This window comes from Mycobacterium sp. NGS56 (assembly GCF_059812425.1).
This window is the reverse complement of record NZ_JCALCQ010000004.1, coordinates 115,343-227,790: the sequence shown is the minus strand read 5'-3', so window position 1 is coordinate 227,790 and position 112,448 is coordinate 115,343. Positions and strand designations below refer to the sequence as shown.

The 112,448-nt window shown below is 67.8% G+C and carries 114 protein-coding genes and 2 pseudogenes (2 of these 116 running past the window's edge); 78 read left to right on the top strand and 38 right to left on the bottom strand.

Annotated elements, in window-relative coordinates; all coding sequences use genetic code 11:
* Together AC5Y4F_RS13945 and AC5Y4F_RS13940 are read right to left on the bottom strand one after the other, a co-directional pair.
* Positions 1-440 carry the 5' portion of a 3-phenylpropionate/cinnamic acid dioxygenase subunit beta gene (locus tag AC5Y4F_RS13945; RefSeq protein WP_067935551.1) on the bottom strand. It extends 100 nt beyond the left edge of the window, so the window shows 440 of its 540 coding nt (coding positions 1-440); the start codon lies at positions 438-440; its stop codon lies off the left edge, out of view.
* On the bottom strand, positions 437-1,795 hold the full coding sequence (locus tag AC5Y4F_RS13940) for a Rieske 2Fe-2S domain-containing protein (protein WP_499997336.1): 1,359 nt from the start codon (positions 1,793-1,795) through the stop codon (positions 437-439). Before AC5Y4F_RS13940 ends, AC5Y4F_RS13945 begins: the two co-directional genes overlap by 4 nt.
* Positions 1,796-2,079: 284 nt before the next feature.
* Here AC5Y4F_RS13940 and AC5Y4F_RS13935 point away from each other — a divergent pair, with 284 nt between their 5' ends.
* From AC5Y4F_RS13935 to AC5Y4F_RS13915, 5 genes are read left to right on the top strand one after another with little or no spacing between them, the layout of a single operon-like run.
* Positions 2,080-3,051 carry a Rieske (2Fe-2S) protein gene (locus tag AC5Y4F_RS13935; protein ID WP_067935546.1) on the top strand — a complete coding sequence of 324 codons (972 nt, stop codon included), beginning with the start codon at positions 2,080-2,082 and terminating at the stop codon, positions 3,049-3,051.
* A complete protein-coding gene (locus AC5Y4F_RS13930; protein ID WP_067935544.1) occupies positions 3,048-3,533 on the top strand; it encodes a hemerythrin domain-containing protein in 486 nt (161 codons plus the stop codon). The genes AC5Y4F_RS13935 and AC5Y4F_RS13930 overlap by 4 nt, the downstream gene beginning before the upstream one ends.
* Positions 3,534-3,593: 60 nt before the next feature.
* On the top strand, positions 3,594-4,367 hold the full coding sequence (pcaH, locus tag AC5Y4F_RS13925; protein ID WP_067935541.1) for a protocatechuate 3,4-dioxygenase subunit beta: 774 nt from the start codon (positions 3,594-3,596) through the stop codon (positions 4,365-4,367).
* Positions 4,360-4,923 carry a protocatechuate 3,4-dioxygenase subunit alpha gene (pcaG, locus tag AC5Y4F_RS13920; RefSeq protein WP_499997332.1) on the top strand — a complete coding sequence of 188 codons (564 nt, stop codon included), beginning with the start codon at positions 4,360-4,362 and terminating at the stop codon, positions 4,921-4,923. Before pcaH ends, pcaG begins: the two co-directional genes overlap by 8 nt.
* Positions 4,920-6,149, top strand: a complete 1,230-nt coding sequence (locus AC5Y4F_RS13915; protein ID WP_499997330.1) for a lyase family protein — start codon at positions 4,920-4,922, stop codon at positions 6,147-6,149. The genes pcaG and AC5Y4F_RS13915 overlap by 4 nt, the downstream gene beginning before the upstream one ends.
* Before the next feature lie 32 nt (positions 6,150-6,181).
* Here AC5Y4F_RS13915 and AC5Y4F_RS13910 read toward each other — a convergent pair.
* The 5 genes and pseudogenes from AC5Y4F_RS13910 to AC5Y4F_RS13890 form a co-directional block, all read right to left on the bottom strand.
* Positions 6,182-6,307: pseudogene (locus tag AC5Y4F_RS13910) on the bottom strand (TetR/AcrR family transcriptional regulator); the annotation flags it as partial.
* 32 nt (positions 6,308-6,339) lie between these two features.
* Complete coding sequence (locus AC5Y4F_RS13905) at positions 6,340-6,606, bottom strand: Rv2628 protein family (protein ID WP_067935532.1); 267 nt, start codon at positions 6,604-6,606, stop codon at positions 6,340-6,342.
* A 157-nt stretch (positions 6,607-6,763) separates the two neighbouring features.
* Positions 6,764-6,994 carry a hypothetical protein gene (locus AC5Y4F_RS13900; protein ID WP_197520594.1) on the bottom strand — a complete coding sequence of 77 codons (231 nt, stop codon included), beginning with the start codon at positions 6,992-6,994 and terminating at the stop codon, positions 6,764-6,766.
* 144 nt (positions 6,995-7,138) lie between these two features.
* On the bottom strand, positions 7,139-7,990 hold the full coding sequence (locus AC5Y4F_RS13895; RefSeq protein ID WP_499997327.1) for a class I SAM-dependent methyltransferase: 852 nt from the start codon (positions 7,988-7,990) through the stop codon (positions 7,139-7,141).
* A complete protein-coding gene (locus AC5Y4F_RS13890; RefSeq protein WP_067935523.1) occupies positions 7,990-8,298 on the bottom strand; it encodes a DUF2249 domain-containing protein in 309 nt (102 codons plus the stop codon). Before AC5Y4F_RS13890 ends, AC5Y4F_RS13895 begins: the two co-directional genes overlap by 1 nt.
* A gap of 54 nt (positions 8,299-8,352) precedes the next feature.
* Here AC5Y4F_RS13890 and fdxA point away from each other — a divergent pair, with 54 nt between their 5' ends.
* From fdxA to AC5Y4F_RS13865, 5 genes are all read left to right on the top strand, one after another.
* The gene (gene fdxA / locus AC5Y4F_RS13885; protein WP_499997326.1) at positions 8,353-8,709 is read left to right on the top strand and encodes a ferredoxin; all 357 of its coding nucleotides are present in this window, start codon (positions 8,353-8,355) and stop codon (positions 8,707-8,709) included.
* Between the two features lie 87 nt (positions 8,710-8,796).
* Positions 8,797-9,423, top strand: a complete 627-nt coding sequence (locus AC5Y4F_RS13880) for a helix-turn-helix transcriptional regulator (protein ID WP_231986388.1) — start codon at positions 8,797-8,799, stop codon at positions 9,421-9,423.
* Complete coding sequence (locus AC5Y4F_RS13875) at positions 9,420-9,845, top strand: hypothetical protein (RefSeq protein ID WP_499997323.1); 426 nt, start codon at positions 9,420-9,422, stop codon at positions 9,843-9,845. The genes AC5Y4F_RS13880 and AC5Y4F_RS13875 overlap by 4 nt, the downstream gene beginning before the upstream one ends.
* Before the next feature lie 50 nt (positions 9,846-9,895).
* Complete coding sequence (locus tag AC5Y4F_RS13870) at positions 9,896-10,240, top strand: cupin domain-containing protein (protein WP_499997320.1); 345 nt, start codon at positions 9,896-9,898, stop codon at positions 10,238-10,240.
* A gap of 6 nt (positions 10,241-10,246) precedes the next feature.
* On the top strand, positions 10,247-11,188 hold the full coding sequence (locus AC5Y4F_RS13865) for an NAD(P)H-dependent flavin oxidoreductase (RefSeq protein ID WP_499997318.1): 942 nt from the start codon (positions 10,247-10,249) through the stop codon (positions 11,186-11,188).
* A gap of 36 nt (positions 11,189-11,224) precedes the next feature.
* On the opposite strand, the gene AC5Y4F_RS13860 is transcribed toward AC5Y4F_RS13865, so the two are convergent.
* Positions 11,225-11,944, bottom strand: coding sequence for a helix-turn-helix transcriptional regulator (locus tag AC5Y4F_RS13860; protein ID WP_067935508.1), 720 nt, complete (start codon positions 11,942-11,944; stop codon positions 11,225-11,227).
* A gap of 90 nt (positions 11,945-12,034) precedes the next feature.
* Between AC5Y4F_RS13860 and AC5Y4F_RS13855 the strand changes: the two genes are divergently transcribed.
* Positions 12,035-12,499, top strand: coding sequence for a DoxX family membrane protein (locus AC5Y4F_RS13855; RefSeq protein WP_067935505.1), 465 nt, complete (start codon positions 12,035-12,037; stop codon positions 12,497-12,499).
* On the opposite strand, the gene AC5Y4F_RS13850 is transcribed toward AC5Y4F_RS13855, so the two are convergent.
* On the bottom strand, positions 12,481-12,981 hold the full coding sequence (locus AC5Y4F_RS13850) for a DUF1990 domain-containing protein (protein ID WP_067935501.1): 501 nt from the start codon (positions 12,979-12,981) through the stop codon (positions 12,481-12,483). The two genes, AC5Y4F_RS13855 and AC5Y4F_RS13850, sit on opposite strands and share 19 nt — an antisense overlap.
* A gap of 23 nt (positions 12,982-13,004) precedes the next feature.
* Here AC5Y4F_RS13850 and AC5Y4F_RS13845 point away from each other — a divergent pair, with 23 nt between their 5' ends.
* Together AC5Y4F_RS13845 and AC5Y4F_RS13840 are read left to right on the top strand one after the other, a co-directional pair.
* Positions 13,005-13,925 (top strand): aldo/keto reductase, encoded by a 921-nt coding sequence (locus AC5Y4F_RS13845; RefSeq protein WP_067935498.1) that lies wholly within the window; start codon positions 13,005-13,007, stop codon positions 13,923-13,925.
* A gap of 39 nt (positions 13,926-13,964) precedes the next feature.
* Complete coding sequence (locus tag AC5Y4F_RS13840; RefSeq protein WP_499997315.1) at positions 13,965-14,588, top strand: PaaI family thioesterase; 624 nt, start codon at positions 13,965-13,967, stop codon at positions 14,586-14,588.
* A 4-nt stretch (positions 14,589-14,592) separates the two neighbouring features.
* Here AC5Y4F_RS13840 and AC5Y4F_RS13835 read toward each other — a convergent pair whose 3' ends face one another.
* On the bottom strand, positions 14,593-16,290 hold the full coding sequence (locus AC5Y4F_RS13835) for a cation:proton antiporter (RefSeq protein ID WP_499997313.1): 1,698 nt from the start codon (positions 16,288-16,290) through the stop codon (positions 14,593-14,595).
* A gap of 188 nt (positions 16,291-16,478) precedes the next feature.
* Here AC5Y4F_RS13835 and thrS point away from each other — a divergent pair, with 188 nt between their 5' ends.
* The 10 genes from thrS to AC5Y4F_RS13785 all read left to right on the top strand — a co-directional run bounded on the left by thrS (position 16,479) and on the right by AC5Y4F_RS13785 (position 26,298).
* Positions 16,479-18,584 (top strand): threonine--tRNA ligase, encoded by a 2,106-nt coding sequence (gene thrS, locus AC5Y4F_RS13830; RefSeq protein ID WP_499997310.1) that lies wholly within the window; start codon positions 16,479-16,481, stop codon positions 18,582-18,584.
* Between the two features lie 2 nt (positions 18,585-18,586).
* On the top strand, positions 18,587-19,162 hold the full coding sequence (locus tag AC5Y4F_RS13825) for an ATP adenylyltransferase (protein WP_067935493.1): 576 nt from the start codon (positions 18,587-18,589) through the stop codon (positions 19,160-19,162).
* Positions 19,159-19,800, top strand: a complete 642-nt coding sequence (gene pgsA, locus AC5Y4F_RS13820) for a phosphatidylinositol phosphate synthase (RefSeq protein ID WP_499997308.1) — start codon at positions 19,159-19,161, stop codon at positions 19,798-19,800. The genes AC5Y4F_RS13825 and pgsA overlap by 4 nt, the downstream gene beginning before the upstream one ends.
* A gap of 41 nt (positions 19,801-19,841) precedes the next feature.
* Positions 19,842-20,777, top strand: a complete 936-nt coding sequence (locus tag AC5Y4F_RS13815) for a phosphatidylinositol mannoside acyltransferase (RefSeq protein WP_231986387.1) — start codon at positions 19,842-19,844, stop codon at positions 20,775-20,777.
* On the top strand, positions 20,777-21,901 hold the full coding sequence (locus AC5Y4F_RS13810) for a glycosyltransferase family 4 protein (protein WP_067935485.1): 1,125 nt from the start codon (positions 20,777-20,779) through the stop codon (positions 21,899-21,901). Before AC5Y4F_RS13815 ends, AC5Y4F_RS13810 begins: the two co-directional genes overlap by 1 nt.
* The gene (locus AC5Y4F_RS13805; RefSeq protein WP_067935482.1) at positions 21,901-22,932 is read left to right on the top strand and encodes an NUDIX hydrolase; all 1,032 of its coding nucleotides are present in this window, start codon (positions 21,901-21,903) and stop codon (positions 22,930-22,932) included. Before AC5Y4F_RS13810 ends, AC5Y4F_RS13805 begins: the two co-directional genes overlap by 1 nt.
* A 69-nt stretch (positions 22,933-23,001) precedes the next feature.
* Positions 23,002-23,907, top strand: a complete 906-nt coding sequence (gene pdxS, locus AC5Y4F_RS13800; protein ID WP_067935479.1) for a pyridoxal 5'-phosphate synthase lyase subunit PdxS — start codon at positions 23,002-23,004, stop codon at positions 23,905-23,907.
* A gap of 14 nt (positions 23,908-23,921) precedes the next feature.
* Positions 23,922-24,767, top strand: a complete 846-nt coding sequence (gene tesB, locus AC5Y4F_RS13795) for an acyl-CoA thioesterase II (protein WP_067935477.1) — start codon at positions 23,922-23,924, stop codon at positions 24,765-24,767.
* A complete protein-coding gene (gene pdxT, locus AC5Y4F_RS13790) occupies positions 24,764-25,354 on the top strand; it encodes a pyridoxal 5'-phosphate synthase glutaminase subunit PdxT (RefSeq protein ID WP_067935475.1) in 591 nt (196 codons plus the stop codon). Before tesB ends, pdxT begins: the two co-directional genes overlap by 4 nt.
* Positions 25,355-25,542: 188 nt before the next feature.
* Complete coding sequence (locus AC5Y4F_RS13785) at positions 25,543-26,298, top strand: YebC/PmpR family DNA-binding transcriptional regulator (protein ID WP_067935472.1); 756 nt, start codon at positions 25,543-25,545, stop codon at positions 26,296-26,298.
* On the opposite strand, the gene AC5Y4F_RS13780 is transcribed toward AC5Y4F_RS13785, so the two are convergent.
* Genes AC5Y4F_RS13780 through AC5Y4F_RS13760 form a run of 5 tightly spaced genes read right to left on the bottom strand, consistent with a single transcriptional unit; the run spans position 26,299 to position 29,927 of the window.
* The gene (locus tag AC5Y4F_RS13780; RefSeq protein ID WP_499997302.1) at positions 26,299-27,876 is read right to left on the bottom strand and encodes a polyamine aminopropyltransferase; all 1,578 of its coding nucleotides are present in this window, start codon (positions 27,874-27,876) and stop codon (positions 26,299-26,301) included.
* Entirely contained in the window at positions 27,873-28,328 is a 456-nt protein-coding gene (locus AC5Y4F_RS13775) for a DUF350 domain-containing protein (protein ID WP_067935466.1), read from the bottom strand. The genes AC5Y4F_RS13780 and AC5Y4F_RS13775 overlap by 4 nt, the downstream gene beginning before the upstream one ends.
* A gap of 26 nt (positions 28,329-28,354) precedes the next feature.
* Positions 28,355-28,786 (bottom strand): DUF4247 domain-containing protein, encoded by a 432-nt coding sequence (locus AC5Y4F_RS13770; RefSeq protein WP_499997299.1) that lies wholly within the window; start codon positions 28,784-28,786, stop codon positions 28,355-28,357.
* The gene (locus tag AC5Y4F_RS13765; protein ID WP_067935464.1) at positions 28,783-29,298 is read right to left on the bottom strand and encodes a DUF2617 family protein; all 516 of its coding nucleotides are present in this window, start codon (positions 29,296-29,298) and stop codon (positions 28,783-28,785) included. Before AC5Y4F_RS13765 ends, AC5Y4F_RS13770 begins: the two co-directional genes overlap by 4 nt.
* 17 nt (positions 29,299-29,315) lie before the next feature.
* On the bottom strand, positions 29,316-29,927 hold the full coding sequence (locus tag AC5Y4F_RS13760; protein ID WP_499997295.1) for a DUF4178 domain-containing protein: 612 nt from the start codon (positions 29,925-29,927) through the stop codon (positions 29,316-29,318).
* 181 nt (positions 29,928-30,108) lie between these two features.
* Between AC5Y4F_RS13760 and ruvC the strand changes: the two genes are divergently transcribed.
* The 6 genes from ruvC (at position 30,109) to AC5Y4F_RS13730 (ending at position 34,651) form a co-directional block, all read left to right on the top strand.
* Positions 30,109-30,675: a crossover junction endodeoxyribonuclease RuvC gene (ruvC, locus tag AC5Y4F_RS13755; RefSeq protein WP_067935460.1), complete on the top strand. Its 567-nt coding sequence runs from the start codon at positions 30,109-30,111 to the stop codon at positions 30,673-30,675.
* Positions 30,672-31,274 (top strand): Holliday junction branch migration protein RuvA, encoded by a 603-nt coding sequence (gene ruvA / locus AC5Y4F_RS13750; RefSeq protein WP_499997294.1) that lies wholly within the window; start codon positions 30,672-30,674, stop codon positions 31,272-31,274. Before ruvC ends, ruvA begins: the two co-directional genes overlap by 4 nt.
* Positions 31,271-32,329, top strand: a complete 1,059-nt coding sequence (gene ruvB / locus AC5Y4F_RS13745; protein WP_067935456.1) for a Holliday junction branch migration DNA helicase RuvB — start codon at positions 31,271-31,273, stop codon at positions 32,327-32,329. The genes ruvA and ruvB overlap by 4 nt, the downstream gene beginning before the upstream one ends.
* Positions 32,330-32,575: 246 nt before the next feature.
* Positions 32,576-33,280, top strand: a complete 705-nt coding sequence (locus AC5Y4F_RS13740; protein WP_499997292.1) for a hypothetical protein — start codon at positions 32,576-32,578, stop codon at positions 33,278-33,280.
* A 151-nt stretch (positions 33,281-33,431) separates the two neighbouring features.
* The gene (locus AC5Y4F_RS13735) at positions 33,432-33,818 is read left to right on the top strand and encodes a DUF1304 domain-containing protein (RefSeq protein WP_067935452.1); all 387 of its coding nucleotides are present in this window, start codon (positions 33,432-33,434) and stop codon (positions 33,816-33,818) included.
* A gap of 128 nt (positions 33,819-33,946) precedes the next feature.
* Complete coding sequence (locus AC5Y4F_RS13730; protein ID WP_499997290.1) at positions 33,947-34,651, top strand: hypothetical protein; 705 nt, start codon at positions 33,947-33,949, stop codon at positions 34,649-34,651.
* A 69-nt stretch (positions 34,652-34,720) separates the two neighbouring features.
* Here the strand turns inward: AC5Y4F_RS13730 and car are convergent, their stop codons facing one another.
* Complete coding sequence (gene car / locus AC5Y4F_RS13725; protein ID WP_499997288.1) at positions 34,721-38,242, bottom strand: carboxylic acid reductase; 3,522 nt, start codon at positions 38,240-38,242, stop codon at positions 34,721-34,723.
* 153 nt (positions 38,243-38,395) lie between these two features.
* Entirely contained in the window at positions 38,396-39,736 is a 1,341-nt protein-coding gene (gene gabT / locus AC5Y4F_RS13720) for a 4-aminobutyrate--2-oxoglutarate transaminase (RefSeq protein WP_067936179.1), read from the bottom strand.
* Positions 39,737-39,935: 199 nt separating this feature from the next.
* Between gabT and yajC the strand changes: the two genes are divergently transcribed.
* The 6 genes from yajC to AC5Y4F_RS13690 all read left to right on the top strand — a co-directional run bounded on the left by yajC (position 39,936) and on the right by AC5Y4F_RS13690 (position 48,140).
* Complete coding sequence (gene yajC / locus AC5Y4F_RS13715) at positions 39,936-40,262, top strand: preprotein translocase subunit YajC (protein WP_067935445.1); 327 nt, start codon at positions 39,936-39,938, stop codon at positions 40,260-40,262.
* 114 nt (positions 40,263-40,376) lie between these two features.
* Positions 40,377-42,182: a protein translocase subunit SecD gene (gene secD / locus AC5Y4F_RS13710; RefSeq protein ID WP_067935443.1), complete on the top strand. Its 1,806-nt coding sequence runs from the start codon at positions 40,377-40,379 to the stop codon at positions 42,180-42,182.
* Positions 42,183-42,185: 3 nt separating this feature from the next.
* Entirely contained in the window at positions 42,186-43,469 is a 1,284-nt protein-coding gene (secF, locus tag AC5Y4F_RS13705; RefSeq protein ID WP_067935440.1) for a protein translocase subunit SecF, read from the top strand.
* Positions 43,470-43,473: 4 nt separating this feature from the next.
* Positions 43,474-45,168: an ABC transporter substrate-binding protein gene (locus tag AC5Y4F_RS13700; protein ID WP_067935437.1), complete on the top strand. Its 1,695-nt coding sequence runs from the start codon at positions 43,474-43,476 to the stop codon at positions 45,166-45,168.
* A 7-nt stretch (positions 45,169-45,175) separates the two neighbouring features.
* The gene (locus AC5Y4F_RS13695) at positions 45,176-45,718 is read left to right on the top strand and encodes an adenine phosphoribosyltransferase (RefSeq protein WP_067935436.1); all 543 of its coding nucleotides are present in this window, start codon (positions 45,176-45,178) and stop codon (positions 45,716-45,718) included.
* Between the two features lie 43 nt (positions 45,719-45,761).
* Positions 45,762-48,140 carry a RelA/SpoT family protein gene (locus AC5Y4F_RS13690; protein ID WP_067936176.1) on the top strand — a complete coding sequence of 793 codons (2,379 nt, stop codon included), beginning with the start codon at positions 45,762-45,764 and terminating at the stop codon, positions 48,138-48,140.
* Positions 48,141-48,155: 15 nt separating this feature from the next.
* On the opposite strand, the gene AC5Y4F_RS13685 is transcribed toward AC5Y4F_RS13690, so the two are convergent.
* A complete protein-coding gene (locus AC5Y4F_RS13685) occupies positions 48,156-49,046 on the bottom strand; it encodes a peptidylprolyl isomerase (protein ID WP_499997280.1) in 891 nt (296 codons plus the stop codon).
* A 118-nt stretch (positions 49,047-49,164) separates the two neighbouring features.
* Between AC5Y4F_RS13685 and AC5Y4F_RS13680 the strand changes: the two genes are divergently transcribed.
* Together AC5Y4F_RS13680 and hisS are read left to right on the top strand one after the other, a co-directional pair.
* Complete coding sequence (locus tag AC5Y4F_RS13680; protein ID WP_067937894.1) at positions 49,165-49,821, top strand: MBL fold metallo-hydrolase; 657 nt, start codon at positions 49,165-49,167, stop codon at positions 49,819-49,821.
* Positions 49,822-49,824: 3 nt separating this feature from the next.
* Complete coding sequence (hisS, locus tag AC5Y4F_RS13675) at positions 49,825-51,105, top strand: histidine--tRNA ligase (RefSeq protein ID WP_067937892.1); 1,281 nt, start codon at positions 49,825-49,827, stop codon at positions 51,103-51,105.
* 13 nt (positions 51,106-51,118) lie between these two features.
* On the opposite strand, the gene AC5Y4F_RS13670 is transcribed toward hisS, so the two are convergent.
* The 3 genes from AC5Y4F_RS13670 to AC5Y4F_RS13660 form a co-directional block, all read right to left on the bottom strand.
* Entirely contained in the window at positions 51,119-51,418 is a 300-nt protein-coding gene (locus AC5Y4F_RS13670) for a hypothetical protein (protein ID WP_067937890.1), read from the bottom strand.
* A 55-nt stretch (positions 51,419-51,473) separates the two neighbouring features.
* Complete coding sequence (locus AC5Y4F_RS13665) at positions 51,474-51,701, bottom strand: deoxyribodipyrimidine photolyase (RefSeq protein ID WP_067937896.1); 228 nt, start codon at positions 51,699-51,701, stop codon at positions 51,474-51,476.
* A 129-nt stretch (positions 51,702-51,830) separates the two neighbouring features.
* Entirely contained in the window at positions 51,831-52,316 is a 486-nt protein-coding gene (locus AC5Y4F_RS13660; RefSeq protein WP_499997278.1) for an SRPBCC family protein, read from the bottom strand.
* A gap of 107 nt (positions 52,317-52,423) precedes the next feature.
* Between AC5Y4F_RS13660 and AC5Y4F_RS13655 the strand changes: the two genes are divergently transcribed.
* Positions 52,424-53,926, top strand: coding sequence for an HNH endonuclease signature motif containing protein (locus AC5Y4F_RS13655; RefSeq protein WP_067937886.1), 1,503 nt, complete (start codon positions 52,424-52,426; stop codon positions 53,924-53,926).
* 164 nt (positions 53,927-54,090) lie between these two features.
* On the top strand, positions 54,091-55,119 hold the full coding sequence (locus AC5Y4F_RS13650) for an Rv2578c family radical SAM protein (protein ID WP_499997275.1): 1,029 nt from the start codon (positions 54,091-54,093) through the stop codon (positions 55,117-55,119).
* An 11-nt stretch (positions 55,120-55,130) separates the two neighbouring features.
* Here AC5Y4F_RS13650 and AC5Y4F_RS13645 read toward each other — a convergent pair whose 3' ends face one another.
* On the bottom strand, positions 55,131-56,732 hold the full coding sequence (locus tag AC5Y4F_RS13645; RefSeq protein WP_499997273.1) for a purple acid phosphatase family protein: 1,602 nt from the start codon (positions 56,730-56,732) through the stop codon (positions 55,131-55,133).
* Between the two features lie 86 nt (positions 56,733-56,818).
* On the opposite strand from AC5Y4F_RS13645, the gene AC5Y4F_RS13640 reads away from it, so the two are divergent.
* Positions 56,819-57,259: an Rv2576c family protein gene (locus AC5Y4F_RS13640; protein ID WP_499997272.1), complete on the top strand. Its 441-nt coding sequence runs from the start codon at positions 56,819-56,821 to the stop codon at positions 57,257-57,259.
* 78 nt (positions 57,260-57,337) lie between these two features.
* Here AC5Y4F_RS13640 and AC5Y4F_RS13635 read toward each other — a convergent pair whose 3' ends face one another.
* Positions 57,338-57,871, bottom strand: a complete 534-nt coding sequence (locus tag AC5Y4F_RS13635) for a helix-turn-helix domain-containing protein (protein ID WP_499997270.1) — start codon at positions 57,869-57,871, stop codon at positions 57,338-57,340.
* A 72-nt stretch (positions 57,872-57,943) separates the two neighbouring features.
* Between AC5Y4F_RS13635 and AC5Y4F_RS13630 the strand changes: the two genes are divergently transcribed.
* Both AC5Y4F_RS13630 and AC5Y4F_RS13625 read left to right on the top strand, forming a co-directional pair.
* Complete coding sequence (locus AC5Y4F_RS13630; protein WP_499997269.1) at positions 57,944-58,738, top strand: aldolase; 795 nt, start codon at positions 57,944-57,946, stop codon at positions 58,736-58,738.
* Positions 58,739-58,774: 36 nt separating this feature from the next.
* Positions 58,775-59,656 (top strand): dihydrodipicolinate synthase family protein, encoded by an 882-nt coding sequence (locus tag AC5Y4F_RS13625; protein ID WP_067937875.1) that lies wholly within the window; start codon positions 58,775-58,777, stop codon positions 59,654-59,656.
* 3 nt (positions 59,657-59,659) lie between these two features.
* Here AC5Y4F_RS13625 and ypfJ read toward each other — a convergent pair whose 3' ends face one another.
* Genes ypfJ through AC5Y4F_RS13610 form a run of 3 tightly spaced genes read right to left on the bottom strand, consistent with a single transcriptional unit; the run spans position 59,660 to position 61,966 of the window.
* Positions 59,660-60,538 carry a KPN_02809 family neutral zinc metallopeptidase gene (gene ypfJ, locus AC5Y4F_RS13620; protein WP_499997267.1) on the bottom strand — a complete coding sequence of 293 codons (879 nt, stop codon included), beginning with the start codon at positions 60,536-60,538 and terminating at the stop codon, positions 59,660-59,662.
* 9 nt (positions 60,539-60,547) lie between these two features.
* Complete coding sequence (locus AC5Y4F_RS13615) at positions 60,548-61,057, bottom strand: SRPBCC family protein (protein ID WP_067937871.1); 510 nt, start codon at positions 61,055-61,057, stop codon at positions 60,548-60,550.
* Positions 61,058-61,066: 9 nt separating this feature from the next.
* Complete coding sequence (locus tag AC5Y4F_RS13610; RefSeq protein WP_197520648.1) at positions 61,067-61,966, bottom strand: oxidoreductase; 900 nt, start codon at positions 61,964-61,966, stop codon at positions 61,067-61,069.
* A 62-nt stretch (positions 61,967-62,028) separates the two neighbouring features.
* On the opposite strand from AC5Y4F_RS13610, the gene aspS reads away from it, so the two are divergent.
* From aspS to AC5Y4F_RS13595, 3 genes are all read left to right on the top strand, one after another.
* Positions 62,029-63,816: an aspartate--tRNA ligase gene (gene aspS / locus AC5Y4F_RS13605; RefSeq protein ID WP_499997261.1), complete on the top strand. Its 1,788-nt coding sequence runs from the start codon at positions 62,029-62,031 to the stop codon at positions 63,814-63,816.
* Positions 63,813-64,259: a nitroreductase family deazaflavin-dependent oxidoreductase gene (locus tag AC5Y4F_RS13600; RefSeq protein ID WP_067937865.1), complete on the top strand. Its 447-nt coding sequence runs from the start codon at positions 63,813-63,815 to the stop codon at positions 64,257-64,259. Before aspS ends, AC5Y4F_RS13600 begins: the two co-directional genes overlap by 4 nt.
* 97 nt (positions 64,260-64,356) lie before the next feature.
* Positions 64,357-64,659, top strand: coding sequence for a hypothetical protein (locus AC5Y4F_RS13595; protein WP_231986430.1), 303 nt, complete (start codon positions 64,357-64,359; stop codon positions 64,657-64,659).
* Between the two features lie 5 nt (positions 64,660-64,664).
* On the opposite strand, the gene AC5Y4F_RS13590 is transcribed toward AC5Y4F_RS13595, so the two are convergent.
* Entirely contained in the window at positions 64,665-65,054 is a 390-nt protein-coding gene (locus AC5Y4F_RS13590; RefSeq protein WP_499997259.1) for an MmcQ/YjbR family DNA-binding protein, read from the bottom strand.
* Positions 65,055-65,180: 126 nt separating this feature from the next.
* Between AC5Y4F_RS13590 and AC5Y4F_RS13585 the strand changes: the two genes are divergently transcribed.
* Together AC5Y4F_RS13585 and AC5Y4F_RS13580 are read left to right on the top strand one after the other, a co-directional pair.
* Positions 65,181-66,110, top strand: a complete 930-nt coding sequence (locus AC5Y4F_RS13585; RefSeq protein WP_499997256.1) for a transglutaminase family protein — start codon at positions 65,181-65,183, stop codon at positions 66,108-66,110.
* The gene (locus AC5Y4F_RS13580; protein WP_499997253.1) at positions 66,103-67,158 is read left to right on the top strand and encodes a zinc-binding metallopeptidase family protein; all 1,056 of its coding nucleotides are present in this window, start codon (positions 66,103-66,105) and stop codon (positions 67,156-67,158) included. Before AC5Y4F_RS13585 ends, AC5Y4F_RS13580 begins: the two co-directional genes overlap by 8 nt.
* A 160-nt stretch (positions 67,159-67,318) precedes the next feature.
* On the opposite strand, the gene AC5Y4F_RS13575 is transcribed toward AC5Y4F_RS13580, so the two are convergent.
* Together AC5Y4F_RS13575 and AC5Y4F_RS13570 are read right to left on the bottom strand one after the other, a co-directional pair.
* The gene (locus AC5Y4F_RS13575) at positions 67,319-69,952 is read right to left on the bottom strand and encodes a circularly permuted type 2 ATP-grasp protein (RefSeq protein ID WP_499997251.1); all 2,634 of its coding nucleotides are present in this window, start codon (positions 69,950-69,952) and stop codon (positions 67,319-67,321) included.
* Positions 69,953-69,996: 44 nt separating this feature from the next.
* Positions 69,997-71,028, bottom strand: a complete 1,032-nt coding sequence (locus tag AC5Y4F_RS13570; RefSeq protein ID WP_499997248.1) for a hypothetical protein — start codon at positions 71,026-71,028, stop codon at positions 69,997-69,999.
* Positions 71,029-71,139: 111 nt separating this feature from the next.
* Here AC5Y4F_RS13570 and AC5Y4F_RS13565 point away from each other — a divergent pair, with 111 nt between their 5' ends.
* Positions 71,140-72,495, top strand: coding sequence for a replication-associated recombination protein A (locus tag AC5Y4F_RS13565; RefSeq protein ID WP_499997245.1), 1,356 nt, complete (start codon positions 71,140-71,142; stop codon positions 72,493-72,495).
* On the opposite strand, the gene AC5Y4F_RS13560 is transcribed toward AC5Y4F_RS13565, so the two are convergent.
* Positions 72,492-73,115, bottom strand: coding sequence for a hypothetical protein (locus tag AC5Y4F_RS13560; protein WP_067932379.1), 624 nt, complete (start codon positions 73,113-73,115; stop codon positions 72,492-72,494). The two genes, AC5Y4F_RS13565 and AC5Y4F_RS13560, sit on opposite strands and share 4 nt — an antisense overlap.
* A 192-nt stretch (positions 73,116-73,307) precedes the next feature.
* Here AC5Y4F_RS13560 and AC5Y4F_RS13555 point away from each other — a divergent pair, with 192 nt between their 5' ends.
* The 10 genes from AC5Y4F_RS13555 (at position 73,308) to aroQ (ending at position 82,983) form a co-directional block, all read left to right on the top strand.
* A complete protein-coding gene (locus AC5Y4F_RS13555) occupies positions 73,308-73,697 on the top strand; it encodes a secondary thiamine-phosphate synthase enzyme YjbQ (RefSeq protein ID WP_197520499.1) in 390 nt (129 codons plus the stop codon).
* A gap of 131 nt (positions 73,698-73,828) precedes the next feature.
* Positions 73,829-76,531, top strand: a complete 2,703-nt coding sequence (gene alaS / locus AC5Y4F_RS13550; RefSeq protein ID WP_499997242.1) for an alanine--tRNA ligase — start codon at positions 73,829-73,831, stop codon at positions 76,529-76,531.
* Entirely contained in the window at positions 76,532-77,038 is a 507-nt protein-coding gene (gene ruvX, locus AC5Y4F_RS13545; protein WP_067932373.1) for a Holliday junction resolvase RuvX, read from the top strand.
* The gene (gene mltG / locus AC5Y4F_RS13540) at positions 77,031-78,278 is read left to right on the top strand and encodes an endolytic transglycosylase MltG (RefSeq protein WP_499997240.1); all 1,248 of its coding nucleotides are present in this window, start codon (positions 77,031-77,033) and stop codon (positions 78,276-78,278) included. Before ruvX ends, mltG begins: the two co-directional genes overlap by 8 nt.
* Positions 78,253-79,092: a shikimate dehydrogenase gene (locus tag AC5Y4F_RS13535; RefSeq protein WP_499997237.1), complete on the top strand. Its 840-nt coding sequence runs from the start codon at positions 78,253-78,255 to the stop codon at positions 79,090-79,092. The genes mltG and AC5Y4F_RS13535 overlap by 26 nt, the downstream gene beginning before the upstream one ends.
* A gap of 10 nt (positions 79,093-79,102) precedes the next feature.
* Positions 79,103-79,540 (top strand): prepilin peptidase, encoded by a 438-nt coding sequence (locus AC5Y4F_RS13530; RefSeq protein WP_499997235.1) that lies wholly within the window; start codon positions 79,103-79,105, stop codon positions 79,538-79,540.
* A 132-nt stretch (positions 79,541-79,672) separates the two neighbouring features.
* A complete protein-coding gene (gene aroC / locus AC5Y4F_RS13525; RefSeq protein ID WP_067932386.1) occupies positions 79,673-80,878 on the top strand; it encodes a chorismate synthase in 1,206 nt (401 codons plus the stop codon).
* Complete coding sequence (locus tag AC5Y4F_RS13520) at positions 80,878-81,405, top strand: shikimate kinase (protein WP_067932366.1); 528 nt, start codon at positions 80,878-80,880, stop codon at positions 81,403-81,405. Before aroC ends, AC5Y4F_RS13520 begins: the two co-directional genes overlap by 1 nt.
* Positions 81,402-82,487, top strand: a complete 1,086-nt coding sequence (gene aroB, locus AC5Y4F_RS13515; RefSeq protein WP_499997232.1) for a 3-dehydroquinate synthase — start codon at positions 81,402-81,404, stop codon at positions 82,485-82,487. Before AC5Y4F_RS13520 ends, aroB begins: the two co-directional genes overlap by 4 nt.
* A 49-nt stretch (positions 82,488-82,536) precedes the next feature.
* Complete coding sequence (gene aroQ, locus AC5Y4F_RS13510; RefSeq protein WP_499997229.1) at positions 82,537-82,983, top strand: type II 3-dehydroquinate dehydratase; 447 nt, start codon at positions 82,537-82,539, stop codon at positions 82,981-82,983.
* Here aroQ and AC5Y4F_RS13505 read toward each other — a convergent pair.
* Complete coding sequence (locus tag AC5Y4F_RS13505) at positions 82,980-83,690, bottom strand: B-4DMT family transporter (protein WP_499997226.1); 711 nt, start codon at positions 83,688-83,690, stop codon at positions 82,980-82,982. The two genes, aroQ and AC5Y4F_RS13505, sit on opposite strands and share 4 nt — an antisense overlap.
* A gap of 33 nt (positions 83,691-83,723) precedes the next feature.
* Here AC5Y4F_RS13505 and AC5Y4F_RS13500 point away from each other — a divergent pair, with 33 nt between their 5' ends.
* The 5 genes from AC5Y4F_RS13500 (at position 83,724) to AC5Y4F_RS13480 (ending at position 89,516) form a co-directional block, all read left to right on the top strand.
* Complete coding sequence (locus AC5Y4F_RS13500; protein WP_067932360.1) at positions 83,724-84,833, top strand: M24 family metallopeptidase; 1,110 nt, start codon at positions 83,724-83,726, stop codon at positions 84,831-84,833.
* A 258-nt stretch (positions 84,834-85,091) separates the two neighbouring features.
* Entirely contained in the window at positions 85,092-85,655 is a 564-nt protein-coding gene (efp, locus tag AC5Y4F_RS13495) for an elongation factor P (protein WP_067932358.1), read from the top strand.
* A complete protein-coding gene (nusB, locus tag AC5Y4F_RS13490; protein ID WP_067932356.1) occupies positions 85,652-86,161 on the top strand; it encodes a transcription antitermination factor NusB in 510 nt (169 codons plus the stop codon). Before efp ends, nusB begins: the two co-directional genes overlap by 4 nt.
* Positions 86,158-86,559 (top strand): antitermination protein NusB, encoded by a 402-nt coding sequence (locus tag AC5Y4F_RS13485; RefSeq protein WP_067932354.1) that lies wholly within the window; start codon positions 86,158-86,160, stop codon positions 86,557-86,559. The genes nusB and AC5Y4F_RS13485 overlap by 4 nt, the downstream gene beginning before the upstream one ends.
* A 95-nt stretch (positions 86,560-86,654) precedes the next feature.
* Positions 86,655-89,516 carry an aminotransferase class I/II-fold pyridoxal phosphate-dependent enzyme gene (locus tag AC5Y4F_RS13480; protein WP_499997220.1) on the top strand — a complete coding sequence of 954 codons (2,862 nt, stop codon included), beginning with the start codon at positions 86,655-86,657 and terminating at the stop codon, positions 89,514-89,516.
* Positions 89,517-89,520: 4 nt separating this feature from the next.
* Here AC5Y4F_RS13480 and AC5Y4F_RS13475 read toward each other — a convergent pair whose 3' ends face one another.
* Positions 89,521-89,805, bottom strand: coding sequence for a hypothetical protein (locus tag AC5Y4F_RS13475; RefSeq protein ID WP_499997218.1), 285 nt, complete (start codon positions 89,803-89,805; stop codon positions 89,521-89,523).
* A gap of 104 nt (positions 89,806-89,909) precedes the next feature.
* Between AC5Y4F_RS13475 and AC5Y4F_RS13470 the strand changes: the two genes are divergently transcribed.
* On the top strand, positions 89,910-91,322 hold the full coding sequence (locus AC5Y4F_RS13470; RefSeq protein ID WP_499997458.1) for a sensor histidine kinase: 1,413 nt from the start codon (positions 89,910-89,912) through the stop codon (positions 91,320-91,322).
* Here AC5Y4F_RS13470 and AC5Y4F_RS13465 read toward each other — a convergent pair.
* The 3 genes and pseudogenes from AC5Y4F_RS13465 to AC5Y4F_RS13455 all read right to left on the bottom strand — a co-directional run bounded on the left by AC5Y4F_RS13465 (position 91,304) and on the right by AC5Y4F_RS13455 (position 93,308).
* Complete coding sequence (locus AC5Y4F_RS13465) at positions 91,304-91,972, bottom strand: response regulator transcription factor (protein WP_067932346.1); 669 nt, start codon at positions 91,970-91,972, stop codon at positions 91,304-91,306. The two genes, AC5Y4F_RS13470 and AC5Y4F_RS13465, sit on opposite strands and share 19 nt — an antisense overlap.
* Positions 91,973-92,005: 33 nt before the next feature.
* A pseudogene (locus tag AC5Y4F_RS13460) lies at positions 92,006-92,323 on the bottom strand (hypothetical protein).
* Positions 92,324-92,480: 157 nt separating this feature from the next.
* Positions 92,481-93,308: a COG4705 family protein gene (locus AC5Y4F_RS13455; protein ID WP_067932344.1), complete on the bottom strand. Its 828-nt coding sequence runs from the start codon at positions 93,306-93,308 to the stop codon at positions 92,481-92,483.
* A gap of 229 nt (positions 93,309-93,537) precedes the next feature.
* Between AC5Y4F_RS13455 and AC5Y4F_RS13450 the strand changes: the two genes are divergently transcribed.
* From AC5Y4F_RS13450 to AC5Y4F_RS13425, 6 genes are read left to right on the top strand one after another with little or no spacing between them, the layout of a single operon-like run.
* Positions 93,538-94,299, top strand: coding sequence for a GntR family transcriptional regulator (locus AC5Y4F_RS13450; RefSeq protein WP_499997216.1), 762 nt, complete (start codon positions 93,538-93,540; stop codon positions 94,297-94,299).
* On the top strand, positions 94,296-94,526 hold the full coding sequence (locus AC5Y4F_RS13445) for a 4Fe-4S dicluster domain-containing protein (protein ID WP_067932339.1): 231 nt from the start codon (positions 94,296-94,298) through the stop codon (positions 94,524-94,526). Before AC5Y4F_RS13450 ends, AC5Y4F_RS13445 begins: the two co-directional genes overlap by 4 nt.
* 25 nt (positions 94,527-94,551) lie before the next feature.
* Entirely contained in the window at positions 94,552-95,940 is a 1,389-nt protein-coding gene (locus AC5Y4F_RS13440; RefSeq protein WP_499997214.1) for an ABC transporter substrate-binding protein, read from the top strand.
* Positions 95,937-96,812 (top strand): ABC transporter permease, encoded by an 876-nt coding sequence (locus tag AC5Y4F_RS13435; protein ID WP_067932334.1) that lies wholly within the window; start codon positions 95,937-95,939, stop codon positions 96,810-96,812. The genes AC5Y4F_RS13440 and AC5Y4F_RS13435 overlap by 4 nt, the downstream gene beginning before the upstream one ends.
* Positions 96,809-97,561, top strand: a complete 753-nt coding sequence (locus tag AC5Y4F_RS13430) for an ABC transporter ATP-binding protein (RefSeq protein ID WP_067932332.1) — start codon at positions 96,809-96,811, stop codon at positions 97,559-97,561. The genes AC5Y4F_RS13435 and AC5Y4F_RS13430 overlap by 4 nt, the downstream gene beginning before the upstream one ends.
* Entirely contained in the window at positions 97,558-100,284 is a 2,727-nt protein-coding gene (locus AC5Y4F_RS13425) for a fumarate reductase/succinate dehydrogenase flavoprotein subunit (RefSeq protein ID WP_499997210.1), read from the top strand. The genes AC5Y4F_RS13430 and AC5Y4F_RS13425 overlap by 4 nt, the downstream gene beginning before the upstream one ends.
* Here AC5Y4F_RS13425 and AC5Y4F_RS13420 read toward each other — a convergent pair whose 3' ends face one another.
* A complete protein-coding gene (locus tag AC5Y4F_RS13420) occupies positions 100,285-100,824 on the bottom strand; it encodes a GNAT family N-acetyltransferase (RefSeq protein WP_067932330.1) in 540 nt (179 codons plus the stop codon).
* A 12-nt stretch (positions 100,825-100,836) separates the two neighbouring features.
* Positions 100,837-102,051: a serine hydrolase domain-containing protein gene (locus tag AC5Y4F_RS13415; RefSeq protein WP_499997208.1), complete on the bottom strand. Its 1,215-nt coding sequence runs from the start codon at positions 102,049-102,051 to the stop codon at positions 100,837-100,839.
* A 182-nt stretch (positions 102,052-102,233) separates the two neighbouring features.
* On the opposite strand from AC5Y4F_RS13415, the gene AC5Y4F_RS13410 reads away from it, so the two are divergent.
* The 8 genes from AC5Y4F_RS13410 to pyrF all read left to right on the top strand — a co-directional run bounded on the left by AC5Y4F_RS13410 (position 102,234) and on the right by pyrF (position 112,023).
* Positions 102,234-102,662: a cellulose-binding domain-containing protein gene (locus AC5Y4F_RS13410; protein WP_067932325.1), complete on the top strand. Its 429-nt coding sequence runs from the start codon at positions 102,234-102,236 to the stop codon at positions 102,660-102,662.
* A 706-nt stretch (positions 102,663-103,368) separates the two neighbouring features.
* Positions 103,369-103,953: a bifunctional pyr operon transcriptional regulator/uracil phosphoribosyltransferase PyrR gene (pyrR, locus tag AC5Y4F_RS13405; RefSeq protein ID WP_499997206.1), complete on the top strand. Its 585-nt coding sequence runs from the start codon at positions 103,369-103,371 to the stop codon at positions 103,951-103,953.
* Positions 103,950-104,909: an aspartate carbamoyltransferase catalytic subunit gene (locus tag AC5Y4F_RS13400; RefSeq protein ID WP_067932321.1), complete on the top strand. Its 960-nt coding sequence runs from the start codon at positions 103,950-103,952 to the stop codon at positions 104,907-104,909. The genes pyrR and AC5Y4F_RS13400 overlap by 4 nt, the downstream gene beginning before the upstream one ends.
* Positions 104,906-106,210, top strand: a complete 1,305-nt coding sequence (locus AC5Y4F_RS13395; RefSeq protein WP_499997204.1) for a dihydroorotase — start codon at positions 104,906-104,908, stop codon at positions 106,208-106,210. The genes AC5Y4F_RS13400 and AC5Y4F_RS13395 overlap by 4 nt, the downstream gene beginning before the upstream one ends.
* Positions 106,207-106,710: a PH-like domain-containing protein gene (locus AC5Y4F_RS13390; protein WP_499997202.1), complete on the top strand. Its 504-nt coding sequence runs from the start codon at positions 106,207-106,209 to the stop codon at positions 106,708-106,710. The genes AC5Y4F_RS13395 and AC5Y4F_RS13390 overlap by 4 nt, the downstream gene beginning before the upstream one ends.
* A complete protein-coding gene (carA, locus tag AC5Y4F_RS13385) occupies positions 106,707-107,828 on the top strand; it encodes a glutamine-hydrolyzing carbamoyl-phosphate synthase small subunit (protein WP_067932315.1) in 1,122 nt (373 codons plus the stop codon). The genes AC5Y4F_RS13390 and carA overlap by 4 nt, the downstream gene beginning before the upstream one ends.
* The gene (gene carB, locus AC5Y4F_RS13380; RefSeq protein WP_499997201.1) at positions 107,828-111,202 is read left to right on the top strand and encodes a carbamoyl-phosphate synthase large subunit; all 3,375 of its coding nucleotides are present in this window, start codon (positions 107,828-107,830) and stop codon (positions 111,200-111,202) included. The genes carA and carB overlap by 1 nt, the downstream gene beginning before the upstream one ends.
* Positions 111,199-112,023 (top strand): orotidine-5'-phosphate decarboxylase, encoded by an 825-nt coding sequence (gene pyrF, locus AC5Y4F_RS13375; protein ID WP_499997200.1) that lies wholly within the window; start codon positions 111,199-111,201, stop codon positions 112,021-112,023. Before carB ends, pyrF begins: the two co-directional genes overlap by 4 nt.
* A gap of 13 nt (positions 112,024-112,036) precedes the next feature.
* Here pyrF and AC5Y4F_RS13370 read toward each other — a convergent pair whose 3' ends face one another.
* On the bottom strand, positions 112,037-112,448 hold the 3' portion of the coding sequence (locus tag AC5Y4F_RS13370) for a TOBE domain-containing protein (RefSeq protein WP_067932309.1). The gene runs 11 nt beyond the window's last position; only the last 412 of its 423 coding nucleotides appear in the window; the start codon falls outside the window, past its right edge; the stop codon is at positions 112,037-112,039.

The window sequence follows — 112,448 nt, the reverse complement described above, 5'->3', positions numbered from 1 at the left end:
TCCTGGCGCCCGCATGACATCAGGGCGCTGTCGTTGACGTCGCCCCGGCTGCGGAACAGCAGTTCGGCCGATTCGACCACCAGGTGAGCGTCGTCGTCGCCGGTGAAGGTGCGCACGTTGGTGATGAAATGACGCAGCCGCGACGGGGGGTCCTCGGCCCACACGTGCTCGGTGCCCATCCGCGCCACCCGCTGGGACAGCGAGTATTTGTCCTCGTCGAAATGGTCCATGCCGGGGCCCCTTTCCGGCGACGTGTCGAAACCGGCGCCGCGCGCGGTCGTGACGCGCACCGGCATGGCGTAGCGGACGTCGTCGGTCAGCATGTCCAGCCACGCCTCATACTGCTGGGCGTCAAGCAGGTACGCCTCGTCCACCAGGAATCGATGTGCCCCGAGGTGCCGAGTGTCGTTGAACGGCAGTGACCGCGGCGGCTCTTTCATGCGGGCGCCCGCTGCAGATAGTCGGCCCACATGTTCAGCAGCGCTCGCTGGTTGTGCTCGTTGTAGCCGACTTGCGCGCGCCCCGGTCCGTGGAAAGCGCCCGGCGGCAACGGCTTTATGACGGGACTATCGTCGGCGAGCAGACCCATCCGGCTGTTCAGCAGCAGCCGTCGCGCCATCGAACCGCCCGCGGTGGTGGTCAGCGACACCCAGTTCTCCACGTCGTCTTGTTCGAACATGCCGGTCGACCCGAAGCACATCAAATACGCCTTGTACGAGTCTTGTTTGTACTGCGCCGGAGCGGCAGAGTCCACCGCGAACCACGAGCACACTTCCGTTTCATTCTCACTGATGGGCTGCCACAGCCGGATCGAAATGAACGGCAACACCTCTGCCTGCCGGCCGTCGCCGCGGTCACGCACCTTGGGCCAGTTGTGCACGAAGCTGAGGTTCGGAAAGCACGTCGCGGCCGAGATCATGAATCCATCTTCGCCGACCACCCGCTGCTGTTGCGGTGTCCAGGCGCCCTTGATCCGGCCGATCATCTCGTCGGGGTAACCGACGTAGCGCATCCGCGCGTCGAAGTCGCCGGGCGGAAGTTTGTAGGTGGTCCCGCCGCCGCGGTGCGCCCAATAGGTGGCGCCGTCTTTGCGCTTCTGGGCTTTCGGCTCGCGGAAGAGCCCGATGTCGACGATTGACGCATGGGTGTGCGGGGTGTGGTACATGTCCCCGGCGAAGTTCTCGGCGCCGATCTTCCAGTTCGCCTTGATCCGCCAGCGCTGCGGCCCCCGCACCTGGACACCGCCGGCGCTTTGCCTGGTGTAGTAGTCCAAATAGAACTTGAAGTCGCCGAGGAACTCTTGCAGCGGTTCGGCTTCTGGGTCCATGCTGATGAACAGCAGGCCGTTGTAGCTCGCGAAATTGGGTGCGGGCAGCAAACTTTGGCCCTTGGTGAACCCCTCATCGCCACCGTAGGCCTCCCGGTGAAACGGCAGTCCGGTGAGCCGGCCGTCGTTGCGGTAGGTCCAACCGTGGTAGGGGCAGCGGAAGTTGGAGGCATTTCCCATCTCCGCCCGACAGACCTGCATTCCGCGATGCAGGCACATATTGAACAGCGCGCGTACGGTGCCGTGCGAGTCGCGGGTGATGATGAACGAGTCGTCGAGCACGCGGCGCACCACGTAGTCGCCGTCCTGCGGGATTTCGGACTCGTGCCCCACGAAGGTCCATGCCCGGCTGAACAACCGTTGCTTCTCCAGCGCGAACAGTTCGGAGTCGTTGTAGATGTGCGCGGGGATCATTCCCCGGCGCACGTTCTCGAAGACCTCGACCAACTCACCGCGACGGTTTGTCATGGGTCCCCTGCGACCTTTCTGTCTTACAGAAGCACTCTCCGCTCAGTAGAATCTCGCAGTCTGCGGCGCCGGTCAATCACCAGGCGGTCCTGCCGACCAGACTGCTACAAGCATGCTTGGTGCTGATTCACAGGTTTCCGACAAATAAATGGTGGAAGCCCGCGGCTACGGTGGGTCACGACAGAACCACCTCGCCCGCGAGCGCGGCGTAAAAAAGGGGTAAACTTTCGGTTTTGCGGTAATTAACCATTGTTTTCCGCTGATCTGAGGAAGGAACTGGTGCCATGGTGGGCCGGCCACGAGGGGGTCGATTGCAGCAGGTGGGATCGAGGGTTCTGGCCGTCATCGGACGCCAGGACTGGATCGATCGGCCGAGCTATCGGTTCGAACATCTGCTGAGCTTCGCCTACAACGGGCTCGGTGGTGCCCGCAACACCGTCACCAACGCACTCAACGGGGTCTGGCTAGGTCACCCGGTGCACCCGCCACTGGCGTCGCTGACCAGTGGTGCCCTCGGGACCACGGTGGCCCTGGACGCGCTGAGCCTGCTGCCGGGTCAGCCGGCAGCCGAGGTCGTCGACGCATCGCGTTTCGCGTCGCGCGCACTCGGGGTGGGGATCCTGGCGAGCCTCGGCTCGGCGGTCACCGGCGTCACCGACTGGCAGCACACCCACGAGGAGGACCGCCGCATCGGCGCGGTGCACGGCCTGGTGAACGTGGCCGCCACCGCGCTGTACATCCAGTCCTGGTGGGACCGGCGCAAGGGGCGCCACGGGCGGGGCATCCTGCTGACCGCTCTCGGCTACGGCATCACCGTCGCCGGCAGCTACCTCGGTGGTGCGCTGGTCTTCGAGTCCGGGATCGGCATCGACCAATCGGGTCCGCGACTGCGCACCTCCACCTGGACGCCGGTGCTGCCCGCAAGTTCGTTGAACGGCAAGCCGGTACGCGTCGAGGTCGACGGGGTGGGCCTGGTGGTCTGCCGAACCAGGCCAGGTGAGGTGGCGGCTTACGGGGAATTCTGCCCGCACCTGGCCGCACCGATGGCCGACGGCTGGATGGACCGGGGCCGGCTGGTTTGCCCCTGGCACGGTTCATGGTTCGCCGCCGAGTCCGGCGAAGTTGTGCGCGGCCCGGCAGCAGCGCCGCTGCCGTGCTACGAGGCCCGATTGGTCGACGGAGTGGTCGAAGTCCGCGGTGAGCGGCGGCACGCTCCCGGCGGCGCGGTTGGAATCGCAAAAGGAGGAACCAATTGAACGCCTATGACGTGCTCAAGGATCACCACGTCGTGATCAAGGGCCTGGGCCGCAAGATCAGCGACGCACCGGTGAATTCCGAAGAGCGGCACGCCCTTTTCGACGATTTGCTGATTGAGCTCGACATCCACTTCCGCATCGAGGACGACCTGTACTACCCGGCGCTCAAAGATGCCAGCAAGCTGATCGCGGTCGCGCACGCCGAGCATCGCCAGGTGGTCGACCAGCTTTCCGTGCTGCTCAGAACCCCGCAGAGCGCGCCCGGCTATGAGGACGAGTGGAACTCCTTCAAGACGGTGCTGGAGGCCCACGCCGACGAAGAGGAACGCGACATGATTCCCGCTCCCCCGGAAGTGAAGATCACCGACGTCGAACTCGAGGAGCTGGGCAACAAGATGGCCGCGAGGATGGAACAGTACCGCGGCTCGGCAACCTACAAGATGCGCACGAAGGGGCGCGCGGCGCTGGTGCGTTCTCTGTAATCCCGACGACACCGCCCGCTTGCGGCATTCGGTGGGCCACCGAGAGTAGCCTCACGGCACATGAACCCCGAGCCTGTCGCCTCTCAGGGTGACATTTCGGCGGAGATCGCCCGCATCGCAGCGCAATACCAGGGCGTCCGCGGGGGAGTCGGGCAACGCGAGCTACCGCGGCTGGACTATCCGCCGTACCGCAGCACGATCCTGCGCCATCCCAAGCAACCGCTGGTGGTGGTCGACCCCGAGGGGGTCGAACGATGGGCGCCGTGCTTCGGCCACCAGGACGTCGACCCACTCGATGCCGACTTGACCGCCGGGCACCCAGGCGAGCCGATCGGGGAGCGCGTCGTCGTGACAGGGCGCGTCCTCGACGACTCCGGTCGGCCGGTCGCGGGGCAGCTGGTGGAGATCTGGCAAGCCAATGCCGGCGGCCGCTACCGTCACCAGCGCGACCAGCACCCCGCTCCGCTCGACCCGAACTTCACCGGCGCGGGCCGCTGTCTGACCGGTCCGGACGGCACCTACCGCTTCCTGACCATCAAGCCCGGCCCCTACCCGTGGCGCAACCACCACAATGCGTGGCGCCCGGCGCACATCCATTTCTCCGTCTTCGGAACCGCTTTCACCCAGCGACTCGTGACCCAGATGTACTTTCCGGGCGATCCGATGTTCGGGCTGGACCCGATCTTTCAGTCGATCCTGGATCCCGCCGCACGCCAACGGCTGATCGCCCGCTACGACCATGACCTCACCGAGCCGGAGTACGCGACGGGGTACCGATGGGACATCGTGTTGGCCGGCGGTGCGCGAACCCCGACCGAGCGTGCAGATGACTGAATCAGCCTGCACGCCGGGGCAAACCGTCGGCCCCTTCCTTCACCTGGGACTGCCATATCCCGGTGACAACGCGCTGATCGGCCCGGGCCATTCGCAGGCGATCCGGCTGCACGGCACGGTGTACGACGGCGCCGGAGCCGTCGTCCAGGACGCGCTGATCGAGCTCTGGCAACCCGACAGCGCGGGAGGCGTTGCGCGCCAAGCCGGTTCGCTGCGCCGCGAGCCCACGGTGTTCACTGGTTGGGGACGCTGCGCGACCGACGATGCCGGAAGCTACTCCTTCACCACCCTGCGGCCCGGATCGGCGATCGCGGGGCGGCCGCCGTTCTTCGCGCTCACCGTGTTCGCCAGGGGACTGCTGGACCGGCTGTACACCCGGGCCTACCTGCCGGGCGCCGAGTCGCACTCCGATCCGCTGTTGGCGGCCGTAGCCGCCGAGCGCCGGCCCACATTGCTCTGCGCCGCCGAAAACGAGGGTGCGGCCTACCGTTTCGACATCCACCTGCAGGGCCCGGCCGAGACCGTGTTCCTGGCGTACTCGGAAGACGCGCGATGAGCAACCTGTTGTGGCCCGGAGACCATCGCGCCGGCGACCACATGACCGATGAGGCGCTGCTGGGATCGATGGTCGCGGTGGAGTGCGCGTGGTTGGACGCGCTGGCGGCCGCCGGCCTGGCACCCGCCGAGTGCGCCGGCGCCGAGCTGTGGAACCTGGTCACGCACAACGACGGTGAATCGATCGCCGTCAGCGCCGAGGGCGGCGGCAACCCGGTTATTCCGCTGGTGAAGCTGCTCCGGCAACGGGCGGAGTCGGGCATCGCGCCCTGGATTCATCGCGGGCTCACCAGCCAGGACGTCCTGGACACCAGCCTGATGCTGGCCGTGCGCGCGGTCGCCGATCACCTGACAACCGAGCTGAGGCAGCAGGTTGGTACGCTGTCAGAACTCGCGAAACAACACCGGGGCACGCCGATGGTGGCCCGGACCCTTACCCAGCATGCCGCACCCACCACCTTCGGCGTCAAGGCCGCCGGCTGGCTGAACGGCATTGTCGACGCGTTCGAGCGGGTGGCGGTGCTGAGCACGCCGATCCAAATCGGCGGCGCCGCAGGGACATTGGGCGCCACGACGGAACTGGCGGCGTTGCTCACCGGCACCAGCGACGCGGCCGGCGTCGCACTGCAGCTCGTGCGAAACGCCGCAACCACATTGGGCTTGCATGACCGGTCCACGTGGCACACCGCCCGCGCACCCATCACCGCGGCCGCCGACGCCTTGGTCGGCTGCACCGACGCCTGGGGTCGCATCGCCTCCGACATCGTCACCCTGGTGCGCCCGGAGATCGCCGAACTCGACGAGCCGGCGGCCGCCAACCGCGGCGGGTCGTCGTCGATGCCGCACAAGCGAAACCCGGTGCTGTCCATCCTGATCCGTCGTGCCGCCATCGCGGCCCCGCCGCTGGTCGCGACGCTGCACACGGCGGCGGCGCTGGCCAATGACGAGCGGCCGGACGGGGCATGGCACGCCGAATGGGATACCCTGCGCACCCTGGCCCGCCGCACCGTCGTCGCGGGGTCGGAATGTGGCGAGCTGCTGGCCGGGTTGACCGTGCACCCGCAGCGGATGGCCGAAAACTTGGCTGTCGCAGACGTTTCCGGTGAGCAGCGGGCGATCGCCGAGCTGGTGAGCAAGGAGCCGTCATCAACCTACCTCGGTGCCGCCGAGCAATTGATCGCAGCGAGCCTGGGCCGTGCGGCGCGCGTGCTAGCTCAGCGCCGATAGATGCTTGCCAGCCAGATGTGCACCCACTCGTGCAACAGCCGCTCGGCGGTTGCAAGTATGGCCTGCTCGCGGTCGTCACCGCAGTGGTGCGACGCGCGCCGGCCCCGCGGGGCCCGCAGGTACCTTGTTGTGTCCGGAGGCCGGACATGCCCGTCGATTAAGAACGGCGCTTTGCTGGACGGCGACTTCGCTAGTCCGCCACCGCAATCTCGATGGACAAGCACTCACCCAGCGCGTGCGCGGCGGCCCAGTCGCCGCCACAGACGGCGCGCTCGAGTTCGTCGACCAGCGGGCTGTCGGCGGCACCCAGGTCGGCCAGCCACGCCGCCACGGTCTGCGTGATCTGGTCAGCGGGCACCCGAGCCATGTGCCCTTTGTGGAGGCGGTCGGTCAACTGATAGATCGTGGCCGTCGGCCGGCGCTGCGGCCAATGAACCATCCATTTCGGTGAATTCATCGTCCCCTCCCCGCTAACCTCGACGACTCATCCGGCCCGGCGGCGCTTGCAGCACTAAGCCACAATAGTACGTCTGTACCAATGCATTGACCGGTATTTTCGCCGTGAGAAATGCCGTTTTTTTGAGATCTCGGGTCATTTGATCGCCTACCTGGTGCTAAGGAACGAACGGGCCGAATCCATGCCGCGCCAGCGGCGCGCGCCCGCGGGCCATGATGCGTTCCAAGACGTTGTGGGACAGGTCGCCGTCGTTGGCCACCCGGGCGAGACCGCGCCGCCGCAAGAACATGTCGAGCCGTCGATCCGGTGACCAGTCGGCGTAGATGGATCCGAGGTAGTGCGACTGCAGAAAATCCGACGCCAACGCGTCGAGGTCGGACTCCGTCAACGACGGTGGGGTTGCACCCATAACCGGCAAGCTCCTTTGTTCTCCCGCGACTGCCGCAGCCAAGTTTTGCCAGGGGGCGTCACTAAACCGTCACGCAGAGATTGCGGAACGGGCCCAAAGCCGGCCGGAGTGCAACGGCGGAGCTCAACGCCTTGCGGCGGTCGTGTCCGACGGCGCCGGTTTGTGGGCGACGATGGCGACGGCGGCCAGCTGCTTGCGATGTTTCTGGAAAGTCCGGCGCATGGTCAGGACCCGTTTGCGGGCGTCGCGGTGCACGAGCACGTTCCGGGCGAATCGCAGCGCACCGAGAAACCCTTCGTCGGACACCAGCCGGCGCGGCTGCAGCAGCGCCATGGGCGCGGTCGCGACCTCATCGACCAGCAGCCCGTGCTCAGCGAGCAGTTTCGACCACTCCGCCACCGTCAATGGACGCGCGTTCACCTTGATCGCCCGGGCAAGGGCCTGCCGGATGTCTGTGCTGATGTCCTCCGGCACGTCGTCGGGAGTGAGGGCCAGCTCGTGGATCGCGTAGCGGCCGCCCGGCCGCAGCACCCGCGCCGCCTCGGCGACGATGGCCCGCTTGGCCGCGTCGCCCTGCATGCTCAGCATCGCTTCCCCGATGACGACGTCGCTGCTGGCGTCGGGCAATCCGGTGGCCGCCGCGTCGGTGACCCGGACGGCCGCGTTTTGCGCACCGAGATCGCTGAGCACGCCGCGCACGACGTTGGCCGCGTCCGCGTCACCCTCGGCGCCGACGTACGACCGCGGCCCGTGGGCCACGATCTCGGTAGCGGTGCGGCCCAGGCCCGGCGCCAGCTCGACGACGTCGGCCCCGGTCAGCCTCGCGTGGGACAGCAGGGTGCGGGTCAGCTCGACACCGCCGGGGCGCAGCACGCGCTTGCCGAGTCGTGCCAGCAGCCAATGGCCGGCAACCGCGTCGTCGGCGCGGCTGGACGAGGGTAGCGGAAGCTCGGAACCTGCTCGTTGTCCTGACATCAAATCTCCTGCCGCGCAGAGCTTTCCAGCGGCTCTATGGCCAGGTCGAGATGTCCGTGGCGCACTGGGGGTGGGGTATCAGCGAGTTTACCGATCCGAATGCGCCAGACGTTGGGGCCTTTATCGAGATACTCCCAGTCGTAGCCGCTCGGGTAGTCGGCCTCGAATTCGTCGTGCAGGTGCTTGGGGTCGTGGTTATTGACCAGAACGAACGATTCGCCGACTTCCAGCGCGGCGTAGGTCGCGAAGATGGTCGGGTGCTTGGCCGGCTGACGCAGCTGGCGTACGTCAAGTTCGTTGGCGGGCATGGGCTCCGACCTCCGGTCTAGTTTTCACAAGTATTGTTGTGTAAACTCTAGCCCATGACCTACGTGATCGGGAAGCCGTGCATCGACGTGATGGACCGCGCTTGCGTCGATGAATGTCCGGTGGATTGCATTTACGAAGGCGGCCGGGCGCTCTACATTCATCCCGACGAGTGTGTTGACTGCGGCGCGTGCGAGCCGGTTTGTCCGGTGGAAGCGATTTACTACGAAGATGACCTGCCTGAGGATCTCAAACCCTACCTGGCCGACAATGAGGCATTCTTCGCTGAAACGCTGCCGGGCCGCGACGGCCCATTGGGATCCCCGGGCGGGGCGGCCAAGATTGGTCCGCTCGGTGTCGACACGCCTCTGGTGGCGGGCCAGCCCAGTGCCACCCATTCAGACGGGGCGTGAACGACGAGAAGTGGGAGGGGCCCTGTGAAATCCGAGAAGTCCCAGGACTCGTCAACCCGTGAATCGGCCGGCCGGCGGCGCGCCGTGATGCGGCTGCTGCGGGCCGCCCCGGATCCGATGAGCATCGCCGGAATCGCGGATGTGCTCGGCGTGCACCCCAACACCGTCCGTTTCCACCTCGACAGCCTGGTCGTTGACGGCCAGGTGGAGCATGTCGAGCTCGACCGGAAGGGGCCGGGGCGTCCACCGCTGATGTTCCGCGCGGTCCGGCAGATGGATCGCGGCGGAACGCGGCACTACCGGCTGCTGGCCGAGATCCTGGCCAAGGCCTTCGCCGCCGAGCGCAATCCCGGGCCCAAAGCCCTGGCCGCGGGCCGCGCCTGGGGCCAGAAGATGAGTACCGAGTTGCATTCGCTGCCCGACGACGCCGACAGCGCCGAGGAGGCCATCGCCCACCTGATCGATTTGCTCGACGAACTCGGCTTCGCCCCCGAGCGCCGGGTCAGCAACGGAGAGCAGCAGGTTGGCTTGCGGCACTGCCCCTTTCTGGAATTGGCCGAAAACTCGTCGAGTGTCGTCTGCCCGGTGCATCTGGGCCTCATGCAAGGAGCCATGGAGAACTGGGGTGCGCCCGTCTCGGTGGATCGGCTCGACCCGTTCGTCGAGCCGGACCTGTGTCTGGCGCACCTGACGCTGCAAGGCGCGGCCAAATGAGCACAGGCACAGCGGTTGCCGTTGCGCTGACCTTCACCTGGCTCGGCATGGTGCTGGCCATTTCCTTCTTGGAAGCTCCACTGAAATTCCGGGCCCCCAATGTGACGGTGCAGATCGGGCTTGGCATCGGGCGGCTGGTTTTTCGCGCGCTCAATACCGTCGAGGTGGCTTTCGCCCTCGTCATCGGGGCCATCGCGATTTCCGGTCCGACGCGGGTCGGCGTCACGGTGGCGATCGCCGTCGCCGTGGCGGCGCTGGCCATTCAGCTGGTCGCGGTGCGTCCCGCGCTGACCCGTCGTGCCGACCGGGTGCTCGCGGGATCGGATGGACCTCGCTCCCGCGCTCACTACGCCTACGTCGCGCTGGAGACGGTCAAAGTCGTCGGCCTCGTCGTGACGGGGATACTGCTACTGAGCGGTTAACTCCCAACCCTCAAGGCCGCGTGAGGGCCCTGCAACTTCGAAGGACCACGATGGATTCCATTTCGCTGACCGAACTCTCATCCGAAAAGATCGCCGAGGCCAAACAATCGCACAGCGGGCGGGCCGCCCACACCATTCATGGCGGCCATACCCACGAGCTTCGCCAGACCGTCCTGGCCCTGCTGGCCGGTCACGATCTGTCCGAACACGACAGCCCGGGTGAGGCGACGCTGCAGGTGCTGCAGGGCCAGGTTCGGCTGACGACCAGCGGAGACACCTGGGACGGCAAAACCGGTGATTACGTCGCGATTCCCGCCGAACGGCACGCCCTGCACGCGGTCGAGGATTCGGTGGTCCTGCTGACGGTGCTGAAGACCATCCCGTCGGCGCACTAGGCGCCGATGTTGTCGACGCCCTGGTCCGCCGAGTTCGGTCTGCGGGTCCCCATCGTCAATGCCCCGATGGGCGGGGTGGCCGGCGGCCGACTGGCAGCGGCGGTCACCGCGGCCGGGGGTCTCGGCATGGTCGGCATAGGCAGCGTTGCGACCAGGGAGCTGCTCGCCGAGCAACTACAGCACGTCGACGGTCGGTTCGGTATCGGCATGGTGGACTGGGTGATGCGCAACGAGTCCGGATTGCTCGAGGACGCGCTGGCCGCACGACCCGCCCTGCTGTCGGTCAGCTTCGGCACCGAATGGTCGTGGGTCGCCAAGGCGCATAAAGCCGGAATTCCCACCGTGACCCAGGTTTACGACAGCGCCGGGGCCCGGCAGGCCGTCGACGCCGGGGTCGACATCCTGGTCGCGCGCGGGTCCGAGGGCGGCGGGCACGGCGAGGACAAGCTGGGACTGCTACCGCTGCTGGACGCCGTGTTGGAGGCCGTCTCGGTGCCGGTGCTGGCCGGCGGCGGCGTCGCCTCGGCGCGCAGCCTGGCCGCGGTGCTGGCCGCCGGCGCCAGCGGGGCGTGGGTTGGCACCCGGTTGTCGGCATGTCCGGAAGCGCTGACCGGCGACACCGGCCGCCGGGCACTGGTCGCGGCCACCGAAACCGATACCACCGTCACCCGGGTCTTTGACGTCGCCAAGGGGCTGCCGTGGCCGGCGCGGTTCCCGTCGCGGGTGCTGGCCAACGACTTCGTCGAGCGCTGGACGGGCCGCGAGGGGGCGCTGGACGCGGGGGCCTGCGAGGAGCTGGCGGCCGCGATCACCGCCGGCGACTGCCGGACCGCGCCCGTGGATGCCGGTCAGGGCGTCGGGATGATCCACAACGAGGCATCGGTGGCCGATGTGATCGACGAGATGTGCACGGGCGCTGCGGAATTGCTGTCTCGCTGGGCGACATAGGGGCACTGGCCGCCACAGTGCGTGATGCTCGACGACCTAGTGGTCGCCGGGTGTGAGCACAACGCAACACCGGTCCCGGCCGGGACACAACCGGGCGCCTGGTCCATGCGGTGCGAGCGCATCGGCCACACCGCTGATCAGCGCATGGTTCATGTTGCAGGCCAGCTCCGTCTGCTCCTGCGCCAGCGCGTGGAACGGGCAGTTGGCGAGCTCGACCTCACCGTCGGAAAAACGCGGCTCGTAGCCGTATCGGCGCAGCACCAAGACCGCGCGCTGCAGGGCCGCGGCGGCGTCTTTCGGGGGGGTCGGGACCGTCGTCTCCGAGGGTTCGGTGGCGCCGATCGCGTGGCCGTACTCGCGCGCGACACGGTTGAGGACCTCGGTAACCGGCTCGCCGGTAGCGGCCGAGCGCGCGATGGCCGTCGCCATCAAGCGCCCGGCCAACTCGTACTCCCGCTGGGGAAGGCTGACCGCGATGTCACGGCGAGCCCTGCGATACAACTTGGCGGTACGTCCGGCTCCCGGGCCGGAGCGGCCCGTCAGCCGTGCGTAATCGGATTCCAGCAGCCCTTCGGCGGTGAGCCGGTCGAGGTGGAACTTGGCCTGGTGGTGGGGGATTCCGACGGCGTCGGCCGCCTGGTCACGGCTCACCCATCCCGGTTGGGCGCCGACGAACTGGTAGAGCTGTCGGCGCACGGGATCGGCGAGTGCGCCGATTCCTGCGGCGTCGCGCTCCAGGGAGTCCGCGTCGTCCATTCGACCCCGTTTCTAACAGACAAAATGCTTGACGCTACAGTCTACCCAATCTAACGTACAAAGTGTTATCCGTTAGAAATGGAGGCAGATATGACCACCAAACAAGTCGCCGGGAGTCACGCTCTGGCCGACCAGCTGAGGGATCCCGCCTACTCGGCGTACCTCGCGTTGCGCACCGTGTTCACCATCGCGCCCATCGTTTTCGGGCTGGACAAGTTCTTCAACCTGCTCACCCACCCGCATCACTGGAGCATGTATCTGGCCGGGTGGATCGATGGTCTGGTGCCCGGGACGGCCGATCAGTGCATGTACCTGGTGGGCGTCATCGAGATTGTGGCCGGCGTGCTGGTGGCGGTGGCCCCGCGCTGGGGCGCCTGGGTGGTCGCGGCATGGCTGGTCGGGATCATCATCGATCTGGTCACCGGGCCCGGCTTCTACGACGTCGCGCTGCGCGACTTCGGATTGCTGGTGGGCGCCGTGGCGCTGGCGCGGCTGGCGCAGGGCGTGCACATCGGCACCGTCGCGGCGGTTAGCCCTCAGACCGCGCGTAGGTAGCGCTTGGCGATGAGGCGCTGACCCACCTTCAGCACCGGCCTGCCGGCCTTGCTCCACCAGGTTCCGGGCCGGGAGAAGGCGGTGACCTCCGCGTAAACCGCGGAGGTCACCGGGTCGCGACGAACTACGAAGCGTTCCTCGCCGGATTCCGGGTGGCCCGGCAGGGTGCCGTAGCCGAAGCCGCGGATGTCGGGCTCGTCGACGACGTAGACGACGCGGCAGGGGGCCGGCAGGAAGCCGATTTTCACCACCACCACCGCGTCGACCACGGCGATCTCGGAGCTGGCCTGCACCCGCAGCCCGGATCCGCGCTGCATGCCCCAGCGCATGACGGCGGCCGCCGCTTGCTCGAAACGCTCCTGCCCCGTGCCGATTTGGCGCTCGGCGTGCTGATGGTCGTATCCGGCAGGCAGTTCGCCGGAAGCGGTCGCCCCCACTTCGGTGTAGGTCAGGGGGAGTTCCTCGAGCGCTCGCAGGTCCACGGTACTCAGCTTGCCACGCCGAGATGCGCCGCGGCGGATCGCGCGTACGGTCTGTAGGTGTGAGCGCAGAAAACTCGAAAACTGTTGCAGGGGCATCCGGAACATTCACCTTCGGTGGTGACCTGACCGTCAACCGACTCGGCTTCGGCGCCATGCGCCTGACCGCAAAGGGCGTGTGGGGCCCGCCCGACGACCGCGACGAATGCGTCCGGGTGCTGCGGCGGGCCGTCGAACTCGGCGTGAACTTCATCGACACCGCCGACTCCTACGGTCCCTACGTGTCCGAGGAGATCATTCGCGAGGCGCTGCATCCTTACGACGGTCTGGCGATCGCGACCAAGGCGGGGCTGTTGCGCACCGGCCCGGATGTCTGGATTCCGTTGGGCAATCCGAGCTATCTGCGTCAGGAATGCGAGATGAGCCTGCGCCGGCTGGGCGTGGACACCATCGATCTGTTTCAGCTGCACCGCATCGACTCGAACTTCCCGCTCGAGGATCAGGTGGGCGAGCTGCTCGCGCTGAAAAACGAAGGCAAGATCCGCCACATCGGCCTGTCCGAGATCGACGTCGACCAGCTGAACGCGGCCCTGCGCATCACCGAGATCGTGTCGGTGCAGAACATGTACAACCTGACGTCTCGCGCCGCCGAGCCGCTATTGGACGCCGCGACCGCGCAGGGCATCGGGTTCATCCCGTGGTTCCCGCTGGCCGCCGGGCCGCTCGCCGCCCCCGACGGTCCGCTGCAGCGCATCGCCGCCGAGCACGACGCGTCGCCCTCGCAGTTGGCGTTGGCGTGGTTGCTCAAACGCTCGCCGGTAATGGTGCCCATCCCCGGTACGTCCAAGGTTGCGCACCTGGAGGAGAACGTCGGCGCCGCTGGGATCGAGCTGTCCGACGACGAATTCGAAACGTTGTCGGCCGCGGGGGCCCAGCAGCCGGTCTGACCACCGCGTCACAGCCCATCCGCCGGGCAATACGGTGTCTTGGTGGCCGAACATCAGCGACACCCCGGCGGGGGATTCAACCCACCGGAGCCGACGACCAAGGGCGGGCCCGACTACGGCAGGTTCATCGAGGCCGTGCGCTCACTGCAGGACCACGCCCGGGCGGCCGACGCGCCCGACGAGGTGATCACCGAGGCCGCTGACCTGCTGGAGAAGGCGTCGGCGCTGCTGGCCCCGTTCGACGCCGACGAATGGACGTCCCCGTCGGGCAGGCGGATGGACCTGCCGATGCGCGGCAACATCCTGACCATCCCGATGTCGGCCCACAAGGGCGAGGACGGCCGGATCCACGGCCAGGCCCGTTTCGCCCGGTTCCATCTGGGCCGCAACGGCGCCGTGCACGGCGGTGCGCTGGGGATGCTGTTCGACTCCGTCCTCGGCTTGTCGGCCTCGGTGCTCACCGGCAGCCCGAGACAACGCACCGCGTACCTCAAGATCGACTACCGACACATCGTTCCGGTGGAAAAGGAACTTCAGTTCGACGCGGGCATCGACCGGGCGGACGGGCGCAAGATCTTCGTATTGGGCCGGTTGTGCGATGGTGATCAGCTGCTGACCGAAGCCGACGCGCTGTTCGTACGGCTCAAACCCGGCCAGCCCTGACGTTTCAGCGGCCGTGCCGGTTGCGCGGCGTTGGCATCGGCAGCGTCACTTCTTCGTGATCCAGTTCGCGTTCCAGCACGCGAAGGCTTCGATCGGGCAGCATGCCCACGTCGCGCCAGCGCACGAGCTCGTCGCGCTCCGCGTCGATTGCCGCCCGCCGGACCGCGGCCGCCGCCTCGTAGTCGGGGTGGCTGGGGAGGTCGTCGGAATCCGACAGCACATCGAGCCGACGTTTATACCGCGTGAGCCGAGCGGACAACTGCCGTCGGACGAAATCGATCGCCCGCTTGTCGACCTCGTCGCGAGCCTGCTCGTCGAGTTCGTCGAGAGTGGCGAGGGCAGCCTGAACCGCGGCCGTGCGCGCTCGATTGCGCAACCGGATCTCGTCGACGGCGTTGGCGTGTACCCCGAGCGCACGCACGATCGGGCCGAAGGTGCTGCCCTGCCCGATCAGCGTCACGAGCACGACCACCAGGGTGCAGAACAGCAAAAGGTCCCGGACGGGAAACGGCGCGCCGCTGTCCGTCGTCAGGGGCACCGCGAAGATGGCGGCAAGGCTGACCACGCCGCGGCTGCCGGCCCAACTCAGCACGAGAAGCTCACGGCCACCGAGTCGCTCCGTGTCGTGGTCGCGCCGGCGACCGTTCTGGCCCGGGTCGGCGGCGTCGTCGTCGTCGGGGTTCGTGCTGACGTTGCCGAGACGGGTGTGCAGTTGCCGCGGAAGCGACTGCGTGAACAGCAGCCACAGGGGGCGCATCAACAGCACCACTGCGGTGGTGACGGCGACCGCCACGACGATCGTCGACGGTGGCCGCCCACGCAGACCCTCGATCATGGCCGGCAACTGTTGACCGATGAGCAGAAAGACAAGGCCCTCCAGCAAGAAGTTGACGAACCGCCAGACGGCTCGGGTCTGCAGCCGGCTCGCTCCCGACTCCGACCGGGGTGAGTCGTGCCCGACGACCAGCCCGCACACCACGACGGCCAACACACCGGACGCGTGCACCTTCTCCGCCGCGAGATAGGCCAAAAACGGTGTGGTCAGGGAGATCGCGTTGGCCGTCATCACGTCGTGCGGCAATCGCCGCAACAACCGCCGGCTCCAAGCGAACGCCAGCCCGATAACCAGGCCGCCCACGGCCGCCAGCGCGAACTGCCGCAGCGCCGACGGGAACGAGAATCCCGCGCCGCGGCCAACCGCGATGGCCACTGACAGGGTGGTCAGCGCCGTCGCGTCGTTGAGTAATCCCTCGCCTTCGATCAGTGTGACGATGTTGAGCGGCAGACCGACCTTGCGGGCGACGGCCAGCGCGGCGACCGGATCGGTGGGCGCCACCGCCGCGCCCAGCGCCATGCCCGCGGCGAGCGTCGCACCGCTGACGAGCAGCGCGAAGGCGCTACCGACGGCAGCGGCGGTGAGCAAGACGAGGAGGACCGACAGGCTGATGACCGTGCGCAGGTTGCGGCGTATCCCTACCAACGACGAGCCCAGCGCCGCGTTGTACAGCAGCGGCGGCAGGATGCAGGTCATCATCACGTCTGGGCGAAGACTGACGTTCGGCCCCGGTAGCAACCCGTAACCGATACCGACGAGAGTGAGCAGGGCCGCACTGGGCAGCCCGGTGCGCTCGCTGACCCAGTTCGTCACGACGATGACGCCGACAGCGGCGAGCAGCAATGCCAAAGCCGTCTGCGCCGCCACGAACCCATTCTGCCGATAGCTGCCCGGCCAGTGCGATCCGCGAGGCGCAGGGCGAAGGCCACCACAGCCCGACGAACGCGATCGAAGTCAACCGATCTCTCGAAGAAGCCACTGCTCGGCGGCCCCGCTTCGTTCCGGACCCGCCCGATAGCATGGTCGTCGACTCATCGAGCCTTGGAGACGCCACCATGACCGCCGCACAGCCCGCCCCGGGAGCCGATGGCGGCGACCCGCAGCGCCCGGCACCGACGGGCTCGCGATCGCCGCAAGCCCCGATCCGGGTGCCCGCTGGGACCACCGCGGCCGCGGCGATCGGTGAGGCGGGGCTGCCGAGGCGGGGCACACCCGATGCCGTCGTGGTGGTGCGCGACGACTCGGGAAAGCTGCGCGACCTCAGTTGGACGCCCGACCGCGACGCCGACGTCGTCCCCGTGGCCGCCGACACCGACGATGGTCGTAGCGTCATCCGGCATTCGGCCGCACACGTGCTGGCCCAAGCCGTCCAGGAGCTGTTCCCCCAGGCCAAGCTGGGCATCGGGCCGCCGATCGCCGACGGCTTCTATTACGACTTCGATGTGGCGGAGCCGTTCACCCCGGAAGACCTGACGGCGCTGGAAAAGCGGATGCGCCAGATCGTCAAAGAGGGCCAGCTGTTCGAGCGGCGCGTGTACGAGTCCAAAGAGCAGGCGCGCAGCGAGCTGGCCGACGAGCCCTACAAGCTCGAACTCGTCGATGACAAGTCGGGCGATCCAACCATCATGGAGGTCGGCGGCGACGAGCTCACGGCGTACGACAACCTCAATCCCCGTACCCGGCAACGGGTTTGGAGTGACCTGTGCCGCGGGCCGCACATCCCGACCACCAAGCACATCCCGGCCTTCAAACTCACTCGCAGCTCGGCCGCCTACTGGCGCGGAGACCAGAACAACGCCAGCCTGCAACGCATCTACGGCACCGCGTGGGAATCGCAGGAGGCGCTGGATGCCTACCTCGAGCTGATCGAGGAGGCGCAACGCCGCGATCATCGCAAGCTGGGCAGCGAGCTGGACCTGTTCAGTTTCCCGGACGAAATCGGCTCCGGCCTAGCGGTTTTCCATCCCAAGGGCGGTACCATCCGTCGCGAGCTGGAGGAGTACTCGCGGCGCAAGCACATCGAGGCCGGGTACGAGTTCGTCAACACGCCGCACATCACCAAAGAGCAGCTCTACATCACGTCGGGCCACCTCGAGTGGTACGCCGACGGCATGTACCCCCCGATGCACCTCGACGCGGAGTTCAACGCCGACGGGACGGTGCGCAAGCCCGGGCAGGACTACTACCTCAAGCCGATGAACTGCCCGATGCACCACCTGATCTATCGGTCACGTGGCCGCTCGTATCGCGAGCTACCGTTGCGGCTCTTCGAGTTCGGCAGCGTGTATCGCTACGAGAAGTCGGGTGTGGTGCACGGGCTGACCCGGGTGCGCGGCATGACCCAGGACGACGCCCACATCTACTGCACGCGAGAGCAGATGCGCGACGAGTTGACTTCGCTGTTGCGCTTCGTGCTGGGCTTGCTGGCCGATTACGGACTCAACGACTTCTACCTCGAGCTGTCCACCAAGGACCCGGAGAAGTACTCGGGCTCCGACGAGATGTGGGACGAGGCCACCGAAGTGCTGCGGGAGGTCGCCGAGGTTTCGGGGTTGCATTTCGTTCCCGACCCCGGCGGCGCGGCGTTTTATGGGCCGAAGATCTCGGTGCAGGTCAAGGACGCGTTGGGCCGCAGCTGGCAGATGTCGACAATCCAGCTCGACTTCAACATGCCGGAGCGATTCGAGCTGGAATACACCGCGTCCGACGGGTCGCGGCAGCGGCCGGTGCTGATTCACCGAGCGCTCTTCGGATCGATCGAGCGGTTCTTCGGCATCCTCACCGAGCACTATGCGGGGGCGTTCCCGGCGTGGCTGGCGCCGGTGCAGGCGGTGGGTATCCCGGTCGCCGACGAGCACGTTGGGTACCTGGAAGGCATTGCTGCGCAGCTGAAGTCGCACGGCGTGCGGGTCGAGGTCGACGCCAGCGATGACCGGATGGCGAAGAAGATCGTCCACCACACCGCGCAGCGGGTGCCGTTCATGTTGCTGGCCGGTGACCGAGACGTCCAAGCCGGCGCGGTCAGCTTCCGCTTCGGTGACCGCACGCAGATCAACGGCGTGCCCCGCGACACTGCGGTCGATGCGATCGTGAAGTGGATCGCCGACCGCGAGAACTCCATGCCCACAGCCGAACTCGTGAAAGTGTCAAGTGGTGAGTGACCGTGAGTGATCGCGAACCTGCCGAGCAGGGTGCCGACGACACCATCCTGGACACCGGCGTCGGCGAGCAAGATCACCTGCAGCGGTTGTGGACGCCCTATCGGATGACGTACCTGGCCGAAGCGCCGATGAAGCGCGACGACGGTAAAACCGAGCAGCCGTTCACCGACATACCGCACCTCGCCGACGAAGACGGTCTGGTGGTCGCTCGCGGGGAGCTCGTGTATGCCGTGCTCAACCTCTATCCCTACAACCCCGGACACCTGATGGTGGTGCCCTACCGTCGGGTCTCCGAGCTCGAAGATTTGACCGACCCGGAAAGCGCGGAACTGATGTCCTTCGTTCAGAAGGCAATTCGCGTCATCAAGAACGTCTCGCGGCCGCACGGTTTCAACGTCGGCCTGAACCTGGGGACCTCGGCCGGCGGGTCACTGGCCGAACACCTGCACGTGCACGTGGTGCCGCGCTGGGGTGGGGACGCGAACTTCATCACCATCATCGGAGGATCGAAGGTGATCCCGCAGTTGCTGCGCGAGACGCGGCAGCTATTGGCCACGGAGTGGACAAAACAACCATGAGCAAAATGCCGTTCCTGTCGCGGGCGGCGTTCGCGCGGCTGACCACTCCGACCGCGCGGGCGTGCCTGCGGCTGGGATTGACCCCCGACGTCGTCACGATTTTGGGTACCATCGTCGCGGTGGCCGGGGCGTTGACGCTGTTCCCGATGGGCAAGTTGTTCGCCGGCACGCTGGTGGTCTGGTTCTTCGTCCTCTTCGACATGCTCGACGGTGCGATGGCCCGGGAACGCGGCGGCGGCACCCGGTTCGGCGCGGTGCTGGACGCCACGTGTGACCGGGTCAGCGACGGCGCGGTGTTCTGCGGGCTGCTGTGGTGGATCGTCTTCGGCCTGCATGACAAGCTACTTGCGGTCGCCACGTTGATCTGCCTGGTCACCTCGCAGGTGATCTCCTATATCAAGGCCCGCGCCGAAGCCAGCGGGTTGCGCGGCGACGGCGGCCTGATCGAACGGCCGGAACGACTGATCATCGTGCTCGTCGGCGCAGGCGTGTCCGACCTGCCGTTCATTGCGTGGCCACCCGCGCTGCCGGTCGCGATGTGGGTGCTGGCGGTGGCAAGCCTGATCACCTGTGCGCAGCGGTTGCACACTGTGCATACCTCGCCGGGCGCGACCGACCGGCTGGTGGGCGAGCCGTGATTCCCACTCCACCGGGCCTGAAAAAGCTTGGGGCACAACCGCTGCGCCAGTTGGCGAGGCGGCTGGCGGGTAGCGTCACGGGCGGGGTGGGCGCCGACTGGGCCTACGCGTCGGGCTGGATGGCGGTGCGTGCGATGCCGGAGTTCGCCGCGCGCAACGCCTTTGAGGCCGGCGCACGTTATGCCGCTCGCGGCGGCGGCCCCGACCAGCTGCGCAAGAATCTGGCTCGCGTCGTCGGGGTGCCACCCGAGGACGTGCCGGACTCGCTGATGCGGGCCTCGCTGGCGTCCTACGCTCGTTACTGGCGTGAGGCGTTCCGCCTGCCGGGCATGGACCTGGGCGTCGTGGGCCGCGAGCTGCACGACTCGGTCCTCGGGCAAGACCATATCGAGGCGGCGCTGTCCAGCGGCCGCGGCGCGGTGATCGCGTTGCCGCACAGCGGCAACTGGGACATGGCCGGGGTTTGGCTGGCGCAAACGCACGGCACCTTCACCACCGTCGCCGAGCGGCTCAAACCCGAATCGCTCTACCGGCGCTTCATCGCCTACCGTGAACGCCTCGGCTTCGAGGTGCTGCCCCTGTCCGGGGGAGAACGGCCGCCGTTCGACGTGTTGTGCGATCGGCTGCGGGACAATCGGATCGTGTGCCTGATGGCCGAGCGCGACCTCACCCGCACCGGCGTGCAGGTCGACTTCTTCGGTGAGCCCACCCGGCTGCCGGCCGGCCCGGCGAAGCTCGCCATCGCGACCGGGGCGGCTCTGCTGCCGGCGCACTGCTGGTTCGAAGACCGGGGCTGGGGCGTCTGGATACAGTCCCCGCTGGACTGCACCAGCGGCGACGTTGGCGCCATCACCCAGGCGATGGCCGATCAGTTCGAGAAGAACATCGCCGCCCGTCCCGAGGACTGGCACATGATGCAGCCGCAGTGGCTGGCCGACCTGCCCGAAGCCAGGCAGGCCCGGCTGAAGGAAACCTGATGCGGATCGGGATGGTCTGCCCCTACTCGTTCGACGTTCCGGGCGGGGTGCAATCGCACGTCCTCCAGCTGGCCGAGGTGATGCGCGCCCGCGGGCACGACGTCAGCGTGCTCGCGCCGGCCTCGCCGCACGCCGCGCTTCCCGACTACGTCGTCTCGGCGGGCAAGGCGGTCCCGATTCCCTACAACGGGTCGGTGGCCCGGCTGCGGTTCGGGCCGGCCACCCACCGCAAGGTGAAAAAATGGCTCGCCGAAGGCGATTTCGACGTGCTGCACCTGCACGAGCCCAACGCGCCGAGCCTGTCCATGTTGGCCCTGAACATCGCCGAGGGTCCGATCGTCGCCACGTTCCACACGTCGACCACCAAATCGCTGACGCTGACGGTGTTTCAAGGGATCCTGCGCCCGATGCACGAGAAGATCGTCGGCCGCATCGCGGTCTCCGATTTGGCCCGGCGCTGGCAGATGGAGGCGCTGGGCACCGATGCGGTGGAGATCCCGAACGGCGTCGACGTCGCCTCGTTCGCCTCGGCCCCCTACCTGGACGGCTACCCGCGCCCCGGCAAGACGGTGCTGTTCTTGGGCCGCTACGACGAGCCCCGCAAGGGCATGTCGGTGCTGCTCGACGCGCTGCCGGGCCTGGCCGAGCGGTTTGCCGACGTGCAGCTGTTGGTCGTCGGTCGCGGCGACGAGGACCAATTGCGCGCCCAGGCAGGCGAACTGGTGGACCACATCCGTTTTCTCGGCCAGGTCGACGACGACGGAAAGGCCTCAGCGATGCGCAGCGCGGACGTGTATTGCGCGCCCAACCTCGGCGGGGAGAGTTTCGGCATCGTCCTGGTCGAGGCGCTGGCCGCCGGCACCCCGGTGGTGGCGAGCGATCTGGACGCCTTCCGTCGCGTGCTGCGGGGCGGCGACGTGGGATGCCTGGTACCTGTCGGCGACGGCGACGCGCTTGCCGATGCGCTGATCGCGGTGCTGGAGGATGATGTGCTGCGGGAACGCTATGTGACGGCCGGCTCGTCAGCTGTTCGGCGTTACGACTGGTCGGTGGTGGCCAGTCAGATCATGCGGGTTTACGAAACGGTCGCCGCGTCAGGCGCAAAGGTCGAGGTGGCCAGTTGATGACATGGCTGGTTGTCGCCATCGCGGTGTTGGTCGCGGTGCTGGCGCTCTTCGGCGTCTGGGCCTACCGGACGGCGAACAGGCTGGATCGCCTGCACGTCCGTTACGACTTGTCGTGGCAGGCGCTCGACGGTGCACTGGCACGGCGCGCGGTGGTGTCGCGCGCAGTCGCGATCGACGCCTACGGTGGTGCGTCCGAAGGTCGGCGGCTGGCGGCGCTTGCCGACGCCGCCGAGGCGGCACCGCGGCATGCGCGGGAGAACGCCGAGAACGAGCTGTCGGCCGCGTTGGCCGTCGTCGATCCGGCATCGCTGCCCGCCGGTCTGATCGCCGAGCTGGCCGATGCCGAGGCCCGGGTGGTGCTGGCCCGCCGCTTCCACAACGACGCGGTCCGGGACACCCTGGCGCTGGCCGAACGGCCCCTGGTGCGGTTGTTTCACCTGGGCGGGACCGCCGGGCTGCCCAGTTATTTCGAGATTGTCGAGCGGCCGCACGCGCTGGCCCACGGAGCCTTGGGCTTTGAAGGAGTCCTCAACCACCGAACCTCGGCGCGCATCGTGCTGCTCGACGACACCGGTGCGGTACTGCTGCTGTGCGGATCGGACCCCGCGCTCGCTCAGCACGCGCCGAAGTGGTGGTTCACGGTGGGCGGCGAAGTGCAGCAAGGCGAACGGCTCGCCGAGGCCGCCGCACGGGAGCTGGCCGAGGAAACCGGTCTGCGGGTCACGCCGGCGGAGCTGGTGGGGCCGGTGTGGCGGCGCGACGAGGTCTTCGAGTTCAACGGCTCGCTGATCGACAGCGAGGAGTTCTACTTCGTCTACCGCACCCGCCGGTTCGAGCCGTCGCGCACCGGACGAACCGATCTCGAACGCAGCTACATCCACGGCCACCGCTGGTGTGACGCTGCCGACATCGCCCAACTCGTCGCGGCGGGGGAGACGGTGTACCCCACGCAACTATCCGGACTGCTCACCGACGCAGCCGCGCTCGCCGGCGGCCGCACCCCCGGGCCGCTGCTTTCCATCCGCTGACTGCGCCGGTCAACGCGGGCCAAACCGCCTCATTAGACTGGGTCGACAACCGTTGAAGGAGATCAAGCAGTGAATACCGCCCACCCGAGCAACGGGCGAACCGGAACGGCGCGCGTCAAACGGGGCATGGCCGAGATGCTCAAGGGCGGCGTCATCATGGACGTCGTCACTCCCGAGCAGGCCAAGATCGCCGAGGGCGCCGGCGCCGTCGCTGTCATGGCGCTGGAACGGGTGCCCGCCGATATCCGCGCGCAGGGCGGGGTGTCGCGGATGAGCGACCCCGACATGATCGAGGGCATCATCGCTGCCGTGACCATCCCGGTGATGGCCAAGGCCCGCATCGGCCACTTCGTCGAGGCGCAGATCCTGCAGAGCCTCGGCGTGGACTACGTCGACGAGTCCGAGGTGCTCACCCCCGCGGACTACACCCACCACATCGACAAGTGGAAGTTCACCGTGCCGTTCGTGTGCGGGGCGACCAACCTCGGTGAGGCGCTGCGCCGCATCAGCGAGGGCGCGGCCATGATCCGCTCCAAGGGCGAAGCGGGCACCGGTGACGTCTCCAACGCGACCACGCACATGCGGGCGATCGGCGGCGAGATCCGCCGCCTGACGTCGCTGTCCGAGGACGAGTTGTACGTTGCGGCAAAGGAATTGCAGGCCCCCTACGAACTCGTCGTCGAGGTGGCCCGGGCGGGCAAGCTGCCGGTTACGCTGTTCACCGCGGGCGGCATCGCCACCCCCGCCGACGCGGCGATGATGATGCAGCTCGGCGCCGAGGGCGTGTTCGTCGGCTCGGGCATCTTCAAATCCGGTGCGCCCGAGCACCGCGCCGCCGCGATCGTCAAGGCCACCACCTTCTACGACGACCCCGACGTGCTGGCCAAGGTGTCGCGCGGGTTGGGCGAGCCGATGGTGGGCATCAACGTCGAGCAGATCGCGCAGCCGCACCGCCTCGCCGAACGCGGCTGGTAAGCCCGGGGCTATTGGTGGCGATCGAAGAGATCCTCGATCTCGAGCAACTCGAGGTCAACATCTACCGCGGACGGATGTTCAGCCCGGAGTCGGGATATTTCCAGCGCACGTTCGGCGGCCACGTGGCGGGTCAGTCGCTGGTCTCGGCGGTGCGCACCGTGGAGCCGCGCTATCAGGTGCACTCGCTGCACGGCTACTTCCTGCGGCCCGGGGACGCCACCGAGCCCACGGTCTTCCTCGTCGAACGCACTCGCGACGGCGGCTCGTTCGCCACCCGGCGGGTCAACGCCGTTCAGCACGGCGAGATCATCTTCAGCATGGGGGCGTCCTTCCAGACCGATCAGGAAGGCATCCATCACCAGGACGTCATGCCGGCGGCTCCGCCACCCGACGGGCTACCCGGCTTGGACTCGATCAAAGTGTTCGACGACGCCGGCTTCAAGCAATTCGAGGAATGGGACGTCTGCATCGTGCCCCGCGACCAACTGCAGCTGTCGCCGGGCAAGGCCTCCCAGCAGCAGGTGTGGTTCCGCCACCGCGACCCGCTGCCGGACGACCCGGTGCTGCACATCTGCGCGCTGGCCTACATGAGCGACCTGACGCTGCTGGGATCGGCGCAGGTCACCCACCTCGACGTGCGGGAGCACCTGCAGGTGGCGTCGCTGGACCACGCGATGTGGTTCATGCGGGCGTTCCGGGCCGACGAGTGGCTGCTCTACGACCAGAGTTCGCCGTCGGCCAGCGGCGGCCGTTCGCTGTGCCAGGGCAAGATTTTCACCCAGTCCGGCGAGATGGTCGCGGCGGTCATGCAGGAGGGGCTGACCCGCTTCAAGCGCGGGTACCAGCCGACCAAGCAGTGAACGCGCCGCGGATCGGAGTACTGGCGCTGCAGGGCGACACCCGTGAGCACCTGGCGGCCCTTCGCGAGGCGGGAGCCGAGGCGATGCCGGTGCGCCGGCGCAGCGAGCTCGAGGCGGTGGACGGGTTGGTGATCCCGGGCGGGGAATCGACCACCATGAGCCACCTGCTGCTCGACCTCGGCCTGCTGGAGCCGTTGCGGGGCCTGTTGGCCGACGGGCTGCCCGCCTACGGCGCCTGCGCCGGGATGATCCTGCTGGCCAGCGAGATCCTCGACGCCGGTGCCGGCGGGCGCGAGGCGCTGCCGCTGCGCGCGATCGATATGACGGTGCGGCGCAACGCTTTTGGTCGACAGGTCGACTCGTTCGAGGGTGACATCCCGTTCGCGGGGCTGAGCGATCCGGTGCGCGCGGTATTCATCCGGGCCCCCTGGGTCGAACGCGTCGGTGACGACGTCGAGGTGCTGGCCAACGCGGCCGGCCACGTCGTCGCGGTGAAGCAGGGCCGCAAGCTGGCCACCGCGTTTCACCCCGAGATGACCGGTGACCGGCGCATCCACCACCTGTTCGTCGACCTCGTCACCGGCTGAGGAGCGTGCGCGCGGCCGGCGGCTGCCGGCGCGGCGGTGCTAGCAACTTGGGCACGCCGCACGTCCCCGCCCAGCTGTGACGCCTGGAGCCGCTGGGACGGCCGGGTAGTGGCCGGGCAAGCCGCCCCGGCCGCACACGTAGACTCGTCTGGCCACAAAAACAAGAGGACATTGGAGATAGGACAGCGATGAGCGGCCATTCCAAGTGGGCCACCACCAAGCACCAGAAGGCCGTCAAAGACGCGCGCCGCGGCAAGGAATTTGCCCGGCTGATCAAGAACATCGAGGTCGCCGCCCGTACCGGCGGTGGTGACCCGGCGGGCAACCCGACGCTGTACGACGCGATCCAGAAGGCGAAGAAGACGTCGGTGCCCAACGACAACATCGAGCGCGCCCGCAAGCGGGGCGCGGGCGAGGAAGCCGGCGGCGCCGACTACCAGACCATCATGTACGAGGGTTACGGGCCCAACGGCGTTGCGGTGCTGATCGAGTGCCTCACCGACAACCGCAACCGCGCGGCCGGCGAGGTCCGGGTGGCGGTGACCCGCAACGGCGGCAACATGGCCGATCCCGGATCGGTGTCCTACCTGTTCACCCGCAAGGGCGTCGTCACGCTGGAAAAGAACGGACTCACCGAAGACGATGTGCTGGCCGCCGTGCTGGATGCCGGCGCCGAGGACGTCAACGACCTCGGTGACAGCTTCGAGGTCATCTCCGAACCGACCGACCTGGTGGCGGTGCGTACCGCACTGCAGGACGCCGGCATCGACTATGAATCGGCCGAGGCCAGCTTCCAGCCGTCCGTGAGCGTGCCGGTCGACGTCGACGGCGCGCGGAAGGTGTTCAAGCTGGTCGACGCGCTGGAGGACAGCGACGACGTGCAGAACGTCTGGACCAATGTCGACCTGTCCGACGAGGTGCTCGCCGCCCTCGACGAGGAGTAACTAGTCGTACCCGTGCCGCATGTCCTCGACGATGCGCGGATTGTCCAGGGTCGACGGCTCCACCGGACGGGGCCCGATGTCGCTGGAGAAGACACCGGCGGCGTCGAGCACCTGCTGGTTGAGGTAACGCAACGGGGGCGCATTGCCGGGCACCTTCGGTGCGGGTGCCAGGTCGGCCCGTTGTGCCAGGGCGAATCCCCAGTCACCGAACGTCGGTACGTGCACGTGATACGGCGTGACCGCGTAGCCGGCCGCCCGGATCGTCGAAACCGTGCGCCAGTACGCCGTCGGGGTGGAGAAGGGACTGCCCGCCTGCACCACCATCAGCCCGCCGGGAGCCAGCGCCCGGGCGACCAGCGCGTAGAACTCCGTCGAGTACAGCCGGCCCAGCACGGGTGTGTCGGGGTCGGGAAGGTCGACGATCACCGCGTCGAAGCGGTCCACGTTCGGTCCGCGCAACCAGTTCATCGCGTCCTCGGTCAGCACGCCCACCCGCGGGTTGTCCAGCGAGCCGGCATTGGCGGCGCGCAACGTGGTGCGCGCGATGTCGATCACCGCGGGATCGAGCTCGACCTGCACGATCTTGGAAACGCTTGGCTGGCGCAGCAATTCGCGGGCCGCCAGGCCGTCTCCACCGCCAAGTACCAGCACCGAACGCGCACCGTTACCCAGGGCGGGGTAGACGAGGCTTTCGGTGTAGCGGTACTCGTCTCGGGTGGAGAACTGCAGCCCACCATTGAGATACAGCCGGGTGTCGTTGCCGCGGCGAGTCACCACGATCTCCTGATAGGCGGTGTGCCGGTAGGCGATGATCGGGTCGGCGTAAAGCCTTTGCCTGCTTGTTGTTTCGATGTCGGCCGAACGCAGCAACAGGGTGCCGAGCAGCCCCGCGGCGGCGGCCAGCGCGCACAGCGCCAGCACCAGCTGCCGGGTCGAAACCACTTGGCGCAACAGGAAAATCGCTACGACGGCGGCGGCCGCCAGGTTGATCATGCCGGTGGCCGCCGCACCGCGGATCATCCCCAACTGCGGCAGCAGCAGGAAGGGCCAGACCAGCCCGCCCAGCAACGCGCCCAGGTAGTCGGCGGCGTTGAGGTTGGCCAGCGTCCGCCCGGCATCGGCCGCGCCCGCGATCCGACCACCTTGCAGCAGCGTCATCAGCAGCGGCACCTCGGCGCCCACCAGGCCGCCGATGAGCGCCGTGCTCGCCGCGAGCACCCACGTCGACGAGTCGGACCCGTCCAGGAACGCGAACACCACGTATAGCGCCGCCGCCGACAGGCCACCGATGATGCCCAGCAGCGCCTCGACGGCGATGAAGGTGATCGCGGCGTGCGCCAGCAGCGGTTTGACCAGCAGGGCGCCCACGCCCAGCGCGGCGATGTAGCCCGCGACGATCAGGGAGGTGGCGACGATCCCGCCGCCGTCGAGACTGGCCGACAGCGTCAGCAGCGCGAGTTCGTAGATGATGCCGCAGGCCGCGCACGCCGCCACCGCGGCCAGCAGCAGCGCCCGCCATCGACCCGAGGGCCCCACGGATGTCGACGCCTGGACCGGCCGCTCATCGACAGCGCTCATGACACCGCCGCCGCGGTCACCCCTCCCACGGCGAGCAGTATCAGCGCCACGGCGAACGATCCCGGATGCAGCGCCGGCTCGTCGATGTGCTCGTGGAAGCTGCCCGGTATCAGCAGGTGCACCGCCAGCAGCGCCACCCCCAGCAGGATCACGCCCATCAACCCGTACACGGCCACGCCGAGGAGTCCCTGACCCAGCTGGCTGTAGCTGTTGGCGATGGCCGTGATGATGACGACGGTCAGGGCGATGTACATCGCGCCCGCGATCACCACGGCGTTGGGCCGGCGGTCGATGAACACCAGCTGGCGCAACTTCCCCGGGGTCAGCACGTCGACGGCGTAGAACCCGATGAGAAGCACGGCCATGCCGACGACGAAGTACAGGATCGTCGCGACCGCGCCTTTCAGCACGGGGTTGAGGTCGACGGTGCCGATCTCGACGGCGAGGTACATGGTGCTCTCCTTTGCGATGGTGGGAGTCACTTGATTCCGCCGGGGCCGCCGGGGGTGCCACCGGCGCCGCCCGACGGGGATCCGGGGGAAAACCCGGGGCCCAGGAAGACGAAGGCGCCGTGGCTGTATCCGGCGCTCAGCGGTTCGACGCGGATGCTGCACGGGTAACCCCCGTCGGGCCCGACGATCACGATGTTGTTGCTGTAGCGCAGGTACTCGGTCTTGCCGGTGGCGGCACGCGCGGCGGGTTGGGCGTAGTCGGCGAGCGAGTCGGCCACCTGTTCGGGCGAACCGCTGCACTGGTAGCGAGTTCCGTTCACGTCGCGGGCGTACTCGTGATAGTGGCCGGCCACATATGAGGCAATGTTCTTCTGCAGCAAGATGATTCCGAAGATCAGGCACGCCACGCCGGCCGCGCCCAGCACACCGGCGATCACGAACAGGCGGTTGCGGCTCACGGGCGCCACCGGCTGGCCGTGTGAACCGCCGTTCCGCCGTTGCCCGGGGGACGGCCCGGATACAGGTGCCAGGTCTGCCAGCGCCAGCCGACGCCGTCGGGTTGGGCGGCCAGCACGGTCAGCGCGGCGTCATCGCCGGGGAACGTGCCGCCGAGCCAGCCCGCCCGGTGTGCGCAGCGGCCGCGCAGATCCTGCGCGAACCGGCGAAAGCTCGCCTCGTCGTAAGTGTCGGTACGCGAGCGCAGGCTGTAGCCGGGCGCGTCGGTGCGCTCTGGCAGGTCGGCCCCGAGATTGCGTGCCGTGCAAGAGATTTCCTCGGAAAACCGGCCGGCGGCGTGTTCGACCGCGACGACATGGGACGCGCCGAGCACGCCGAGCAGGAGCGTGGCGCCACCGGCGGGGTGGTCCAGGCGGCAGCTGGCCAGCGGCGCGGGTGCGGGCGCGTTGAGTGCGAGTCCCAGCCTTTCCCCGGATACGTCGGCCGGAGTCACGGCGAGTTGATGAAGGGGCACCGAGGAGACCTCGTGCCCTACGCCGAGCCGGGTGGGGGCGCCGAATACACCGTGATTTCGCCCGGCGAGACGGACTTGCCCGTCGATACCTCCCAGGGCATGTCCGGGGCCCAGCGCTCGAACGACAGCAGCGCCGACTCGTCGGCGTTGGCGCAGTCGACGAACTCCATCTCACCGCCGGCCGGCAGGCCCGTGGTGCCTTCGGTCGTGTAGGACGCGCGGCCGCGTTCGGACTCGTGAAACGTCACGCCGTCGACGACGTACTGGTCGCCGGGCCGCAGTGACACGTCCTTACGGGTGACCCACATGGCCAGTTCCAGGCGTCCGTCGTCCTCCTCGACGCTGAACCAGAGCGGCTGGTCGCCGCCTTCCAGCAGGTGCTCCCACCACACGAAGGGTCCCTCGCGGAAGGTGACCGAACCGCGCACGATGTAGTCCACGCCGCCGTAGCTGACGATGGCGCCGGGTCCGAGTTGGCGCGGCCCGAACTGCGGCATCGCATCGGCGGATAGCGGGTCCGGGCGCCCGCCGGGCCGGGCCGGCTGCTTGGGTCGCCGCAAAGCCACCACCAGCACCACGATGGACGCGATCAAGAGCACCACGGCGATCAAGACCAGCAGAGATCCCACGCCAACCCCTCCGTTGCCACGCTGCTCGAGCGAACGTGGTGCTAAAGCTAACAGCTTCGCGTCGGGTTCGGCGCTTTAACATCACCGCGGGAATCGGCGGCGTGGCCGCGTGTCCTGCCCGGGCGTGTCCGTGTCGGCCGCTAGGGTATCGAACAGCTGTTCTACTAGGTGGGAGCGGGTAATGCGGGTGATGGGCGTCGATCCCGGCCTGACCCGGTGCGGGCTGTCGGTCGTCGAAAGCGGGCGCGGGCGCACCGTGGTCGCGCTCGACGTCGACGTGGTGCGCACACCGTCGGACGCGCCGCTAGCCGAGCGGTTGCTGAACATCAGCGATGCCGTCGAGCATTGGCTGGCCACCCACCAGCCGGACGTGGTGGCGATCGAGCGGGTCTTCTCTCAACTCAACGTGTCGACGGTGATGGGCACCGCCCAGGCCGGTGGTGTCGTCGCGCTGGCGGCGGCCAAGAGCGGCATCGACGTGCACTTCCACACGCCCAGCGAGGTCAAGGCCGCGGTCACCGGCAACGGCGCGGCCGACAAGGCGCAAGTCACCGCGATGGTAACCAAAATCCTTGCGCTGCAAGCAAAACCGACACCGGCCGACGCCGCCGACGCGCTGGCGTTGGCGATATGTCATTGTTGGCGGGCGCCGATGATCGCCCGAATGGCCGCGGCCGAGGCGATGGCCGCCGAGCAGCGACGAAGATACAAGGCCACGTTGGATGCCAAGCTGAAGGCCGCGCGATGATCGCCTCGGTGCGCGGCGAGGTCCTCGAGGTGGCGCTCGATCATGTGGTGATCGAGGCCGCCGGCGTCGGCTACCGGGTGAACGCGACTCCGACGACGCTGTCCACGCTGCGGACCGGGACCGAGGCCCGGCTGATCACCGCAATGATCGTCCGCGAGGACTCGATGACGTTGTACGGCTTCGCCGACACCGAGACCCGCGATCTGTTCTTGACGCTGCTGTCGGTGTCGGGCGTCGGGCCCCGGCTGGCGATGGCGACCCTGGCCGTGCACGACGCCGGGGCGCTGCGACAGGCGCTGCACGACGGTGACGTCACCGCGCTGACCCGGGTGCCCGGTATCGGCAAGCGCAGCGCCGAACGGATGGTCTTGGAATTGCGTGACAAGGTCGGTGCCGGCCTCGGGGCCGGGGAACCATCGCCTGGTGCGGCCCTCAACGGCCACGCGATACGCGGTCCGGTGGTGGAGGCGTTGGTCGGGCTGGGCTTCGCCGTCAAGCAGGCTGAGGAAGCCACCGACAAAGTGCTGGCCGCCGATCACGACGCCACCACCGCGTCCGCCCTGCGCGCCGCCCTGTCGATGCTGGGTAAGTCCCGATGACGGAGGACTTCGGGGACGACTACGCCGATCGGGAGGTCTCCGGCGCGCTGGTGTCGGGAGAGGGCGACATCGACGTCAGCCTGCGTCCGCGCTCGCTGCGCGAGTTCATCGGCCAGCCGCGGGTCCGCGAGCAGCTGCAGCTCGTCCTCGAAGGTGCCAAAAACCGCGGCGGCACACCGGATCACATCCTGTTGTCCGGTCCGCCGGGCCTGGGCAAGACGTCCCTGGCGATGATCATCGCCGCCGAGCTCGGCTCCTCGCTGCGGATGACGTCGGGGCCGGCCCTGGAACGCGCCGGCGACCTGGCGGCGATGCTGTCCAACCTGGTCGAGCACGACGTGCTGTTCATCGACGAGATCCACCGCATCGCCCGCTCCGCCGAGGAGATGCTGTACCTGGCCATGGAGGATTTCCGGGTCGACGTCGTGGTCGGCAAGGGTCCCGGGGCCACCTCGATTCCGCTAGAGGTGGCGCCGTTCACCCTGGTCGGCGCGACAACCCGGTCCGGTGCCCTGACCGGCCCGCTGCGGGATCGGTTCGGTTTCACCGCGCATATGGACTTTTACGAGCCCTCGGAGTTGGAGCGGGTGCTGTCCCGCTCCGCCGGGATCCTGGGCGTCGAACTCGGCGCTGACGCGGCCGAGGAGATCGCCCGGCGCTCACGCGGGACACCGCGAATCGCCAACCGGCTGTTGCGCCGGGTGCGTGACTTCGCCGAGGTGCGCGCCGACGGCGTGATCACCCGTGACATCGCCAAGGCCGCGCTGGCCGTCTACGACGTCGATGAGCTGGGTCTGGACCGGCTGGACCGGGCGGTGCTCTCGGCGCTGACCCGCAACTTCGGCGGCGGCCCGGTAGGGGTGTCGACGCTGGCGGTGGCGGTGGGCGAGGAGGCCGCCACCGTCGAGGAGGTGTGCGAACCGTTCCTGGTGCGCGCCGGCATGGTGGCACGGACGCCGCGGGGCAGGGTGGCCACCGCCCAGGCCTGGACACACCTCGGCATTACCCCGCCGGCCGGGGTCACCGGCTTCGGCCAGGCCGGTCTGTTCGACTAGCGACCTCCTGCGACAAATCGCGGCCGAATCGTGACCTTTGCGTCGCGACCGTGCCATACGTTCGCCCTATCCGGCCGCGGGCCAGCTCAGACCCACCCGCCCGCTGATCCCAAGCCAGCGGCCGGCCAGGTCCACCCCCCGCCAAAGCGACCCCAGCAAACATTTGCGCACCGCGTGACCGGTTATACCGCGGTGCCGTCGGGTAACCAGCCTCACAGCAGTCATACCTGTCTGAAGGAGGTTCCGATGAGGACCACGAGCCACGACTACGACCGCCCTGGCGCGCTGTACATGCCACGTACCCGCGGCGCGCTAACCGGGTTATTGCTGATTCTTCTGGGTGCGTGGGGCGCATTGGTGCCGTTCTTCGGGCCCAACATCGATTGGGCGTACATGGCGGATCCGGCATGGACGTGGACCACGGCCAAGGGCTGGCTGGAGGTGCTCCCGGGCGCCGCGGCAGCGGTCGGCGGCTTGCTGGTGCTCATGTCCGGTAACCGTGCCAGCGCGGTGTTCGGCGGCTGGCTGGCCGTCGCGGGCGGCGCCTGGTTCGTGGTCGGCCGCGCGTTCGCGTCGACGCTCGGCATCGGCGACATCGGTCAACCGATGGCGGCGACGGACCTGAAGCGAGCCCTGCTCGAGGTCACCTACTTCACGGGCCTGGGCGCTCTGATCGTGTTTTTGGGCGGCGCCGCGGTGGCACGGCTGGCCGTTCGCCATGCACGAGACGTCGTGATGACAGAACCGGCGCCGGCGGCGGGCGAGGCCGTGCCGGCGGCTGAACCGGCCATGTACGACGAGGGCCGCGTCCCGGCAGGAGCGCCGGCAGGCGCGCGGTCGGACGCCGTGGCGGTCGAACCGGAGCCCCGCGGGCGCGGCGGCGGCCTGTTCCGTCGTCGCACCGGCGGTGGCCTGTTCCGTCGGAACCACCACGTAGGCGCCGCGCGGTAATCGAAGTAAGGCGAGAGGCACCGGTGGCTCCGGGCTACCGGTGCCTTTTCGCGCCAGGCTGGCCCGGGTAGCCGCCGGTCGGTAATGTTCAGCGGCGCCCAGACATGCGGAATTCGTCCGCGGCGCAGCGCCGGACCGGCGAGGAGGAGCGATGATCACCACCGCCTTGCTGTTCGCCGCGTTGGCGGCGTTGCTGCATATCTACATCTTTGTGATGGAATCGTTGACCTGGACCTCGCCGCGCACCCGCGCCACCTTCGGCATCACGGAGGCCGAAGCAGAAACCACCAAGCTGCTCGCCTTCAATCAGGGCTTCTACAACCTGTTCCTGGCCATCGTCACCGGTGTGGGCATCGTGGCAGTTGCCATGGGGCACTTAGGTGTTGGAGCGTCGCTCGTCTTCGCCGGCGTCGGATCGATGGCCGCGGCCGCGATGGTTCTGGTCGCCTCCGATCACAAAAAGGCGCGCGCCGCCGCGACGCAAGGCACCTTGCCGGTGATCGCAATCGTCCTCCTGTGGCTGGGTCTTCAGAAGTAACACCAGTCTCACCAGCCTCAAAAGCCACGACCAGCGGTGGCTTTCAGGTGCCTCGTGGGTTAGTAGTGGAAGGCGCTGGGTAACCAGCCCAGGCCGGAATCCGACCCGGTATTCAACGAGGGGATGTCATGAAATACGCAGAAGACGGCCGAACCCGCGGGCTGAGTATGCCGCGTTCGCGCGGCGCGGTCAGCGGATTGCTCCTGGTCATTTTGGGAGCCTGGGGGGCGTTAATACCGTTTGTTGGTCCGCACTTCAATTTCGCCTACACACCGGACCGGGACTGGGCGTGGAGTGCCGCCCGGGGCTGGCTCGAGGTTGCGCCAGGCGCGGCGACGGTGCTGGGCGGTCTGTTGCTGGTGGTCGCCGGGAACCGTGTCGCCGCCATGCTGGGCGGTTGGCTGGCGGTGCTGGCCGGTGCCTGGTTCGTCGTGGGCCGTCAGGTCGCCCCGCTGTTGGGAATCGGTTCCGCCGGTGATCCGATTGCCGCGACCGACCGCAAGCGTGCGGTGCTCGAGATCACCTACTTCTCGGGCCTGGGCGCGTTGATCGTCTTCGTGGGTGGCGTGGTGCTGGCCCGCACCGCCGTGCGGCTGGCGCGCGATGTGCATCCGGTGGCGGCCGAACCCGCCGCGGTGCCGGTCGTCGAGCCATACCGGGATGCGACTTACGAGGAACCGGCTGAGGTCTCCTCGGGCGCGCTGACCAAGCCACGATCCGCGGCCGACGCCGAGCCCAAGCGGGGATGGCGCCGTAATCGTGCCGGTGCGGGGTCGGGTGCGGGGGCCGGTTCCAACGCCGCGTACCTGCGCTGGCCGCACCCGCAGCAGTAGTCTTGCGCACACACGAACAGCAAGTCGCCCAGCCCCGAAAGGGCTGGGCGACTTGCTGTTTGACCTAACTCAGAGCAGTCCGAGCAACTGCAGGTCAGTGATGTACTTGACGATGACCGGAGCCGACACATGTGGAATGTCTTTGTCGGGGCCGATCTTCGCTTCCTGCACCGCCGCGCGGAACACATCGGTGGGTGCCATCGAGCCGTTGATCGGCTTTTCCGGCTGCTGGTAGTTGTGTAGCAGCGGCAACAGCGAGTATTGGCGCTGCCGATCCGGCAGGGCCCGCAGCGAGGTCTCGAACCGCCGCAGCCACTCGGCGTAGTCGGGGATGCGCTCGATCGAATATCCCGCCTCGACAAGCCAATCGATGTACTCGTCGAGCCCGATGCCGTCGTCGTACGGGTTCATCACGTGGTACGTCTGGAAGCCGGTGTCGCTGTCGGTGATCTGCGTTCCCAGCGTCGAGATCGCCGCGGCGATGAACTCGACCGGCAGGCCGTCGTAGTGTGCCCGCTGCCGGTTGCCCTCGGCGTCGAGCTCGTAGAACGAAGCGGGCGCGATGCCGCTGGCGACCACGCTCAGCATCAGGCGGGTGAACATGTCCGGCAGGTTGAGCTGTCCGGCGTAGGTGGTGTCCGCCAGGATCATGTCGCAGCGGAACACCGTGACGGGCAGCCCGCACAGGTCGTGGGCTTCACGCAGTAGCACCTCGCCGGCCCACTTGCTGTTGCCGTAGCCGTTGGCGTAGTTGTCGTTGATCTCGCGGGTGGCGCTGATCTTGCGGATGTCGGCGTTCTCGACGAACTTACCCGGTTGGATCTGGTCGCCCACGCCGATCGTCGACACGTACGTGTACGGCTTTTGCTTGGACGTCAACGCAATTCGGATCAGTTCCGCGGTGCCCAGGGCGTTGGGCCCGAACAGCTCGCTGTACGGCAGCACGTGGTTGACCAGTGCCGCCGGGTCGACGATGACGTCGACCGTGTCGGCCAGCCGCTGCCAGGTCGCCTGATCCAGGCCGAGGTTGGCCTCGCCCTTGTCTCCCGCGATGACCTCGAGGTGGTCGGCGGCCAGCTCCTGGTAGTGCGCCAGCAGCTTCGGGTCACCGCTGTCGAAGGTCTTGTCCAGCCGGGCGCGTGCCTCCTCGTCGGAGCGGGCCCGCACCAACGCGATGACCTTGCCGTCGACCATGTCCATCCGCTCGAGCCAGTCCAGTGCCAGGTAGCGGCCCAGGAATCCGGTCGCGCCGGTGAGCAGCACGGTGCGCACCTCGGTGGCGGGCTTGGGCAGGCTCGGCGCGGCGGCCAGGGTCGCCTCGTCGAGGAACTCGTCCAGGGTCAGGTCGCCGGCGTGCACCGTGGTGGCGCCGCGCCCGTGCACGGCCGCGAATGTCGGCCGCTTGGAGCCTTGCCGCTCGGCCTCGATGTAGGCGGCGATGGCCGCCAGGTCGTTGGCCGGACTGACGATGACACCCACCGGCACGTCGATGTCGAAGATCTCACGCAGCAGGTTGCCGAATGTCAACGCCGACAACGAGTCTCCACCCAGATCGGTGAAGTGCGCGTCGGGGGACAGGTCGCTGGTCGCGGCCCCCAGCATGGCGGCTGCGGCCCGGCTCACGGTCTGCAGCACCGGCGCCTCGGCGCCACTGCGGCGCAGTTCGGCCAGTTCGTTGGCCTGTCCCGCGGCCAGGTCGGCGTACATCTGCTCGAGCCGTTCGCCGTAGTGCTGCTTCAGCTTCGGCCACGCCAGCTTGCGGATCCCGGTCAGCAGACCGTTTTCCAGCGTGAACGGGGTGGTCTCGATGATGAAGTCGCGCGGCACCTCGTAGGACTGCAGGTTGGTCTCTCTGGCGACCTTCTGCAGCGAGTCGGCAATCTGCGGCTTGAGCGATTCCAGCCCCGTCTCGGCGCTTTGGCCCAGGGCCTCTTCGGTCGGCACCACAACGGCCAGCAGGTAGGGCTGAGAGCTGTTGCCGTAGACGTAGATCTGGCGGATCAGCGGGCTGTTGCCGAACACCGCCTCCAGCTTGGCCAGCGTCACGAACTCGCCCTGCGCGAGCTTCAGCACGTTGTTGCGGCGGTCGACGTACACCAGCCGGTTCGCGGCGATCTCGGCGAACACGTCACCCGTGCGGTAGTAGCCGTCTTCGTCGAAAACGTTGGCAGTGGTCTCGGCCCGCTTGTAGTAGCCGGGGAACATGTTCTCGGTCCGCAGCAACAGCTCACCGCGCGGATGCGGCCGGTCGGTGCTGAAGTAACCGAGATCTGGAACGTCGACCAGCTTGTAGTCGATGACCGGCGGGCGCTGAATCTCGCCGTCGAACAACACCATTCCGGCCTCGGTCGAGCCGTAGCCGTCCAGCAGGTGCATCTCGAGCAGGGCTTCGACCCACGTCCGCAACTCCGGGGAGGTGGGCGCCGAGCCGGTCATCGCGAAGATGAAGCGCCCGCCCAGCAGGTACTGCCGCTGCTCGGCCAGCACCTCGGCCTCCACAGCCTCGCGGTCCGAGCCGTCGGAGAGTCGCCGCTCGACCTGGCGCTGGAATTCACCGAACAGCGTCTCCCAGATGCGCGGGACGAAGTTCAGCTCGGTGGGGCGCACCAGCTCGAGGTCCTCGAGCAATCTGGACAGATCACTGCGGGCCGCGAAGTAGGCGGTGCCGCCATTGCCCAAGGTGCCGTAGAGGATTCCGCGTCCCATGACGTGACTCATCGGCATGAAGTTGAGGGTGATCGACGCGGCGCTCTCGCCGAACCAGTTCTTGCTGCCGCGGCGCCACATCTTGCCGACGTTGCTCTGCGGGTACATCGCGCCCTTGGGCGCGCCGGTGCTACCGGAGGTGTAGATCAGCAGCGCCAGCGAGTCCTCGTCGGTCTCCCGCTCAGCAACGGCTGGCAGGTCCTTCCCGCGCTGCAGCACGTCGGCGAGCGCCTCGACGGTCACGTCGGTATCGGCCAGCCGCGCCACGGCGCTGTCCACCGCCTCGCGCTGGTCGTCGACCTCGGGCTGGTAGTCGAACACGACGAGCTTGGCGGGCGTGTGATCGCCGCGCAGGATCAGCTCCACCGCGTCGGTCAGCTGGTTGACGCTCGACGCGATCAAACTGGGCTCGGTCTCGGCGACGATCGGCTGCAGCGACGTGATCGCCGCGCTTATCTGCAACGGCACTGACACCGCTCCGATTGTGGCCAGCGCAATGTCGATGGTGGCGTAGTCGACGCTGTTGAAGCCCAGCACACAGACGCGGTCGCCGGGGCTCACCGAATCACTGAGCCAGGCCCGGCCGAGGGCCGAAACCCGTTCGCCCAGCTCGCCATACGTGATGGTCGCGAAGCTGGGGAGCAGCTCGGCCGACGTGCGTCCGGTCTTGGCATCTTTGACGAACTCGACGACGCGCTGCGCCAGCGCCGGCCGGTCGGCGTAACCATCCAGCACCGTCCGAATGATCTGGGGCAGCCGCAGCCCGGGCTTTTCGAGGGCCGCGGTGATGGCGGGGTCAGGCCGGGCGGCCGCGAACTGAGGGTCGTTGGCAATGAGTTGCTCGATGCGACGGTCGAGTTTTTCGTCATGAATAGCGGTCGACATAAACGGATCCCTTGCGAATGAAAGTTAGCGAGACAATTGCGCTGCTTCGCGCCGACCTATAGAACGTTAGCTAAAGTAACGGTATTCCACCATGATTCCGGCCTTGGTGGCGTTTGTGAGATTGCCCACGCGGGCCCGAAGCTTCCCGAGCGCTTATAGGGCGCGCAGCAGTGCGCCGAGGATGTCGATGCCCTCGGCCAGCAGCTCGTCGCTGATGGTCAGCGGCGGCAGCAGCCGAATGACGTTGCCGTACATGCCGCAGGTCAGGACGATCACTCCGGCCGCGGCGGCCGCGACGGACAGCTGCTGGGTCAATTCCTTGTCGGGCTCGGCGGTTCCCGCCTTCACCAACTCGATGGCGATCATGGCGCCCCGACCGCGCACGTCGCCGATCCGGTCGTCGCCGGCCTGCAGGCGCAGCAGGGGCTCGGTGATCAGACGTTCCAGTTGCCGGGCCCGTTCGACCAATCCGTCGTTCTCGATCGTCTCGATGGTGGCCAGCGCGGCCGCGCAAGCTAGCGGGTTTCCGCCGAAGGTGCCGCCCAAACCGCCGACATGCGGCGCGTCCATGAGCTGCGCCCGGCCGGTGACCGCGGACAGCGGCAGCCCGTCGGCGATGGCCTTGGCAGTGCAGATCAGGTCCGGCTCGATGCCCTCGTGTTCACACGCGAACATGGCGCCGGAGCGCGCGAATCCGGTCTGCACCTCGTCGGCGATGAACACCACGTCGTTCTTGTGGCACCAGTCCAGCAGGGTGGGCAAGAAGCCCTCGGCCGGAACGATGAACCCGCCCTCACCCTGGATCGGCTCGATGATGAGGGCGGCCAGGCTGTCGGCGCCGATCTGGCTGTCGATGACGTTGATGGTGCGCGCGGCTGCCTTCTCGCCGTCGGTGGCCAGCTCCTTGTCGACCAGGCCGTCGCGATAGGGGTAAGACAGCGGCGCGCGGTACACCTCCGGCGCGAACGGGCCGAAGCCGCCCTTGTAGGGCATCGACTTGGCGGTCAGCGCCATAGCCAGGTTGGTGCGGCCGTGGTAAGCGTGGTTGAACGCCACGACGGCGGGCTTGCGCGTGTACGCGCGTGCGACCTTGACGGCGTTCTCGACCGCCTCCGCGCCGGAGTTGAACAGCACGGAGCGCTTCTCGCCGGAGCCCGGCGTGATTCGGTTCAGCGTCTCCGCGACGGCGACATAGGACTCGTAGGGCGTCACCATGAAGCAGGTATGGGTGAACTCGGCGACCTGGGCGCGCACCGCTTCGACCACCCGGGGTGACGAATTGCCGATCGTGGTCACCGCGATGCCGGAGCCGAGGTCGATCAGCCGGTTGCCGTCGACGTCCTCGATGATTCCGCCGCCGGCGCGCGCAACGAATACCGGCACCGACACGTTCACCGCGTGCGACACGGCAGCCGCACGGCGCTTGCTCAGCTCCAGCGATGCCGGACCGGGGATCTCGGTGACCAGTTGGCGAGTCTGCTCGAGGCTGGCCACCACATGACTCCTCCCGCGGCGCGCGTGTCACGTCGCATCAAAAGCCTATCGAGCCTGACGCCGGCGGGCACTCGGTGCACCGCGGCAAACCGTCGCGACCGTGGCCTGCCAGACTGAACGGGCACACTGGACCGTTACGAGGTGCGCGAGCTCGCGGCACCCTTGGTCCCGATAGTTTCGACGAAAGACAGGCGCGTCCATGCAGAGCTTGATCCTGTTCCTGCCGTTCCTGCTCATCATGGGCGGGTTCATGTACTTGGCATCGCGGCGTCAGAAGCGCGCGATGCAGGCCACGATCGACCTGCACGAGTCATTGTGTCCGGGCGATCGGGTGCACACCACGTCGGGCCTTCAGGCCACCGTCGTCGAGATCACCGACGACACCGTCGACCTCGAGATCGCACCGGGCGTGGTGACCACCTGGATGAAGCTGGCGATCCGCGACCGGATCCTGCCCGACGACGACGAAGACCTGGCCGACGGCGACGACTCCGCCGACGAGGGCTCGATCACCAAGGATTCCTGACGGGCAGTCCGGACCGATCGGCCCCGACCGGCGGACCGCTTGCACAACGGGTGAGCGGGGGCCACGTAGGCTCTGTCCCGGGTAAGTAACCGATTTCAAGGAGATAGAAGGAAAGTGGCATCGTCTTCGGCGCCGGTGCACCCTGCCCGCTACCTGTCGGTCTTCTTGTTATTGCTCGTCGGCGTCTACCTGCTGGTGTTTCTCACCGGGGACAAGCGGGCCGCTCCCAAGCTCGGCATCGACCTCCAGGGCGGCACCCGCGTCACGTTGACCGCGCGCACCCCGGACGGCTCGAGGCCCAGCCGTGAGGCGCTGGCGCAGGCCCAGCAGATCATCGGCGCCCGGGTCAACGGACTCGGTGTCTCCGGTTCGGAGGTCGTCGTCGACGGCGACAACTTGATCATCACGGTCCCCGGGAACGACGGCAACGAGGCCCGCAACCTGGGTCAGACCGCCCGCCTCTACATCCGGCCGGTGCTCAACTCGATGCCGGCCCAGAGCGCCGAGCCCAAGCCGCCGGCCCGCCAGGCCGCGCCCGGTCAACCCGCTCCGGCTCAACCGGCTCCCGGTCAACCGGCGCCCGCCCAGCCGGCGCCCGCACCCGGTCAGCCCACCCCGGCTCAACCGGCACCTGCTCACCCGGGTGCCCAGCCCCGGCCGTATCCCCAGGACCCGCCGCCGCCCAGCCCCGCGCCGGCGCCGGCTCCCGCTCCCGCTTCGGCTCCGGCTCCGGCTCCGGCGGGGCCCGCGGCGGAGGCGCCGCCCGGCGAACAGCCGGCGCCGCCCGATCCGCGCAAGGAACTCGCCGACCGCATTGCCGACGAGAAGAAGTGGCGGCAGAGCACACGTCAGGGCATCCAGTTCCTCGCCCTGCAGTTCCAGGCGACCCGCTGCGACAAAGAAGACATCCTGGCCGGCAACGACGATCCCGCACAGCCGCTGATCACCTGCTCGACCGACCACAAGGTCGCGTACCTGCTGGGCCCGTCGATCATCAGTGGTGACCAGATCCAGGACGCGAGCGCGAGTCAGAACCAGCGTGGCATCGGCTACGTCGTCGACCTTCAGTTCAAGTCCGCGGCCGCCAACACCTGGGCCGACTTCACCGCCGCACACATCGGGACCCAGACGGCGTTCACGCTGGACTCGCAGGTGGTGAGCGCGCCGATGATCCAGGAAGCCATTCCCGGCGGCCGGACCCAGATCAGCGGTGGCGATCCGCCGTTCACCGCCGCGACCGCCAAGCAACTGGCCAACGTCCTCAAATACGGCTCGCTGCCGCTGTCCTTCGAGTCTTCGGAGGCCCAAACCGTCTCGGCGACACTGGGATTGACCTCGCTGCGAGCGGGACTCATCGCGGGCGCGATCGGCTTGATCCTGGTTTTGCTGTATTCGCTGCTCTACTACCGGGTGCTGGGACTGCTCACGGCGCTGTCGCTGGCCGCTTCCGGAGCGATGATTTTCGCGATCCTGGTCATCCTGGGCCGTCAGATCAACTACACCCTGGATCTGGCGGGGATCGCGGGTCTGATCATCGGTATCGGTACCACCGCCGACTCGTTCGTCGTCTTCTTCGAGCGCATCAAAGACGAGATCCGGGAAGGCCGTTCATTCCGATCGGCGGTGCCGCGAGGCTGGGCGCGCGCCCGCAAGACGATCGTGTCGGGTAACGCCGTCACCTTCCTGGCCGCCGCGGTGCTGTACGCCCTGGCCATCGGTCAGGTGCGGGGATTCGCCTTCACGTTGGGCCTCACCACGGTGCTCGACATCGTGGTGGTGTTCCTGGTGACCTGGCCGCTGGTGTACCTGGCGTCCAAGAACCCGACGCTGGCGAAGCCGGCCTACAACGGCCTGGGCGCCGTTCAGCAGGTCGCCCGCGAACGGCGGGCCTCGGCACAGGTCAAGACGGGACGGGGATAGCGCATGACTTCCTCCAAAGCCTCCAAAAACGCAACCGAGATCACCGAAGCCTCCGAAGGCGCGCCCGAGTTGACCGACAGCAGCGCCGTCGGCGCGCCGCGGCACGGCTTCCTGTCGCGGCTCTACACAGGTACCGGCGCGTTCGAGGTGGTCGGCCGGCGCCGGTTGTGGTTCGGCGTCAGCGGCGCGATCGTCGCCGTCGCCGTCCTGAGCATCCTGTTGCGGGGTTTCACCTTCGGAATCGACTTCAACGGCGGCACGACGGTGTCGATGCCCGCCGCCGCGGCCGGCGGCACGGTGCAAACCTCGCAGGTCTCCGAGGTGTTCCGCAAGACCATCGGCAACGATCCGGAATCGGTGGTCGTCGTCGGCAATGGTCCGGGCGCGACCGTGCAGATCCGTTCGGAAACGCTGACCAACGACCAGACGGCCAAGCTGCGCAACGCCCTGTTCGACGCCTTCAAACCCAAGGGCCCCGACGGTAAGCCGAATAAGCAGGCCATCAGCGATGCCGCAGTCTCGGAAACCTGGGGCGGCCAGATAACCGACAAGGCGCTGATCGCGCTCGCCGTCTTCCTGGTGCTGGTCGGCGTCTACATCATGGTGCGCTACGAGCGGTACATGGCCATCTCGGCCTTGACCACCATGGTTTTCGACCTGACCGTCACCGCGGGGGTGTACTCGTTGGTCGGTTTCGAGGTCACGCCGGCCACCGTCATCGGCTTGCTGACGATTCTCGGTTTCTCCCTCTACGACACCGTCATCGTGTTCGACAAGGTCGAGGAGAACACCCACGGTTTTCAGCACACGACCCGGCGCACCTTCGCCGAACAGGCCAACCTGGCGATCAATCAGACGTTCATGCGCTCCATCAACACCAGCCTGATCAGCGTGCTGCCCGTGCTGGCGCTGATGGTGGTGGCGGTGTGGCTGTTGGGCGTAGGCACGCTGAAGGATCTGGCGCTGGTGCAGCTGGTCGGCATCCTGGTCGGCACCTACTCGTCAATCTTCTTTGCGACGCCGCTGCTGGTCACGCTGCGCGAGCGCACCGAGCTGGTGCGCACCCACACCCGACGCGTGTTGCGGCGCCGCAGCCCCGGCTCAGGCGCGACGGCCGGGACCGCCACGGGCGATGGCGACACGGAGACCGCCGACGAAGCGGAGCAAGCGGCGGCCGCGGCCGAGCCGGCCAAACCCGCGCCGAGCAAGCCGGCTCCGGGTGCCCGTCCCGTGCGGCCGAGCGGAACCCGGCGTCCAAGCGGCAAGCGGAACGTCGGCCGGCGGTAGGCCTATGGCCACCAGGTACCCCGGAACTGGGGCCGATCGTGGCGGGCACGTCGGCCGTCGGGTCTTAGCCGGGTGGATCGGGGCCGGGTTGGCGGTAGTGCTAGCGGCGGGTCTTTCGCTGACCGCCTGCGCGGGCAGCGCGGCGTCCCGGATCGACTATGTGGTCGACGGCCCGCTGTCCACCTACAACACCAACACCGTCGTCGGCGCCGCGTCGGCCGGAGCGCAGGCGTTCGCCCGAACGCTCACCGGCTTTTCCTATCACGGTCCCGACGGGCAAACCGTCGCCGACCGTGACTTCGGCACCGTGTCGGTGGTCGGCGGCACGCCGCTGGTGCTGGACTACCAAATCGCCGACAACGCCGTCTACTCCGACGGCAAGCCCGTGACCTGCGACGACATCGTGCTCGCCTGGGCGGCTCAGTCCGGCAAGTTCCCCGATTTCCACGCCGCCACCCAGGCCGGCTACCTGGACATCGCCAACGTCGAATGCATTCCCGGGCAGAAGAAGGCGCGGGTGTCCTTCATCCCGGACCGTGGCGTCGTCGACTACAACCAGCTGTTCACCGCGACCTCGATCATGCCGTCGCACGTCATCGCCGACCAACTCAACGTCGACGTGACCGCGGCCCTGCTCAGCAACAACGTTCCCCTGGTGCAGCAGATCGCGAAGCTGTGGAACACCACCTGGGACCTCAAACCCGGGGTCGACCTCAAGCGCTTCCCGTCGTCGGGGCCGTACAAGATCGAATCCGTACTGGATCGCGGCGCGGTGGTGCTCGTCGCGAACGACCGGTGGTGGGGGCCCAAGGCCATCACCAAGCGGGTGACCGTGTGGCCGCAGGGACCCGACATCCAGGATCGGGTCAACAGCCGCAGCGTGGACGTGGTCGACGTCGCCTCGGGCTCCTCGGGGGCGCTGACCACGCCGGACAACTACGAGCGCTCCGATGGGCCGTCGGACGGCATCGAGCAGCTGATCTTCGCGCCGCGGGGGCCGCTGGCGGCACCCAAGGCCCGCCGCGCGGTCGCGTTCTGCACGCCGCGCGATTCGCTGGCCAAGGACGCGGGGACACCGATCGCCAACTCCCGCCTGGACCCGGCCGCCGACGACGCGGTGTCGGCCGCCGACGGGGCCGCGGAGGCAGGCCCGTTCGGCAAGGCCGATCCGGCCGCAGCGCGCAACGCGCTGAGCGGTGCGCCGCTGACGGTGCGTATCGGCTATCAGGGGCCCAACGCGCGACTCGCGGTCAACGTCGGTGTAATCACCAAGGCGTGCGCCCCCGCCGGCATCACCGTCGCCGGCGTCATCCTGGACGGCTCGGGCCCGCAGGCGCTGCGGGACGGCAAGATCGACGCGTTGCTGGCCAGCACCGGCGGGGCCACCGGCAGCGGCTCCACGGGGTCGTCGGCGCTCGATGCGTACGCGTTGCACACTGGCAACGGCAACAACCTGTCGGGATACGCGAATCCCCAGGTCGACAACGCCATCAGCGCGCTGGCCGTCTCGGCCGACGCCGCGGAACGCGTCCGGCTGCTGGCCGAAACCGCGCCGGTACTGTGGGGTGACATGCCCACACTGCCGCTCTACCGGCAGCAGCGCACGCTGCTGAGCTCGAAGAAGATGTACGCGGTGAGCAAGAACCCGACGCGGTGGGGCGCGGGTTGGAATATGGACCGATGGGCCCTCATCCAGTGAGGCGGCGATGACGAACGCCGGCGACCCACCGCCGGTGGCCGCGCTGATCGAGTCGCTGACGCGCAAGGTGGCCGATTTTCCCCGGCCGGGAGTCCAGTTCAAGGACCTCACCCCGGTGTTCGCGGACGCAACGGCGATGACGGCGATCACCGGCGCATTGGCCGAAATCGCGGCGGGCGCGGACCTGGTGGCCGGCGTCGAGGCCCGGGGATTCCTGCTGGCCGCCGCCGTCGCGGAGCGGCTGCAGACCGGCGTGCTGGCCATTCGCAAGGCCGGGAAATTGCCGCCGCCGGTACACGCCGAGCACTACGACCTGGAGTACGGCACCGCCACACTGGAAATCCCCGCGGACGGCATGGACCTGCGTGGGCGCAACATCATGATCGTCGACGACGTGTTGGCCAGCGGCGGTACCCTGGCCGCGGCGGCCAGGCTGCTCGAGCGCACCGGGGCCAACGTGATGGCGGCGGCGGTGGTGTTCGAACTGGGCGCGCTGCGCGGCCGGGAAGCGGTCGCGCCGTTGGCGGTGCACAGCCTGACTTCCGAGTAGTGCCCCAGCATTGGAGATATCCTCGATTTCGGAGGTGACCAACGTGGCGGAGGAAAACAGCGCGGCGCAAGCGCTCGACGCGCCCACTAAAGTCCCCGAGTCGCCGGCCATCACGCAGCCGATGGAAATTCCGGAGCCCCCGGCCGAATCGCTGAAAACCTCCAGCAGCGCGTCGCGGCGGGTCCGGGCCAGGCTCGCCCGCCGGATGACCGCCCAGCGCAGCACGCTCAATCCGGTGCTGGAACCGCTGGTGGCGGTGCACCGGGAAATTTACCCGAAGGCGAACGTGTCGTTGCTGCAGCGCGCCTTCGATGTCGCCGACAAGCGGCACGCCAGCCAATTGCGCCATTCCGGCGACCCCTACATCACCCACCCGCTGGCCGTCGCCTCCATCCTGGCCGAATTGGGCATGGACACCACCACTTTGGTGGCCGCGCTGTTGCACGACACCGTCGAGGACACCGGGTACACCCTGGACGCTTTGAGCGAGGAATTCGGTGAAGAGGTGGGCCATCTGGTCGATGGCGTCACCAAACTGGACCGGGTCGTGCTGGGCAGCGCCGCCGAGGGCGAGACCATCCGCAAAATGATCACCGCGATGGCGCGCGATCCGCGTGTGCTGGTGATCAAGGTCGCCGACCGGCTGCACAACATGCGCACCATGCGGTTCCTGCCGCCGGAGAAGCAGGCGCGCAAAGCCCGTGAGACACTGGAAGTCATTGCGCCCCTTGCGCATCGGCTGGGTATGGCCAGCGTCAAGTGGGAGCTGGAGGACCTGTCGTTCGCCATCCTGCATCCCAAGAAGTACGAGGAGATCGTCCGGCTGGTCGCCGGGCGGGCTCCCTCGCGGGACACCTACCTGGCCAAGGTCCGCGCCGAGATCGTGAACACCCTAAGCGCGTCGAAGATCAAGGCGACGGTGGAGGGCCGCCCCAAGCACTACTGGTCGATCTATCAGAAGATGATCGTCAAGGGCCGCGACTTCGACGACATCCACGACCTGGTCGGCATCCGCATCCTGTGCGACGAGATCCGGGACTGCTATGCAGCTGTCGGCGTGGTGCATTCGCTGTGGCAGCCGATGGCAGGGCGGTTCAAGGATTACATCGCCCAGCCGCGGTACGGTGTTTACCAGTCGCTGCACACCACCGTCGTGGGCCCAGAAGGCAAGCCGCTGGAGGTGCAGATCCGCACCCGCGACATGCACCGCACCGCCGAATACGGCATCGCCGCGCACTGGCGCTACAAGGAAGCCAAGGGGCGCAACGGCGTTCCGCATCCGCACGCCGCCGCAGAAATCGACGACATGGCCTGGATGCGCCAGCTGCTCGACTGGCAACGGGAGGCCGCGGACCCGGGCGAGTTCCTCGAATCCTTGCGTTATGACCTTGCGGTACAAGAGATTTTCGTGTTCACCCCCAAGGGTGATGTCATCACCCTGCCCAACGGCTCCACGCCGGTCGACTTCGCCTACGCGGTGCACACCGAGGTCGGCCACCGCTGCATCGGCGCCCGCGTCAACGGGCGGCTGGTCGCGCTGGAACGAAAGCTGGAAAACGGGGAAGTCGTAGAGGTTTTCACCTCTAAGGCGGCCAATGCCGGACCGTCGCGAGACTGGCAGCAGTTTGTGGTCTCGCCGCGCGCCAAGGCCAAGATCCGGCAGTGGTTCGCCAAGGAGCGCCGTGAGGAGGCGCTCGAATCCGGCAAGGACGCGATGGCCCGCGAGGTGCGTCGCGGCGGACTTCCGCTGCAGCGTTTGGTCAACGGCGAGACGCTGGCCGCGGTGGCGCGCGAGCTGCATTACACCGACGTGTCGGCGCTCTACACCGCGATCGGTGAGGGGCACGTGTCGGCCCGGCACGTTGTGCAGCGGCTGCTGGCCGAACTCGGTGGCATCGACCAGGCCGAAGAGGACCTCGCCGAACGGTCCACGCCGACGACCATGTTGCGCCGCCCACGCAGCAGCGACGACGTCGGTGTCTCGGTCCCCGGCGCCCCGGGCGTGCTGTCCAAGCTGGCGAAATGCTGCACGCCGGTCCCCGGCGACCAGATCATGGGATTCGTCACCCGCGGCGGCGGAGTGAGCGTGCACCGCACCGACTGCACCAACGCGGCCTCGCTGCAGCAGCAGGCAGAACGAATCATTGAAGTGCATTGGGCGCCCTCGCCGTCGTCGGTGTTCCTGGTGGCCATCCAGGTCGAGGCGCTCGACCGGCACCGGCTGCTCTCGGACGTCACCCGCGTGCTGGCCGACGAGAAGGTCAACATCCTGTCCGCGTCGGTCACCACCTCCGGTGACCGGGTTGCGATCAGCCGCTTCACCTTCGAGATGGGCGACCCCAAGCATCTGGGGCATCTGCTCAACGTCGTGCGCAACGTCGAAGGCGTATACGACGTCTACCGCGTGACGTCCGCGGCGTGACTCCCGCTATCGGATTCAGTCGAGCAGCAGCGAGGTGATGGTCACCTCGGTGGCCGGTGCCCCGTCTTCACCGCCGCCGGCGACGCCGGCCTTGGCGATCTTGTCCAGTGTGGCCAGGCCGTCGGCCTGGATGGTGCCGAACACGGTGTATTGCGGCGGCAGCTGGGAATCCTTGTACACCATGAAGAATTGGCTGCCGTTGGTGCCGGGCCCCGCGTTGGCCATGGCCAGCGTGCCGCGCGGATAGAGGACGGGTTCGCGCGCCTTGGGGTCGTTCGGCGGATACTGGTCGGTCGGGTATTCGTTGGCGAATTGATAGCCCGGCCCGCCGGTCCCGTCGCCCTTCGGGTCCCCGCACTGCAATACACCCAATGCCGGCGAGGTGGTCAGCCGGTGGCACTTGCTGTTGTCAAAGTATTTCTGGCCGGCCAGGCTCGCGAAACTGTTGACGGTGCAAGGTGATTCGTTGTTCGCCAACATAAGGCCGATGTGGCCCTGATTGGTCACCATGCTGGCGCTCACCTGGGCCGGATCGGTCGGCACCTTACCGGTCCGCGGCGGTTTGACCTCCTTTGCCGCCGGCTCGGGCGAGGCCGGGTACTGACAGTTGGCGCCCACGTCGGCCGAGGGTTTGAACGGCGGCAGCGGCGGTACCTGACCCGGCTCGCCGGGGGCCGTCGTTTCCGGGGAGCTGCTGCTGGTGGTCGTCGACGCCGCGGTGTTGCTCTTGTTCTCGTGCTTGGTGTTGACGATCGTGATCACCACCGCGGCGATGACGGCCACGGCCACGATCGAGCCGGCCGCGATCAGCACGATCCGGCGCGTCTTGGCTTGCCTGGCGCGCCGCTCCAGCTGCCGTTCGAGCTTGCGTTTGGCGTTGGCGCGTCGCTGTTCGTTGGTCGGCACGGCCGCTATGCCTCCATGGTTGGTGAGTCGGAACCTCTCTGAACCGGTGAGGTGCCAGCTCAGGCTAATGTGGGCGCCGCGACTCGTGTCAAGTGGGGCCCGTGGGAAACTGGGCACTGTGTTGATCACCGGATTTCCCGCCGGCATGTTGCAGTGCAACTGCTACGTCTTGGCGCAGCGGCCAGGGACGGACGCCGTCATCGTGGATCCGGGGCAGCGGGCGATGGGGCAGTTACGCAGCATCCTGGACAAGAACCGGCTGACGCCGGCCGCGGTGTTGCTGACCCACGGGCACATCGACCATATGTGGTCGGCGCAGAAGGTGTCCGATACCTACGGTTGCCCGACCTACATCCATCCCGAGGACAGGTTCATGCTCGCAGACCCGATCTACGGCCTGGGCCCGCGCCTGGCGCAGCTGGTGGCAGGCGCGTTCTGGCGGGAGCCCAAGCAGGTCGTCGAGCTGGACCGCGACGGCGACAAGCTGGACCTGGGCAGCGTGACCGTCAACGTCGACCACACGCCCGGACACACCCGCGGCTCGGTGGTGTTTCGGGTCACCGGGGACAAGGACGTCGTCTTCACCGGCGACACGTTGTTCGAGCGCTCCGTCGGCCGCACGGACCTGTTCGGTGGCAGCGGCCGCGACCTGCTGACCTCGATCGTCGACAAACTCCTGGTCCTCGACGACGCGACCGTGGTCCTGCCGGGGCACGGCAACTCCACCACGATCGGCGCCGAGCGGCGGCTCAACCCGTTCCTCGAAGGCCTGTAGCCCGTGCCCGAGTCGTCTGCGTTCTCGGCCTTCGCGGCGCCCAAAGGGGTGCCGGACTACGTCCCCCCGGACTCGGCGCAGTTCGTCGCGGTGCGCGACGGCCTGCTCGGAGCCGCCCGCCGCGCCGGCTACGGCGATATCGAGCTGCCGATCTTCGAAGACACCGGCCTGTTCGCCCGCGGCGTCGGCGAATCCACCGACGTGGTGTCCAAAGAGATGTACACGTTCGCCGATCGCGGGGATCGGTCGGTGACGCTGCGGCCGGAGGGCACCGCGGGCGTGGTGCGCGCGGTCATCGAACACGGTCTGGACCGCGGCGCGTTGCCGGTCAAACTCTGTTACGCGGGGCCGTTTTTCCGCTACGAGCGTCCGCAGGCGGGCCGCTATCGTCAGCTGCAGCAGGTCGGCGTGGAGGCGATCGGCGTCGACGACCCCGCCTTGGACGCCGAGGTGATCGCGATCGCCGACGCCGGCTTTCGCTCACTCGGGCTCGACGGATTCCGCCTTGAAATCACCTCGCTGGGTGACGACAGCTGCCGCCCTCAGTACCGGGAGCTGTTGCAGGACTTCCTTTTTGCGCTCGACCTGGACGATGAAACTCGACGGCGGGCACAGGTCAATCCGCTGCGGGTGCTCGACGACAAGCGACCCGAGGTGCGCGCCATGACGGCCGACGCTCCGGTGCTGCTCGATCACCTGTCCGATGCGGCCAAGCAGCACTTCAATACCGTCCTGGCCCACTTGGACGCCATGTCGGTGCCCTACGTCCTCAACCCCCGTATGGTGCGCGGGCTGGACTACTACACCAAGACCACGTTCGAATTCGTGCACGACGGCCTGGGCGCGCAGTCCGGCATCGGCGGCGGCGGCCGCTACGACGGCCTGATGCGTCAGCTCGGTGGACAACACCTGTCCGGCATCGGTTTTGGGCTCGGCGTGGACCGTACGCTGCTGGCGCTGCGCGCCGAGGGCAAGAGCGTGGGGGAGACCGCGCGCTGCGAGGTGTTCGGCGTGCCGTTGAGCGAGCAGGGCAAGCTGCGGCTGGCGGTGCTGGCCGCACAGCTGCGCGCCGGCGGTGTGCGCGTCGACATGGCCTACGGCGACCGCGGACTCAAGGGCGCGATGCGCGCGGCCGACCGCTCCGGCGCCCGGCTTGCGCTGGTGCTGGGCGACCGCGACCTCGAGTCCGGCACCATCGGCGTGAAGGATTTGACGACGGGGGAGCAGGTTCCAGTCGCACTCGATTCGGTTGTCGCCGAGGTGGTTTCGTGGATAGCGCGCTAGCCCGACCTTTGCGCTAGTGCGGCAGATTGGCCAGATAGCACCGCACTCGGGTAGCGGCGTCGTCCGGGCTGACTCCCATATCGACCAGTCTGCGAACCACTTCGGCCGACGGTATGCCAGAACCGATGTCGTTATCGATCACATGAAGGCTGGGAAACCAGTTTTCCGCGCTCACTCCCGGCGGGGGTGGCTTCGCGTCGCCGCCGATGCAACTAACGTAACCATTGACGCCGGTATCAGCTTGAGCTGGCGACGCCCCCAGCAGACCAACGATGGGTATGGCGACCGCCGCAGCGGCACAGAGGAAACGCATGTCTGCAGATTATCCTCAACGCGCACGCCTGCGTCACCGTCCCGGAAGCCGAATTTTAGCTTTTCTTGCTTGGAATAATGATGACGACGATCAATGTGAGGATCGAGAAAAACAGCCCGAGAAGCCCCCAGCCGAATGGGTTACGGCCCTTCATCATTGCGATGACTCCGCAGATGATTGCCGCGATGATGCTGCCGATAGCGACAAAAATCCCCTTGATGCCGCGGAGGATCAAACCGGCGGCGACGGGGTCCGAACTCGCCAAAATCACTGAGTGCAACATGACAGGTCCTTTCGTGAGCGGCCCCGAGGTGATACCCGAACAAATGTGACGCGAAACCGCGTCCCCACGCAGCCCGCTCTTCCGAAACCCGATAAGCAACACCGCGTATGGCGGTGTTGGGTGTGCAAATCATCCGGATGGATAACCACGGTGCACGGTACGGTCCAGAATTCCCAGAGTTGCCCGCAGGGCGCCCTCGGACAGAATCGGGAAAATTCCGGCTTCCCGCCACTTCGGGTCGATGTTCGACCAGTCGTAGAACGACGTGACCACGGTGGCCGAACCGTCTTCGGACGGTGCCAACGCATAGCCGTAGACGTGGCCGAGCGGCGGCTGGATCTTGCCGAGAACTGTCCACGCAATCAGGCGATCCTGCTCGAACTCCCTTATGACGATGGTGACGTCGTATTTGCCAAATTCGGGGAAATCGTTCAACGATTCGCGATCCATGTGAACGACGAATCGGTCACCCACGCCGCGTACCGGATCGCCGTCGGCGGCCTGCAGCATTCCGGACGAGTCGATTGCGACATGGCCCTGCGGGTCACACAGCACGGCGAAGATGGCCGGCGCCGGCGCGGCGATGGTGCGGGAAGTCTCGATGCGGTCGGTCATATGTCCTCGCAACCGGGTAGGGGCGATTCGACCCGCAGCTTAACCCCGTTCGGGCGGTTGTTGGCCGCGGCCGACGGTTGTCATACCCCGGTGCGATAATCGAACTTATGTTCGAAGACGTGATCGCGTGGCTCGACGAGCTGGTCGAGCGGCATCATCCGTCGCCAACCCCGGAGTCGGCGGCGCTGCTGGAACGGATCGGTGCGTTTTCGCGGATCGAGAACCGGGCGGCGGCCGAGCAGTTGACGGCGATCGGAGAACTGTTTTCCTACCGACTTTCGCGCTGTTCTGAGTGCGAGGAGTGGGCCGTCGACACCGAGGCGGCGGTGACAGCAGAAGTGGCCGCACAGTTGCGGATCAGTCAGGGGCTGGCAGCTTCGAGAGTCCGGTACGCCCGCGCGATGCGCGAACGTTTGCCCAACGTTGGTGCCGTCTTTCGTGCCGGTGATCTCGATTTCCGATTGTTCGCCACTATCGTCTATCGCACCGATCTGATCACCGACCATGACGTATTGGCGGCCGTCGACGCCGAGTTGGCGGCCAGGGTGCCGCGCTGGCCGTCTATGACGCAGGGACGGCTGGCCGCGCAAGTGGACAAGGTTGTCGCGAGAAACGATGCCGACGCGGTGCGCCGGCGCACGGAGCGCCCGGCCGACCGGCAGGTGTGGGTCGTCGATATGGAGGGCGGCCTGGCGCACCTTGAAGGCAGCCTGCTGAGCCCGGATGCGCACGCACTGGATCAGCGATTGGACGCGTTGGCGGCCACGGTATGCGACAAGGATCCACGCAGCCGCGACCAACGCCGCGCTGATGCGTTGGGCGCACTGGCCGGCGGTGCGGACCGGTTGGGTTGCCGGTGCGGGTCTTCAAATTGCACCGCGGGGAAACGGCGCGCCGCCGGGCCGGTGGTAATCCATGTGATCGCGGAGGATTCCACGCTCGGTGGCGGGCAGGCGCCGGGCGTCGAGGTGGGTGCCGAGGGATTGATCCCGCCGGAGCTGATAGCCGAGCTGGCGGCCTCGGCGAAGCTAGCGCCGCTCGTTTACCCTGTCGACTGCGCGCCCGAGCCGAACTATGCGCCTTCGAAGGCATTGGCTGACTTCGTGCGGTGCCGAGATTTGACCTGCCGCTGGCCCGGGTGCGACTGTCCAGCCACCGATTGCGATCTGGACCATACGATTCCCTACGGCGACGGCGGGCCTACCCACGCGTCGAACCTCAAGTGTTACTGCCGTACTCACCATTTGGTGAAAACTTTCTGGGGCTGGCGCGACCAACAACTGCCCGACGGCACTCTCATCCTCACCTCACCATCGGGGCAGACCTATGTGACCACCCCAGGTAGTTCGTTGCTGTTTCCCAGCCTGTGCCGCTCCACCGGCGAGGTGTCGCTGCCCACGGGCGCGAGCGCGGGCGGCGGTCGTTGCGCGGAGCGCGACGCCATGATGCCCAAACGCCGCCGCACCCGCGCTCAAAACCGCGCCGCGCGCGTCGCCTCCGAACGCCGGCAAAACCACCAGGCCCGGCAAGCGAAACGCCGAGAACGCAAGGCCGCCTACTTCGGTCCGGCACCACCGGCAGACGGCGACGATGAACCACCACCATTCTGATTGCCCGGCAACGCTAGGTTGCAGCTATTGACGTGGGCAGGGATAGGCGATGCGTAAGCCCCCGTTTCGCGCGTAGCGCGTCTCGCAGAACATTGCCGAAGTGTAAGCCGCTCGCGTGGGCCCGGTCCTTGACTCGCGCTCGAACTAATGTTCGAATAGACAGTATGCGGTGGGCGAATCAGGCCGTCGCGGTCAACGGAAAGCCGGTCGAGGATGGGGCGTTGCCGGGGCTGCAACGCATCGGCTTCCTGCGCAGCGTACGTTCGCCCCAGTTCGACGGGATCACGTTCCACGAGGTGTTGTGCAAGTCCGCGCTGAACAAGGTGCCGAACGCATCGGCGCTGCCATTCCGCTACACGGTCAACGGCTACCGCGGCTGCTCACACGCCTGCCGGTACTGCTTCGCCCGGCCTACCCACGGATACCTGGAGCTGAACTGCGGCAATGACTTTGACACCCAGGTTGTCGTCAAGACCAACGTCGTCGAGGTGTTGCGCCGCGAGCTGCGGCGACCGTCCTGGCGGCGCGAGACCGTCGCCCTGGGCACCAACACCGATCCGTACCAGCGGGCCGAGGGGCGCTACGCACTGATGCCCGGCATCATCGGCGCGCTGGCGGAATCGGGCACGCCATTCTCGATCCTGACCAAGGGCACGCTGCTGCGCCGCGACCTGCCGCTGCTCACGGATGCCGCGTCGCAGGTGCCGGTCTCGGTCGCGGTGTCGCTGGCCGTCGGCGATCCGGAGCTGCACAGGGACGTCGAGCCCGGCACCCCCACACCGCAGGCCCGGTTGGGCCTGATCAGCGCCATTCGGGCCGCCGGGCTGGACTGTCATGTGATGGTCGCGCCGGTGCTGCCGCATCTGACGGATTCCGTCGAGCACCTCGACGGGCTGCTCGGCCAGATCGCGGCGGCCGGTGCCAGCAGCGTCACGGTCTTCGGCCTGCATCTACGCAGCTCGACCCGGGGATGGTTCATGGGATGGCTGGCGCGCTCGCATCCCGAGCTGGTCGGCCGCTATCGCGAGTTGTACCGCCGCGGTGCCTACTTACCGCAGGATTATCGCGCCATGCTGCGGCAGCGGGCCGCACCGCTGATCGCCAAACATAGACTGGCGGGCGACCACCGCCCGTTCTCGCGGGGGGTCTCGGTGGCGCCGGCACCGGAACCCGTTCAGCCGACGTTGTTCTGAGCTGCGCGAAGCTAGCCGGCCTTATCGGTGCGCGGCTTGGTGAGCGTGAATTCGTCGATGACGGTGACTTCACCGAAACCGCCCCGCAGCGCGTAGTGCGTCGCCTTGATCGAGGTGTTGCCGCCTGGTTGCCCGGGGTCGACGTCGAAAGCCGCGAAGCCATAAGGGTTGTCGCGGTCGCGAAAAGCCGACCATGGCGCGTCCTCGAGGACGTAGACGGGGGCCTTGCGTCTCAGCCCGGGATCGAACGCGCCCACACCGGTGACCACCCGGCATCGGGGTTCGGGGAAGAACATCGCATTGCTCGGCGCCGAGGTCCCACCCCCGCCGATGACGAGGTGCACCGTTCCCCGCGTGGCGTCGATGAGATCGTTTCGAGTGTCGACGGGTATCGGCGTGCGGGTGTCGGTCCCCAGCGTGCCGCGCAGCGGATGCGAGCGCTCGTAGTGGTGCTCGTGACCGCACACCACCAGATCGACCTGGTACTGGTCGAACAGCGGCAGCCATTCCTCGCGGATGCCCAGGTCGGCGCCGTTGGTCTTGTCGGCGGTGGAGATCGCCGTCTGGTGCATGCACACCACGACCCAGTCGATGCCGGGGTCACGCCGGGCCGCCGCGAGTTCGGTTGCGAGCCAGCGCTTTTGTTCACCACCGGAGTAGCCGCGCACATAGGAGTTGCCGCCGTCCTGGAAGGCGACGTCGTCGTTGCTCAGGCTGATCACCCGCACCGAGCCCGCGGTGAACGAATACCACATGCCCCGGGTCTGCGGACTCGACCCGGAATCGGGCAGCGCGAAATAGGTTTGGTAGGCGCCGTAACCGATTGGCCCGTTACCCAACTCGTTCTCGTGATTGCCCGCCGCCGGCATCCAGGGCCGGTATCGCGCCGAGCGGGTGTTGTTCTCGAACCAGTTCGACCAGGTGCGCACCCGGTCTTGGGCGAGGTTGGCGTAGCACAGGTCGCCATTGATCAGGTTGAACAGCGGCCCCAACCGTTCGATCGCCATGGTGGTGTCGGCGGCGGCCGGCGAGCCGACGTTGTCGGTGGCATAGCTGCCGCCGGGCATCTTGGCCAGCGCCGGTGTGGACTGGTCGCCAAAGCTGGTGAACAGCAGTCTTTTTCGGCCCACCGGCGCCGTGCGCACGGTGCCCTGGTCGGGTTGTGCGCCGTCGTGCACTGCCGCGTACACGTAGTCGGTGTCGGGGGTCAGGTTGGTCAGCCGGGCATGATTGACGCGAACTTCGGTGCCCGACTTCGCGTCCCGGTAGGTCCGAGTTTCCGCGGCGACGGTGCGGCCGAAGCCGGATGTCGGCGTCCCGAGCACGACGCGTGGATTGCGGATCGCGTCGGTGGTGTGCCAGGACACCACCACTTCGGTGCCCGCGTTCTTCCCGAACTGCAGGTGCAGCCCGCCGACCGGTTGCGCGCCGTGGCGGTCGGGCTGCAGCCAGGCCATCGGGGATCGCGGGTGGGAACCGAGCAGCACGGCACCGCCCCCGAGGCCCACCCCCAGGGCGGTCGCGACCGCCCCGGTCGTCAGCAATTGGCGGCGGGTCACCGGCGCTTCGGCGACACCGGTCTGTTTCGGTGCCGAATGCGGCTCATCGCTCATGCTTGCTTCATACCGGAGTCGGGCAACCGCGCGCACCGCTGCCGGTAAACAGAATCGCCGCTAACGAATCCGGTAGCGTTTTCGATATGACGAACGTGCAAAGAACAGCGAGCGCGATCTCAGCGGTAATCCTGGCAGCAGGCGCCGGCGCGGTGCTCACGGCCCCGACCAGCTATGCGGATCCGGCCGGTCATCAGGTGACCTACACCGTGACTAGCCCCAACAACCTGACCGCCACCGTCAACTACGTCAGCGCCGATCCGCCCAGCCAGGCGGCCTACAACGCGGACCCGTCGAAGTTCACGACCAGCGTTCAGGCCCCGCTGAGCGGGGGAACGCCGGTTACCTACACCGCTACCTTGGCGAACCCGACGCAGTGGGCGAGCATCACCGCCAGCGGCATGCTGCATTGGCCGGATTCGGGCAATGGTCCCGCCTCGTTCCATTGCGAGATCGCCGTGGACGGCCAAGTGGTCGTGCAACAGGATGCGACCACCACAGTCACCTGCGCGGCCCGGCCCGCGTAGTCAACAAGCGGCCATCACCTCGGTTTCGCTGACGGCGAACACTCGGCCCCCAGGGTGCGGAGAAGGGCTCGGTCCTGCTCAAGCCGGTGCGCCGCCGGGTTCGGCGTGCGCGACGACGACGACTTCGGCGGGGACGCCGGCGACCGCCCGGATCTTGTGGCTGATCGACGCGTCGAAATACGCGCTGTCGCCTGGCTCGAGCGTGAATGTCTGGTCGCCGTAGTCCAATTCGATGGCCCCGGCATGCACGAATATGAATTCCTGGCCGGCATGTTCGGGATGCGGATCGTCGGCCAGCCGCTCCGTCGGGCGAACCATGAACGGCGACATCGTCTTTCCCAGCAGTGACGATGCCAGCACCCGGTAGCGCCCACCCTCGGCGTCGCGGTGGGCACGCTCGACGGTGATCTTCTCCTGCGCCGCGTCCTCGGAGAACAGTCGCCCGACGTCGACATCGAGGGCCTTTGCCACCTTGAGGGCCACCGCGATCGATGGTGTGCAGCGCCGGCGTTCGATCTTGGACAGGTAGCTCTTGGTCAGCCCGGTCCGCTGGGCCAACGCCTCCAGGGTGAGGCCGCGTTGCTTGCGGACCGCGCGTAGCAGTGCGGTCACGGGGGACCCCCTCTCATGACACAAGGTTTCCTAGAGTGCTACCATTGTGTCATATCGCCGAGGGAGCCGATTATGGCCAGCACATTCACCGATTCGAAGTCCGATCTCATGCGCCGCGCTGCCGAGCAGCTGAGCGCGAACGTCGCCGATTCGCGGCTGACCACGCGCCAGAAGCTGGCATTGACGTGCCGGGCGTTGTTCGACGCGGGGCATGACTCGGGGCTGGCCGGGCAGATCACCGCCCGCGCCGAGGCCGACGGCACCTACTACACCCAGCGGCTGGGCCTGGGTTTTGACGAGATCACCGATGACAACCTGCTGCTGGTCGACGAGGACCTCAACGTCCTCGACGACTCCGGTGTTCAAGGAATCGCCAACCCCGCCAACCGTTTTCACAGCTGGATCTACCGCGCCCGGCCCGACGTCCAATGCATCGTACACACCCATGCGTTTCACGTGGCGGCGCTCTCGATGCTCGAAGTCCCGCTGATCATCTCCCACATGGACACCACGCCGCTCTACGGCGACTGTGCGTTTCTGCCGAAATGGCCGGGCGTGCCGGTCGGCAACGAAGAAGGGGAGATCATCACCGCCGCCCTCGGCGACAAGAAGGCGGTGCTGCTGGCGCATCACGGCCACGTCATCGCCGGCGCCAGCGTCGAAGAGGCGTGCTCGCTGGGAATCCTCATCGAGCGTGCCGCCAGGCTGCAGCTGGCCGCCATGGCCGCCGGCGCCGTCCAGGAACTACCCGAGGAACTGGCCCGCGAAGCCCACGACTGGACGCTGTCACCGCAGCGCAGCCGCGCCAACTTCGCCTACTACGCTCGCCGGGCCCTGGCCCGGCATCCCGACGTATTGACCAGCTAACCCGTTATCCACCAACCTGATCCGAGGAGCCCTTCCGTGGCGCAAACGCCTGAACCCAAGATCCACGGCATCATCGCCTATCCGGTGACCCCGTTCTCCGAGAAGGGGATTGACACCGAAAGGCTGGCCGAGCTGGTCGAGCGGCTGGTCTCCGCCGAGGTTCACGCGATCGCGCCGCTGGGCAGCACCGGCGAGCTGGCGTACCTCGAGGAACCCGAATTCGACACCGTCGTCGACACCACCATCGCCGCCGTCGCCGGCCGGGTCCCGGTGATCGTCGGGGTGTCGGATGTGACCACCGCCAGAACCATTCGGCGCGCCACCTACGCCCAGCAAGCTGGGGCCGACGCGGTGATGATCCTGCCGGTGTCCTACTGGAAGCTCACCGAGCGCGAGATCTTCACGCATTACCGCAGCATCAGCGACGCCATCTCGATTCCGATCATGGCCTACAACAACCCGGCCACCAGCGGCGTCGACATGCCTCCCGAGCTGCTGGTGCGCATGTTCGACAGCATCGACAACGTCACCATGGTCAAGGAATCCACCGGTGACCTGACCCGCATGCAGCGCATCGCGGAACTGTCCGGCAACCGGCTGCCCTTCTACAACGGCAGTAACCCGCTGGTGCTCGACGCGCTGAAGGCCGGAGCGTCCGGATGGTGCACGGCCGCACCGAATTTGCGGCCACAGCCCTGCATCGACCTGTACGAGGCGGTGCGCGCGCAAGACCTGGACACCGCGCAAAAGCTCTACGACGACCTCAAGCCGTTGCTCACCTTCATCGTCGCGGGCGGACTCGCCACCACCGTGAAGGCCGGCCTGGAGCTGCTCGATTTCCCGGTCGGCGACCCGCGCCCGCCGCTGTTGCCACTCGACGAGCGGGGCCGCGCCGAATTGCGGGGCCTGCTGGTGTAGGGCCTAACCCAAGTCGGGCGCCGAGAAGGTGTCGCACTGCTTGGGGTCACCGGTCTGATAGCCGACGGTGAACCAATGCTGGCGCTGTTGCGATGAACCGTGCGTCCAGCTTTCGCGGTTGATGTGCCCGGTTGCCTGTTTCTGGATGCGGTCGTCGCCGACCGATGCGGCTGCCGACAGCGCGTCGCGAATGTCGTCGTCCGTCAACGGATTCAGGAATGGCGTCCCATCCTTCTGGTTCACCGTGGAGGCGTAGTGCGCCCAGATCCCCGCGTAGCAGTCGGCCTGTAGCTCCGTCCGTACACCGTTGCCGCTTGCGCCCTTCGCACCCTGCTGGGAGCGGCCCAGCACCCCTTGCAGGTTCTGCACGTGATGGCCGTATTCGTGGGCGACGACATATTCCTGCGCGAAGGCCCCGTTGCTGGAATGAAGTTGCTTGACGAGCACATCGTCAAAGAAGGTGGTGTCGAAGTAGGCCGTCTTGTCCACCGGACAGTAGAACGGCCCGACATCGGTGGTGGCCGTTCCGCACCCCGTGCTCACCTGGTCGCTGAACAGCCGGACCTTCGGGCGGGTATAGCTCGGCATCAGCTGATGCCACACCGCGTCCACCGAGTTGCCGGTGGCGACCACGCGACATTGCACGTACTTGTTGGCGTCGGCGCCGGTCTTGCACTGGCTCAGGTCGAACCCGGGTGCCGAGTAGCCGCCGGTGTTCGTCTGCGGGGAGTTCATGACGCGACCCGGGTCGACACCCAAGAACAGCGCCCCGATCAGGATGAGCAATCCGAGGCCACCACCCCCGACGGCCATCCCCATGCCGCCCCCACCGGACGAGGACGCGGTGCTGGTGTCGATCTGCATGCCCTCGTTGAAGGTCATGACGCTCTCCTAACGTTGCCGGGTCGCAAGGGAGTCGGTGTAGCTGCGCAGGTTGCGCAGGTAGCGGCGCAGGGCCAGGTTCAGCAGCGGCCCCGTCACGACCATCGCCAGCTTCGCCGCGCCGGCCGGTTTCTGGGCCATCGTCCAGGTCAGGCGGCAGCCACCCGGGATGACCTCGACCCGGTAATCCTCGGCGAAGGCCGCCACGGACCGGGTCGAGCATTCGTTGAACCGAAACGCCATGTGCGTGAACGGTTCCCAGGCGAGGAATTCTTCGTTGCCGACGATGCCGCCGCGCATCTCGACGACGCGGGTGGTCCCGACGCCGCGCGGCTCGGGGCTGGTCCAGGTCACCTTCGTGATCACCTTCGCCCACTGCGGCCAGGACTGGGCATCGGAAAGCACATCGAACAGCTGCTCGGGGGTGATGGCCAGGTCGACGCTGTTGCGGAAGCGGTAACGGCCCGGAACAGAATCAGCGTCGGTGAAGCTCGCATCGACGCGTTCGCATTCGAACATGACAACAACTTAGCCGGGGCCGTCGCTGGCCGCGGCCAGTAAGGGCACTACGACGTCGCTGATCGGCGTGGCCAGGCCGTGGGCCCGGCCTTTGCGAATGATCACGCCGTTGCGGACGTCCCATTCCATCTGCCGCTGCTGTTCCGCGTCGGTGAGGATGGACGTGCTCAGGTCTTCGGCGACGTTGCGGAACATGTCGACCAACTCGTCGACCACCCCGTCGGCCAGCCGGGCGCCCTCGGCCCGCGCCACGGCCAGGCACTCGGCGACATAGCGCCGCGACAGGGCGGCGACGTCGTCGCGGCGGAACATCCCGGAGCGCCTCCGCGCCAGCGCCATGAACCCGGCCAGCGCGTTGGTGAGCAGTTTGTGCCAGGCCGCGGTGATGATGTCCGGGTCGCAGTCCACCCGGCAGCCGGCGCCGCGCAGCAGTTCGGCGACGGCCTCCCCGGACGGCCCGCTGGGCAGCACCAGGGCCGCATCGGTGCGCAACCGCACCCATCCCTCGGGCTGGGTCTCGGCCGAATACCACACGATGCCGGGAACCACGGGAGACAGCGGGCAGTGCGGCTGCACCTGCTCGACCTGCTCCACGCCGTTCTGCAGCACGACGACGATGGTGTGGACGTCACACAGCCGAGCCAGCCAGCCCGCCGCCGCCTCATTCTGGGTGGCCTTGACGGCGAGCAGCACCACGTCCACCGGCGCGGTCACCTCGGCAGGATCAGTGCGCACCGGCCCGGGAACGACGATCGGGTCCACACCGTCAGGCCGCAGTTCGATGGTGTCGCGCGGGGTGCGGCCGCACACCATGACCGAGTGGCCCGCCCGGTACAGCAGCGCGGCGGCCGTCGTGCCGACGGCTCCGGGACCGACCAGGGCGATGTTGGTGGCAGCGTCTGTGGCGATGGCACCGAAATTACCTCCTTTAGACTGGCAACTCGTTCAAGCCGGGTGAAAGGGAGTGTTTTGTGCTGCGCAGTCACGCCGCGGGTTCGCTGAGGAGTGGCGACGCAGGGCAGCAGGTGACGCTGGCGGGCTGGGTGGCCCGTCGCCGCGACCACGGCGGCGTCATCTTCATCGACCTGCGCGACGCCTCCGGGATCGCCCAGGTGGTGTTCCGCGAGGGCCTCGAGGAAGGGCAGGTGCTGGCCCAGGCGCACCGGCTGCGCGCCGAATTCTGTGTGGCCGTCACCGGTGTTGTCGAGATCCGCCCGGAAGGCAACGCCAATCCCGAGATCGCGACCGGCGACATCGAGGTCAACGCCAGCTCGCTGACCGTGCTGGGGGAGAGCGCCCCACTGCCATTCCAGCTCGACGAACCCGCCGGCGAGGAGCTGCGGCTGAAGTATCGCTACCTGGACCTGCGCCGTGACGGTCCGGCCGCGGCAATCCGCTTGCGCTCCAACGTGAATGCCGCAGCGCGTACGGTGCTCGCGCAGCATGACTTCGTCGAGATCGAAACCCCGACGATCACCCGCTCGACCCCGGAAGGGGCCCGCGACTTTTTGGTGCCGGCCCGACTGCACCCGGGCTCGTTCTACGCCTTGCCGCAGAGCCCGCAGCTGTTCAAACAGTTGCTGATGGTGGCCGGGATGGAACGCTACTACCAGATCGCCCGCTGCTACCGCGACGAGGATTTCCGTGCCGACCGCCAGCCGGAGTTCACCCAGCTCGACATGGAGATGAGTTTCGTCGACGCCGAGGACATCATCGCCATCTCCGAGGAGATCCTGTCCGCGTTGTGGGCGTTGATCGGCTACCGGATTCCGACGCCCATCCCGCGGATCAGCTACGCCGATGCGATGCGACGATTCGGCTCCGACAAGCCCGACATGCGTTTCGGGCTCGAGCTCGTCGATTGCACGGAGTTCTTCTCCGACACCACATTTCGTGTCTTTCAGGCACCCTACGTCGGTGCGGTGGTGATGCCCGGCGGGGCGTCGCAGCCGCGGCGCACCCTGGACGGCTGGCAGGAGTGGGCCAAACAGCGCGGCCACCGCGGGCTGGCTTACGTGCTGATCGCCGACGACGGCACGCTGGGTGGCCCGGTCGCCAAGAACCTGTCCGATACCGAGCGCTCCGGCCTGGCCGCGCAGGTCGGGGCAAAGCCGGGGGATTGCGTCTTCTTCTCGGCGGGCCCGGCCAAGCCCTCGAGGGCCCTGTTGGGGGCGGCCCGCGGTGAGATCGCCCGTCGGCTCGAATTGATCGACCCCGACGCCTGGGCGTTCGTCTGGGTGGTGGACCCGCCGCTGTTCGAGCCCGCCGACGAGGCGACCGCCGCCGGCGACGTCGCCGTCGGGTCAGGGGCGTGGACCGCCGTGCACCACGCGTTCACCTCGCCCAAGCCCGGGCACGAGGACGCCATCGAGACCGATACCGGCAATGTGCTCGCCGACGCCTACGACATTGTCTGCAACGGCAACGAAATCGGCGGCGGATCGATACGTATCCACCGCCGCGACATCCAGGAGCGGGTGTTCGCGGTGATGGGCCTGGACCACGCCGAGGCCCAAGAGAAATTCGGATTCCTATTGGAGGCGTTCACCTTTGGGGCGCCCCCGCACGGCGGGATCGCGTTCGGCTGGGACCGGATCAACGCCCTGCTGTCCGGGGTTGACTCCATCCGCGAGGTCATCGCCTTCCCGAAGACGGGCGGCGGCGTCGACCCGCTCACCGAAGCGCCGGCGCCGATAACCGCCCAGCAGCGCAAGGAGTCCGGAATAGACGCCAAACCCGAGAAGGTTGACAGGGCATGACTCAAGAAGTGCCCGACACCGCCACGATCAACGCGTTCAACCAAAGCATCATCGACGAATTCCGCGCCAACGACGGCAAGGTCGGCGGCCAGTTCGCCAACGCCAACCTGCTGTTGCTGCACACGATTGGCGCTAAGTCCGGTCAGCCGCGGGTGTCGCCGCTGGGGTATTTCCGCATCGACGGCAAGCTCATCATCATCGGCTCCTTCGCCGGTGCCCCGGTCAGCCCGGCCTGGGTGCACAACCTGCGGGCCAATCCGCGGGCGCGAGTCGAGGCCGGCGCCCCGCAGGGAGTGGAAGCTTTCGATGTCGCCGCCCGCGAGCTTCCCGCCGACGAGCGGGCCGCGCTCTTCGACAAGATCACCGCCGCAGCCCCCGGCTTCGCCGAATACCAGGCCAAGACCACTCGGGTGATTCCGCTTTTCGAGTTAAACCGGATCTAGCCGGTGGGCGGCGCGCACCACGGCTCGCCACATCGTCACCATCGCGCCACGACGATGGGGCCTGCGGACGGCGATCGACGCCGCCGATCATCAGGCCGTGCATGTGGCCCTGCTGGCCGGCTGGGTGCTGCAACTGGCCCGTGCCGTCGCGCCCCATCAGCGCTTCGGCGGCCGCGACCGCCTTCCGCATCCGGTGCCCAGCGTGCTGGCCGTGCCGGCGGCCGCGGCCGCTCTCACCGACCCTGATCCCGCCGGCGCCTGCGCGTACGCGGCGTCTAGGCGTCAGCACGCCGCGCAATTGCAGGCCGGGACGGACGAGACGAGGCAGGTAATCATGGCCGACGTCGTCGGTGCCTGCATCGACGATTTGCAGCGCGTCATCGACCTTCGACCCGGCTGAGCTCTTCAGCGTGAGTTGGCCAGGAACTCCTGAACCAACTTCCGCGGCGCCTGGGTCAGCCACGCCTCGGTGATCAGCTCTTCGAGGTCGCGCACCGAAATTTCGGCCAGGTTGACCAACACCGCGGGATAGCCGTCGAAGTGCGGGGTGGTGAAGTAGACCCTCGGCTCGTCGTCGATCAACGCGAACTTGACGCCCTCGTCGGACACCCGGACCCCGAGGATGTCGCCCTGCGCTGGCGCGGCGCCGTCGCGCTCCAGCGCCTCGCGTTCGGAGGGACGCAGCGGCCGCTCCCAGGCCAGCAATTTCTTGCCGACCCGCCAGTCGTGCGGTGACGGCTCGGAGGTGAGTGCCAGCTCACCGACGATGCGGGCGACCTCGCCCCAGGTGGCCACATCACGATTGTGCTCCGGTTTTCGCGGGCGTGCCGTCGGATTGGCAAACGGTGGACGACGGGGCGCTTGGCGGGGCCTACGCGGGGGGCCGGTATGTGATGAGATCAGCGGTGAGGAGGAGGAAGCTTGCCCCCAGAACCAGGCGAACCGGCGGTCGCCCGCCGACATCGAGTGACCCACCGCACCGAGTACCGCTACTCCGACACCGTGACCAGCTCCTACGGTCGCGGATTTCTCACCCCGCGCGACTCGCTGCGGCAACGCTGTGTTGCGCATCGGCTGATGATCGAGCCGGCCCCCGCCGACAGCTCCACCAGCGTGGACAGCTACGGCAACACCAGTTCCTATTTCCACGTCACCGAGCCGCACCGCGCCCTGAAGGTGATCAGCGATTCCATCGTCGACGTCTTTCCGCCTGGCACGGATTCCCACGCCTCCGCGACCCAACCGTGGGAGGCGGTCCGGCCCATCGGACCCGGCGGCGCCCTGGCGACGGAGTTCACCCTGGACCTGAATCCGCCGGAGATCACCGACGAAATTCGCGACTATGCCGCGCCCAGCTTCTCACCCGGGCGTCCCTTGATAGACGTGCTGCGTGATCTGACGTCGCGCATCTTCACCGACTTCACCTACCGGTCGGGGTCGACGACAATTTCCACCGGAGTCAACGAGGTTCTGGCCGCCCGCGAAGGGGTATGTCAAGACTTTGCCAGGCTGGCGATTGCCTGCCTGCGAACCAACGGGTTGGCGGCCAGTTACGTGTCCGGATATCTGGCCACCGACTCGCCACCAGGAAAGGATCGGATGATCGGCATCGACGCCACCCACGCCTGGGCAGCGGTGTGGACTCCACAGCAGCCCGGCCAATTCGAGTGGCTGGGGCTGGACCCCACCAACGATCAGATGGTGGACGAGCGCTATATCGTCGTGGGCCGGGGCCGTGACTACGCGGACGTCCCGCCGCTGCGGGGCATCATCTACACCGATTCGGAACACAGCGTCATCGACGTCGCCGTCGACGTGGTGCCCTTCGAAGGCGATGTGTTGTATGCGTGACTTCACCTGCCCCAACTGCGGCCAGCGCTTGACCTTTGAGAACTCTACCTGTCTCAATTGCGGTAGTGCGCTGGGGTTTTCGCTCGACCAGATGGCGCTGCTGGTAATCTCGGAGGACGACACCACCGGGCACGCCGGCTTCGTCCACGCGAGCGAGTACCAGCTGTGCGCCAATCTACTTATCGCCGAATGTAATTGGCTGGTTCCCGTCAACAGCCCCCGGCTGCTGTGCCCCTCGTGCGCCCTGACGATCGAACGGCCCAACGACGCCGACACCACTGGGATGGCCGAGTTCGCCCGTGCCGAGGCGGCCAAACGCAGGCTGATCGCCGAGCTGCACGAGCTGAAGCTGCCGATCGTCGGGCGGGACAGGGACCCCAAGTACGGGTTGGCCTTTCGGCTGTTGTCCAGCGCGCACGAGCAGGTGATGACCGGGCACGAGAACGGGGTCATCACAATCGATTTGGCCGAGGGCGACGACGCGCACCGCGAGCAGTTGCGCGTCGAGATGGACGAGCCGTACCGAACCCTGCTGGGCCACTTCCGGCACGAGATCGGGCATTACTACTACTATCGGCTGATCGCACCGTTCGACGATTATGTAGCGCGGTTCAACGAGCTGTTCGGCGATCACGAAGCCGACTACTCCGCGGCGCTGGACCGCCACTACAGCGAGGGCGCTCCCGAGGGCTGGCAGGAGGACTTCGTATCGTCCTACGCCACTATGCATCCCGCCGAGGACTGGGCCGAGACGTTCGCCCACTACCTGCACATCCGTGACACACTGGACACCTCGGCGTGGTGCGGGCTGGCCCCGGCGTCGGCCACATTCGACCGTCCCGCCTTGGGCCCCAGCGCGTTCCAGACGATCATCGACATGTGGCTGCCGTTGTCGTGGTCGCTGAACATGGTGAACCGGTCGATGGGCCGCGACGACCTGTACCCGTTCGTGCTCCCGGTCGCGGTGCTGGAGAAGATGAAGTTCATCCACACCGTGGTCGACGATGTGACGTCGGAGTCCCGCGGCCCCGCCTCGGTGGCCGGCTGAGTCGCGCTCAGGGCTCTGGTGCATCTATGCCGCCGCGCTGTCGGTTCTGGCGCTGGTGCACATGGTGCGGCGTCGCCGACTGCCCGATCCGCATCGCCGCCACGGCATAGCCGTGGATCGGGCTGCATCGAACGCATGAACATGGTGGGTATCGGCGAAACTAGGCCGGCATCACCCGCCGCTCGTCTGGACCCCAAATCGGTTGCATACCACCGGGCAACGCCAGCTGGGTAGTGGTGATGATCTCGGCCAGGTTGCGCAGCTCGGCGTGCACCGATACTAGCAACTCCGCCAACTCGGCACGCCGTCCGTCGTCGCTGACCCGTTCGAGCTCGGCAGGGTGGGATCGCCGCAACATCGTGCCGATCTCGTCCACCAACCGTTGCGGGCGCGACGACCCCGACGAGCCGGGCAGGTCCTTCAGATCGATCCGCAGCCGCTCCAGCTGGTAGAGCAGCGACCGCGGGTTCTGCGCGTCGAACAGCATCAGCTCGGCCATGGCGGCCACGCTGACCTTGCCCACCGTGCGGCGCCGGTAGATGACCGAGGACTCGCACGCCACCAGGGTGGCCTCGATGACGGTCTGCTCGGCCGCGGCGCCGCGGCCGACGGTGAGGGTGGCCTGCAGCAACGCCGTCAACCACAGGCCGCGCTCGATCCGTTTGCCGATGTCCATCATCGTCCAGCCCACGTCGCGCACCATCGACTCGTTGGCCACGCCCGACAGGGTCAGCATGCCGACCAGCGTCTGGGACTGAGCTCCGGTGAGCAGTGCGTCGGCCTCGGAAAGTGAGTCAGGTGGGTCGCTTTCGAGCGCCAGCGCCCGCTCCACCGCGGCCAGCACCATCCAGGTGTCGTTGGACATCTGGTCGCGCACCGCCCGCGCGGCGAGCGCCAAACCCTCCACAGATTGCACCAGCGAGCCGGGCCGGTTCGGATCAACGGTGAGTGACCACAGCGTGGAGGGCGCCGTGGCGATCAGCTCGGCGTGGTCGCCGTCGCTGTCGGGCGTTCCGGTGATTCGGCCCAGCGCGGTCAGCAGCACCGGCACACATTCGCTTTCTTCGCTGTGCTGGTAGTGGCGGTAGACGTGGAACCGGTCACGGGCGACGATCAGCAGCCGGGCCATGCTTTCCGCGCGCTCACCGTAGCGGCCGATCCAGAACAGGTCCGACAGCACGCGCGGGGAGCTGACGCCCCAGGTGCCCGCGGCCGTCTTCGCCGGCGGCTCCGGTGCCGGCAGGCTGATCGCCTCGGCGTGTGCCCGCTCGGTAGGTCGAACCCAGACATCTTTTGCTGCAATGGTTTTCAGCGTGTATGCGGCGGGTCCTGGCGTCAGCACGTAGCCGATGCCTCCGGTCATCGGCGCATAGCCGCCGCGCTGGGCAACGGTGAACAAACGGATGCCGACGCCCGCAGACGACAACACGCCGGCGTGGTCGGTCGGCACGCACGAGAATTGCGGCAGCTCCTGGCCGATCCACTGCCACGGCATCTGCTCGATGCGGGCCGTCAACCGCGTAAGCTGTTGAGACGAAAGCGCCGGCCCGACAAGGGTTTCCCCGCCGACGGTGGATTTCACCAACAACGACGACAGATTCGACAGCAGGTGTGAGCGTTCACTGGCGATGCCGCCCCAATAGATTTCGGTGGTGGGCAACTGCAGCGTTTCCGACAGCAGGTGCTGTGCCATCGCGGGCAGGAAACGCAGCAGCCCAGGGTTTTCCAGAATTCCGCTGCCCAAGGTGTTGACCACGGTCACCGTCCCCCGGTGTTGGGCCTCCACCAAACCGACCACCCCGAGCCGGGAGTCGGCGCGCAAATCGAGCGGGTCCGTGTAGTCCGCGTCGACCCGGCGCAGAACGACGTCGACGCGTTTCAAGGTGCCCAGCGAGCGCATCCACAACATGCCGTCGCGCACTACCAAGTCGGCGCTTTCGACCATCGGGAAACCCAGCAGCGTGGCCAGATAGGCCTGGTCGAACGCCGTCTCGGAGTAGATACCGGGGGACAGCACCACCACCACGGGGTCCTGGGCGTCATCGGGTGCGGCGTCGATCAGCGCCAGCCGCAGCGCCTGCGCGAACGGCGTCGTCGGCCGCGGCGCGATCCGCTCGTATAGGTCGGGCATCGAGTGCGCGACGACTCGCCGGTCCGCCAGCGCGTACCCGGCACCCGAGGGCGCCTGGGTGCGGTCGCCGTTGACGACGAAAGCGCCGTCCGGTCGGCGGCTGACATCGCAGGCATGCATGAAGAGCTGGTGGCGCCCGGGGATTTCGATCCCATTGGCCGCGCGTATGTATCCGGGGTGGCCGAACAGCAGCTCGGGGGGTAGGACGCCCTCGGTGAGCAGCCTGCGCGGACCGTACAGGTCGGCGAGCACGGCGTCGAGCACCCGCGACCGTTGCAGCAGGCCGGTTTCGAGCACCTCCCAGTCGGCCGCGGACAGCACGATCGGCAGCGTGTCCAGCTGCCAGGGCCTGGGCTCCTGGGCGCGACCACCGGGCTCGACGTCGGTATAGGTGATGCCGTCGTTGTCGATGAGGGCGTCCACCACCGAGCGCAGCCGGTCCAGGCCGGCGCGGCCGCGTTCCGCGATAGCGTCGGCCAGCTCGGCCCACGCCGGTCGGACGTTGCCGTCAGGGTCGACGAATTCGTCATAACCGAGTGCCGGACCGTGCCGCAGGTCGAACAGCGCTTCCTGGGCCCGCGCCGCGCGGTATCCGGCCAGCAGGCGGTCCGCGTCATAGCGCGCGGTGCCGGCTCCCGACGGTGCACCGGTGCCGAATGTCATGTCCGCGAACGGGCCGCCTCAGTCGACGGTGTTGGTCATCGAGCTCACGGCGCGACCGGTCCGCCGGACAACCGCCGGTAGGTGTAGACCTGGAGCAACAGCGCCACCGGGGCGGCGACCACGACCCCGACGAAGCACAACAGGAAACCGACCAGCACGATCGCGAACTGCACCAGCCACGACAACAAAGCGCTGCCGATGTCGGAGCGGACGGTGGTGAAGCTCGCTTTCAACGCCTCGATCGGGGGCAGGTCGCGATCGATCGCGAATGCGATGGTGAACAGCGCGAAGAAGCTGAAGACCGCGACGGCCAGCAGCGCCACCAAGTTGAAGACGATCGTCGGCGGGATCAGCGACAGCGCGTCCAAGACCACGCTGATCACGCTGAGCAGCGCCGCGGCAAGAAGCGCGTTGCCGAAGTGGCGGGGCTTGAAGAAGGAACTGACGGTCACCGGCCGGGCGTCGGCTATGTCGAGGGCGCCCGACAGAAATGCCGCCTGGACGAAGATGGTGTAGGCGAAAAACACGAACTGCAGGATGATCGTGCCGACGCCGCCCAGGCCTCCCGAGAACGATGCGCTGTAATTTCCGTCGGCATTGCTCGTCGTGGCGTCCCCGCCGCCTAACAGCACGAATATCAGGGCGTGCAGGATCAGCCCGACCACGGCGTACACCAGCAACGCAACAATCAGCGGGACGGCGTTGTTGCCGAACTTGCTGAAGGCCCACGAGACGCCCTCGCTGATGCTGAACCGCTGCGAGCCTGCCGCTGGGTAGCCCGGCTGCGGCGGTGGGCCGTAGCCCGGTGGCGGCCCGTAGCCGGGGGGCGGGCGGTAGCCCGGTTGTTGAGGCGGGCCGTAGCCCGGTGGCGGCCCGTAGCCCGGTGGCGGCCCGTAGCCCGGAGGTGGACCGGACCCGGGCGGCGGCCCGTATCCGGGGGGTGGACCGGACCCGGGCGGCGGCCCGTATCCGGGGGGTGGGCCGGGCGGCCCATAGCCGGGGGGCGGGTAACCGCCCGGATCAGGATTCCCGTGCGGCCCGATGGGATTGCCGGGGTACTCCGGGGGTTGGCTCATGGCCGCTCCTACGTCGTCGACGTTCTGGGCATGCGTCGCAGAACTTAACAAGTATCCGACGGCGTTGCCGACCCCGCCATGTGAGTCGCCGCCGTGTCGCGGCTTCGTGGTATGCCTGAAGCCGTGTCCGACGGTCTGTTCGACCTGCCCGGCCCGTCGCGGTCAAGCGATCACGAGCTGGGCGTGTCGGGTAGTGCACCGCTGGCGGTCCGGATGCGGCCGGCATCGCTGGACGAGGTGGTGGGCCAGGACCATCTGTTGGCGCCCGGATCCCCGCTGCGCCGCCTGGTCGAGGGCTCGGGCGTGGCCTCGGCCATCCTGTACGGGCCGCCCGGCAGTGGCAAGACAACCCTGGCGGCGCTGATCTCGCAGGCGACCGGCCGCCGGTTCGAGGCGCTGTCGGCCCTCTCGGCCGGCGTCAAAGACGTTCGGGCGGTGATAGAAAAGGCGCGCACCGCGCTCCTTCATGGGGAGCAGACGGTGCTGTTCATCGACGAGGTACACCGATTCTCCAAGACCCAGCAGGACGCGCTGTTGTCCGCGGTGGAGAACCGGGTGCTGCTGCTGGTGGCGGCGACCACGGAGAACCCCAGCTTCTCGGTGGTGGCGCCGCTGCTGTCGCGTTCGCTGATTCTGCAGCTGCGGCCGCTGGGAGCCGACGACATCCGCGCCGTGGTGCAGCGCGCCATCGACGATCCACGCGGCCTGGGCGGGCAGACCGCGGTCGCGCCGGAGGCCGTCGACCTGCTGGTGCGGTTGGCCGCCGGGGACGCCCGCCGGGCGTTGACCGCGCTGGAGGTCGCCGCCGAGGCGGTCGGGCCGGGCGGCGAGTTGACCGTCGCGGCCGTCGAGCAGTCCCTGGACGAGGCAGCGGTGCGCTACGACCGCGACGGCGACCAGCACTACGACGTCATCAGCGCCTTCATCAAGTCGGTCCGCGGCTCGGACGTCGACGCCGCGCTGCACTATCTGGCCCGCATGCTGGTCGCCGGCGAGGACCCACGGTTTGTCGCGCGCCGGCTGATGATCCTGGCCAGCGAGGACATCGGCATGGCCGACCCGGCGGCGTTGCAGGTCGCGGTTGCCGCCGCGCAGACGGTGGCGCTGATCGGCATGCCCGAGGCGCAGCTCACGCTGGCGCACTGCACGATTTATCTGGCCAGCGCGCCGAAGTCGAACGCGGTCACCACTGCTCTGGCCGCGGCGATGGCCGACATCAGGGCCGGCAAAGCCGGCCTGGTTCCACCCCATCTGCGCGACGGGCACTATTCGGGCGCGGCGGGACTGGGCAACGCGCAGGGCTACAAGTACTCGCACGATCACCCGGATGGGGTTGTCGCACAACAATATCCACCTGATGAGCTGGTAGGGGTCGACTACTACCGGCCTACCGGCCGTGGCGGTGAACGTGAGATGGCCGGCCGGCTGGACCGGCTGCGCGCGATCATCCGCCGCAAGCGGGGTTAGACCAGCTCGGGCACCCGCAGGTGGGCGATCGCCAGCTCGAACTCGGCGACGTCGATCACCTCGGCGCCCAGGTCGCGGACCCGCCTGCTGCGCAGTTCGCTGGCGCGGTCGCGGTTGCGGGCCATCGCCTCCATGGAGTCGAACGTGGAACAGCTCACCGCGCGGCGGCAGGCGGGGTGGTCGACCATCAGGCTGGCGCTGCAGAACCCGTCGAGGTTTTCCATCTCGGGCAGCACCGCCATGCGGTAGAACTCCAGCGACCGGTTCAACTGGTCCGGCACCACCTTGAGCCAGGTGGCGCGCACACACGCGCCGGGGCGGGAGGGGTGGTCGCGGTGCAGCAACGGGATGTCCCATTCCTCGACCCGCGCGCTGCCGTCGAACATCAGCGCGGCCCGGTCCCGGATGGGTGCGACCTGCTCGGCGCTGCCGCGCATCGCTTCAATGGTTTCCCACGAGCTGGTGGCGATGCAGGTGCCGGATTGCCGATCGACCAATAGCGAAAGCCCCACACACCCATCGATCTCGGTGAGGGCGGGCATGACGACATCGCGAACGTGCGCAATACCGATGTCGACGGACAGGGGTTGCGCCTGAATGGTGGTGGAGCGTGCGTACACGGTTGAACCCCTCCTGTGTCGGGGCGGCGCCCCGGTGGCGCCACCGGTCCCACCCGCTACCTTCCTCCTGCCGGTTACTCGTCGCAACGCTTTGGAAAAGCTTCTCCGCCGCCTTGGATGCTGTGGCAGCGCTCACAACTGATTGGCTGGTGGTCAGGCTCGCGCCGTAGGCTTGGCCCAGTGCATACCGATGTGTTGGACGTGGACACCTCGCGCCGCCGAATCGTCGATCTGACCGAGGCGGTGCGCGGGTTCTGCTGGTCGCGTGGGGACGGCCTGTGCAACGTGTTCGTCCCGCACGCCACGGCCGGGGTGGCCATCATCGAGACGGGCGCCGGTTCCGACGACGACCTGGTCGACACGCTCGAGCGCCTGTTGCCGCGCGACGATCGGTACCGGCATTCGCACGGCTCCGTGGGCCACGGCGCGGACCATGTGATGCCGGCGCTCGTCGCGCCGTCGGTCACCGTTCCGGTGTCGGCCGGTGAGCCGATGCTGGGTACGTGGCAAAGCATCGTCCTGGTCGACCTGAACCGGGACAACCCGCAGCGCTCGGTCCGGCTGAGCTTTCTGGAGGGTTAGCGCCCCGGTGTCCGTCGCGTCGGGGCAGGTACTGTGAGCGGTCGAAATGCGTCGTTAGACGGGCTTCCCATGCCCCGGCGAATAGGCTGGGATCCAGACACCGAAGTAACAGGAAGAAGCGGACTCCGAAAGTGCAGACACACGAGATCAGGAAGCGGTTTCTTGATCATTTCGTGAAGGCGGGCCACACCGAGGTGCCGAGCGCGTCGGTGATCCTCGATGACCCCAACCTGCTGTTCGTCAACGCGGGCATGGTCCAGTTCGTGCCCTACTTCCTGGGCGCGCGAACTCCGGAATACTCGACCGCCACCAGCATCCAGAAGTGCATCCGCACCCCCGATATCGACGAGGTCGGTATCACCACCCGGCACAACACGTTCTTTCAGATGGCCGGCAACTTCTCGTTCGGCGACTATTTCAAGCGTGGTGCCATCGAACTGGCCTGGACCCTGTTGACCAATGGCGTCGAGCAGGGCGGTTACGGCCTCGATCCCGAACGCATCTGGACGACAGTCTTTTTCGACGACGACGAGGCCGTGCAGCTGTGGCAGGAGATCGCCGGACTGCCGGAGGATCGCATCCAGCGGCGTGGCATGGAAGACAATTACTGGTCGATGGGCATCCCCGGTCCGTGCGGCCCGTCCTCGGAGATCTACTACGACCGCGGGCCGGAGTTCGGCGTCGAGGGCGGCCCGATCGCCAACGAGGACCGCTACATCGAGATCTGGAACCTCGTGTTCATGCAGAACGTACGCGGCGAGGGTACCGGCAAAACGGACTTCGAGATCCTGGGGCCGTTGCCCCGCAAGAACATTGACACGGGCATGGGCGTGGAGCGGGTCGCTTTCATCCTGCAGGGCGTGCACAACGTCTACGAGACCGACCTGTTGCGGCCCGTCATCGACACCGCGGCGGCACGCGCACCGCGCGGCTACGACGCCGGCAACCACGACGACGACGTGCGCTACCGGGTGATCGCCGACCACAGCCGCACCGCGGCCATCCTGATCGGCGACGGCGTCACGCCCGGCAATGACGGCCGGGGCTACGTGCTGCGCCGGTTGCTGCGCCGGGTGATCCGCTCGGCCAAGCTGCTCGACATCGAGGGACCCATCGTCGGTGACCTGATGGCCACCGTGCGCGACGCGATGGGCCCGTCGTATCCCGAATTGGTCGCCGACTTCGACCGCATCCGGCGCATCGCTGTCGCCGAGGAAACCGCGTTCAACCGCACGCTGACGGCGGGTTCGAAGCTGTTCGACGAGGTGGCCGGCGCTACCAAAGCCTCTGGTGCGAAAAGGATTTCGGGCTCGGACGCTTTCACCCTGCACGACACATACGGATTCCCGATCGAGCTCACGCTGGAGATGGCGTCCGAGGCCGGCCTGAAGGTGGACGAAGTCGGCTTCCGGGAATTGATGGCCGAGCAGCGCCGCCGCGCAAAGGCCGATGCCGCCGCACGCAAGCACGCGCACGCTGACCTGACCGCCTACCGCGAGCTGGTCGACGCCGGGCCCACCGAGTTCACCGGCTTCGACGAATTGACTTCCGAGGCAAAGATTCTGGGTATCTTCGTCGACGGCAAGCGGGTTCCGGTGGTCACGCACGGCGCCGAAGGGGCCGACCGGGTCGAACTCGTGCTCGACCGCACCCCGCTGTACGCCGAGGCCGGCGGCCAGATCGCCGACGAGGGCACCATCAGCGGGACGGGCGCTGGACAAAGCGCCCGCGCCGCGGTCACCGACGTGCAGAAGATCGCCAAAACCCTGTGGGTGCATCGGGTTAACGTCGAGTCCGGTGAGTTCGTAGAGGGCGACACGGTCGTCGCGGCGGTCGACCCGCAGTGGCGCCGTGGCGCCACCCAGGGGCATTCGGGTACCCACATGGTGCACGCGGCGCTGCGACAGGTGCTGGGCCCCAACGCCGTTCAGGCCGGGTCGCTGAACCGGCCGGGCTACCTGCGATTCGACTTCAACTGGCAGGGGCCGCTCTCCGAAGACCAGCGCACCCAGGTCGAAGAGGTGACGAACCAGGCCGTGCAGGCCGACTTCGAGGTGCATACCTTCACCGAGCAGCTGGAGAAGGCCAAGGCTATGGGCGCGATGGCCATGTTCGGCGAGGCCTACCCCGACGTGGTCCGGGTGGTGGAGATCGGCGGCCCGTTCTCGCTGGAGCTCTGCGGTGGGACCCATGTGCACAACTCGGCTCAGATCGGGCCGGTGACGATCTTGGGCGAATCCTCGGTCGGTTCTGGGGTGCGCCGGGTGGAGGCCTACGTCGGGCTGGAGTCATTCCGGCACCTGGCCAAGGAACGCGCGTTGATGGCGGGGCTGGCGTCGTCGCTGAAGGTGCCGTCCGAGGAGGTGCCCGCCCGGGTGGCCAACCTGGTGGAGCGACTCAAGGCGGCCGAGAAGGAACTCGAGCGCTCCCGGCTGGCCGGCGCGCGGGCCGCCGCGACCAACGCCGCGGCCGGCGCGGAGCGTATCGGTAACGTCCGGGTGGTGGCGCAACGGATGTCGGGTGGGATGACGGCGGCCGATCTGCGCTCCCTGGTCGGCGACATTCGCGGCAAGCTGGGCAGCGATCCCGCGGTGGTCGCGCTGATCGCCGAGGGCGGGGACGGGTCGGTGCCGTATGCGGTCGCCGCGAACCCGGCCGCCCAAGATCTCGGGCTTCGCGCCAATGACCTGGTCAAGCAGCTAGCCGCGACCGTCGACGGGCGTGGCGGCGGCAAGGCGGACCTGGCGCAGGGTTCCGGTAAGGATCCGGCGGGCATCGACGCAGCGCTGGACGCGGTGCGGTCCCAGATCGCGGCGATAGCGCGGGTCGGTTGAGTGGTCTTGACACAGCACCGCTTGCCTGACCGGCCCGGCGATCCTGTCCAGGACCCTGGACGGGGACGACGGCTCGGCATCGACGTGGGCAGCGTCCGCATCGGCGTGGCCTGCAGCGATCCCGACGCCATCCTGGCCACCCCGGTCGAAACCGTCCGCCGGGACCGCAACGGTAAGCACCTGCGGCGGCTGGCCGCACTGGTCGCCGAACTCGAGGCCGTCGAGGTGGTCGTCGGGCTGCCGCGCACGCTGGCCGATCGCGCCGGGCCGTCGGCGATCGACGCGATCGAGGTGGCCGGCGCACTGGCCCAGCGGATCGCGCCCATTCCGGTGCGGCTGGCCGACGAGCGGTTGACGACCGTGGCCGCGCAGCGATCGCTGCGCGCGGCCGGGGTGCGGGCCAGGGAACAGCGTGCGGTGATCGATCAGGCGGCAGCGGTGGCCATCCTGCAGAGTTGGCTGGATCAGCGCCGCGCGGCGGTGGCGGGAGAGCTCAGCGATGGTTGACAGCGCACGGCGGGACCGAGCCGAGCCCGAGGCGGTGGGACCGCCCTCCCGGCGCAGGTCGAGCCGCGTCGCCCGCAAGCAGGCGAAGCGGGGCCGTCGGCGGCGCTTCGCCGTCAAGATCGCGCTTGCGGTGTTCTTCGTGGTGGTGCTCGCCGGCGTGTTCGCGGGCGGCAAATTGTGGCACACGCTGTTCGGGCTCGGTGACGACTACAGCGGTAGCGGCAAGCGGGACCTGGTGATTCAGGTTCAGGCCGGTGACTCCACGACCAACATCGGCGAGACGCTGGAAAAAGAGCAGGTCATCAAGACGGTGCGAGCATTCGTCAACGCCGCGCACGGCAACAGCGCCATCAACTCGATTCAGCCCGGCTTCTACCGGATGCGCACCGAAATCCCGGCGGCCAACGCCGTCGCGCGCCTCGCCGACCCGAACAGCCGGGTGGGCCGGCTGGTCATCCCGGAGGGCCGTCAGGTCGACGACACCACCGACATGAAGACCAACGTGGTGACGCCGGGGATCCTGACGCTGATCTCGCGCGCCACCTGCGTGGATCTCGACGGTCACACCCGCTGCGTCCGGGTGGATGATCTGCGCGCGGCGGCGACCAACAGCTCCGCCTTGGCGTTGGCAGTGCCGCCATGGGCCACCGAGCCCGTCGGCGAGCTCGGCAAGGACCACCGGCGGATCGAGGGTTTGATCGCGCCCGGCACCTTCAACATCGACCCGTCCGCCTCACCGGAGACCATCCTGTCGACCCTGATCGGCGCCGGTGCCGAGGAGTACGTGAAATCCGGGTTGGTGGACACCGCCGTGGCCATGGGCCTGTCGCCGTACGACATCCTGGTGGTGGCGTCGCTGGTGCAGCAGGAATCCAACTCCCAGGACTTCGCCAAGGTCGCCCAGGTCATCTACAACCGCCTGCACGCCCACCACACGCTCGAGTTCGACTCGACGGTCAACTACCCGCTGGACCGCCGCGAGGTGGCCACCAGCGACGCCGACCGTGGCCAGAAGACGCCGTGGAACACATACGTGTCGCAGGGCTTGCCCGCCACCGCGATCTGTTCGCCCGGTACCGACGCACTGAACGCCGCCGAGCACCCGCAGCCCGGTGACTGGCTGTACTTCGTCACCATCGACGCTCAGGGCACGACACTGTTCACCCGCGACTATCAACAACACCTGGCCAACATCGAGCTGGCTAAGCACAACGGTGTCCTCGACAGCACTCCCCGCTAGCGCGGCGCCGCGCAGGGCGGGCGTGCTCGGCAAGCCGATCGCGCACTCGAAATCCCCGCAGTTGCACCTGGCCGCCTACCGCGCGCTGGGTCTGACCGACTGGACCTACGACCGCATCGAATGCGACGCCGAGCAGCTGCCCGGCGTTGTCCGCGGATTCGGGCCCGAATGGGTCGGGGTGTCGGTGACCATGCCCGGCAAGTTCGCCGCCCTACGGTTCGCCGACGAGCGCACCGACCGTGCGGAGCGGGTGGGATCGGCCAACACCCTGGTCCGCACGCCGACCGGCTGGCGGGCCGATAACACCGACATCGACGGGGTCACCGGGGCGCTCGCGTCAATTGGGCGGTTCTCTGGATGGGCGCTCGTCTGTGGATCGGGCGGCACCGCGCCGGCCGCCGTCGCCGGCCTGGCCCAACTGGGCGTCGCCGGCATCACCGTCGTGGCCCGCAATCCCGACAAGGCGGCCCGGTTGATGGACCTGGGCAAGCAACTGGGCGTGCCCACCCGGTTCTGCGATCTGGACGGCGACGGGCTGGCCGACGAGGTGGCCGGCGCCGAGGTGCTGGTCAGCACCATCCCGGCGGACGTCGCCGAACGCTACGTCGGCACCTTCGAACGCGTCGGTGTGCTGCTGGATGCCGTCTACGATCCGTGGCCCACGCCGCTGGCCGCCGCGGTGAGCGCCGCGGGCGGCCGGGTGATCAGCGGCCTGCAGATGCTGCTGCACCAGGCCTTCGCGCAGGTGGAACAGTTCACCGGGCTGTCCGCACCGCGCGAGGCGATGGCTTGCGCGGTGGCCGCACCGGATTAGCCTGCCGCGCATGCGGATTGCGACGGCCTGTCTGGTGCTGGCCTGGCTGGCGGCGTTGAGTTGGTATGACATCCGCGAACGACGCTTGCCGAACCCGCTGACGCTGACCGGGGCCGCGGCGGTCCTGGCCGTCGCGACGATGGCCGGGCGCGGGTCGCCCGCGCTGGCCGGAACCGTGGCCTTGACGGCGATCTATCTGGTGGTGCATTGCGCGGCGCCGGGCGGAATGGGGGCCGGCGACGTCAAGCTGGCTCTCGGTCTGGGCGCGCTGACCGGTTGCTTCGGGGCCGGCGCATGGTTTCTGGCGGCGTTGGGCGCGCCGCTGCTGACCGCGGTGGTCGGCGCGGTCGCCCGGCTTCTCGACCGCGCCCATGACGCGGCCACCGTGCCGCACGGGCCGTCGATGTGTCTGGCCAGCGCGGCGGGCGTCGGGCTGGCGCTGCTCTGACGCCCTCCGACCCCGTAGGGTCGCCGCGCAGCGCCAGGTCGACATCGCCTTCTGACCCGTGCCTCGGCGGACCGCTATCGCCGCGGACTGCGCGAATCGGCATTCGGAACTCGACATGGGAAGATGGGACCCGTGTTGCGTTGGATCACTGCTGGGGAGTCGCACGGCCGCGCGCTGGTGGCCGTGCTCGAAGGCATGGTCGCCGGTGTGGAGATCACCTCCCTCGACATCGCCGAACAGCTGGCCCGGCGCCGTCTCGGATACGGTCGCGGCGCGCGGATGGCGTTCGAGCGCGACGCGGTGAGCGTGCTGTCCGGGGTGCGTCACGGCGTCACCTTGGGCGGGCCCATCGCGGTCGAGATCGGCAATACCGAATGGCCGAAGTGGGAGACGGTGATGGCCGCCGACCCGGTCGACCCGGGGGAGCTGGCGGACAGCGCCCGCAATGCGCCGCTCACCAGGCCGCGGCCCGGCCACGCCGACTACGCGGGCATGCTCAAGTACGGCTTCGATGACGCCCGGCCGGTGCTGGAGCGGGCGAGCGCCCGCGAAACCGCGGCCCGCGTGGCGGCGGCCACGATCGCCCGCTCGTTCCTGCGCCAGGCGCTCGGCGTCGAGGTGCTCTCGCACGTGATCGCGATCGGTCCGTCGGCGCCCTACGTGGGCCCGCCGCCGGGCCCGGACGACCTGCCTGCGATCGACGCCAGCCCCGTGCGCGCCTTCGACAAGGCGGCCGAGGAGGCGATGATCGCCGAGATCGAGGCCGCCAAGAAGGACGGCGACACGCTCGGCGGTGTGGTCGAGGTGGTGGTCCTGGGTCTGCCCGTCGGGCTGGGCTCGTTCACCAGTGGCGACAACCGGCTGGACAGCCAGCTCGCCGCCGCCGTTATGGGCATCCAGGCGATCAAGGGCGTCGAGATCGGCGACGGTTTCGAGACCGCACGCCGCCGCGGCAGCCGCGCCCACGACGAGATGTATCCAGGCCCCGACGGCGTGGTGCGCTCGACCAATCGCGCGGGCGGCCTGGAAGGCGGCATGACGAACGGCCAGCCGCTGCGGGTGCGCGCCGCGATGAAGCCCATCTCCACGGTGCCGCGGGCGCTGGCCACCGTCGACATGGCGACCGGCGACGAGGCCGTCGCGATCCACCAGCGCTCGGACGTGTGCGCGGTGCCGGCCGCGGGCGTGGTGGTGGAGGCCATGGTGGCGCTCGTGCTGGCCCGGGCGGCGCTGCAGAAGTTCGGCGGCGATTCGCTGGCCGAAACCCGCCGCAACGTCGAGGGCTATCGACAGGCGGTCGCCGAGCGGGAGTCACCGGCCGCCCGGGGTACGGCGTAATGGCGCCCAAGGCGGTCCTGGTGGGCCTGCCGGGGTGCGGCAAGTCGACCATCGGCCGGCGGCTGGCCAAGGCGCTCGGTGTCGATTTCCTGGACACCGACGTGGCCATCGAGCAGCAGACGGGGCGCCGCATCGCCGACATCTTCGCCGCCGACGGCGAGGCGGAATTCCGCCGCATCGAGGAAGGCGTGGTGCGCGCCGCGCTGGCCGACCACGACGGCGTGGTGTCGTTGGGGGGCGGCGCGGTCACCACGCCGGGGGTGCGCGAGGCGCTCGCCGGCCATACCGTCATCTACCTGGAGATCAGCGCGACCGAAGGCGTGCGGCGCACCGGCGGCAACACCGTGCGCCCGCTGCTGGCCGGACCCGATCGCGCCGACAAGTACCGTGCGCTGCTGGCCGAACGCAGCCCGCTGTACCGGCGGGCGGCGACCATCCGCGTCGACACCAACCGGCGCAACCCGGGCGCGGTGGTCCGCTACATCGTCTCGCGGCTGCAGCAGGCTCCGGCCGGGGCCGCCACATGACCGGTGATCCGGTCACGATCGAGGTGGCCGTAGACCCGCCGTACCCGGTGATCGTCGGTACCGGCTTGCTCGGCGAGCTCGACGAACTCCTCTGTGACCGGCACAGGGTGGCCATCGTGCATCAACCGGTGCTGGCGGAGACCGCCGAGGTGATTCGAAGCCGGTTGGCGGACAAGGGCGTTGACGCGCACCGCATCGAAATCCCGGACGCCGAGGAGGGCAAAAACCTTCCTGTGGTCGGTTTCTTGTGGGAAGTCTTGGGCCGCATCGGGATTGGCCGCAAAGACGCATTGGTCAGCCTCGGCGGCGGGGCGGCCACCGACGTCGCGGGGTTTGCGGCGGCCACCTGGCTGCGCGGTGTCGACATCGTGCACGTGCCCACCACGTTGCTCGGCATGGTCGACGCTGCCATCGGGGGCAAGACCGGGATCAACACCGACGCGGGCAAGAACCTGGTCGGGTCGTTCTATCAGCCACACGCCGTTCTGGTCGACCTGTCGACACTGCAGACGTTGCCGGCCAACGAACTTGTCGCGGGGATGGCCGAAATCGTCAAGGCGGGATTCATCGCCGATCCGGTGATTCTCGACCTCATCGAGGCCGATCCGCAGGCCGCGGCCGACCCGGCGGGTGACGTGCTGGCGGAGCTGATCCGGCGCTCGATCGCCGTCAAGGCAGAGGTTGTCGCCGCCGACGAGAAAGAGTCGGAGCTGCGCGAAATCCTCAACTACGGGCACACATTGGGGCACGCGATCGAGCGTCGCGAGCGCTACCAGTGGCGGCACGGAGCCGCGGTGTCGGTGGGATTGGTCTTCGCCGCCGAGCTGGCCCGGCTGGCCGGGCGCCTCGACGACGCCACCGCGCAGCGGCACCGCACCATCCTGTCCGCGCTCGGCCTGCCGGTCAGCTACGACGCCGACGCGCTGCCGCAGTTGCTGGAATACATGGCGGGAGACAAGAAGTCGCGCGCCGGCGTGCTGCGCTTCGTGGTCCTCGACGGCCTGGGCAAGCCGGGCCGGATGGCCGGCCCCGACCCGTCGCTGCTGGCGGCGGCCTATGCCGGACTCGCGGAGGCGTCATGACCTGCGCCGGCGATGATGCACAGCGAAGCGATGAGGGGGAGCGGTGCCGATGACCACCGTCGTGAACGTCATCAACGGCCCCAACCTGGGCCGGCTGGGCCGGCGCGAGCCGGACGTGTACGGCGACACGACGCACGATGAACTGGCCGCGCTGATCGAACGGGAGGCCGACACGCTCGGCCTCAAAGCCGTTGTGCGGCAAAGCGATAATGAATCAGACCTGCTGGACTGGATCCATTCGGCGGCCGACGCGGGCGAACCGGTGATCCTCAATGCCGGCGGCCTCACTCACACCTCGGTGGCGTTGCGTGACGCGTGCGCGGAGTTGCGTGCGCCCCTGATCGAAGTGCACATCTCCAATGTCCATGCACGCGAAGAGTTTCGGCGACACTCCTACCTCAGCCCCGTCGCGACCGGCGTGATCGTCGGGCTGGGAGTGCAGGGCTACCTGCTCGCCCTGCGTTATCTGGCCGGAGATCCCGGCGCCCACAGCTAGCCCTTGCCGGGTTCCTTGCCGCGCCTGGTGTCCTCGTCGCCGGTGCGGATCACCTCGGTCTTCGGGTCGTCCCTGGGCTTGGCGATCGTTTCGGTCGGTGATTCGGTGGTGGACACCTTGTCGGTGGGCGCCTCGCGCTCGGCTGTGGCGACCGACCCGGTCCGCGCCTCGGTGTGGGCAGCGGACGACTGCGTGGGAATCTCGCCGGTGGGCGCGTCGTCGGCGCGCACCGCGGAGAACACGTCGGTGTCGGCCCGCTCCTCGTCAGTGCCGGGCCGGCGCGGCGGGGGATTGCGATCCACCCGCCAGCGCCCGATGGTCACGCCGAGGATGCCGGGCACGAAGACACACAGGGCGGTGAAGGCCGCGAACGTCGTCACCTCGTTGAGCAGCCCCCCGGTGTACAGGCCGCTGTAAAAGGTCGCGATCAGCCAGGAGACGGCTCCACTGAGCACACCGGCCACCAGACCGGCCAGCAGCCAGGTCATCGCCAGGTCGCCGCGGCGGTCCGGATCGGGGTTGGCGATGGCGTCGGCCCGGCCGTCGCGAATTCCCCAGATGATCACGCCGATGATGAACAAGAGCAGCAGCGCCACGCTGAACAACGTCGCCTGGGTCTGCCAAGCGTTGATCAGCGCACCCTGGAACAATCGGACTACGACCATCGCCGCGGCGTAGACCAATCCGCGCAGCATCCAGTTACTCATGGCCCAAAAGCGTAGCGAGTACCGTCAAGACCCGTGACACATTCACAGCGTCGAGACAGGCTCAGGGCACGACTCGAGGCCAGCGGATTGGATGCGCTGCTGGTCACGGACCTGGTGAACGTCCGTTACCTTTCCGGTTTCACCGGGTCCAACGGCGCGTTGCTGGTGTTCGCCGACGATCGAGACCCGGTGCTGGCCACCGATGGGCGGTACCGGACCCAGGCCGCCGAGCAGGCGCCGGACCTCGAAGTCGCCATCGAACGGGCGCTCGGACGCTACCTGGCCGCTCAGGCCGCCGAGGCGGGCGCGCACAAGCTGGGCTTCGAAAGCAACGTGGTGACCGTCGACGGATTCGACGCCCTGACCCGCGAGCTGGCCGAACGGAACTCGGCCACCGAACTGGTCAAGGCGGCCGGGACCGTCGAGGCGCTGCGCGAGGTCAAAGACGCCGGCGAGGTCGCCCTGCTGCGGCTCGCCTGCGAGGCGGCCGACGCGGCACTGAGCGATCTGGTGGCGCGTGGCGGCCTGCGGCCCGGCCGGACCGAGCGCGAGGTCAGCCGCGAGCTCGAGGGCCTGATGCTGGACCACGGCGCCGACGCGATCTCGTTCGAGACCATCGTGGCCGCGGGGCCGAACTCGGCGATCCCGCACCACCGCCCCACCGACGCGGTGCTGGCCAGCGGCGACTTCGTCAAGATCGACTTCGGGGCGCTGGTCGGCGGCTATCACTCCGACATGACCCGCACCTTCGTGCTCGGCAAGGCCGCCGACTGGCAGCTGGATATCTATCAGCTGGTCGCCGACTCGCAGCGGGCGGGCCGGGAGGCGCTGCACGCCGGCGCCGACCTGCGCGAGGTGGACGCCGCGGCGCGCCGGGTGATCGCCGATGCCGGCTATGGCGAGCACTTCAGCCACAGTCTGGGTCACGGTGTGGGCTTGGAAATCCACGAGGCGCCGGGCATCGGCGCCACGTCCACCGGCACGTTGCTGGCCGAATCCGTGGTGACCGTCGAACCCGGCGTGTACCTGCCCGGCCGCGGCGGGGTGCGCATCGAGGACACGCTGGTGGTGCCGGAGGAGGCTCGCGGGGCGCCCCCGGAATTGCTGACCAAGTTTCCCAAGGAGCTGACCGTCTTGTCGTAGCCCCGAGGGAGTCGGCCACGTGCGCGCGGCTTCGCCCGGGGCCAGCCGCGCGAGTACAGTCGGGTGCGTTCACGCCGCTGCCGTCGCCGGACGGGCAAGCCGCGCTCGGCTCCGAACACGTCCACCGCTAACGGGGTTTCGCGCCTCACCGCCCGACCCCGGCCAGGGGTGCGCGGCCGCGGAGCGCTCTAAACTGACCGACAAGTCACAGACAGTTCCGCAGGAAACTGTCCAACGTCCGAGGAGATATACCGAACCGTGGCAAGCACTGCCGATTTCAAGAACGGACTGGTACTGGTGATCGACGGCCAGCTGTGGCAGATCGTCGAATTCCAGCACGTCAAACCGGGCAAGGGTCCCGCTTTCGTGCGGACCAAGCTGAAGAATGTGCTCTCCGGGAAGGTCGTCGACAAGACGTACAACGCCGGCGTGAAGGTGGAGACCGCCACCGTCGACCGGCGCGACACCACCTACCTGTACCGCGACGGCTCGGACTTCGTCTTCATGGACAGCCAGGACTACGAGCAGCACCCGCTGCCCGAGTCGTTGGTCGGCGACGCCGCCCGGTTCCTGTTGGAGGGGCTGCCGGTGCAGGTGGCGTTCCACGATGGGGCTCCGTTGTACATCGAGCTGCCCGTGTCGGTCGAGATGGAAGTCACGCACACGGAGCCGGGCTTGCAGGGCGACCGGTCCAGTGCCGGCACCAAGCCCGCCACCGTCGAAACCGGGGCCGAGATCCAGGTGCCGCTGTTCATCAACACGGGAGACAAGCTGAAGGTCGACACGCGCGACGGCAGCTACCTGGGGCGCGTCAACGCGTGAGCAGACCCGTCAGGGGACGCCATCAGGCCCGCAAACGTGCCGTCGACCTGTTGTTCGAAGCCGAGGCCCGTGGGCTGAGCCCGGCGGAGATTGTCGACGTCCGCGCCGGGCTTGCCGAAACCAACCCCGAAATCGCGCCCCTGCAGCCCTATACGGCCGCGGCGGCCCGGGGCGTCGGCGAGCACGCCGCGCACATCGACGACCTGATCAGCTCGCATCTGCAGGGCTGGACGCTGGACCGGCTGCCCGCCGTGGACCGCGCCATCCTGCGCGTGGCGGTCTGGGAGCTGCTGTATGCCGACGACGTGCCGGAGCCGGTCGCGGTCGACGAGGCCGTGCAGCTGGCCAAGGAGCTGTCCACCGACGAATCGCCGGGCTTCGTCAACGGGGTCCTCGGTCACGTCATGCTGGTGACGCCGCAGATCAGGGCCGCCGCCCAGGCGGTTCGCGGTGCGGTGGGTTCCGATGCCGCCGACACACCGGAGGACCACGGACCGCAGTCATGACCCGCTTGGAACTGCGCCTGCTCGTGGCGGCCGTCCTAGCCGCGACGGTGGTGGTGGGTGCGGTGCTCTGCGCCGCGTACCGGCTGACCGTCGTCGCCTCGGTGCTCTCGATCTATGCGCTCGGCGTGGGCGCCTGGCTGTATCACTGCGTCGAGCGGGTGGTTGTCGCCCGGCGCATCAGCACGGTGCGCTCCGCGGCCAAGCCGCTGCAGCCGCTGCTGCCGGTGATGGCCGCGATCATGGCGCTGACGCAGGGCGTGGTGAGGTCGCTCAGCGATGTCACCGAGTTACCGGTCCGGCGCTGGGAGCTGCCCATGCTGCGGCGGGCGGACGGCGCCCGCGGTCGCGGGCGGGTTATCGACGGCGACGTGGACAGTGACGACGACGCGGAACGCTGATCAAGCTGGGGTGAAATGACCACGGGCGTGGCGTAGCGGGTTCACAATACGAACGGCACGTCCGCGGCGGCGATCCGAGAAGAACAGGTGAGGTCATGATTCGATACACCACCCAGCCGCGAAGACTTCGGGTGTCTGCGCTGGCGGCCGTGGCCAACCCGTCATACGCCCGGGTCGACACCTGGAACCTGCTCGACGACGCCTGCCGTCACCTCGCCGAGGTGGACCTCGCCGGGCTGGACAAGGCCCATGACGTGGCCCGGGTGAAACGCCTGATGGACCGCATCGCCGCCTACGAACGCTACTGGCTGTACCCCGGTGCGGGGAATCTGGCGAACTTCCGCGCCCACCTGGAGAGCCTGTCCACCGTGCGGCTCACCGAAGAGGTTTCCCTGGCCGTGCGGTTACTGAGTGAATACGGCGACCGCGCAGGGCTTTTCGATACGTCGGCGCCGCTGGACGACCAAGAGCTGGTCGCCCAGGCCAAGCAGCAGCACTTCTACACGGTGCTGCTCGCCGACGACGCGCCGAGTACCGCCCCGGACAGCCTGGCCGAGTGCCTGCGCGCGCTGCGCTGTCCGTCCGACGACGTGCAGTTCGAAATCCTGGTGGTTCCCAGCGTCGAGGACGCCATCACCGCGGTCGCGCTGAACGGGGAGATTCAGGCCGCGATCATCCGCGACGACCTGCCGCTTCGGTCCCGCGACCGGTTGCCCTTGATGAACACGCTGCTCGGGCCCAATGAGGATGCGGGAGACGTCATCCCGGACCGCGTCAACGATTGGGTGGAGTGCGGCGAGTGGATCAGGGAGCTGCGGCCGCACATCGACCTGTATCTGCTGACCGACGAGTCGATCGCCGCCGGCGATGACGCCGAGCCCGACGTCTACGACCGGACGTTCTATCGACTCAACGATGTCACCGACCTGCATAGCACGGTGCTCGCCGGACTGCGAAACCGTTATGCGACACCGTTTTTCGACGCATTGCGGGCGTACGCCGCCGCGCCGGTCGGTCAATTCCACGCCCTGCCCGTAGCGCGCGGCGCCAGCATCTTCAACTCCAGGTCGCTGCAGGACATGGGGGAGTTCTACGGCCGCAACATCTTCATGGCCGAAACCTCCACCACCTCCGGTGGACTCGACTCGCTGCTGGACCCGCACGGCAACATCAAAAAGGCGATGGACAAGGCCGCGAAGACGTGGAACGCCGATCACACCTACTTCGTCACCAACGGGACGTCGACCGCCAACAAGATCGTGGTGCAGTCGCTGACCCGGCCGGGCGACATCGTGCTGATCGACCGCAACTGCCACAAGTCGCACCACTACGGGCTGGTGCTCGCCGGTGCCTACCCGCTGTATTTGGACGCGTATCCACTGCCGCAGTTCGCGATCTATGGCGCGGTGTCCCTGCGCACGATCAAGCAGACGCTGCTGGATCTGGAGGCGGCCGGACAGTTGCACCGGGTCCGCATGCTGCTGCTGACCAACTGCACCTTCGACGGTGTCGTCTACAACCCGCTGCAGGTCATGCAGGAGGTGTTGGCGATCAAGCCCGACATCTGCTTCTTGTGGGACGAGGCATGGTACGCGTTCGCCACGGCCGTGCCGTGGGCCCGGCAACGGACCGCGATGGTGTCTGCCGAGCGCCTCGAGCAGATGCTGGCATCGCCGGAATACGTTGAGCAATACCGGGAATGGGCCGCAGCCATGGCCGGGGTTGATCGGTCGGAATGGATCGAGCGCAAGCTGATGCCCGACCCGGCCACCGCGCGGGTGCGCGTCTATGCCACGCACTCCACGCACAAATCGCTGTCGGCGCTGCGGCAGGCGTCGATGATCCACGTGCGCGACCAGGATTTCAACGCGCTCGCCCGCGATTCCTTCGGCGAGGCGTTTTTGACCCACACCTCGACATCACCGAACCAGCAGTTGCTGGCGTCGCTGGACCTGGCCCGGCGCCAGGTCGACATCGAAGGCTTCCAACTGGTCCGGCAGGTCTACGACATGGCGCTGGTCTTCCGGCATCGGGTGCGTAAGGACCGGCTGATCAGCAAGTGGTTCCGCATTCTCGACGAATCGGACCTGGTGCCTGAGGAATTCCGGGAGTCGGCGGTCAGCTCGACCGCTTCGATCAGGCAGGGCGCTTTGGCCGAGTGGAACCAGGCGTGGCGATCCGACCAGTTTGTGCTGGATCCGACTCGGGTCACGCTGTTCGTCGGGGCGACCGGAATGAACGGCTACGACTTCCGCGAGAAGATCCTGATGGAGCGGTTCGGCATCCAGATCAACAAGACGTCGATCAACAGCGTGCTTCTGATCTTCACGATTGGTGTCACATGGTCGAGCGTGCACTACCTGCTCGACGTGTTGCGCAGGGTGGCAATCGATTTCGACCGCATCGAGAAGGCGGCCAGCGTCGCCGATCGGGCGTTGCAGGAGCGTCATGTTGAGGAGATCACCGAGGATCTGCCGCATCTGCCCGACTTCAGTGAGTTCGACGTCGCCTTCAAGCCCGTCGACGAATGCAAGTTCGGCGACATGCGCTCGGCCTTCTACGCGGGATACGAAGAATCCGATCGAGAGCATGTGCTGATCGGCACCGCCGGCCGGCGGCTGGCCGAAGGTAAGACCCTGGTGTCGACCACGTTCGTGGTGCCCTACCCTCCGGGATTCCCGGTACTGGTGCCGGGCCAGGTGGTCTCCAAGGAAATCGTTTATTTCCTGGCCCAGCTCGACGTCAAAGAAATCCACGGCTACAACCACGATCTCGGGCTGTCGGTCTTCACGGAGACGGCGCTGGCCCGAATGGAGGCGCAACGCAATGCCGCGATGGCGGCGGTGGGTTCGGTGACCGCGGCTTTCGAGCTGCCCGCGGACGCGTCCGGGACCAACGGGGCACGCAACAACGGTGCCAACGACACTCCGGCCGTGCCGTCGGTCGCCGACAGCTGAGCGATCAACCGGTCGTCGAAGCCGGGTTCGCGCCGCACGTGGCGCTCGCGGAGGCGTGGGGTGCGCCCGGCGACCAGTCGGCGATACCGCGCCGGATCCCCGCAAGGAGTGCATCCCGATCGACAGGAGCCGTCTGGTTGCAGCTCGAACTGAGGGTGTTGAACGGGCTCGGGTCGGCGCCCGCCTGCGCCACTCCCAGGCCGACGCAGCCGAACACCACCGCCGCTGCGGCCAGCATTCGGGTGGTCGCACGATCGATACGGTGCGCGGGGCCTGCAGTACCAAGCATGACGCCGCAAGCCTAGGACGCGGCCGCTGAGAGGCCGCTGAGAAACGCGCTGAGCTCGATGTTTTCCCCCAGGCCGACGGGCCTGCAGAATCGGAGGCGTGCGGATACCCGGCGTCTGGCCATCTCGTCGACGCGGGCGAGTGCGGTCGTGGCACCTCGCGCCTCTGGGCATTTCGGCCCGCTCCGCCGCAGTGTCGGCGGTCGTTGTGCTGTGCGCGCTCAGTGTGGCCGGCGCGGGCTTGGACGCGGTCTTGTACCGCAAACTGATCGCGGGCGTCGACTACGCCGCCGCCGAAAGGGTCCGTGACATCACCAAGGCGCTGCAGTCCGAATCGCTCGACGACCTCGACAACGCGTTGCTGATCACCGATCAGCGGGTGGTCGCAACCCAGCTGATCGGTCCGGATGGCAACGTGGTCAAGCGATCCGGCTCCGCACCGAGAACACCGCTGGTCGCCGCGAGCGAGTTCGACTTCAACCTGCGCCGCGGCCTGCCCGACGACGTGGTGGCCGGTGAGGACATGCGTGTCAGTGGTCAAAAAGTCGCGACCCGATCCGGTGTGTACACGGTGCTGGTGGGGGGCGGCAGCGAGGCCGTCGAGGCGACCGCGCGCACTCTGGCGATCCTGTTGGCCTGCAGCGCGCCGGTGATCGTCGGGGTGGTGGCGGGGGCAACCTACTGGCTGGTGCGACGGTCGCTGCAGTCGGTGGACGCCATCCGGACCAGGGTGGCCGAGATCTCGACGTCCGATCTGGCCGAGCGGGTACCCGTGCCCGACGGGCACGACGAGATCGCGGCCCTGGCCCTCACAATGAACGAGATGCTCTCGCGCCTGGAGGCGGGTCACCGCGCGCAGCAACGCTTTGTCGGCGATGCGTCACACGAATTGCGTAGCCCGTTGGCCACCATCATCTCCGGGCTGGAAGTGGCCGAAGCGCATCCCGATCTGCTCGACGCCGACCTGGCGGTCAACACCTTGCTGCCCGAGGCGCGGCGCATGCACACCCTGGTCGAGGACCTGCTGCTGCTGGCCCGCGCCGACGAGCAGACGCTGCTCCGGCGCAAAGAGCGGGTGGCCCTCGACGACCTCGCGCGGACCGAGGCCGACCGTGCCCGCCGTGAAGCGCCAGTCGTGATCCACACCGATATCCGCCCGGCGCGGCTGGACGGTGACCCGGTGGCCATGTCGCGGATGATCCGCAACCTGGTCGAAAATGCTGTCCGCCATGCGGTTTCGTGTGTCGCCATCGAGGTCGGCGGCCGGGACGAAGTTGCGGTCCTTGTCGTCAGCGATGACGGCCCCGGGATCGCCCCGGCCGACCGGAACCGGGTATTCGAACGTTTCGTGCGCTTGGATTCCGACCGGGCGCGCAGCGGGGGAGGGGCCGGCCTGGGCCTGGCGATCGTCGCCGAGATCGTCGCCGCACACGGCGGCACGGTCAGCATCGACGACCCGCCCTGCGGCGGAACCAAGGTGATCGTGACGTTGCCGGTGTGTCAGCACAGCAATCGGTAACCGACGCCCCGGATGGTCTCGATGGTGTTGGTACCGAACGGAACATCGATCTTTCGACGTAGATAACCGACGTACACCTCGACCACGTTGTCGGGGCCGTGATGATGCGCGTCCCAGACGTTCTGCAATATCTCGGCCTTGGTCACCACCACATCCTTGTTGCGCATCAGGAACTCGAGCACCCCGTATTCGCGCGGCGTCAGCGCGATCGGGGTCGATCCCCGTTTGACCGCGTGCCGGGCGGGATCCAGGGCGAGTGTCCCTGCTTTCATCACCACCGGCCGTGCCGGCGCGCCGCGACGAATCAGGGCCCGCAGCCGCGCCACCAGCACGCGGAATGAGAAGGGCTTGGTCAGATAGTCATCGGCTCCCAGATCAAAGGCGTCGGTTTGGTCGTACTCACCGTCCTTGGCGGTGAGCATGAGTACCGGCGTCCACACGCTGTGCGACCGCATCCGGCGCAGCACCTCGTAACCGCTCAGGCCGGGCAGCATGATGTCGAGAACGACTACGTCAAAAGCGTTTTCGGTGGCTTCCCGCAGGCCGTCGACACCGTTGCCGACGGCCACGACCACGAACCCCTCCGCCTTGAGCCCCCGTGCCACGGTGGCACACAGCCGCGGTTCATCCTCAACGAGCAGGACTCGCATGGGTCAACGCTACGTCGGGCGCGAGACGCACCCTCAGTCGGGCCAGCGGGCCTCGATCAATACCTCGGCACACGGGCCGCCCATCGCAGAACCGGTTGGTCGCCCCCCAGACGGCGCCGGCACTTTCCAGCTTGATGCGCACCGGGTGGCTGACGATGGTCTCACCCGGATTGGTATGGCTGAAGAACGTTGTCAGGCTGTCGAGGTCGACGTCGACCGTCCAGTCAGGCCACGGTGCTTGGAAGAAGTCACGGTTGAACCACATCGTCGGGCATTCTTCGATGCGACGCTCTCGCAAGCCCATTGGGGAAGCATCATGAGTGCCTGACGCTGCTGCGCGCCGGATGGCATCCCCGCTCCTCGTCGTCTACCCATCACCGACGTCACTACGGTACGTCCACTTCACTGTGACACCGTTGAAAGCGGGATTGCCCGCCCCGCCGTTGCCGCGGGTGAAACGCGGTTGGTGAATCAACCTCTCGGTGAGCGCGGCCCGAAAATCGTCCGGTCAGTTCGGGTCCTGGTCTGGTTGCTCGATGTCAAGGGGCGGCCCGGCTTCCGTCGCATCGTCTTTGGTCTGGCCGGGGTGGCGACCGGGACGTTGCGGTATCACGACGAGCAGCACCGCGATCAGGGCCGCCAGCACCGCCGAGGCGAGCGGGCGACTCCACGCCAGGCCGCCGTCGGCGACCGGCTTGTCGATGAAGTCACCCAGGGTCGCCCCCAGCGGTCGGGTGAGGATGAACGCCACCCAGAACAGGGTGACGCGGGAGATTGAGGTCCAGAAGTACAGGGCCGCGACCACTGCCAGGCCTGCCGCAAAAACCAGCGCGCCGCGTTCGTAGCCGAAATCCCGCGTGTCGGCCAGCCAGTCGCCGAGCGCGGTGCCCAGCGTCTGCGAGAACGTGATGGTTGCCCAATAGAAGGCCTCCACCTTGGGTGTCGAGACGGTGCTGACCGATACGGTGCCCTGCGACCATCGCCACACGACCAGGGTCACCACTAGACACGCCAGCAGCAGCAGCGATCCGCCGGTGTAGCCGATGCCCAGCGACCGGTCCGCGAAATCGGCCAGCACGGTGCCGAAGGTCGTCGAGGCCACGATCGTCAACCAGTAGAGGACCGCGTGGAATCGCTTGGCGAGGATCTGAGCCGCGACCAGCACCACCAGCGCGACGCCGAAGATCGCGACCCCGGCGGCATAACCCCAATTCAGGGTCATGGTGACGGTGTCGCCGCCCGTTTCGCCCAATGTCGTCGCCAAAACCTTGATGACCCAGAAGCCCAGCGTGACCGCCGGCACCTTGGTCAATGCGTGTTTCGAAACGTCCGTCATGCAAGCCATCTTGCGCCGTCGGGAGTCCGCACCCGGAATCGCGGGGGGCACGGCGTGGCAGGTTCTGCTCACCGGGATCACAAAGCCGACGGGTTCTCGCAGGTGGCGCAATGGCGTTGCGGGTGGGGGTTTTAGCTGGTCGGGTCCGACGGCGGCCCGGCGCAATACGCTCGGGCGTCGTCGCCGACCGTCCTGATCGACCCGAAAACCGCCTCTGAGCTGGGTTAGCGTGACTCCCGTGGCGCAACCAGTACCCATCGGGGGACCCAGGGCCGATCGGGCCCGCCGGGTCGCCGACGTGTTGCGCCAGCAGATCCACGCCGAGGCCTACCCCGACGGCCTGCCCGCCGAACTGGCGCTGGCCGCCGAATTCTCGGTATCGCGCAACACCATTCGGGAGGCACTGGCCGTCCTTAAACATGAGGGACTGATCGACCGCGGACCCAAGGTCGGCACACACGTCGCGCAGCGCAAGTACGACCACGGGCTCGACGCGCTGCTGGGTCTGAAGGAGACGTTCAAGGATCTCGGAGAGGTCCGCAACGAGGTGCGCGCCGCGATGTGTGTCACCGCGCCGCCGTCGGTGGCCCGCCGGTTGCGGCTGCAACCGGGCGAGCAGGCGGTGTTCGTCGAGCGGTTGCGTTACCTGGGTGATCTGCCGCTCAGCCTGGACCTCACCTACCTGGCCCCGGACATCGGCCGCGAGGTGCTCAACCATCCGCTGGAGACCAACGACCTGTTCGCGCTCATCGAAAAGGTGAGCGGGCAACGGCTGGGCTCGGCGGCGCTGGCGCTCGAGGCCATTCCGGCCGACGCGCACTCGGCGGCCACGCTGCAGGTGCCCGACGGCGCGGCGCTGCTGATGCTGGAGCGGCTCACCAGCCTGGCCGACGGCACCCCCGTCGACCTCGAATACATCCGGATGCGGGGCGATCGAATCACCATGCGGGGCAATCTCGTTAGAGCCGAGCCGATGAGGAGCAACAGATGACGCTGATCAACAACAACCGCGTCGACGTGCCGGTCACGATCGACGAGTCGCTGTGTATCGACGGTTGCACGCTGTGCGTGGAGGTCTGCCCGCTCGATGCGCTGGCCATCAACCCCGACACCGGCAAGGCTTTCATGCACGTCGACGAGTGCTGGTATTGCGGCCCCTGCGCGGCCCGCTGTCCCACCGGCGCCGTCACCGTCAACATGCCCTACCTCCTCCGCTGAAAAGCAAGCAACTCCAGGACATTTCATGAAACGACCCGCCATCCGGCTGGCGCCGGTGGTGTTCGCGATCGCCGCGCTCACCTCGGCCTGCTCACTGGAATCTCTGTCGCAGTCATCGGGTGTGGTCAACGTAGTGGTGGGCTATCAGTCCAAGACCATCAACACCGTCACTGCGGGTATCCTGCTTCGCGCCCAGGGCTACCTGGAGCACCGGCTCGCCGACATCACCACCCGGACCGGCACCAAATACGCGGTGCGGTGGCAGGATTACGACACCGGCGCCCCGATCACCGCGCAGATGCTCGCCGAGAAGATCGACATCGGCTCGATGGGCGACTACCCCATGCTGATCAATGGCTCCAAGACGCAGGCCAACCCGCTGGCGAAAACCGAGATCGTGTCCATCACCGGCTACAACCCCAAGGGCGCCCTCAACATGGTGGTGGTGACGCCCGGTTCGTCGGCGACCACGCTGGGTGACCTGGCCGGCGCCAAGGTCTCGGCCAGTGTGGGGTCGGCCGGTCACGGTACCTTGGTGCGGGCGCTGGACAGGGCCGGAATCAACGGCGTGGAAGTGCTCAACCAGCAACCCCAGGTGGGCGCCTCTGCCCTGGAATCAGGTCAGGTGCAGGGGCTTTCGCAGTTTGTCGCCTGGCCGGGGCTGCTGGTATTCCAGGACAAAGCCAAACTGCTGTACGACGGCGCCGAGTTGAACCTGCCCACCCTGCACGGGGTGGTGGTGCGACGCGCGTATGCCTCGGCGCACCCGGAGGTGCTGGGCGCCTTCCTGCAGGCGCAACTCGACGCGACCGATTTCCTCAACCACAAGCCGCTGGAGGCCGCCCGCATCGTCGCCCAGGGGAGCGGTCTGCCGCAGGAAGTGGTCTACCTCTACAACGGTCCCGGTGGTACGTCGTTCGATACCACCCTCAAGCCGTCACTGGTCGAGGCGTTGAAAAACGATGTCCCATACCTGAAGTCGATCGGCGACTTTGCCGACCTCGATGTATCCGGATTCGTCCAGGACGAGCCGTTGCGCACCGTGTACGGCGCTCGCGGCCTGAACTACGACGCCGCCCGGTCCGTCACCGCCAACCCGTCCGCGCTCCACGGTGATCCCGCCCTGGCAAGCGAACTGTGGCTGGACGGTTCGGATTCCACCCAAACGGTCGCCAACCCGACCAGTCTGCTCCGGGCGGCGCGGGACGCGACCGCCCGTGGCGCCAAAGTCCGTGCCGCCTACGTACCCGACGCGGAGCTGGGCACCCGATGGTTCGCCGACAAGGCGGTCTGGGTCCAGGACGGCCAGAACTACCTGCCGTTCGGAACGCCCGCAGGCGCGCATCGCTATCTCGCCGCGCACCCCGGCGGTGCCATCGTGAATTACGAACAGGCTCTTGGAGGTTCGGTATGACCGCTTATCTCACCGGCGACCCGGCGGCCCCGGTAGCCCCACAGGTCGCCGACACGGTCCCCGCGGCGGTCCATCCGCGGCGTACCGGCTCGCCTTGGCGATGGCGGCTGCTGCGGCTAGCATCGGTTGCCGCCGCGATCGGGTTGTGGCAGGTGCTCACCGCCGACAAGGCCCGGCTGCTGCTGCGCTTCGACACGCTGCCCACCGTCACCGAGATCGTGCACGCGCTGGGCCGTCGGCTCGAAACCTCAGACTACTGGCTTGATTTGGCGCAGTCGCTGATCCGTATTCTCACCGGCTTCGGATTGGCCGCGGTGGTCGGCGTCGCGACGGGCGTGCTGCTGGGCCGTTCGCGCTTGTTCACCAACATCTTCGGCCCGCTGACGGAGTTGCTCAGGCCCGTTCCCGCCATCGCGATGGTGCCAGTGGCGATCCTGCTGTTCCCGACCGACGAGGCCGGCATCGTGTTCATCACCTTCCTGGCGGCATATTTCCCGATTCTGGTCAGCACCCGGCACGCGGTGCGGGCGCTGCCGACGCTGTGGGAGGACTCGGTGCGCACCCTCGGCGGCGGGCGGTCCGATGTGCTGAAGCAGGTGGTGTTGCCGGGCATCCTGCCGGGTGTGTTCGGCGGCCTTTCGGTCGGTATGGGCGTGGCGTGGATCTGCGTGATCTCCGCGGAGATGATCTCGGGCCGACTCGGGATCGGCTATCGCACCTGGCAGGACTACACCGTGCTGGCCTACCCGCAGGTGTTCGTGGGCATCATCACCATCGGCGTGCTGGGTTTCGCGACGGCGGCCGCCGTCGAGGTCGTGGGCCGCCGGGTGACCGGCTGGCTGCCGCGTGCGGAGGAGGAAGGCCGGCAATGACTGTGAAGCAGGCCCCGGTGAGTCTGGAATTGGACCGAGTCCGCTTGTCCTACACCGGAGAACCGGTGATCGATCGCCTGACCCTGACCGTGCGTCCCGGGGAGATCCTGGTGCTCACCGGCCCCTCGGGCTGCGGCAAGTCGACGGTGCTGCGGGCACTGGCGGGACTGCTGCAGCCCGACCAAGGCCGGATCGTCGCTGACGGCGCCGAGGTGAAGACCACCTCGGGCGACAGGGGGATGGTGTTTCAGGACAACGCATTGTTGCCATGGCGGACCGTGCGCTCCAACATCGAGCTGGCCCTTCGGTTGCGGGGTGCCCCCCGGTCCGGCCGGCGCGCCGAGGCGGACCGCTGGATCGCCGAACTCGGTCTCACCGGGTTCGGCGACTATCTGCCGAAGAGCCTGTCCGGTGGCATGCGGCAGCGCGTTCAGCTGGCCCGCGGCCTGGCCGGGGCGCCGCGCGCGGTGATGATGGACGAACCGTTCGGCGCGCTGGATACCCAGACCCGAACGGCCATGCAGCGGCTGCTGATCGACACCTGGCGCGCCCATCCGACGACGATCGTATTCGTCACGCATGATGTCGATGAGGCGCTGCTGCTCGGCGATCGCATCGCCGTACTGGGCAGGGCCGGTCAACCGTTGCGCGCCCTGATCGACGTGCCGGAGCCACGCGTCGATCGGCAGCGCGCCGCGCTGCGCGCCGAAGTTGTTGCGGCACTGAACCACCGAGCGGAGGCGGCATGATGCAGATTCCCGACCCGGCGACCCCGATCCGGCTCGACTGTGACGTCCTGGTCATCGGCGGCGGCACCGCGGGCACCATGGCGGCGCTGTCGGCCGCCGAGAACGGTGCGCAGGTGCTGTTGCTGGAAAAGGCCCACGTGCGACATTCCGGTGCGCTGGCGATGGGCATGGACGGGGTGAATAACGCGGTGATCCCCGGCAAGGCCGAACCCGAGGACTACGTCGCCGAGATCACCCGCGCCAACGACGGAATCGTCAATCAGCGCACCGTGTATCAGACCGCGACCCGCGGCTTTGCGATGGTGCAGCGGCTGGAACGCTACGGCGTGAAGTTCGAGAAGAACGAGCACGGCGAATACGCGGTGCGCCGGGTGCACCGCTCGGGCTCCTACGTGCTGCCCATGCCCGAAGGCAAGGATGTCAAGAAGGCGCTGTATCGCGTGCTGCGGCAACGATCGATGCGCGAAAAGATTCAGATCGAGAACCGGCTGATGCCGGTGCGGGTGCTGGTGGACGGCGGGCGCGCGGTCGGCGCGGCGGCCCTGCACACGCGCACCGGTGAATTCGTCACGGTCGGCGCCAAGGCGGTTATCCTGGCGACCGGCGCCTGCGGGCGGCTCGGCCTGCCCGCGTCGGGCTACCTGTACGGCACCTACGAGAACCCCACCAACGCCGGCGACGGCTACTCGATGGCTTACCACGCGGGCGCGGAACTGTCCGGCATCGAGTGCTTCCAGGTCAACCCGTTGATCAAGGACTACAACGGCCCCGCGTGCGCGTACGTGGCCAATCCCTTTGGTGGGTATCAGGTCAACGCGCACGGCGAGCGGTTCGTCGATTCCGACTACTGGTCGGGGCAGATGATGGCCGAGGTCAAAACCGAGATCGACTCCGCCCGCGGCCCCATCTATCTCAAGGTGTCGCACCTGCCCGACGAGACGCTGACCGCCCTGGAGAACATCTTGCACACTACGGAGCGGCCGACCCGGGGCACCTTCCACGCCAACCGCGGCCATGACTACCGAACCCACGACATCGAGATGCACATCTCCGAGATCGGCCTGTGTAGCGGGCATTCCGCATCGGGGGTGTGGGTCGACGAGCACGCCCGCACCACGGTTCCCGGCCTCTACGCCGCCGGCGACATGGCCTGCGTTCCGCACAACTACATGATCGGGGCGTTCGTGTTCGGCGATCTGGCCGGCACGCACGCCGCCTCGACCCTAGCCGATGTCGCTGCACCACAGCAGCTTCCGGACGAACAGGTGCGTGCGGCGCATGAGCTGATCTACCGGCCGCTGCGGCATCCGGACGGCCCGCCACAACATCAGGTCGAGTACAAGCTGCGCCGATTCGTCAACGACTACGTCGCGCCCCCCAAGACCGGGGCGAAGCTGTCCCTGGCCATCCGCACCTTCGAGCGCATGAGCGCCGAGATCGGACAGATGGGCGCCCGTAATCCGCACGAGCTGATGCGCGCGGTGGAGGTGTCGTTCATCCGCGACTGTGCCGAGATGGCCGCCCGCTCGTCGCACACCCGCACCGAATCCCGGTGGGGCCTCTATCACGATCGCGCCGATTTGCCCGGCCGCGACGACAACCAGTGGGGCTATCACCTCAATCTGCGCAAAGCGACCCAAGGCGACGCCGAAAAAGGAATGGTGTTCCTCAAGCGGCCGGTGGCACCGTATTTCGTGTCCGTCCCGGAGCTCGACGGCCTGCCGCCCACCGACCAGACGGTGTACCCGGTGGAGCAGCCACCGCTGGTCGGCGGCCAAGCGCCCGCCACCGCGGTGTCCCGAATCGATTCGGCCACAACGACAGTCGAGCCGCCGTCACCGCGCATCGCCGAGGTGCTGGCGCTCGCGGAGCCCACGATGGCCGACCTGGGGCCCTATCTTGCCGACCCGGATCCCGGGGTGCGCCGCACCGCGGTGTCGACGCTGACCGAGCACACTCCGGACGGCTATGCGCCGGCGCTGGTCGCCGGGCTGAACGACGGCGACGCCGCGGTCCGCCACACCAGCGCCGACGGCATCCGCGAGCTGGTCGAGGTGCTGCCGGAGCCGGAAAGCGTTCGGGATCACCTCGATTCAGTCGATCGGGTGGTGCGCGCGGCCTCGCTGTACGTGCTGGCCGCGCGCCGCGCCGGTGACGCCGAGCAGTACCGTCACGCCTTGGACGACGTCGATCACCGGGTTCGCATCGAAGCGGTGCGGGCGCTGGTGTCCGTCGACGACGTGGCCGGTGTCGTGGCCGCCGCCGGCGACGAGAACCGTGAGGTGCGCATCGCGGCGGCCGCCGGGCTGGCGACGCTGGGAGCGACGACAGCCCCGGCCAGCTCGGCCGTGCGGCGGCTGATCGCCGACACCGATCCGCTGGTTCGCGCGGCCGCGCTGGCCGCGTTGGGCCATCTCGGTTGCGGCCAAGACGATTACGCCGCCATCAAACAGGCGCTGCGGGCGCCGGCCTGGCAGGTGCGGGAAGGCGCGGCGCGCGCCCTGGCCGGCGCGCCTGCCGACTTCGCGGTTCCGCATCTGTCCGAGGCGCTGGGCGACGCCCATCTGGACGTCCGCAAGGCGGCGGTACTGTCCTTGACCCGGTGGGCCGGTGAGCCCGCCGCTACAGACGCGTTGAGGCTCGCGCTCAAGGACGGCGACGCCGACGTGCGGGCCTATGCCCGCCGGGCGCTCGAGACGGACGGCTTGGGGCACAACTCCTAGTCAGCGCAGGATCTTGGCGTAGAGCAGGCTGTCCTGCGGCTCGGGCCCCATGGTGGGATAGACCGCGTGCCGGGCCAGCCGTCCCTCCAAGAAGAAGCCGGCGTGCTCGAGCAGTCGCGCCGAGCGCTCGTTGTCCACGCTGCAGGTGGCCCACACGCGATAGACCTCGCGATCGGCGTCGAGCGCGGTGAGCAGCATGCTGAGCACCTCGGACATCAATCCCTTGCCCCACCAGCGTCGGCCCAAACAGTAGCCGACCTCGACCGAGTGCGGTGCGGTGCGGCGGCAACTGGCCAGCCCGATCACCTCGCCGCGGTGCCGTGACTCGATGACCCAGGTCTTCTCGTCCGGACTGGCGTTGAGTTTCTCGGTGATCACGCGCCGCGTCGCGGCCACGTCCGGGTGCGGCGCCCACAACAGATATTTGGTGACCTGCGGATCGCGGGCCACCCGCTGGAACAGCGGCCCGGCGTCGTCGAGCGTGGGCAGGCGTAGCAGCAGCCTCGGACCGCTGATGCGGTCGGGCGGGTATTCGGGCATCGGGATGTGACTTTAAAGGTCGAGGGCGCGATAGGTGTTGCGGACGAATCTCGGTTGCGCCGTGCGGAGTTTCGCCAGCGACGTGTTACCGGCGACGGCCGTGGCGGCATCGACGGTCAGGTCCGGAAGATTCTGAATCAGGTAGAGCAGGATCAGATCCGCGGTGGGGTCGGCCTGCCACCACGTTCCGTAAGCGCCGGGCCAGCTGAACGTGCCGAGACCGCCCGGCCCGAAAAGCGGTGTGCTCTTGGCCGGATCGGTCACCAGCGACAGGTTCAGCCCGAAGCCGCGGCCGACCCAATATGGTGCGCCCAGGAAGTTGTGCCGCTTCTGTTCCGCGGTCAGCCGGTCGGTCCGCATCAGCCGGACGGACTCTTCCGACAGCACCCGCACGCCGTCGACCGCTCCGCCGCCCAGCAGCATCCGCACGAACCGCAGGTAATCGTCGGCGCTCGACCACAATCCGCCGCCGGCATTGCAGAACGAGGGCGGGGTGATGTGCGGCGGGCCCATCACCCCGTGGTGCAGTCGGCTCTGTTCGTCGAGTGAGTACATGGTGGCCGCGCGGCGCCGTGCCTCGGGGGAGACGAAGAACCCGGTGTCGGTCATGCCCGCCGGGCCCAGGATCCGTTCGTCGAGCACCTCGTGGAACGGCTTGTCCTCGATGCGGGAGGCGATGACGCCCAGCAGGTCGATGGAGTGGCTGTAGGTGACGCGGTCACCGGGTTGATGGACCAGCGGCAGCTTGGCCAGCTCGGCCAGCCAGGCGTCCGGACCCTGATTGAACGGCAGCCGCAGGTAGGCCTTGGAGATCGGCCCCGACACCGAGAAGCCGTAGGCCAGCCCGCTGATGTGGGTGAGCAGATCCTCGATCAGGATCGTGCGGTTGATCGGGCGGGTGCGGTCCAGCGGGCCGTGCGGATCGTCGAGCACCCGCACGTCGGCCAGCTCCGGTGCCCACCGGGTGACCGGGTCTTTGAGCGTCAGCTTTCCCTCGTCGACCAGACTCATCACCGCCGCGACCGTCACCGGCTTGGTCATCGAGGCGATGCGAAACAGCGTGTCGCGCTGCATCGGCAGACCCGCATCCACGTCACGGTAGCCAATTTCGTTGACCTGTAGCAGTTCTCCGCGCTGCCAGACCACCGTCACCGCACCGGCGAGCAGGCCGGCGTCACACACTTCACGAATGGAGGCGGCATTGCCATTAAGGGTCGAGCGATTCACCCGGTCAGGTTAGCGGGGCCGGTGGCGGCGTCGCCGAGAGCGTCGCGCAGCGGCTGCTCGGATACCGCCTGCCAGGTGTATCGAGGCCAAGATTTCATGACGGTTTCGGTTGAGCAAAGGTACTGCAGCTTACCCGCGATGCGAAGGCCGATATTCCCTGCTTGACTTTAATGTTGGCTGCTATGTCCGGACTGAACAATTACGTGAAGCGCCGGCTCGCAGCGCTTCACGTGGCCGTATCGGCGTTGGTAGTCGCCGCCCTCGGACTTGTTGCCACCCCCGTGGCTCATGCGGCTGCCGCCACGGCGACGTTGTCGGTGGAACACACATGGCAGACCGGTTTCATCGCCCGCTTCACCATCATCAACTCGAGCATCGCGCCGCTAACCGATTGGAAGCTCGAATTCGACTTGCCGGCGGGAGAATCCGTAATCCACACGTGGAATAGCACCGTTACCCAATCTGGCACCCACTATGTTCTCACCCCCGCGAATTGGAATCGCGTCATTGCACCCGGTGGTTCTGCCACAGGCGGTATGCGAGGCGTGCTGACCGGTTCGTATTCGCCGCCGTCGAATTGTCTGCTCAATGGGCAATACCCTTGCACCTGATCAAAGGCCTCCCGACGGCGATGCCGCGTCACAGCCATATACATTCGGCGCGAAAAAATGGAATTACCTGCCATGGCCATTCAAAAGGTCAGGACAATTGCCGCGACGTGCGGTGGTGCTGCCGTGTTTGCCCTGGCGTTCATCGGAATCGGCGGCGCTGACGTGCTGCCCACCAACTTGGCGGACCCGCCGCCGACGGTCGACCCGACGCGCGGTGGACCCGACGCCCACGGTGGACCCGTCACGTCATCGCCGGACGACGTTTGCTGCGAAAGACCCAAACCCAGGCGAGCGTCTGGCACTGCAAAATCGGCCTGACTGTGGGCCCATCAGGCCGCGCCGCACCTGGCCCCAGCCGCCTCCGCCGACTTAGCCGCCCCGCGTTCTTCACTCACGTCCCACCCGACTCTCGCCGAGTGGACACGATTTGTGCCCGCCTTTCAGCGACAAAACACGCATACGGTCCACCCGCGACACGCACCGCACTCGACTTGACCCCCCAACGCGCCTTGTCGCTGTGAGGCGGGCACACGCAGTGTGTCCCTTTTCCGGGACTGATGGGGCCCATGTGACTGACGCGGGTGAGGGGGCGACGGGCGTCCCATGTGCCAGGCGCAGCCGTGCTCGAAATAAGTGCTACGCTGCCACGCAGTCGACATCCTTTAACGATCCGTCCGGCGAGGCGGAGAAGGAGGTCAAGTTTCGTATGGGTGCTGCGGGTGACACCGGCTGTCACGCTGGTAAAGGCAGCGATTCCCGGGAGTTGATGTCGGCGGCCGATGTGAGCCGCACCATTTCCCGCATTGCACATCAGATCATCGAAAAGACCGCGCTGGACGGTCCCGACGCGCCGCGGGTGGTGCTGCTGGGCATCCCGACCCGCGGTGTCATCCTCGCCGACCGGCTGGCGGCCAACATCGCCGAATACAGCGGCGTGGAGGTCGGCCACGGCGCTCTGGACATCACGCTCTACCGCGACGATTTGATGCAAAAACCGCCGCGGCCGCTGGAAGCCACCGCCATTCCGGCCGGCGGCATCGACGACGCGTTGGTGATCCTGGTCGACGACGTCTTGTACTCGGGTCGCTCGGTGCGTTCCGCGCTGGACGCGCTGCGCGACGTGGGCCGGCCGCGGGTGGTGCAGCTGGCGGTCCTGGTCGACCGCGGCCATCGCGAACTGCCGCTGCGGGCCGACTATGTGGGCAAGAACGTCCCCACCTCACGCGCCGAGAGTGTGCGCGTTCTGCTGAGCGAGACCGACGGCCACGACGGGGTGGTGATCTCACGATGACGCGCCATCTGCTGGCCGCGGGCGATTTGAGCCGCGACGACGCCACCGCCATCCTTAACGACGCCGACCGGTTCGCGCAGGCGCTGGTGGGCCGGGAGATCAAGAAGCTGCCGACGCTGCGCGGCCGCACCATCGTCACGATGTTCTATGAGAACTCGACGCGCACCCGGGTGTCCTTCGAGGTTGCCGGGAAATGGATGAGCGCCGACGTGATCAACGTCAGCGCGTCCGGATCGTCGGTGGGCAAAGGGGAGTCGCTGCGCGACACCGCATTCACACTGCGTGCCGCCGGCGCCGACGCGCTGATCATCCGGCACCCGGCGTCCGGCGCCGCGCATCTGCTGGCGGACTGGACCGGCGCGAAGGACGACGGGGGACCGTCGGTGATCAACGCCGGCGACGGCACCCACGAGCACCCCACCCAGGCGCTGCTGGACGCGCTCACCATTCGTCAGCGCCTGGGCGGCATCGAAGGCCGTCGCATCGTGATCGTCGGCGACATCCTGCACAGCCGGGTCGCCCGCTCCAACGTGATGCTGCTGCACACCCTGGGCGCCGAGGTAGTGCTGGTCGCGCCCCCGACGCTGTTACCCGTCGGCGTCGACGGCTGGCCGGTCACCGTATCGAACGACTTCGACGCCGAGCTGCCCGCCGCCGACGCGGTGCTGATGCTCCGGGTGCAGGCCGAGCGGATGAACGGTGGGTTCTTCCCGTCGGTGCGCGAATACTCCTCGCTGTACGGGCTTTCCGATCGCCGCCAGGCGATGCTGCCCGGCCATGCCGTGGTGCTGCACCCGGGCCCGATGCTGCGCGGCATGGAGATCGCCTCGTCGGTGGCCGACTCATCCCAATCGGCGGTGCTGCAACAGGTTTCCAACGGTGTCCACGTGCGAATGGCGGTGCTGTTCCATGTGCTGGTCGGCACCGAATCAGCCGGAGAAGAGGGTGCGGCGTGAGCGTGCTGCTGCGCGGGGTTCGGTTGTACGGCGAGGGCGACCGCGTCGACGTGCTGGTCGATGACGGCCAGATCGCCGACATCGGTACCGGTCTCGACAGGACCGGCGGCCTCCAAGAAGACCTGGACGTGATCGATGCCACCGACCACGTGCTGCTGCCCGGCCTGGTGGACTTGCACACCCATCTGCGCGAGCCCGGGCGGGAATACGCCGAGGACATCGAAACCGGCTCGGCCGCAGCGGCTTTGGGTGGATACACGGCGGTGTTCGCGATGGCCAACACCAACCCGGTCGCCGACAGCCCGGTGGTCACCGATCACGTCTGGCATCGGGGCCAACAGGTCGGCCTGGTCGACGTGCACCCGGTGGGCGCCGTCACCGTCGGACTGGCCGGCAAAGAGCTCACCGAGATGGGCATGATGGCGGCGGGAGCCGCGCAGGTGCGGATGTTCTCCGACGACGGCATCTGCGTGCACGACCCGCTGGTGATGCGCCGCGCCCTCGAATACGCCACCGGCCTGGGCGTGCTCGTCGCCCAGCACGCCGAAGAGCCGCGGCTGACCGTCGGCGCCGTCGCCCACGAAGGGCCGACCGCCGCCCGGCTGGGCCTGGCGGGATGGCCCCGGGCTGCCGAGGAATCGATCGTCGCCCGCGACGCCCTGCTGGCCCGCGACGCCGGCGCCCGGGTGCACATCTGCCACGCCTCTACCGCGGGCACCGTCGAGATCGTGAAATGGGCCAAGGAACAGGGGATCTCGATCACCGCCGAGGTCACGCCGCACCATCTGATGCTCGACGACAGCCGGCTGGCAAGTTACGACGGGCAAAACCGGGTCAACCCGCCGCTGCGCGAAGCCGCCGACGCGGTGGCGTTGCGCCAAGCGCTTGCCGACGGTGTCATCGACTGTGTGGCCACCGACCACGCCCCGCACGCCGAGCACGAGAAATGTGTGGAGTTCTCCGCGGCGCGTCCCGGCATGCTGGGACTGCAGACGGCGCTGTCGATCGTGGTGCACACGATGGTCACCCCGGGGCTGCTGAGTTGGCGAGACCTCGCCCGGGTGATGAGTGAAAACCCCGCACGCATCGCGCGCCTGCCGGATCACGGCCGACCGCTGGAGGTGGGGGAGCCCGCCAACCTCACGGTGGTGGATCCCACGTCCTCGTGGACCGTCGCCGGGTCCGACCTGGCCAGCCGGTCGGCCAACACGCCCTACGAGGCGATGACCCTGCCCGGCACCGTGACCGCCACGTTGCTACGGGGCAAGGTGACCGCCCGAGATGGGAAGTCGCCGGCATGAACTCGGGCACACTGGTGGGATCGCTGATCTTCGCTGCCGTCGTGGTGGTCGTGATCGCCGTGGCGATCCAGCTGATGATGCGGAGCTGGCAGCGTCGCTCACAGCAGCAGGCGGAGCTGATCGGGGCGTTGCCCGAGATTCCGGACCGAGTCGGGGCGGCGACCATCACCACCCGCGGCCACTATTGCGGTTCCATGATGGCGCCGGGCTGGAGTGAGCGGATCGCCGCCGGCGATCTGGGTTTCCGTAGCAAAGCGGTGCTGACCCGCTATGCCGGCGGAATCATGGTGGATCGCGTACGGGCCCAACCCATTTGGATCCCACAGGACTCGATCACGCACATCCGCATAGAGCGCAGGATGACCGGCCGGATTGGAATCCTGGCGATCCGCTGGCGGCTGCCCTCGGGCGTCGAGATCGACACCGGCTTCCGGGCGAACCACCGTAACGAATACGACGCCTGGCTCGAATCGGACCATGAGGAGGAGCGGCGTTCGTGAGCAAAGCACAACTGGTACTCGAGGACGGCCGCGTCTTCACCGGCACGCCGTTCGGCAAGGTCGGTCAGACGCTGGGCGAGGCCGTCTTTTCCACCGGCATGTCCGGCTACCAGGAGACGCTGACCGATCCCAGCTACCACCGGCAGATCGTGGTGGCCACCGCGCCCCAGATCGGCAACACCGGTTGGAACGGCGAGGACGCCGAGAGTCGGGGTGACAGGATCTGGGTCGCCGGCTATGCGGTGCGCGATCCGTCGCCGCGGGCGTCCAACTGGCGGGCCACCGGAACCCTGGAGGACGAACTGGTCCGTCAGCACATCGTGGGGATCGCCGGCATCGACACCCGCGCCGTGGTCCGGCATCTGCGCACCCGCGGCTCGATGAAGGCGGGGGTGTTCTCGGGTGACGCGCTCGCCGATACGGACGAACTGCTGCAGCGGGTGCGCGGTCAGCAGTCGATGCTCGGGGCCGACCTGGCCGGCGAGGTCAGCACCCCGGACACCTACATCGTGGATCCCGAAGGTGCACCGCGGTTTACGGTGGCCGCGCTGGACCTGGGGATCAAAACCAATACGCCACGCAACTTCGCGCGTCGCGGCGTCCGGACCCACGTGCTGACATCATCGGCGACCTACGAGCAGATCGCCGACATCAAGCCGGACGGCGTATTCCTGTCCAATGGCCCCGGGGACCCTGCCACCGCCGATCACATCGTCGGTGTCACCCGCGAGGTGCTGAGCACGGGAATCCCGTTGTTCGGCATCTGTTTCGGCAATCAGATCCTGGGCCGGGCGCTGGGTCTGTCCACCTACAAGCTGGTGTTCGGTCACCGCGGCATCAACATCCCGGTGATCGACCACGCCACCGGCCGGGTGGCGGTCACCGCACAAAACCACGGCTTCGCGCTCGAGGGCGAGGCCGGCCAGTCCTTCGACACGCCGTTCGGACAAGCCATCGTCAGCCACACCTGCGCCAACGATGGTGTGGTCGAAGGAGTCAAACTCGCGGACGGACAAGCCTTTTCGGTTCAGTACCACCCGGAGGCCGCGGCCGGCCCGCACGATGCGGAGTACCTGTTCGACCAATTCATCGAGCTCATGGCAGGGGAGGGCCGCTAGTGCCACGTCGCACCGACCTCAACCACGTGCTGGTGATCGGCTCGGGGCCGATCGTGATCGGGCAGGCCTGCGAGTTCGACTACTCGGGCACCCAGGCCTGCCGGGTGTTACGCGCGGAGGGGCTGCAGGTCAGCCTGGTCAACTCCAACCCGGCCACCATCATGACCGACCCGGAGTACGCCGACCACACCTACGTCGAGCCCATAACCGCCGCTTTCGTCGAGAAGGTGATCGCCCAGCAGGCCCGGCGCGGCAATAAGATCGACGCGCTGCTGGCCACCTTGGGTGGGCAGACAGCGCTGAACACCGCGGTCGCGCTGTACGAGAACGGCGCGCTGGAACGTCACGGCGTGGAACTCATCGGGGCCGACTTCGACGCCATTCAGCGCGGCGAGGACCGGCAGATGTTCAAGGACATCGTCGCCAAGGTTGGTGGTGAATCGGCCCGTAGCCGAGTGTGTTTCACCATGGAAGAGGTGCGCGAGACGGTCGAGGAACTCGGCCTGCCGGTCGTGGTGCGACCCAGCTTCACCATGGGTGGCCTGGGCTCGGGGATGGCGAGGTCCGTGGAGGAGGTCGACCGGATGGCCGGCGCAGGGCTGGCCGAAAGCCCGAGCGCCAACGTCCTGATCGAGGAATCGATTTACGGCTGGAAGGAATTCGAGCTCGAGCTGATGCGCGACGGCAACGACAACGTGGTCGTGGTGTGCTCGATCGAGAATTTCGACCCGATGGGCGTGCACACGGGTGACTCGGTGACCGTCGCCCCGGCGATGACCCTGACCGACCGGGAATACCAGCGGATGCGGGATTTGGGGATCGCGATCCTGCGCGAGGTCGGGGTGGACACCGGGGGCTGCAACATCCAGTTCGCGATCAACCCGTCCGACGGCCGGCTGATCGTCATCGAGATGAACCCCCGGGTGTCGCGGTCGAGTGCGCTGGCGTCCAAGGCCACCGGCTTCCCGATCGCCAAGATCGCCGCCAAGCTGGCCATCGGGTACACCCTGGACGAGATCGTCAACGACATCACCAAGGAAACGCCGGCCTGCTTCGAGCCCACCCTGGACTACGTCGTGGTCAAGGCGCCGCGGTTCGCGTTCGAGAAGTTCCCGGGCGCCGATCCCACCCTGACCACCACCATGAAGTCGGTCGGGGAGGCAATGTCGTTGGGCCGCAACTTTGTTGAGGCGCTCGGCAAGGTGATGCGGTCACTGGAGACCACCCGTGCCGGTTTCTGGACCAAACCGGATGACCCGGGGGCGCAAAAGGGGGCGGCCGAGGTGCTGACCCGGCTGCGGACGCCGACCGAGGGTCGGCTCTACGACATCGAACTGGCGCTGCGGCTGGGCGCCTCGGTGGAACAGGTCGCCGAGGCCAGCGGTGTGGACCCGTGGTTCGTCGCGCAGATCAACGAGCTGACCGAACTGCGTGCCGAGCTGATCGCCGCCCCGGTGCTCGACGCCGACCTGTTGCGGCGCGGTAAGCACAGCGGGCTGTCGGACCGCCAGATCGCTGCGCTGCGGCCCGAATTGGCCGGCGAGAACGGCGTGCGGTCGCTGCGCGAGCGGCTGGGCGTGCACCCGGTGTACAAGACGGTCGACACCTGCGCGGCCGAGTTCGAGGCCAAGACGCCGTATCACTACAGCAGCTACGAGCTGGATCCCGCGGCCGAGACCGAGGTGGCGCCGCAGACCCAGAAACCCAAGGTGTTGATCCTGGGTTCCGGGCCCAACCGCATCGGCCAGGGCATCGAATTCGATTACAGCTGTGTTCACGCGGCAACGACGTTGTCGCAGGCCGGGTTCGAGACCGTGATGATCAACTGCAACCCGGAGACGGTGTCCACCGACTACGACACCGCCGACCGCCTGTACTTCGAGCCGTTGACCTTCGAGGACGTCCTCGAGGTGTTCCGCGCCGAGCAGCAGTCCGCGGGTGATGGCCCGGGGGTGGCCGGGGTGATCGTGCAATTGGGCGGCCAGACTCCGCTCGGGCTGGCCCAGCGCCTCGCCGACGCGGGCGTGCCCATCGTCGGCACCCCGCCGGAGGCCATCGATCTGGCCGAGGACCGCGGCGCCTTCGGCGACGTGCTCGCCGGGGCCGGCCTGCCGGCGCCGAAGTACGGGACCGCAACGACTTTCGCGCAGGCCCGGCGAATCGCCGAAGACATCGGCTACCCGGTGCTGGTGCGCCCCTCGTACGTGCTGGGCGGTCGAGGCATGGAGATCGTTTACGACGAGGAGACGTTGCGGGACTACATCACCCGCGCCACCGAACTCTCACCCGAGCATCCGGTGCTCGTCGACCGCTTCCTCGAGGACGCGGTGGAGATCGACGTCGACGCGCTGTGTGACGGCACCGAGGTGTACATCGGCGGCATCATGGAGCACATCGAGGAGGCCGGAATCCACTCCGGTGACTCCGCGTGCGCGTTGCCGCCGGTGACGCTGGGCCGCAGCGACATCGAGAAGGTGCGCCGTGCGACCGAGGCCATCGCGCACGGCATCGGTGTGGTGGGCCTGCTCAACGTGCAGTACGCGCTCAAGGACGACGTGCTGTATGTCCTGGAGGCCAACCCACGGGCCAGCCGCACGGTACCGTTCGTGTCGAAGGCCACCGCGATCCCGCTCGCCAAGGCGTGTTCCCGAATCATGTTGGGCGCCAGTATCTCCCAGCTACGTGAGGAGGGGATGTTAGCGGCGTCCGGCGACGGCGCACATGCGGCGCAGAACGCCCCGATCGCGGTCAAGGAGGCCGTGCTGCCCTTCCATCGCTTCCGTCGCGCCGACGGGGCCGCCATCGACTCGCTGCTGGGCCCGGAGATGAAATCCACCGGTGAGGTGATGGGAATCGACCGCGACTTCGGCAGCGCCTTCGCCAAGAGTCAGACCGCCGCCTACGGGTCGCTGCCCGCGCGGGGCACCATCTTCGTGTCGGTGGCCAACCGGGACAAGCGCTCCCTGGTTTTCCCCGTGAAACGGTTGGCCGACTTGGGATTCCGCGTTCTTGCTACCGACGGAACGGCGGAGATGTTGCGCCGCAACGGGATTCCTTGCGACGAGGTGCGCAAGCACTTCGAGGACCCGCAACCGGGGCGTCCGGAGATGTCGGCGGTCGACGCCATCAGGGCGGGTGAGGTCGACATGGTGATCAACACGCCCTACGGGAACTCCGGGCCACGCATCGACGGATATGAAATTCGTTCGGCCGCGGTGTCGGTCAACATCCCCTGCGTCACCACGGTGCAGGGCGCCTCGGCCGCCGTCCAGGGCATCGAGGCGGGCATCCGCGGCGACATCGGCGTGCGCAGCCTGCAAGAACTGCACAGCCAGATCGGTCAGGGCGGCCGGCCCGGTAACGGGGACCGGTGACCGGGTTCGGCGTCCGGCTCGCGGAGGCGAAAGCCCAACGCGGGCCGCTGTGCGTGGGCATCGACCCCCATCCCGAGCTGCTCCGCGCCTGGGACCTGCCCACGACCGCCGACGGGCTGGCCGCCTTCTGCGACATCTGCGTCGAGGCGTTTTCCGGATACGCGGTGGTCAAACCCCAGGTCGCGTTCTTCGAGGCCTACGGCGCCGCGGGATTCGCGGTGCTGGAACGCACCATCGTGGCCTTGCGATCGGCCGGGGTGCTGGTGCTCGCCGATGCCAAACGCGGCGACATCGGCACGACGATGGCGTCCTATGCCGCCGCGTGGGCGGGTGATTCGCCGCTGGCCGCCGACGCCGTGACGGCCACTCCGTACTTGGGGTTCGGCTCGCTGCGGCCGCTGCTGGAGACCGCCGCGGCGCACGACCGCGGGGTGTTCGTGCTGGCGGCCACGTCCAACCCCGAGGGCGCCACGGTGCAGCGTGCCGCCTTCGACGGGCGCACGGTGGCCCAGCTGGTCGTTGACCAGGCGGCGGTGGTGAACCGGTCCGCGACCCCGTACGGGCCGGGATACGTCGGCGTGGTCGTCGGTGCGACGGTGTTGCAGGCGCCCGATCTCAGCAAGCTGGGCGGTCCGGTCCTGGTGCCCGGCCTTGGCGTGCAGGGCGGGCGGCCCGAGGCGCTCGCCGGGTTGGGCGGCGCGGAACCCGGGCAGCTGCTGCCAGCTGTCGCCCGCGAGGTGTTGCGGGCCGGGCCGGGCGTGGCGGAATTGCGGGAGGCGGCCGACCGCATGCTGGACGCGGTCGCCTACCTGGCGGTGTGATCCCGGTTGACGTCTAGTCCGACGTGAGTGCGGTGCTGGGACTGGCGGTTTCGACGATGACGGTGGTGGCCTTGACGACGGCCACCGCGACGCTGCCGGGACGCAGCTGCAATTCCTCGGCGGCTTCGGTGCTCATCAGTGACACGACGGTGAACGGACCGCACTGCATCTCCACCTGGGTCATCACCTTGTCGCTGACCACCGACGTGACCAGCCCGACGAAGCGGTTCCGGGCCGAGCTGCCGATGCTGAGCGGGTCCGCCGGCGGGGCGGGCGCGTTGGTGCGGGAGAAGTGCGCCAAGTCCTCGCTGGCGATCACCTTGCGGCCGGCGGCGTCGTGACCGACCGTCAATGTGCCCTGGTTGATCCAGCGCCGCACGGTGTCGTCGCTGACTCCGAGTAGCTCAGCCGCCTGGCGAATTCGC

Coding starts and splice junctions, on each gene's coding strand:
- AC5Y4F_RS13730 (WP_499997290.1), top strand. CDS start 33,947: ATGAAATACGCAGAAGACGGCCGAACCCGCGGGCTGAGTATGCCGCGT.
- AC5Y4F_RS13780 (WP_499997302.1), bottom strand. CDS start 27,876: ATGAGCGCTGTCGATGAGCGGCCGGTCCAGGCGTCGACATCCGTGGGG.
- AC5Y4F_RS13810 (WP_067935485.1), top strand. CDS start 20,777: ATGCGGATCGGGATGGTCTGCCCCTACTCGTTCGACGTTCCGGGCGGG.
- AC5Y4F_RS13785 (WP_067935472.1), top strand. CDS start 25,543: ATGAGCGGCCATTCCAAGTGGGCCACCACCAAGCACCAGAAGGCCGTC.
- AC5Y4F_RS13485 (WP_067932354.1), top strand. CDS start 86,158: ATGACCCGCTTGGAACTGCGCCTGCTCGTGGCGGCCGTCCTAGCCGCG.
- AC5Y4F_RS13570 (WP_499997248.1), bottom strand. CDS start 71,028: ATGAGCCAACCCCCGGAGTACCCCGGCAATCCCATCGGGCCGCACGGG.
- AC5Y4F_RS13905 (WP_067935532.1), bottom strand. CDS start 6,606: ATGAATTCACCGAAATGGATGGTTCATTGGCCGCAGCGCCGGCCGACG.
- AC5Y4F_RS13580 (WP_499997253.1), top strand. CDS start 66,103: ATGCGTGACTTCACCTGCCCCAACTGCGGCCAGCGCTTGACCTTTGAG.
- AC5Y4F_RS13660 (WP_499997278.1), bottom strand. CDS start 52,316: ATGACCGACCGCATCGAGACTTCCCGCACCATCGCCGCGCCGGCGCCG.
- AC5Y4F_RS13640 (WP_499997272.1), top strand. CDS start 56,819: ATGACGAACGTGCAAAGAACAGCGAGCGCGATCTCAGCGGTAATCCTG.
- AC5Y4F_RS13645 (WP_499997273.1), bottom strand. CDS start 56,732: ATGAGCGATGAGCCGCATTCGGCACCGAAACAGACCGGTGTCGCCGAA.
- AC5Y4F_RS13875 (WP_499997323.1), top strand. CDS start 9,420: ATGAGCACAGGCACAGCGGTTGCCGTTGCGCTGACCTTCACCTGGCTC.
- AC5Y4F_RS13600 (WP_067937865.1), top strand. CDS start 63,813: ATGACTCAAGAAGTGCCCGACACCGCCACGATCAACGCGTTCAACCAA.
- AC5Y4F_RS13505 (WP_499997226.1), bottom strand. CDS start 83,690: ATGAGTAACTGGATGCTGCGCGGATTGGTCTACGCCGCGGCGATGGTC.
- AC5Y4F_RS13615 (WP_067937871.1), bottom strand. CDS start 61,057: ATGTTCGAATGCGAACGCGTCGATGCGAGCTTCACCGACGCTGATTCT.
- pcaG (WP_499997332.1), top strand. CDS start 4,360: ATGACTGAATCAGCCTGCACGCCGGGGCAAACCGTCGGCCCCTTCCTT.
- AC5Y4F_RS13455 (WP_067932344.1), bottom strand. CDS start 93,308: ATGACGGACGTTTCGAAACACGCATTGACCAAGGTGCCGGCGGTCACG.
- AC5Y4F_RS13695 (WP_067935436.1), top strand. CDS start 45,176: ATGACGAACGCCGGCGACCCACCGCCGGTGGCCGCGCTGATCGAGTCG.
- AC5Y4F_RS13670 (WP_067937890.1), bottom strand. CDS start 51,418: ATGCGTTTCCTCTGTGCCGCTGCGGCGGTCGCCATACCCATCGTTGGT.
- pcaH (WP_067935541.1), top strand. CDS start 3,594: ATGAACCCCGAGCCTGTCGCCTCTCAGGGTGACATTTCGGCGGAGATC.
- AC5Y4F_RS13565 (WP_499997245.1), top strand. CDS start 71,140: ATGCCTGAAGCCGTGTCCGACGGTCTGTTCGACCTGCCCGGCCCGTCG.
- pyrR (WP_499997206.1), top strand. CDS start 103,369: ATGGGTGCTGCGGGTGACACCGGCTGTCACGCTGGTAAAGGCAGCGAT.
- AC5Y4F_RS13465 (WP_067932346.1), bottom strand. CDS start 91,972: ATGCGAGTCCTGCTCGTTGAGGATGAACCGCGGCTGTGTGCCACCGTG.
- AC5Y4F_RS13520 (WP_067932366.1), top strand. CDS start 80,878: ATGGCGCCCAAGGCGGTCCTGGTGGGCCTGCCGGGGTGCGGCAAGTCG.
- AC5Y4F_RS13430 (WP_067932332.1), top strand. CDS start 96,809: ATGACTGTGAAGCAGGCCCCGGTGAGTCTGGAATTGGACCGAGTCCGC.
- aroB (WP_499997232.1), top strand. CDS start 81,402: ATGACCGGTGATCCGGTCACGATCGAGGTGGCCGTAGACCCGCCGTAC.
- AC5Y4F_RS13740 (WP_499997292.1), top strand. CDS start 32,576: ATGAGGACCACGAGCCACGACTACGACCGCCCTGGCGCGCTGTACATG.
- AC5Y4F_RS13480 (WP_499997220.1), top strand. CDS start 86,655: ATGATTCGATACACCACCCAGCCGCGAAGACTTCGGGTGTCTGCGCTG.
- AC5Y4F_RS13735 (WP_067935452.1), top strand. CDS start 33,432: ATGATCACCACCGCCTTGCTGTTCGCCGCGTTGGCGGCGTTGCTGCAT.
- ruvB (WP_067935456.1), top strand. CDS start 31,271: ATGACGGAGGACTTCGGGGACGACTACGCCGATCGGGAGGTCTCCGGC.
- AC5Y4F_RS13845 (WP_067935498.1), top strand. CDS start 13,005: ATGCGCCGCGGCGGATCGCGCGTACGGTCTGTAGGTGTGAGCGCAGAA.
- AC5Y4F_RS13475 (WP_499997218.1), bottom strand. CDS start 89,805: ATGCTTGGTACTGCAGGCCCCGCGCACCGTATCGATCGTGCGACCACC.
- aroQ (WP_499997229.1), top strand. CDS start 82,537: ATGACCACCGTCGTGAACGTCATCAACGGCCCCAACCTGGGCCGGCTG.
- AC5Y4F_RS13390 (WP_499997202.1), top strand. CDS start 106,207: ATGAACTCGGGCACACTGGTGGGATCGCTGATCTTCGCTGCCGTCGTG.
- AC5Y4F_RS13530 (WP_499997235.1), top strand. CDS start 79,103: ATGCGGATTGCGACGGCCTGTCTGGTGCTGGCCTGGCTGGCGGCGTTG.
- AC5Y4F_RS13410 (WP_067932325.1), top strand. CDS start 102,234: ATGTCCGGACTGAACAATTACGTGAAGCGCCGGCTCGCAGCGCTTCAC.
- AC5Y4F_RS13940 (WP_499997336.1), bottom strand. CDS start 1,795: ATGACAAACCGTCGCGGTGAGTTGGTCGAGGTCTTCGAGAACGTGCGC.
- AC5Y4F_RS13805 (WP_067935482.1), top strand. CDS start 21,901: ATGACATGGCTGGTTGTCGCCATCGCGGTGTTGGTCGCGGTGCTGGCG.
- AC5Y4F_RS13860 (WP_067935508.1), bottom strand. CDS start 11,944: ATGGACGACGCGGACTCCCTGGAGCGCGACGCCGCAGGAATCGGCGCA.
- AC5Y4F_RS13880 (WP_231986388.1), top strand. CDS start 8,797: ATGCGGCTGCTGCGGGCCGCCCCGGATCCGATGAGCATCGCCGGAATC.
- AC5Y4F_RS13895 (WP_499997327.1), bottom strand. CDS start 7,990: ATGTCAGGACAACGAGCAGGTTCCGAGCTTCCGCTACCCTCGTCCAGC.
- AC5Y4F_RS13775 (WP_067935466.1), bottom strand. CDS start 28,328: ATGTACCTCGCCGTCGAGATCGGCACCGTCGACCTCAACCCCGTGCTG.
- AC5Y4F_RS13935 (WP_067935546.1), top strand. CDS start 2,080: ATGGTGGGCCGGCCACGAGGGGGTCGATTGCAGCAGGTGGGATCGAGG.
- AC5Y4F_RS13420 (WP_067932330.1), bottom strand. CDS start 100,824: ATGCCCGAATACCCGCCCGACCGCATCAGCGGTCCGAGGCTGCTGCTA.
- AC5Y4F_RS13890 (WP_067935523.1), bottom strand. CDS start 8,298: ATGCCCGCCAACGAACTTGACGTACGCCAGCTGCGTCAGCCGGCCAAG.
- AC5Y4F_RS13655 (WP_067937886.1), top strand. CDS start 52,424: ATGTTCGAAGACGTGATCGCGTGGCTCGACGAGCTGGTCGAGCGGCAT.
- AC5Y4F_RS13630 (WP_499997269.1), top strand. CDS start 57,944: ATGGCCAGCACATTCACCGATTCGAAGTCCGATCTCATGCGCCGCGCT.
- pgsA (WP_499997308.1), top strand. CDS start 19,159: ATGAGCAAAATGCCGTTCCTGTCGCGGGCGGCGTTCGCGCGGCTGACC.
- thrS (WP_499997310.1), top strand. CDS start 16,479: ATGACCGCCGCACAGCCCGCCCCGGGAGCCGATGGCGGCGACCCGCAG.
- AC5Y4F_RS13435 (WP_067932334.1), top strand. CDS start 95,937: ATGACCGCTTATCTCACCGGCGACCCGGCGGCCCCGGTAGCCCCACAG.
- yajC (WP_067935445.1), top strand. CDS start 39,936: ATGCAGAGCTTGATCCTGTTCCTGCCGTTCCTGCTCATCATGGGCGGG.
- AC5Y4F_RS13665 (WP_067937896.1), bottom strand. CDS start 51,701: ATGTTGCACTCAGTGATTTTGGCGAGTTCGGACCCCGTCGCCGCCGGT.
- AC5Y4F_RS13445 (WP_067932339.1), top strand. CDS start 94,296: ATGACGCTGATCAACAACAACCGCGTCGACGTGCCGGTCACGATCGAC.
- fdxA (WP_499997326.1), top strand. CDS start 8,353: ATGACCTACGTGATCGGGAAGCCGTGCATCGACGTGATGGACCGCGCT.
- AC5Y4F_RS13425 (WP_499997210.1), top strand. CDS start 97,558: ATGATGCAGATTCCCGACCCGGCGACCCCGATCCGGCTCGACTGTGAC.
- AC5Y4F_RS13700 (WP_067935437.1), top strand. CDS start 43,474: ATGGCCACCAGGTACCCCGGAACTGGGGCCGATCGTGGCGGGCACGTC.
- AC5Y4F_RS13650 (WP_499997275.1), top strand. CDS start 54,091: ATGCGGTGGGCGAATCAGGCCGTCGCGGTCAACGGAAAGCCGGTCGAG.
- ypfJ (WP_499997267.1), bottom strand. CDS start 60,538: ATGACCTTCAACGAGGGCATGCAGATCGACACCAGCACCGCGTCCTCG.
- mltG (WP_499997240.1), top strand. CDS start 77,031: ATGGTTGACAGCGCACGGCGGGACCGAGCCGAGCCCGAGGCGGTGGGA.
- ruvC (WP_067935460.1), top strand. CDS start 30,109: ATGCGGGTGATGGGCGTCGATCCCGGCCTGACCCGGTGCGGGCTGTCG.
- AC5Y4F_RS13400 (WP_067932321.1), top strand. CDS start 103,950: ATGACGCGCCATCTGCTGGCCGCGGGCGATTTGAGCCGCGACGACGCC.
- AC5Y4F_RS13915 (WP_499997330.1), top strand. CDS start 4,920: ATGAGCAACCTGTTGTGGCCCGGAGACCATCGCGCCGGCGACCACATG.
- secF (WP_067935440.1), top strand. CDS start 42,186: ATGACTTCCTCCAAAGCCTCCAAAAACGCAACCGAGATCACCGAAGCC.
- car (WP_499997288.1), bottom strand. CDS start 38,242: ATGTCGACCGCTATTCATGACGAAAAACTCGACCGTCGCATCGAGCAA.
- AC5Y4F_RS13865 (WP_499997318.1), top strand. CDS start 10,247: ATGTTGTCGACGCCCTGGTCCGCCGAGTTCGGTCTGCGGGTCCCCATC.
- AC5Y4F_RS13440 (WP_499997214.1), top strand. CDS start 94,552: ATGAAACGACCCGCCATCCGGCTGGCGCCGGTGGTGTTCGCGATCGCC.
- AC5Y4F_RS13870 (WP_499997320.1), top strand. CDS start 9,896: ATGGATTCCATTTCGCTGACCGAACTCTCATCCGAAAAGATCGCCGAG.
- AC5Y4F_RS13575 (WP_499997251.1), bottom strand. CDS start 69,952: ATGACATTCGGCACCGGTGCACCGTCGGGAGCCGGCACCGCGCGCTAT.
- ruvA (WP_499997294.1), top strand. CDS start 30,672: ATGATCGCCTCGGTGCGCGGCGAGGTCCTCGAGGTGGCGCTCGATCAT.
- AC5Y4F_RS13855 (WP_067935505.1), top strand. CDS start 12,035: ATGACCACCAAACAAGTCGCCGGGAGTCACGCTCTGGCCGACCAGCTG.